This window comes from Pseudomaricurvus sp. HS19 (assembly GCF_009857815.1).
In the GTDB taxonomy this organism is placed as follows: Bacteria; Pseudomonadota; Gammaproteobacteria; order Pseudomonadales; family Cellvibrionaceae; genus Pseudomaricurvus.
Map to the genome: position 1 here is coordinate 345,753 of NZ_WVVW01000001.1, position 115,343 is coordinate 461,095.

101 protein-coding genes and 3 tRNA genes (2 of these 104 cut by a window edge) are annotated in these 115,343 nt (G+C 57.4%); 65 read left to right on the forward strand and 39 right to left on the reverse strand.

Translation table 11 applies throughout. The annotated features are described in order from the left end of the window. Positions 1 to 1,770 carry the 5' portion of an XrtA/PEP-CTERM system TPR-repeat protein PrsT gene (prsT, locus tag GSF27_RS01410; protein WP_160964976.1) on the reverse strand. It extends 1,086 nt beyond the left edge of the window, so 1,770 of the gene's 2,856 nt are visible here — the first part of the coding sequence; the start codon lies at positions 1,768 to 1,770; its stop codon lies off the left edge, out of view. 619 nt (positions 1,771 to 2,389) lie between these two features. Beyond that, complete coding sequence (prsT, locus tag GSF27_RS01415; RefSeq protein WP_160964978.1) at positions 2,390 to 5,245, reverse strand: XrtA/PEP-CTERM system TPR-repeat protein PrsT; 2,856 nt, start codon at positions 5,243 to 5,245, stop codon at positions 2,390 to 2,392. A 514-nt stretch (positions 5,246 to 5,759) separates the two neighbouring features. Here prsT (GSF27_RS01415) and GSF27_RS01420 point away from each other — a divergent pair. The 3 genes from GSF27_RS01420 to GSF27_RS01430 all read left to right on the forward strand — a co-directional run bounded on the left by GSF27_RS01420 (position 5,760) and on the right by GSF27_RS01430 (position 10,080). Next, the gene (locus GSF27_RS01420; protein ID WP_160964980.1) at positions 5,760 to 6,587 is read left to right on the forward strand and encodes a PEP-CTERM sorting domain-containing protein; all 828 of its coding nucleotides are present in this window, start codon (positions 5,760 to 5,762) and stop codon (positions 6,585 to 6,587) included. A 445-nt stretch (positions 6,588 to 7,032) separates the two neighbouring features. Beyond that, complete coding sequence (locus GSF27_RS01425) at positions 7,033 to 8,295, forward strand: Crp/Fnr family transcriptional regulator (protein ID WP_160964982.1); 1,263 nt, start codon at positions 7,033 to 7,035, stop codon at positions 8,293 to 8,295. 264 nt (positions 8,296 to 8,559) lie between these two features. After that, positions 8,560 to 10,080: a TIGR03013 family XrtA/PEP-CTERM system glycosyltransferase gene (locus GSF27_RS01430; protein WP_160964984.1), complete on the forward strand. Its 1,521-nt coding sequence runs from the start codon at positions 8,560 to 8,562 to the stop codon at positions 10,078 to 10,080. Between the two features lie 87 nt (positions 10,081 to 10,167). Here the strand turns inward: GSF27_RS01430 and prsR are convergent, their stop codons facing one another. Together prsR and prsK are read right to left on the reverse strand one after the other, a co-directional pair. After that, positions 10,168 to 11,523: a PEP-CTERM-box response regulator transcription factor gene (gene prsR, locus GSF27_RS01435; RefSeq protein ID WP_160964986.1), complete on the reverse strand. Its 1,356-nt coding sequence runs from the start codon at positions 11,521 to 11,523 to the stop codon at positions 10,168 to 10,170. 46 nt (positions 11,524 to 11,569) lie between these two features. Continuing rightward, positions 11,570 to 13,711, reverse strand: a complete 2,142-nt coding sequence (prsK, locus tag GSF27_RS01440; RefSeq protein ID WP_160964988.1) for an XrtA/PEP-CTERM system histidine kinase PrsK — start codon at positions 13,709 to 13,711, stop codon at positions 11,570 to 11,572. A 174-nt stretch (positions 13,712 to 13,885) separates the two neighbouring features. On the opposite strand from prsK, the gene GSF27_RS01445 reads away from it, so the two are divergent. The 6 genes from GSF27_RS01445 to GSF27_RS01470 all read left to right on the forward strand — a co-directional run bounded on the left by GSF27_RS01445 (position 13,886) and on the right by GSF27_RS01470 (position 19,767). After that, positions 13,886 to 14,914 (forward strand): SDR family oxidoreductase, encoded by a 1,029-nt coding sequence (locus GSF27_RS01445; RefSeq protein ID WP_160964990.1) that lies wholly within the window; start codon positions 13,886 to 13,888, stop codon positions 14,912 to 14,914. Positions 14,915 to 14,987: 73 nt separating this feature from the next. Continuing rightward, positions 14,988 to 16,289 carry a nucleotide sugar dehydrogenase gene (locus tag GSF27_RS01450; RefSeq protein WP_160964992.1) on the forward strand — a complete coding sequence of 434 codons (1,302 nt, stop codon included), beginning with the start codon at positions 14,988 to 14,990 and terminating at the stop codon, positions 16,287 to 16,289. 186 nt (positions 16,290 to 16,475) lie between these two features. Beyond that, positions 16,476 to 17,354, forward strand: coding sequence for a hypothetical protein (locus tag GSF27_RS01455; protein ID WP_160964994.1), 879 nt, complete (start codon positions 16,476 to 16,478; stop codon positions 17,352 to 17,354). A gap of 2 nt (positions 17,355 to 17,356) precedes the next feature. After that, the gene (locus GSF27_RS01460) at positions 17,357 to 17,671 is read left to right on the forward strand and encodes a hypothetical protein (RefSeq protein ID WP_160964996.1); all 315 of its coding nucleotides are present in this window, start codon (positions 17,357 to 17,359) and stop codon (positions 17,669 to 17,671) included. A gap of 43 nt (positions 17,672 to 17,714) precedes the next feature. After that, positions 17,715 to 18,620: an HprK-related kinase A gene (locus GSF27_RS01465; RefSeq protein WP_202410226.1), complete on the forward strand. Its 906-nt coding sequence runs from the start codon at positions 17,715 to 17,717 to the stop codon at positions 18,618 to 18,620. Next, complete coding sequence (locus GSF27_RS01470) at positions 18,610 to 19,767, forward strand: nucleotidyltransferase family protein (RefSeq protein ID WP_255493611.1); 1,158 nt, start codon at positions 18,610 to 18,612, stop codon at positions 19,765 to 19,767. Before GSF27_RS01465 ends, GSF27_RS01470 begins: the two co-directional genes overlap by 11 nt. 221 nt (positions 19,768 to 19,988) lie before the next feature. Here GSF27_RS01470 and GSF27_RS01475 read toward each other — a convergent pair whose 3' ends face one another. Continuing rightward, positions 19,989 to 20,855, reverse strand: coding sequence for an ExeA family protein (locus tag GSF27_RS01475; RefSeq protein WP_160965000.1), 867 nt, complete (start codon positions 20,853 to 20,855; stop codon positions 19,989 to 19,991). A gap of 78 nt (positions 20,856 to 20,933) precedes the next feature. On the opposite strand from GSF27_RS01475, the gene GSF27_RS01480 reads away from it, so the two are divergent. The 20 genes from GSF27_RS01480 (at position 20,934) to GSF27_RS01575 (ending at position 43,980) form a co-directional block, all read left to right on the forward strand. Continuing rightward, complete coding sequence (locus GSF27_RS01480) at positions 20,934 to 21,203, forward strand: hypothetical protein (protein WP_160965002.1); 270 nt, start codon at positions 20,934 to 20,936, stop codon at positions 21,201 to 21,203. 163 nt (positions 21,204 to 21,366) lie between these two features. Continuing rightward, complete coding sequence (locus GSF27_RS01485) at positions 21,367 to 21,993, forward strand: XrtA/PEP-CTERM system exopolysaccharide export protein (RefSeq protein ID WP_160965004.1); 627 nt, start codon at positions 21,367 to 21,369, stop codon at positions 21,991 to 21,993. Positions 21,994 to 22,050: 57 nt separating this feature from the next. After that, entirely contained in the window at positions 22,051 to 23,592 is a 1,542-nt protein-coding gene (locus tag GSF27_RS01490; protein WP_160965006.1) for an XrtA system polysaccharide chain length determinant, read from the forward strand. Between the two features lie 24 nt (positions 23,593 to 23,616). Beyond that, entirely contained in the window at positions 23,617 to 24,747 is a 1,131-nt protein-coding gene (locus GSF27_RS01495) for an XrtA-associated tyrosine autokinase (protein ID WP_202410227.1), read from the forward strand. Then, positions 24,686 to 26,239, forward strand: a complete 1,554-nt coding sequence (locus tag GSF27_RS01500; protein WP_237457390.1) for a TIGR03016 family PEP-CTERM system-associated outer membrane protein — start codon at positions 24,686 to 24,688, stop codon at positions 26,237 to 26,239. The genes GSF27_RS01495 and GSF27_RS01500 overlap by 62 nt, the downstream gene beginning before the upstream one ends. Positions 26,240 to 26,299: 60 nt before the next feature. Continuing rightward, a complete protein-coding gene (locus tag GSF27_RS01505) occupies positions 26,300 to 27,154 on the forward strand; it encodes an XrtA system polysaccharide deacetylase (RefSeq protein ID WP_160965010.1) in 855 nt (284 codons plus the stop codon). 23 nt (positions 27,155 to 27,177) lie between these two features. Further along, entirely contained in the window at positions 27,178 to 28,206 is a 1,029-nt protein-coding gene (locus GSF27_RS01510; RefSeq protein ID WP_160965012.1) for a FemAB family XrtA/PEP-CTERM system-associated protein, read from the forward strand. Continuing rightward, on the forward strand, positions 28,207 to 29,433 hold the full coding sequence (locus tag GSF27_RS01515) for a TIGR03087 family PEP-CTERM/XrtA system glycosyltransferase (protein WP_202410228.1): 1,227 nt from the start codon (positions 28,207 to 28,209) through the stop codon (positions 29,431 to 29,433). Between the two features lie 17 nt (positions 29,434 to 29,450). Continuing rightward, complete coding sequence (gene xrtA, locus GSF27_RS01520) at positions 29,451 to 31,040, forward strand: exosortase A (protein WP_160965014.1); 1,590 nt, start codon at positions 29,451 to 29,453, stop codon at positions 31,038 to 31,040. Next, complete coding sequence (locus tag GSF27_RS01525; RefSeq protein ID WP_160965016.1) at positions 31,037 to 32,185, forward strand: TIGR03088 family PEP-CTERM/XrtA system glycosyltransferase; 1,149 nt, start codon at positions 31,037 to 31,039, stop codon at positions 32,183 to 32,185. The genes xrtA and GSF27_RS01525 overlap by 4 nt, the downstream gene beginning before the upstream one ends. A 17-nt stretch (positions 32,186 to 32,202) precedes the next feature. Then, complete coding sequence (locus tag GSF27_RS01530) at positions 32,203 to 34,101, forward strand: XrtA/PEP-CTERM system amidotransferase (RefSeq protein ID WP_160965018.1); 1,899 nt, start codon at positions 32,203 to 32,205, stop codon at positions 34,099 to 34,101. Further along, entirely contained in the window at positions 34,067 to 35,293 is a 1,227-nt protein-coding gene (locus GSF27_RS01535; protein WP_202410229.1) for a glycosyltransferase family 4 protein, read from the forward strand. The genes GSF27_RS01530 and GSF27_RS01535 overlap by 35 nt, the downstream gene beginning before the upstream one ends. Beyond that, positions 35,294 to 36,475 (forward strand): glycosyltransferase family 4 protein, encoded by a 1,182-nt coding sequence (locus tag GSF27_RS01540; protein ID WP_160965020.1) that lies wholly within the window; start codon positions 35,294 to 35,296, stop codon positions 36,473 to 36,475. Positions 36,476 to 36,477: 2 nt separating this feature from the next. After that, entirely contained in the window at positions 36,478 to 37,788 is a 1,311-nt protein-coding gene (locus tag GSF27_RS01545; protein WP_370462544.1) for a putative O-glycosylation ligase, exosortase A system-associated, read from the forward strand. Beyond that, on the forward strand, positions 37,785 to 38,720 hold the full coding sequence (locus GSF27_RS01550) for a polysaccharide deacetylase family protein (protein ID WP_202410230.1): 936 nt from the start codon (positions 37,785 to 37,787) through the stop codon (positions 38,718 to 38,720). The genes GSF27_RS01545 and GSF27_RS01550 overlap by 4 nt, the downstream gene beginning before the upstream one ends. Before the next feature lie 16 nt (positions 38,721 to 38,736). Beyond that, positions 38,737 to 39,549 carry a hypothetical protein gene (locus GSF27_RS01555; protein ID WP_160965024.1) on the forward strand — a complete coding sequence of 271 codons (813 nt, stop codon included), beginning with the start codon at positions 38,737 to 38,739 and terminating at the stop codon, positions 39,547 to 39,549. A 1-nt stretch (position 39,550) separates the two neighbouring features. Beyond that, positions 39,551 to 40,390 (forward strand): polysaccharide pyruvyl transferase family protein, encoded by an 840-nt coding sequence (locus GSF27_RS01560; RefSeq protein WP_160965026.1) that lies wholly within the window; start codon positions 39,551 to 39,553, stop codon positions 40,388 to 40,390. A 30-nt stretch (positions 40,391 to 40,420) separates the two neighbouring features. Continuing rightward, positions 40,421 to 41,236, forward strand: a complete 816-nt coding sequence (locus GSF27_RS01565; protein ID WP_160965028.1) for a hypothetical protein — start codon at positions 40,421 to 40,423, stop codon at positions 41,234 to 41,236. Beyond that, positions 41,230 to 42,666: an oligosaccharide flippase family protein gene (locus GSF27_RS01570; protein WP_160965030.1), complete on the forward strand. Its 1,437-nt coding sequence runs from the start codon at positions 41,230 to 41,232 to the stop codon at positions 42,664 to 42,666. The genes GSF27_RS01565 and GSF27_RS01570 overlap by 7 nt, the downstream gene beginning before the upstream one ends. A 33-nt stretch (positions 42,667 to 42,699) precedes the next feature. After that, positions 42,700 to 43,980, forward strand: coding sequence for a hypothetical protein (locus tag GSF27_RS01575; RefSeq protein ID WP_160965032.1), 1,281 nt, complete (start codon positions 42,700 to 42,702; stop codon positions 43,978 to 43,980). On the opposite strand, the gene GSF27_RS01580 is transcribed toward GSF27_RS01575, so the two are convergent. After that, entirely contained in the window at positions 43,977 to 44,906 is a 930-nt protein-coding gene (locus tag GSF27_RS01580) for a hypothetical protein (RefSeq protein WP_160965034.1), read from the reverse strand. The genes GSF27_RS01575 and GSF27_RS01580 overlap by 4 nt on opposite strands. A 15-nt stretch (positions 44,907 to 44,921) precedes the next feature. Beyond that, positions 44,922 to 45,701, reverse strand: a complete 780-nt coding sequence (locus GSF27_RS01585; protein ID WP_160965036.1) for a tetratricopeptide repeat protein — start codon at positions 45,699 to 45,701, stop codon at positions 44,922 to 44,924. 602 nt (positions 45,702 to 46,303) lie between these two features. Here GSF27_RS01585 and GSF27_RS01590 point away from each other — a divergent pair. Genes GSF27_RS01590 through GSF27_RS01620 form a run of 7 tightly spaced genes read left to right on the forward strand, consistent with a single transcriptional unit; the run spans position 46,304 to position 52,543 of the window. Continuing rightward, positions 46,304 to 47,725, forward strand: a complete 1,422-nt coding sequence (locus GSF27_RS01590; RefSeq protein WP_160965038.1) for an ATP-grasp domain-containing protein — start codon at positions 46,304 to 46,306, stop codon at positions 47,723 to 47,725. Continuing rightward, positions 47,722 to 48,747, forward strand: a complete 1,026-nt coding sequence (locus GSF27_RS01595; RefSeq protein WP_160965040.1) for a glycosyltransferase — start codon at positions 47,722 to 47,724, stop codon at positions 48,745 to 48,747. Before GSF27_RS01590 ends, GSF27_RS01595 begins: the two co-directional genes overlap by 4 nt. Next, a complete protein-coding gene (locus GSF27_RS01600; protein WP_160965042.1) occupies positions 48,748 to 49,509 on the forward strand; it encodes a hypothetical protein in 762 nt (253 codons plus the stop codon). A gap of 23 nt (positions 49,510 to 49,532) precedes the next feature. Then, positions 49,533 to 49,778: an acyl carrier protein gene (locus GSF27_RS01605; protein ID WP_202410231.1), complete on the forward strand. Its 246-nt coding sequence runs from the start codon at positions 49,533 to 49,535 to the stop codon at positions 49,776 to 49,778. Positions 49,779 to 49,788: 10 nt separating this feature from the next. Continuing rightward, the gene (locus GSF27_RS01610) at positions 49,789 to 50,613 is read left to right on the forward strand and encodes an alpha/beta fold hydrolase (RefSeq protein ID WP_160965046.1); all 825 of its coding nucleotides are present in this window, start codon (positions 49,789 to 49,791) and stop codon (positions 50,611 to 50,613) included. Continuing rightward, positions 50,610 to 51,506: a hydrolase 1, exosortase A system-associated gene (locus GSF27_RS01615; RefSeq protein ID WP_160965048.1), complete on the forward strand. Its 897-nt coding sequence runs from the start codon at positions 50,610 to 50,612 to the stop codon at positions 51,504 to 51,506. The genes GSF27_RS01610 and GSF27_RS01615 overlap by 4 nt, the downstream gene beginning before the upstream one ends. 44 nt (positions 51,507 to 51,550) lie before the next feature. After that, positions 51,551 to 52,543: a glycosyltransferase family 2 protein gene (locus tag GSF27_RS01620; protein ID WP_160965050.1), complete on the forward strand. Its 993-nt coding sequence runs from the start codon at positions 51,551 to 51,553 to the stop codon at positions 52,541 to 52,543. A 37-nt stretch (positions 52,544 to 52,580) separates the two neighbouring features. On the opposite strand, the gene GSF27_RS01625 is transcribed toward GSF27_RS01620, so the two are convergent. The 6 genes from GSF27_RS01625 to GSF27_RS01650 all read right to left on the reverse strand — a co-directional run bounded on the left by GSF27_RS01625 (position 52,581) and on the right by GSF27_RS01650 (position 60,371). Further along, on the reverse strand, positions 52,581 to 54,428 hold the full coding sequence (locus GSF27_RS01625; RefSeq protein ID WP_202410232.1) for an asparagine synthase-related protein: 1,848 nt from the start codon (positions 54,426 to 54,428) through the stop codon (positions 52,581 to 52,583). Positions 54,429 to 54,458: 30 nt separating this feature from the next. Then, positions 54,459 to 55,691, reverse strand: a complete 1,233-nt coding sequence (locus GSF27_RS01630; RefSeq protein WP_202410233.1) for a pyridoxal-dependent decarboxylase, exosortase A system-associated — start codon at positions 55,689 to 55,691, stop codon at positions 54,459 to 54,461. Continuing rightward, complete coding sequence (locus GSF27_RS01635) at positions 55,688 to 57,286, reverse strand: acyl-CoA ligase (AMP-forming), exosortase A system-associated (RefSeq protein ID WP_160965052.1); 1,599 nt, start codon at positions 57,284 to 57,286, stop codon at positions 55,688 to 55,690. Before GSF27_RS01635 ends, GSF27_RS01630 begins: the two co-directional genes overlap by 4 nt. A gap of 229 nt (positions 57,287 to 57,515) precedes the next feature. Next, positions 57,516 to 59,075, reverse strand: a complete 1,560-nt coding sequence (locus GSF27_RS01640; RefSeq protein ID WP_160965054.1) for a glycosyltransferase family 39 protein — start codon at positions 59,073 to 59,075, stop codon at positions 57,516 to 57,518. Then, complete coding sequence (locus tag GSF27_RS01645) at positions 59,062 to 59,439, reverse strand: GtrA family protein (RefSeq protein WP_160965056.1); 378 nt, start codon at positions 59,437 to 59,439, stop codon at positions 59,062 to 59,064. The genes GSF27_RS01640 and GSF27_RS01645 overlap by 14 nt, the downstream gene beginning before the upstream one ends. After that, positions 59,418 to 60,371 (reverse strand): glycosyltransferase, encoded by a 954-nt coding sequence (locus GSF27_RS01650; protein WP_160965058.1) that lies wholly within the window; start codon positions 60,369 to 60,371, stop codon positions 59,418 to 59,420. Before GSF27_RS01650 ends, GSF27_RS01645 begins: the two co-directional genes overlap by 22 nt. Before the next feature lie 249 nt (positions 60,372 to 60,620). Between GSF27_RS01650 and gltX the strand changes: the two genes are divergently transcribed. The 3 genes from gltX (at position 60,621) to GSF27_RS01665 (ending at position 63,172) form a co-directional block, all read left to right on the forward strand. After that, positions 60,621 to 62,111 carry a glutamate--tRNA ligase gene (gene gltX / locus GSF27_RS01655; protein ID WP_160965060.1) on the forward strand — a complete coding sequence of 497 codons (1,491 nt, stop codon included), beginning with the start codon at positions 60,621 to 60,623 and terminating at the stop codon, positions 62,109 to 62,111. A 335-nt stretch (positions 62,112 to 62,446) separates the two neighbouring features. Next, the gene (locus GSF27_RS01660; protein ID WP_160965062.1) at positions 62,447 to 62,971 is read left to right on the forward strand and encodes a hypothetical protein; all 525 of its coding nucleotides are present in this window, start codon (positions 62,447 to 62,449) and stop codon (positions 62,969 to 62,971) included. A 125-nt stretch (positions 62,972 to 63,096) separates the two neighbouring features. Further along, positions 63,097 to 63,172, forward strand: a tRNA-Ala gene (locus GSF27_RS01665). A gap of 67 nt (positions 63,173 to 63,239) precedes the next feature. Here the strand turns inward: GSF27_RS01665 and GSF27_RS01670 are convergent. Next, the gene (locus GSF27_RS01670; RefSeq protein ID WP_160965064.1) at positions 63,240 to 63,551 is read right to left on the reverse strand and encodes a TraR/DksA C4-type zinc finger protein; all 312 of its coding nucleotides are present in this window, start codon (positions 63,549 to 63,551) and stop codon (positions 63,240 to 63,242) included. 118 nt (positions 63,552 to 63,669) lie between these two features. Between GSF27_RS01670 and GSF27_RS01675 the strand changes: the two genes are divergently transcribed. From GSF27_RS01675 to trxC, 3 genes are all read left to right on the forward strand, one after another. Further along, a complete protein-coding gene (locus GSF27_RS01675; RefSeq protein ID WP_160965066.1) occupies positions 63,670 to 64,539 on the forward strand; it encodes a hypothetical protein in 870 nt (289 codons plus the stop codon). A gap of 98 nt (positions 64,540 to 64,637) precedes the next feature. Beyond that, positions 64,638 to 65,381 (forward strand): HAD family hydrolase, encoded by a 744-nt coding sequence (locus tag GSF27_RS01680; RefSeq protein ID WP_160965068.1) that lies wholly within the window; start codon positions 64,638 to 64,640, stop codon positions 65,379 to 65,381. A 21-nt stretch (positions 65,382 to 65,402) separates the two neighbouring features. Further along, complete coding sequence (gene trxC / locus GSF27_RS01685; RefSeq protein ID WP_160965070.1) at positions 65,403 to 65,843, forward strand: thioredoxin TrxC; 441 nt, start codon at positions 65,403 to 65,405, stop codon at positions 65,841 to 65,843. Positions 65,844 to 65,969: 126 nt separating this feature from the next. Here trxC and fusA read toward each other — a convergent pair whose 3' ends face one another. Beyond that, positions 65,970 to 68,063 carry an elongation factor G gene (gene fusA / locus GSF27_RS01690; protein WP_160965072.1) on the reverse strand — a complete coding sequence of 698 codons (2,094 nt, stop codon included), beginning with the start codon at positions 68,061 to 68,063 and terminating at the stop codon, positions 65,970 to 65,972. A 235-nt stretch (positions 68,064 to 68,298) separates the two neighbouring features. On the opposite strand from fusA, the gene GSF27_RS01695 reads away from it, so the two are divergent. Continuing rightward, positions 68,299 to 68,523 (forward strand): hypothetical protein, encoded by a 225-nt coding sequence (locus GSF27_RS01695; protein ID WP_160965074.1) that lies wholly within the window; start codon positions 68,299 to 68,301, stop codon positions 68,521 to 68,523. 41 nt (positions 68,524 to 68,564) lie between these two features. Here the strand turns inward: GSF27_RS01695 and GSF27_RS01700 are convergent, their stop codons facing one another. Further along, positions 68,565 to 69,056 carry a hypothetical protein gene (locus GSF27_RS01700; RefSeq protein WP_160965076.1) on the reverse strand — a complete coding sequence of 164 codons (492 nt, stop codon included), beginning with the start codon at positions 69,054 to 69,056 and terminating at the stop codon, positions 68,565 to 68,567. Positions 69,057 to 69,257: 201 nt separating this feature from the next. On the opposite strand from GSF27_RS01700, the gene GSF27_RS01705 reads away from it, so the two are divergent. The 3 genes from GSF27_RS01705 to GSF27_RS01715 all read left to right on the forward strand — a co-directional run bounded on the left by GSF27_RS01705 (position 69,258) and on the right by GSF27_RS01715 (position 72,910). Further along, complete coding sequence (locus GSF27_RS01705) at positions 69,258 to 70,061, forward strand: DUF3014 domain-containing protein (RefSeq protein WP_160965078.1); 804 nt, start codon at positions 69,258 to 69,260, stop codon at positions 70,059 to 70,061. A 173-nt stretch (positions 70,062 to 70,234) separates the two neighbouring features. Continuing rightward, positions 70,235 to 72,124 carry a propionyl-CoA synthetase gene (locus GSF27_RS01710; RefSeq protein ID WP_160965080.1) on the forward strand — a complete coding sequence of 630 codons (1,890 nt, stop codon included), beginning with the start codon at positions 70,235 to 70,237 and terminating at the stop codon, positions 72,122 to 72,124. A gap of 198 nt (positions 72,125 to 72,322) precedes the next feature. After that, positions 72,323 to 72,910 (forward strand): DUF1415 domain-containing protein, encoded by a 588-nt coding sequence (locus GSF27_RS01715; protein WP_160965082.1) that lies wholly within the window; start codon positions 72,323 to 72,325, stop codon positions 72,908 to 72,910. On the opposite strand, the gene GSF27_RS01720 is transcribed toward GSF27_RS01715, so the two are convergent. Then, complete coding sequence (locus tag GSF27_RS01720) at positions 72,885 to 73,724, reverse strand: S1 RNA-binding domain-containing protein (protein ID WP_160965084.1); 840 nt, start codon at positions 73,722 to 73,724, stop codon at positions 72,885 to 72,887. The genes GSF27_RS01715 and GSF27_RS01720 overlap by 26 nt on opposite strands. Positions 73,725 to 74,049: 325 nt before the next feature. Between GSF27_RS01720 and GSF27_RS01725 the strand changes: the two genes are divergently transcribed. After that, positions 74,050 to 76,893, forward strand: coding sequence for a PAS domain-containing protein (locus tag GSF27_RS01725; protein ID WP_160965086.1), 2,844 nt, complete (start codon positions 74,050 to 74,052; stop codon positions 76,891 to 76,893). Between the two features lie 26 nt (positions 76,894 to 76,919). On the opposite strand, the gene GSF27_RS01730 is transcribed toward GSF27_RS01725, so the two are convergent. The 3 genes from GSF27_RS01730 to GSF27_RS01740 all read right to left on the reverse strand — a co-directional run bounded on the left by GSF27_RS01730 (position 76,920) and on the right by GSF27_RS01740 (position 80,836). Further along, positions 76,920 to 79,835 (reverse strand): insulinase family protein, encoded by a 2,916-nt coding sequence (locus tag GSF27_RS01730; protein ID WP_160965088.1) that lies wholly within the window; start codon positions 79,833 to 79,835, stop codon positions 76,920 to 76,922. Positions 79,836 to 79,911: 76 nt separating this feature from the next. Next, positions 79,912 to 80,487, reverse strand: coding sequence for a tRNA-uridine aminocarboxypropyltransferase (locus GSF27_RS01735; protein WP_160965090.1), 576 nt, complete (start codon positions 80,485 to 80,487; stop codon positions 79,912 to 79,914). A 7-nt stretch (positions 80,488 to 80,494) separates the two neighbouring features. Beyond that, a complete protein-coding gene (locus tag GSF27_RS01740; RefSeq protein WP_160965092.1) occupies positions 80,495 to 80,836 on the reverse strand; it encodes a GIY-YIG nuclease family protein in 342 nt (113 codons plus the stop codon). A 208-nt stretch (positions 80,837 to 81,044) separates the two neighbouring features. Between GSF27_RS01740 and GSF27_RS01745 the strand changes: the two genes are divergently transcribed. Further along, positions 81,045 to 81,878 (forward strand): methyltransferase domain-containing protein, encoded by an 834-nt coding sequence (locus GSF27_RS01745; protein WP_160965094.1) that lies wholly within the window; start codon positions 81,045 to 81,047, stop codon positions 81,876 to 81,878. On the opposite strand, the gene GSF27_RS01750 is transcribed toward GSF27_RS01745, so the two are convergent. After that, positions 81,848 to 82,555: a DnaJ domain-containing protein gene (locus GSF27_RS01750; RefSeq protein ID WP_160965096.1), complete on the reverse strand. Its 708-nt coding sequence runs from the start codon at positions 82,553 to 82,555 to the stop codon at positions 81,848 to 81,850. The two genes, GSF27_RS01745 and GSF27_RS01750, sit on opposite strands and share 31 nt — an antisense overlap. A 123-nt stretch (positions 82,556 to 82,678) precedes the next feature. Here GSF27_RS01750 and GSF27_RS17955 point away from each other — a divergent pair, with 123 nt between their 5' ends. Then, positions 82,679 to 83,071, forward strand: coding sequence for a helix-turn-helix transcriptional regulator (locus tag GSF27_RS17955; protein ID WP_202410234.1), 393 nt, complete (start codon positions 82,679 to 82,681; stop codon positions 83,069 to 83,071). 85 nt (positions 83,072 to 83,156) lie between these two features. Here the strand turns inward: GSF27_RS17955 and GSF27_RS01760 are convergent, their stop codons facing one another. Further along, a complete protein-coding gene (locus tag GSF27_RS01760; protein ID WP_160965100.1) occupies positions 83,157 to 84,389 on the reverse strand; it encodes a TonB family protein in 1,233 nt (410 codons plus the stop codon). 42 nt (positions 84,390 to 84,431) lie between these two features. Continuing rightward, complete coding sequence (locus tag GSF27_RS01765; protein ID WP_160965102.1) at positions 84,432 to 85,403, reverse strand: Ppx/GppA phosphatase family protein; 972 nt, start codon at positions 85,401 to 85,403, stop codon at positions 84,432 to 84,434. 169 nt (positions 85,404 to 85,572) lie between these two features. On the opposite strand from GSF27_RS01765, the gene msrA reads away from it, so the two are divergent. After that, on the forward strand, positions 85,573 to 86,217 hold the full coding sequence (gene msrA / locus GSF27_RS01770; RefSeq protein WP_160965104.1) for a peptide-methionine (S)-S-oxide reductase MsrA: 645 nt from the start codon (positions 85,573 to 85,575) through the stop codon (positions 86,215 to 86,217). Between the two features lie 87 nt (positions 86,218 to 86,304). Here the strand turns inward: msrA and GSF27_RS01775 are convergent, their stop codons facing one another. The 4 genes from GSF27_RS01775 to GSF27_RS01790 are packed head-to-tail and all read right to left on the reverse strand — an operon-like array spanning position 86,305 to position 89,771. Next, complete coding sequence (locus GSF27_RS01775; protein ID WP_160965106.1) at positions 86,305 to 87,180, reverse strand: acyl-CoA thioesterase II; 876 nt, start codon at positions 87,178 to 87,180, stop codon at positions 86,305 to 86,307. A gap of 8 nt (positions 87,181 to 87,188) precedes the next feature. After that, positions 87,189 to 88,049, reverse strand: coding sequence for a sulfurtransferase (locus tag GSF27_RS01780; protein WP_160965108.1), 861 nt, complete (start codon positions 88,047 to 88,049; stop codon positions 87,189 to 87,191). 31 nt (positions 88,050 to 88,080) lie between these two features. Continuing rightward, entirely contained in the window at positions 88,081 to 88,857 is a 777-nt protein-coding gene (locus tag GSF27_RS01785; RefSeq protein ID WP_160965110.1) for a hydroxypyruvate isomerase family protein, read from the reverse strand. A 2-nt stretch (positions 88,858 to 88,859) separates the two neighbouring features. After that, positions 88,860 to 89,771 carry an NAD(P)-dependent oxidoreductase gene (locus GSF27_RS01790; RefSeq protein ID WP_160965112.1) on the reverse strand — a complete coding sequence of 304 codons (912 nt, stop codon included), beginning with the start codon at positions 89,769 to 89,771 and terminating at the stop codon, positions 88,860 to 88,862. Positions 89,772 to 90,046: 275 nt separating this feature from the next. Between GSF27_RS01790 and ccmA the strand changes: the two genes are divergently transcribed. The 8 genes from ccmA to GSF27_RS01830 all read left to right on the forward strand — a co-directional run bounded on the left by ccmA (position 90,047) and on the right by GSF27_RS01830 (position 95,708). Next, positions 90,047 to 90,685, forward strand: coding sequence for a cytochrome c biogenesis heme-transporting ATPase CcmA (gene ccmA / locus GSF27_RS01795; RefSeq protein WP_160965114.1), 639 nt, complete (start codon positions 90,047 to 90,049; stop codon positions 90,683 to 90,685). Then, positions 90,682 to 91,416, forward strand: coding sequence for a heme exporter protein CcmB (gene ccmB / locus GSF27_RS01800; RefSeq protein WP_160965116.1), 735 nt, complete (start codon positions 90,682 to 90,684; stop codon positions 91,414 to 91,416). Before ccmA ends, ccmB begins: the two co-directional genes overlap by 4 nt. Positions 91,417 to 91,492: 76 nt before the next feature. After that, positions 91,493 to 92,245, forward strand: coding sequence for a heme ABC transporter permease (locus tag GSF27_RS01805; protein ID WP_160965118.1), 753 nt, complete (start codon positions 91,493 to 91,495; stop codon positions 92,243 to 92,245). Further along, a complete protein-coding gene (gene ccmD, locus GSF27_RS01810) occupies positions 92,245 to 92,451 on the forward strand; it encodes a heme exporter protein CcmD (protein ID WP_160965120.1) in 207 nt (68 codons plus the stop codon). The genes GSF27_RS01805 and ccmD overlap by 1 nt, the downstream gene beginning before the upstream one ends. A 23-nt stretch (positions 92,452 to 92,474) precedes the next feature. Next, positions 92,475 to 92,939 (forward strand): cytochrome c maturation protein CcmE, encoded by a 465-nt coding sequence (gene ccmE / locus GSF27_RS01815; protein WP_160965122.1) that lies wholly within the window; start codon positions 92,475 to 92,477, stop codon positions 92,937 to 92,939. Further along, a complete protein-coding gene (locus GSF27_RS01820; protein WP_160965124.1) occupies positions 92,929 to 94,899 on the forward strand; it encodes a heme lyase CcmF/NrfE family subunit in 1,971 nt (656 codons plus the stop codon). The genes ccmE and GSF27_RS01820 overlap by 11 nt, the downstream gene beginning before the upstream one ends. A gap of 9 nt (positions 94,900 to 94,908) precedes the next feature. Beyond that, positions 94,909 to 95,439, forward strand: coding sequence for a DsbE family thiol:disulfide interchange protein (locus GSF27_RS01825; protein ID WP_160965126.1), 531 nt, complete (start codon positions 94,909 to 94,911; stop codon positions 95,437 to 95,439). Then, positions 95,436 to 95,708, forward strand: a complete 273-nt coding sequence (locus GSF27_RS01830; RefSeq protein ID WP_160965128.1) for a cysteine-rich CWC family protein — start codon at positions 95,436 to 95,438, stop codon at positions 95,706 to 95,708. The genes GSF27_RS01825 and GSF27_RS01830 overlap by 4 nt, the downstream gene beginning before the upstream one ends. Positions 95,709 to 95,798: 90 nt before the next feature. On the opposite strand, the gene GSF27_RS01835 is transcribed toward GSF27_RS01830, so the two are convergent. Then, a complete protein-coding gene (locus GSF27_RS01835) occupies positions 95,799 to 97,349 on the reverse strand; it encodes an FMN-binding glutamate synthase family protein (protein WP_160965130.1) in 1,551 nt (516 codons plus the stop codon). A gap of 156 nt (positions 97,350 to 97,505) precedes the next feature. Here GSF27_RS01835 and GSF27_RS01840 point away from each other — a divergent pair, with 156 nt between their 5' ends. Beyond that, positions 97,506 to 98,051, forward strand: coding sequence for a hypothetical protein (locus GSF27_RS01840; RefSeq protein ID WP_202410235.1), 546 nt, complete (start codon positions 97,506 to 97,508; stop codon positions 98,049 to 98,051). Between the two features lie 14 nt (positions 98,052 to 98,065). Here the strand turns inward: GSF27_RS01840 and GSF27_RS01845 are convergent, their stop codons facing one another. Beyond that, positions 98,066 to 98,932 (reverse strand): crotonase/enoyl-CoA hydratase family protein, encoded by an 867-nt coding sequence (locus GSF27_RS01845; protein ID WP_160965132.1) that lies wholly within the window; start codon positions 98,930 to 98,932, stop codon positions 98,066 to 98,068. Between the two features lie 243 nt (positions 98,933 to 99,175). Between GSF27_RS01845 and GSF27_RS17960 the strand changes: the two genes are divergently transcribed. After that, positions 99,176 to 99,304: a hypothetical protein gene (locus GSF27_RS17960; RefSeq protein ID WP_255493616.1), complete on the forward strand. Its 129-nt coding sequence runs from the start codon at positions 99,176 to 99,178 to the stop codon at positions 99,302 to 99,304. Between the two features lie 28 nt (positions 99,305 to 99,332). On the opposite strand, the gene GSF27_RS01850 is transcribed toward GSF27_RS17960, so the two are convergent. The 10 genes from GSF27_RS01850 to GSF27_RS01895 form a co-directional block, all read right to left on the reverse strand. Then, entirely contained in the window at positions 99,333 to 100,526 is a 1,194-nt protein-coding gene (locus tag GSF27_RS01850) for an ABC transporter permease (RefSeq protein ID WP_160965134.1), read from the reverse strand. A 3-nt stretch (positions 100,527 to 100,529) separates the two neighbouring features. Next, positions 100,530 to 101,735 (reverse strand): ABC transporter permease, encoded by a 1,206-nt coding sequence (locus GSF27_RS01855; RefSeq protein ID WP_160965136.1) that lies wholly within the window; start codon positions 101,733 to 101,735, stop codon positions 100,530 to 100,532. 26 nt (positions 101,736 to 101,761) lie between these two features. Next, complete coding sequence (locus GSF27_RS01860) at positions 101,762 to 102,439, reverse strand: ABC transporter ATP-binding protein (protein WP_160965138.1); 678 nt, start codon at positions 102,437 to 102,439, stop codon at positions 101,762 to 101,764. Continuing rightward, the gene (locus GSF27_RS01865; RefSeq protein ID WP_160965140.1) at positions 102,436 to 103,578 is read right to left on the reverse strand and encodes an efflux RND transporter periplasmic adaptor subunit; all 1,143 of its coding nucleotides are present in this window, start codon (positions 103,576 to 103,578) and stop codon (positions 102,436 to 102,438) included. Before GSF27_RS01865 ends, GSF27_RS01860 begins: the two co-directional genes overlap by 4 nt. Positions 103,579 to 103,695: 117 nt before the next feature. After that, a complete protein-coding gene (locus tag GSF27_RS01870) occupies positions 103,696 to 104,496 on the reverse strand; it encodes a sugar phosphate isomerase/epimerase (protein ID WP_160965142.1) in 801 nt (266 codons plus the stop codon). Positions 104,497 to 104,558: 62 nt separating this feature from the next. Next, on the reverse strand, positions 104,559 to 105,737 hold the full coding sequence (locus GSF27_RS01875) for a sulfotransferase (RefSeq protein WP_202410236.1): 1,179 nt from the start codon (positions 105,735 to 105,737) through the stop codon (positions 104,559 to 104,561). A 130-nt stretch (positions 105,738 to 105,867) separates the two neighbouring features. After that, positions 105,868 to 106,356, reverse strand: coding sequence for a GFA family protein (locus tag GSF27_RS01880; RefSeq protein WP_160965144.1), 489 nt, complete (start codon positions 106,354 to 106,356; stop codon positions 105,868 to 105,870). Positions 106,357 to 106,362: 6 nt separating this feature from the next. Next, positions 106,363 to 106,602 carry a CDGSH iron-sulfur domain-containing protein gene (locus GSF27_RS01885; RefSeq protein WP_160965146.1) on the reverse strand — a complete coding sequence of 80 codons (240 nt, stop codon included), beginning with the start codon at positions 106,600 to 106,602 and terminating at the stop codon, positions 106,363 to 106,365. 469 nt (positions 106,603 to 107,071) lie between these two features. After that, positions 107,072 to 107,148 (reverse strand) — tRNA-Asp (locus GSF27_RS01890). A 49-nt stretch (positions 107,149 to 107,197) separates the two neighbouring features. Next, a tRNA-Val gene (locus tag GSF27_RS01895) sits at positions 107,198 to 107,273 on the reverse strand. A 209-nt stretch (positions 107,274 to 107,482) separates the two neighbouring features. On the opposite strand from GSF27_RS01895, the gene GSF27_RS01900 reads away from it, so the two are divergent. From GSF27_RS01900 to ligA, 5 genes are all read left to right on the forward strand, one after another. Continuing rightward, positions 107,483 to 107,995, forward strand: a complete 513-nt coding sequence (locus GSF27_RS01900; RefSeq protein WP_160965148.1) for a cytochrome c-type biogenesis protein — start codon at positions 107,483 to 107,485, stop codon at positions 107,993 to 107,995. Positions 107,996 to 108,053: 58 nt separating this feature from the next. Beyond that, positions 108,054 to 109,289 (forward strand): c-type cytochrome biogenesis protein CcmI, encoded by a 1,236-nt coding sequence (gene ccmI, locus GSF27_RS01905; RefSeq protein WP_160965150.1) that lies wholly within the window; start codon positions 108,054 to 108,056, stop codon positions 109,287 to 109,289. Between the two features lie 225 nt (positions 109,290 to 109,514). Next, positions 109,515 to 113,024, forward strand: coding sequence for a chromosome segregation protein SMC (gene smc / locus GSF27_RS01910; protein ID WP_160965152.1), 3,510 nt, complete (start codon positions 109,515 to 109,517; stop codon positions 113,022 to 113,024). 118 nt (positions 113,025 to 113,142) lie between these two features. Continuing rightward, positions 113,143 to 114,072, forward strand: coding sequence for a cell division protein ZipA (zipA, locus tag GSF27_RS01915; RefSeq protein ID WP_160965154.1), 930 nt, complete (start codon positions 113,143 to 113,145; stop codon positions 114,070 to 114,072). A gap of 86 nt (positions 114,073 to 114,158) precedes the next feature. Beyond that, positions 114,159 to 115,343 carry the 5' portion of an NAD-dependent DNA ligase LigA gene (gene ligA / locus GSF27_RS01920; protein WP_160965156.1) on the forward strand. The gene runs 855 nt beyond the window's last position, so 1,185 of the gene's 2,040 nt are visible here — the first part of the coding sequence; it begins with the start codon at positions 114,159 to 114,161; its stop codon lies off the right edge, out of view.

Genomic DNA, 115,343 nt, shown 5'->3' on the forward strand with positions numbered 1-115,343 from the left:
TGTCTGCAGGTGGGAGACAAAGGCTTTCTTGTCATCCTCTCGTTCCAGTGCGGCTAATTTGAGCAGTGTTGCCAGGTCGGTTGCATCGGTCTTAAGTGCTTTTTGGTAGTAGGACTTGGCACTTGAAATATCTTTTTCAGTCAGTGCTACCAGCGCCATATTGTGCAGGATCTTGATATTGGACGGCTCCAGTGAATGGGCTTTGGCAAAGCTCGCTTTTGCCTCAGCTGTTTGCCCGGCCTGAAGCTGGCTGACGCCGAGCAGATTGAAGGCCTGGGCGCTATCCGGGTTGTTTTGGGCAAAACTGCGGGCGGCCTCCAGGGCTTTATCAAAGGAGCGTGCGACAGAATGATACTGAACCAGGGCCTGGACAACCGGCCAGTTGTCCGGTTTGCTGGCCAGGGCACTCTGTGCTTGCGCAAGACCTTCCTGTGCCTGCCCGCTGCGGAGCTGGGCGACAATACGGCGATATTGCAGGAATTCGGAGTCGCCTTGCAGGGTTGTCAATTTGTTTAACAGGGGCAATTCTTTATCAAACTGGCCTGAACCGTGGTAAGCGTCGGCAAGAGTGGCAATAACCTGCAGATTCTCGGGCTCTTCCTCTATGGAGCTTTGCAATAGTTTGACTGGTTTAAGGAAGTTGCCCTGCCTCAATAACACCTGAGCGAGCAACAAACGACCCGGAAGATTCTGCTCGCCCTCCTGATAGTAGGTTTCCGCCAGGTCGAGCGCGGTATCATACTGTTTCAGCAGATAGCTATTCAGTGCCAGAAAGTAGAGGCCGGGTGTGAAATCCGCCTTCTTGGAGTAGGTCTGCAGGAACGAGTTCTGTGAATCCTCCAACCTGTTTTGGGCCATGAAGATCTGCCCCTGCAGGAAGTCAACTTCGTAGTAGTTGGGTGCCATCTTGCGGGCAAGGTTAATGTCTGCCTGGGCTTCATCCAGCTTGCCATTCCTGAGTCTCAGCGAAGCACGGCGCAGGTAATCGACTACTCCGCCATTCAGCTTAATGGCTTCACTATAGGCTTCCTCGGCTGAGTCAGGATCCTCGTTCACGTCGTGGATAACCGCCAGTCGACTCCAGGCCGGCGCGTAGGCAGGGTCCTGTTCCACCACCTCGCGTAACAATTGTTTCGCTTGCTCCCGGTCATTAACCAGGGAAAAGGCTGCGGAGGTGGTTTTGACTTCCGGGCTTTCGCCGGAGAGCTCATTGGCTTTATCCAGCAGGGTTTGTGCTTTGTCTTCATTGCCCAGCATCAATTGGGCCTGTGACTGGAAGGCGTAGGCAATGCCGAGGTTTTCGGGTGTAAGTCCGTCAACCGGGAGTTCTGATGCTTTTTCGGCTCTCCCCAGATTGACATAGACACTCAGCAGGGCAGGTAGGATGGCATCTTTGTCACCGCCATGGTTCAGGGCATACTCGAGCTCTTTTTCAGCGGCCAGCGGGTTGCCAATGGTTTGATAGAGGCGTCCTATCTGAATACGGGAAGGCAGGTGCCCGGGGGATTCCTGCAAAATGACCTTCAATTGAATGATCGCGGCATTGAGGTCTCCGCTGTCTATTGAATGCCTTGCTTCCTGATACAGAGCGTCGGGATCCTGTTCTGGCTGGCAGCCGGTAATAAGCCCTACCAGTAGCAGGGCAGCCAGCAGCTTTGAGTTTGTCGGTATTCTACGGCGCAGGAGTGGCGCTGCTTCCGTGCACGAGGGCTGCGAAGTCGAACCTGATGCAGCCACAGGCATTGAATTGCCGCCAATACTTCCTTTCATTGATTTCTCCTGGATCCCTGTTTCCTGATGCTTATTCTAAATACTTATCCTGCATAAAAACTAAGTTTGGATATTTGCAGTTTTTATATAGGCAGCCTTTTTACAGATTAGCTGCCTTTTTGGCGCGTAGATCTACTATAGATCAGCCTGGTTTCAAGAATCCAGAGGATGTGGCCGACCTCGTTGGCGACCCGGTACTGACATGCATATTTGACACAGCCTGTTGGCCCCCAAGTGGTGATACCACCGGGCCGTGGTTGGGAGTGGTAGCGCCGTGCCTGGGCTTTGGCTTGAAACCCACAAGCAGGGTATGCAGTTTCAGCCAGAAATGATGCCTCTGATTTTCCCCATATGATCAGGTCGGTATCCGATTTTCTGCAAGTGAAAGCGGAGTGCTCAAGGCGTTCGAGGTCAGAAACTTCCTGTCCAACTTCCTTACAGGACGAGATCTCTCCCAGGGCGTATTTATGGGGCGGGCGGGGTATGGAAAGTACCTGCTGCACGCTCAGTCAGAAAGCCTCTCAACGATCTGATAATGCGCAGCCAGTAACGTAAAGACAATATTGTTGTGCGGGTGATGCTTTTCAATATCGGCGAAAGGCATCACCCGCAGATTAAGTTACAGGCGCTTCAGTAAAGCCTCGGCGTCGCCTTTCTCCGGAAAATCCTGATTGCTTGCCAGAAGTGCGCTCAGGATTGTTCGGCTTTCCTGCTTGTTGCCCATGGCATCCAGAATCTGGGCCTTGTGAAAGAGGAGGCTGGAATCGCCGCTGCCGGAACCCGAGATTCGGATGGCTTCATCTATGGTTTGGAGGGCCTTTTCATTTCGCTTGTTATACATCAGTACGACTGCCAGCGTGTCGAGAAGGGCTGGAGATTCGGCTTGCAGTCGTGTCGCTCTGCGAGCATATTCCAGTGCCTGCTCAGGCTCTTTCTGGCGGTAGAGCCACGCGAGATTATTCAGGGCCAGAAGGTTGTTCGCATCAACTTCCAGTGCTTGGATATAGTGCTTAGCCGCCTTTCTGGTTTGATCGGTCTTGAGATACAGATTGGCTAGCAACAACCGAAGCCGCAGATCCCTGGGGTTCTTGTTCAACCAGGATTCCAGAAGCTGCAGGGAAGACTCTGGCTCGGTGTCATAAAGAACGCTTGCATAGGCCCCCAGTGTCGTGGTGCTGGGGGCATTTTTGTAGGCTTGCAGCAGGCTGGATCTTGCTTCCGGCAATTGACCCTGTGCTTGTTGGATCTTGCCCAGGCGCAACAGAAGGTGAGGGTTGTTGGGGTAGGTTTTAAGTGCATTAGTTGTATAGCTCTCCGCTTCAGAAAGCTCCCCTTGCCTGGTAATTTCGTCTATGTGAGCCAGCTGAGCCAAAAGATAGTTGGGGTTAAGAATCAGAACCTCAGAAATTAGCGCATGCGCTTTCTTCGGGTTGCCTTTGGCCTGTTCAACTTGCGCTTTTAGAAATAAGGCATCGATATCTTTACGATTTTTGTTAAGAACGAGATCTACATAACGATCGGCCTGAATAGTATCTCCGGTAGACAAGTAATAATCGGCTAACAGCAGCGCGGTTTCACGGTTAAAGTTGTTGAATACATCAACCTGACCCAGGGTGGTCAGGACTTTGTCTGTCTGTTGCCGGTTCATATAGAAACGCGCCAGCAGGTAGCGAGGTTGACTGGCATCGGGATGACTGGCTATGGCCAACTCCAGATGCTTCACATAGTTTTCCGGGCTGTCCATCTGTTCCTGGGCCGCCAGCAGCAAAAGTGTTTTGAGATGAGTCTTGTCTATAGCTAATGCTTGCCGATAGTAGGACTTGGCACTTTCTTTATCGTTTTCATAAAGTGCCACCAAGGCCAGGTTGTGAAGTACGCCGATGTTTCCGGGGGCAAGTTCCAGGGCTTTGGAGAAGCTTGTTTTTGCGCTGGCGTAGTGCTTTATCTGCAGTTCAGCGACCCCCAGCATATTGAACGCCTGAACACTGTCCGGATTGTGGTCGGCAAAGTCCTGGGCCTGTTGCAGTGCTTGTCCATAGGCGCCATTGACAGAATGGTACTGGATGACAGCTTTGGAGACGTTCCAGTTCCCGGGGTTGTCTGCCAGGATACTCTTGGCTTGCGCCAGCCCTTCTTTGCCTTGTCCGCCCCTGAGTTGCGCCAGTACCCGGCGGTACTGCAGAAAGTCGACGTCCCCATTCAAGTCTGTCAGCTTGTTTAACAGCCTCAGTTCGTCATTGTACCTGCCGATACCGTGGTAGCCATCGGCGAGCGTGGCGATGATCTGAACATTGTCCGGTTCCGCCTTGAGAGTATCTTCAAGCAGTTCGATGACACGGTTAAAATCTCTGTTTCGTAGATAGAGCTGGCTGAGTAGGATTCGGCCCGGAAGTGCCTGTTTACTTTCCTGAAAGTAAGTCTCTGCCAGATCCAGCGCTGTGTCGAATTGACCGAGTAGAAAGCTGTTCAGTGCGAGGTAGTAGAGGCCGGGGAGAAAGTCACTTTTTTTGGAGTAGGTTTGTAAAAAGTAGTTTTGTGCCTCGGCTTGCTTGTTCTGGCCGGCAAAAATCAAACCCTGCAGAAAGTCTACCTCATAGTAGTTAGGGACTGTCTTGCGAGCCATGTCCACATCTTTCTGCGCCGATTCAAAGTCGTTGTTCTTGATTCTGAGGTAGGCGCGTCGCAAGTAGGTTACGGCGTTGGGGTTTAGTTTAATGACTTCGCTGTAGGCCTCGTCAGCTTTGTCGAGGTTGTCATCGGCGTGGTAGATAGCACCAAGATTACGCCATGCATTTGCGTAGGCAGGATTTTGCTCTACCACCTCTTTCAGCAGCTGCGTTGCCCGTGTCCGGTCTTGCTCGAGGGAAAAGGTCGCGGTTGTGGTCTTGACTTCGGGGCTATTCGGCGACAGCTCGTTTGCCTTCGCCAGGATCCTTTGCGCGTCATCTCGTTGGCCAAGCAGCTCGTAAGCCTGAGCCTGAAACGCGTATGTTATAGCCAGGTCTTCGCCTGAGAGGCCTTCTACTGGCAAATTTACCGCTTTCTCAAACTTTCCCAAATTAATATACGCAGCCATTAAAGGGGGAACGATGACGCTTTTGTCGCCGTCATGCTCCAGCGCATACTCCAGTTCCTTTTGCGCTGACTGTGGGTCACCGGATGTTCGGTACAGTTTCCCGATCTGAATTCGGGAAGGTAAATGCCCGGGATACTCCTGCAGGATTACTTTCAGCTGGATAATAGCGGAGTCTACATCACCTGCATCGATGGACTGTTGGGCCTCGGAAAACATGATGTCAGGATCCCGATTTCCCTGGCAGCCACTGATTATGCAAGCCAGTAACAGTACTAGCAGGAAAAATACAGCCTTTATTTGGGCGGGGGATCGGCGGTTGCTCCAGTAAAGGGGATAAAAGCCGGGTGAATATGTTGGCTCGGTGGTGCACGTCGACTTGAAGCCGGGGCGTCCTTTCATTGAATACTCCTTGATCCTGATCCTGACGATTATTGTAAGTGCGCTATCCGTATTACGCGCAGTCTATATTATGCGGAGTGATTATATAGGCAGGCTATTCTCTTCGTTACCCTGTATCGCACAAGGCTACTATAAAACAGGCGCTTTTCCATGTGTTACGGGGAGACAAGTGACTGATTGCCGAAGTCAGGCCGGTCAATTTGAGCCGTCAAATTTCTTTACATAGGGGGGCGGGGCGAGTGCCTGAAAATTGCTTTTTTTGCGTATCCATATGATAAATAAGCGAAAAATAATATTGGCATGACTATGGCATAAGTCCAAGTGAAGAATTTCCGGCTGCCTTGAAGATGGAGGCAGGGGGCTTTCAAAGGTAAATCGGCAAATACAGAGCACGCTACCATCCAGGGAGTGTTGCCAGATTTAAAGGGAAATCGAAGATATGGACGCTTTCGGCTCGGCTATCACCACAACGGATTCAGCTCACACAGAACGAACAGGGGCTAGGAGAAAAGTTATGAATAAACTAATCGCATCGATGGCTTTACCGCTGTTGATGGCAACCAGCGCAATGAGTAACGCCGCGGAGGTCGTCATAGATTTCTTTGACTCCTCGGCAGCGGGATTTCCGTTCCTGCAGCTTGTGGACGATGATGACACGGATCTCGTTGGCGATTTCGTCACTGATGATGGCCCGGTTGCCACCATCCTGGGTGGATACAGGGACGTCGAGGTAGTGTGTCTGGATGGGTGTACCTTTGACAGCGGTCCTGCGGTCGGTCTGCCAAATGGCTCTGAGAGTTCCGTGACTATTGCCGGAGGGTTGTTCAGCTTTAACAACGATTCCGGCGTGGTTGGTGAGGCGCGGATTAATTACGACGGTCTTGGCGGAGCAGGCCTTGGTGGCGTAGATCTCACCGCGGGTGGCGCTATCAATGCGCTGGTGCTTGATGTGTTCAGCTCTGATGGTGGTATTTCCAACGAGTGGTATTTCCAGATCTACGTGGAAGACCAAAGCGGCGGTTTCTCGGTCGTGACTCTTCAAGCGCTCGAGGTTATAGCACCCGGCGGGAGCTTCCCACTCTTTTACTCAATGTTTACAGACTGTGCCCTGGCTAATGTCGAATGTTCCGCTGGCGACACTATCCCTGTCGACTTGACTGATGTTGATGTGATCACCATTCTCCTCAATGTCAATAACGGTAGCGGGCTGCTGGACGACCTGGATCTGCGCCTGAGAGGCATCAGTGCCAAGGTTCCTGAGCCAGAGATGCTTTCCATCATGGGTCTTGGTCTGCTGGTTATGGGCTTGGCTGGTGGCCGTAGACGTCGCCTGAAAAAGTAAGCGTTTCTCCCTCCCGAGCTACACCGACGAATAGCCCCTTCTTGCAAGGGGCTATTTTTTTCTATTTCAAAGCCTGAATTGGACGAGCCCGGAGCCTATTGCATCTGCAATGTGGGAACCAGCTGGTAACCGGGTTCCCCCCCTGTTCTGTGTCATGTGGATGCTAATGTATTAAAAGGTGACAGTGTTTATGGCGCTTGATTCTTTAGTTGCAGTGGCGTGATATCAGTTGTTGATCTTTTTTAGTGCAGGCTTTCTCAATTTTACAAACCTCTTGAATTCTGTATTTCATCAGAACAAGGAATCTGAGCGTATAATTCAAGTGTGTTCAGGTTCCGACTGACAGGTGTTTGGGGCAGGTCCCAGGCCGGCGTGATTCTGAACCACTGAGGATGTTTGGATGCAAATGGTTTTGCAACGGTATTAAAGGCGTTTGGAGCGTTGAATGGCGATAGTAATCAAGATTGCTAAAACTTCTAAAGAGCTGGATGACGTATATCGACTCCGTCATCAGGTTTATGTGGAAGAGCGCGGTAAGTTTTCAGCGGTATCCGCTATCAATCCACGAATAATTGATCATTTTGATGCCGTTCCCGGAGTAGTGAACCTGATTGCCTATTCAGACGGCATCGCAATCGCCGCCATGCGGGTCAACGAAGATACAGGCATTGGTCTTCCGGCCGAGCAATACTTCGATTTTTCGGAATTTCGGGCCGAAGCGGAGAAGAAAAATAAAGAAATAGACGCCAAAAAAAGAAAGCCACTGAAGTTTGTCAGTGGCAGTATGCTGGTGGCCCACGAAGACTGGCGCAATCGTCGTAACGTTCTCTTCGCTATTTTTAAAGCCTTTGGCTGGGCCATCACCAGTATGGGAGCCACCCATGTGCTGGGCTCGATTGCAGAAGATACCTTGTCGCTGTACAAGCGCATCGGCTTCAAAGTGGTGGGAAATGCCGAGTGGCGCGATAGTGTACAGGATCAAATGATCCCGATTGCGGCAGCCTATGACGAGCTGACCGATTGGGCATTTGGGGATCTCAGGAAAAAGGTCGACAACTTCTGGCTGGACAATTTTTGCGGTGATTTTGAAAGGATTCTGTTGTCGCCTGGTGAGGTACTCTTTGATCAGGGTGACGTGGCCAGTCACACCTATGTGGTTGATGAAGGGTGTATTGCTATCTCGCGAACAGACCCTGAAGGCAATGAAATGGTGTTTGCCAATCTTGCCAGGGGGGCACTGTTTGGTGAGATAGCCGTCTTTGACGGCGAACGCCGCTCGGCGAAAGCAACTGCCTTAATGAATACGGAATTGATTACCATTGAACGTTCCCGCATGTTCGATTCCCTGAAACACGATCCTGAGCATATGACGCAGCTGTTTCAGCATTTTGCCAGAATGATACGCAACGCCAATGAGCTGACCATGGTGCAGGCTTTCTCACCGCAGACGGCGAGAGTCAACTTTGCCCTCAGGGAGCTGTGGCGATCCGCGTCCCCCAGCAGAAAGCAGGAGGGAGTCAGGGAGATCAGGATCGGGCCGGCACAAATTGCCCGTAATGCCAGGGTCAGGGAGGATGAGGTCAGAAAGGTTCTGGAGTCCCGGCGCAGTGAAGGGGTGCTGGAGTACGGTAACAATATAATAAAGTTTATGTGCGATCCTGATGATGGATTGGGGGGTGACAGCTCCCTTGACGAGTCTCTCGTTTGATATTGGCGGCAGTTCGCGGGTAATTAGGTGCATAAATCTACCTGTTATAATTTATTTATCTGTAGTGTTGCTGTTTTTAGCATCTTTCGGGCTATCGTGGTGAGTTGTAATATTTACTGACTCGACTATAGTGGTAAGACGCCTAACTCCTCATTTGTCTTTTTTCAGGGGCCTGTAAATTGGTCCTCAGGGGTTGGTTTGTGGTGTGCAACGTGTAAATGGATTACGTGTTGAAGGAGTTACTCAGGACATGGAGATGAAGGGATGACACAAGTTGAAGCCCAGATGCAGTCGCAGGGCAGGAAGCCAAGGAGGGAAGGGCAGCCGTTGCCCGGCGCTACACCGGCCAAGGTTGGGCGTTCCACCGGAAACTCCCCTGATAGCGTATCCCGTTTTTCGCGAATACATTTCCTGCGCGGCAATGTCAGGATTGCCGGTCATATCATACATGTCATTTATCTTTGGTTATTGGCGCTTGAATTAGTCACTGCTGCTGCCCTTATGGCAGCTGCGCAATACTATTTGGTGGGGCAGGTGGTTGCTCTTCCATCACTCCTTTTTGCCGGGGTCCTCGTGGTTTCCTATGCCTCCATGGGACTCTACGATACCCGCCAGCGGAACCGGCTGAGCGGTGTGGTCCTGCGAATTGTCGCGGGTGTCACCTTTGCGATGGCCCTGTGTTACGGTGTTTCAGCGGTACTGCCATTGCCGGTCACCGGGATGGAAATCCTGTTGTCCGGCGCCGCTTCCCTGGTGGTATTTCCCGCACTTCGGCTGCTGTTCGACTCGTTCGTGGATGGCAGGGTTCTGCAGCGTAAGATCCTGGTTTTGGGTACGGGTAAAAGAGCCCGCAAAATTGATATGCTGCGACGCAAGTCGGATATACGCGGATTTAGTTTGCTGGGCTTTCTCCCTTCCAATGGTTGTCAGCACTGTTATGTCAATCCGGAAAAGCTCCTGAAAATTGATGATATCTGTGCATACGCCCTGAAAAACCACGTTGATGAAATTGTGATTGCTCTCGATGATCGCCGGGTGGGGCTGCCTATCGATCAGCTCCTTGATTGCCGGATGAGTGGCATTGAAGTCACAGATGACCTGGATTTCTTTGAGAGAGAGGCGGCTCTGGTGCAGCTGGAGCTGATCAAGTCCAGTTGGCTGATCCATGCGCAGGGTTTTACCAACAACTACTACCGTTACATGGAAAAGCGGCTGGTGGATATCTTCGGGGCAACGATTGTTGGTATTGCGCTTTCACCGTTTATTCTGCTGACTGCGCTGGCGATACGACTGGAGTCGGGGCTCTCCTCACCGGTTCTGTATACCCAGGTCAGGGTGGGCAGAGGAGGCAAGCCATTTACGATTTACAAGTTCCGCAGTATGCGTACCGATGCCGAGACATCCGCCGGTGCACAGTGGGCCAGTCAGGGCGATTCCCGGGTTACCCGGGTGGGAAGAATTATTCGGAAATGCCGCCTCGATGAAACACCGCAACTGTGGAATATCCTCAAAGGCGATATGAGTTTGGTGGGGCCCCGGCCAGAGCGGCCTGAGTTCGTGGACAATCTTTCTAACCTGAACAGTCTGTACGCTGAAAGACATCGCCTGGCTCCCGGCCTCACAGGTTGGGCACAGCTCTGCTATCCCTATGGATCTTCCGATGAGGATTCCATTGAGAAACTCAAGTACGATCTCTACTACGTTAAAAACCATTCCGTCTTCCTGGATCTCTATATCCTGATCCAGACTGTGGAAGTTATGCTGTTCCAGAAGGGCGCTCGTTAAATTGTCATTCGTACCCTGAAGCTCGTTGAGCAGTAACAGAAAGGCCCGCGATTGCGGGCCTTTTTGCTTCTGAAGAACTCATCGGATCTACGGCTTCAGGTTGTATTTTTCCAGCATGTTATAGAGGGTGGGGCGTGTCACGCCCAGATTTTTAGCCGTCTCCGAAATGTTGTTGTTGGCATGGTTGAGAGCGCGAAGGATAGCGTTCTTTTCCGCATTTTCACGGATCTGCTTCAGATTGAACGGGGTCGGCTCTTCAACAGTAACTTCCAGCTCCAGATCTTCCGGCGTTATCTGACTGCCGTCTGCCATTACCACAGCACGTTTGATCCTGCTTTCCAGTTCGCGCACGTTGCCTGGCCAGGAGTAGCGTTCAATGGTGTGCAGGGCTTCATCGGTAAAGCCTTTTATATTTCGGCCCAGTTGAGTGCTGTAGCGATTCAGGAAGTTGCGTGCCAGCAACAGCGCGTCGCCTTCCCGATCACACAAAGGGGGAATGTTGACGGTAATTTCGCTGATGCGATAGAACAGGTCCTCGCGAAACCGCCCGTCTCTTATGTGCGAGGTCAGATCCTGGTGCGTCGCACAAATGATCCTTACGTCAACGGGAATCTCTTTTCTGCCACCAACCCGCTCCACGACCCGCTCTTGTAAAAAGCGCAATAACTTGGCCTGTAATTCCAGGGGAAGGTCACCCACTTCATCCAGGAACAGGGTGCCGCCGTCAGCGTATTCAATTTTTCCCTGGGTCTGCTTGGCGGCACCGGTAAAAGCCCCTTTCTCGTAGCCAAACAGCTCACTTTCCAGCAAGTTTTCCGGTATGGCGGCGCAGTTGATAGCGACCATACGGTTCTTTGCTCGAGGGCTCAGGTTGTGCAGGGCCCGGGCAAATACCTCTTTGCCCGTTCCGCTGGCCCCCAGCAGCAGGGTTGTAATGTTACTGGGCGCGACCTTTTCAATTGTGCGGCAAATCTTTTCAATCTGGGGGCTGGCTCCCACGATCTCTGCCAGAGGTCCCTGTCGCCGTTCGGTTTGCAGGCTACGGTTCTCCTGCTCCAGTTCGTAGACGCGATAGGCCCGGTCTACCATTAGCTGCAGGATGTCAGCTTCAACAGGCTTTTGGTAAAAGTCGTAGGCACCCAGGCCAATCGCCTTAACGGCGTTCTCCCGGTCGTGGGTTCCTGTGACAATGATAATTTTGGTGGCCGGGGCAAGGCTGAGTATCTGTTTCAGGGATTCCATGCCCTCGGTGACGCCGCCGGGATCCGGCGGCAGTCCCAGGTCCAGTAAGACCACCCCCGGGGAGCAACGTCGTACTGCCGCTATGGCATCGGTGCGGTTACTGCAGACACTGACTTCGTAGTTGTCAAAACACCAGCGCAACTGGCTTTGCAGACCGGGGTCATCCTCGACTATGAGCAGTTGGCGGTTCTCAGATCCCATTTCTTGTCATCCTTAAAATCGTGCTATCCGGGCGGGTGGGGCGGCATTAAGCAATGGATCGGCTTGCCTGCCCCTGCTCGGTGTCCTTGTTGCCAGCAGGTATGGAAATCGTGAAGCAACTTCCCTGTCCTGGAGAGCTGGTGACGTCCAGGTGCCCACCTAACGATTGAACGTATTGGCGGGATTCGTAGACCCCAATCCCCATGCCAGTGAGGCCTTTGGTGGAGTCAAATGGTTTAAACAGGCGATGCTTGATGAACTCTTCCGTCATGCCGCAACCCGTATCTGTAATGGTAATCACAATTGAGCCGTCTGTGTAGTCTGATGCCACAGAGATCGAGCCCTCTGCAGGGGTGGCTTCCTGAGCATTCTGCAGCAGATGGCAGAAGATATTGACCAGTTGGTCGAAGTCCGTCTCTATGGTGCTGTCCTCCGGAGGGAGCTGCTGGCATGCCGGTTTTGGGGCTATGTGCTGTCTGGATTCTACTGCTGCCACTATGGCGTCGCGGATGCTGACCTGCTTGCGCTGCATCTCCCTTTGACCGGACTTCATCTGCTGTAGCAGGCGGGTCATGCGGTCAACAGAGTTTTGAATGGTATACAGGGCGTCGTCGATAAATTCAGGGTTGTGTTTGTGCTTGGCTGAGTTGGTTACCACCAGTGTGAGCTGTGCCAGGATATTCTTCAGGTCATGCATCACATAGGTTGAGAGCCGATGGTAGGCCTCAAACTGCCTTGCTTCCGACAGGAGCTGCTCGGATTGGTACTGGGCCAGCATGATAGCGGCCTGGCGGCCTCCTGCCTTGAGGAGATCCCGGTCTTCCCAGTTAATGCCGCTGCTGATGTCAGAGCGTTTGAGGAACATGACCCCAAGGGCACCTTGTTGATAAAGCAGGGGTACCAGCAGCCAGGCTTTGGGTATGTCCAGTAGCCATCCCGGCAGGGTGAGATTGTCGTACTGGTCGGGCTGCGAAAGATACTCGTCAAGATCGATAACCCACTCGGTTTCCGTCATGAAGTCCGCAATGCGGCCAATGTCCGTGTTCATGCTCTCCCTGTCGATGAGAGGCATTGGGGCGTGCCAGTTTTCCAGCAGTTGATAGTGGCCGTTACCGGCATCGACCCAGACGATGGCACCGGAGGCGTGTACCAGTTTGCACATGGCGGCACAGCTGCGGGCCGGAATTTCGCCTTCACTGATGGCCAGCTCGGCGGTAAATTCCTGCCACTTTTCCCGGTAATCGTATTTGTAGCTGAAAAAATGTTTGCTCAGCCAGACCCGTGATAATGCCCGCAGTTTATGGGACATGAGCAGCATGGCCATGAGCAAAAACGCGGCAAACAAAAAGGTGATTTGGAGCAGGTTGCCCCAGGAGCCACTCAGGTACAGGACGTAATAGCCGGCTCCTGACATGGCGAGCAAATAGGCACCGGCGGCGAGAAAGGTGGCCGAGTGAAAAATCACCTGCCGCGAAACGTGTATTTCCAGTTGCATGTTGCGATAGCGGGCGGCGGCTACCCCCAGTAGCGGTATGACCATGCAGTTGATAAAGCCGCGGGCGATCCAGAATTCACTGGCCATCTGCCCGAACATCAGGCCGTCGCTGAAGAGTACGAAGTCAAAACACATGGCCGCCCCGGCGGCGATACAGAGGAGCTTCAGAGCCCACAACTGGGTAGTGTTGCTATGCCTGATAATCTGTTCTGTCAAAAGCAGGACCGAGATGGACGAGAGCAGGAAAATGACAAATTCGAACTTGCTGTACCCGGCCGGGTAGTGCAGTAGCGGTGGGAGTTCCAGTGACGGCCAGGCATGGATTGCTACCTGAGGGCCCATGAGGGCGAGGAGGCTGATCACAGCCCAGAGCAGGCACACCCTCTGTAACCTGGATACATTCGCGTCTCCGGGGTCAGCCTGGTTGTCCCGCTCAGGTGTCAAAATCTGGCACAGCAGCAGAATCCAGCATTGGAACCGGGCCCACTCCAACAGCAGCAGGGCTGCATTCGGAAGCGGGTAATAGCGATCAGAGAGAATGGCGATCGCCCAAAGGGTGCTTGTCAGGCAGAGCGCCAGCAGGGCTTTACCACTCCGGTTCTTCAGGTAGGAAAGCAGCGTCAGTATTCCCAATACCGAGTAGCCCAATATCACGGTGCCATAGCTGGCGGCAGTCATCTCGCTGATAGACACGGGTCGCAATCCTTACGTTCCAGAGGCATATTTATTCTGCTTTTGCAGTAATATAGATTACCCAGTTTTATGCTGATGTGATAGGGTTTGCCTAAGGCACCGGAAGCCCTGTCGTCGACTGCAAAGCGACGGTTATTCATAGCAATAGCGGTATACAAAAGGAACATTGACGCGATGCTCTTGCCCGAGTTGTCCAGCCACCTGACCTCACACCCAAGAACCTGGCTGATTACCGGAGTGGCCGGCTTTATCGGCTCCAATCTGTTGGAATGCTTGCTGGGGTGCGGGCAGGCAGTTGTCGGTCTTGATAATTTTGCCACCGGCTCCAAGCGCAACCTTGATGATGTGCAGGGCAAACTGACGGCTGAGCAGTGGAACAAATTTACCTTTATTGAAGGCGATATCCGCGATCTCGACACTTGCCTGTCCGCCTGTGAGGGCGTGGACATTGTTCTGCATCAGGCCGCCCTGGGGAGCGTGCCACGTTCTATTGAGAATCCGCTGAATACCAATTCGGTCAATATTGACGGCTTCGTGAATATGCTGGAAGCGGTGCGTCACAAGGGTGTTAGCCGCTTTGTCTACGCAGCGTCCTCCTCCACCTATGGTGATCATCCCGGCCTGCCAAAAGTAGAAGATCAGATCGGCAGGCCGCTCTCGCCCTACGCGGTGACCAAGTATGTCAACGAACTCTATGCGGACGTGTTTGCCAGAACCTATGGCATTGAGGCTATAGGCTTGCGTTACTTCAATGTCTTTGGTCCCCGCCAGGATCCCAACGGCGCTTACGCGGCGGTTATTCCCCGCTGGTTTGGCAATCTGATTGCGTCCGACCCCTGTTACATCAATGGTGATGGCGAGACTTCCCGGGACTTCTGTTTTATCGAAAACACGGTGCAGGCCAATCTGCTGGCAGCAACCACGCAGGTGCCGGAGGCTGTCAATCAGGTTTACAACGTGGCTTATGGCCAGAGCACTACCCTGAATGAGCTGTTTGCCGTAATACGCGATCTTGTGGCTTCCCGTAACCCGGAGGTGGCGGGGCGGGAGCCGGTGTACCGGGAGTTTCGTCAGGGTGATGTGCGTCACTCGCTGGCGGACATCTCCAGGGCGGAACGTTTACTGGGTTACAAGCCTCAATATTCCGCGGCCTCGGGTTTACGGGAAACCGCAGATTGGTATCTCAATCACCTGACGCCTTGATGTCGGTGCTATCTAATCGTTATTCACAATCGTGCAGTTTAACTGTGCAAGAAGTCTCCCGGAGAAAAAGAGTATGCAAACGGTTGGTATCGTTGGTCTGGGCTACGTTGGTTTGCCCCTCGCCGTAGCCTTCGGTCAGCACTTTACAACCATCGGTTTTGACCTGAACGAGGAGAAACTGGATCACTACCGCCAGGGGCGTGATCCCAGCGGGGAGGTGGATGGGGCGCAGCTGCGGTCCGCCACAAAGTTGAGCTTCACCAGCCGCGCGGTGGCCCTGGCTGCTGCCGATGTGATCATCGTTGTGGTGCCTACCCCTATTGATCATGCGCACCAGCCGGACCTGTCACCGTTGGCAGGGGCTTGCGAGGCCGTCGGCAGCGTCATGCGCGCCGGCACCACGGTGGTATTTGAGTCAACCGTCTATCCGGGCTGCACAGAAGAGTATTGTGTCCCGATTCTCGAGGCCCGGTCGGGTTTGCGCTGGGCGGGCAGGGGAGAGGGAGGCAGCGACTGCTTTTACGTGGGGTATTCCCCCGAGCGGATTAACCCGGGCGACAAGCAGCACCGCCTGGAGACGATTGTAAAAGTGGTAGCGGGTGACAGCCCGGCAACGCTGGAGCGCTTGTCCAAACTCTATGGAACCGTGGTCACCGCGGGTGTTTACCCGGCGGCGACCATCAAGGTGGCGGAAGCGGCCAAGGTGATCGAGAACACGCAAAGGGATCTCAACATCGCCCTGATGAACGAATTGGCGATTATTTTTAATCGCCTGGATATAGACACCCTGGAGGTGCTGGAAGCCGCCGGTACCAAATGGAACTTTCTGCCGTTCCGGCCGGGTCTGGTTGGTGGCCATTGTATCGGTGTTGATCCATACTACCTTACCTATAAGGCTGAAGCTGCCGGCCACCATCCCCAGGTTATTCTGGCAGGCCGCCACATTAATGATGGTATGGGCAAGTTTGTGGCCGAGCAGACTGTCAAAAAATTGCTCAAGGCCGGTAAAGAGTTGAATGGCGCCAGGGTTGCGGTGCTGGGACTGACCTTCAAGGAAGATTGCCCGGACCTGCGCAATTCGAAGGTGGTGGACATTATTGCGGAATTGGCGGATTACCAGTGCAATATTCTGGTACACGACCCGCTGGCATCTGCTCGGGAGGCCCGACATGAGTATGGGCTGGATCTCTGCAGTTGGGACGATTTGCGAGACCTGGATGCTGTGGTGCTGGCGGTGCCGCATCGCAAATACAGGGAGCTGACGATGGATGGCATACAGGCACTGTTGTCCAAAAATGGTGTGGTCATTGACGTTAAGTCGATAGTGGATAAGGGCGCCGCTGAAGAGGCCGGGTTGTCAGTCTGGAGACTGTGACGACACTGTCAGATTATTTTACGTTTTGGCGTTGAAATTGGTTTTGTTTTCGATGGCCAGGTTTAAATCCCAGAAAAATCAGGGGGTTGTACTCGTGGCGCATTTCTTGCAGTTCTATAGGTCAGCTTTTGGGTTGGCTTGAATAAAGCGCATTGAGTGCGGTTTGTTGCAGGGCCAGGGTGGAAAATGGAAGATCTGAAACGAGTTCAGACTCAGGACGAACGAGCGCAGGCTATGAAGCGTAACGAAGAAAATACCCATTCAAATACCACAGCTCCTCAGGGGGAGTCCCCGCCGCCGCAGACCGGTGCCGGTCGGCAACAGGCAGGCATGGTGTCGCGTCGCAATCTCGCCGCGGCTGGTGCCTCGGCGTCAGTGATGATGTCCCTTTTCAGCCGTCCGGTGTTCGGCTCCAGCATCTGTTCGGTGTCGGGGCTGACGTCAGGTAACGTTTCCGGACACGAGCACGAGTGCAGTGGCCAGGGATGTACTCCCGGCTATTACAAAAACAATATTGACGGTTGGCCTCCGGGCTACAATCCGGGGACGCCGGTTCTGAAGTCCAGTGGGAAAATCGATTTTTACAGCGCTGAAGGCGGAACTACCTTTATCGGTACCTTCATGTTTGAGCCGGCTATTGCGGGTGTAGAGCCTTTCAGTTCGTCCCCTTACCCGGTCACCTTATGGCAGGTGCTTAATGAGCACAGTGCAGGCAACGGGCAGCAGGATTATGGCAGCCTGGGAACTTTCCACTTTCATTTGGTGGCAGCCTTGTTTAATGCGGAGCACGCACCGACCTTGTATGGTGCAACACCTGATCAGGTGAAGGCATTGGCGTTGGCAGTGAATTCCGGTGAGGGCGAGTACATGGGTAAAACCATTACGCGTGCCGAAGTCGCGGAGCTGTTTGCCACCTTGAACGAAAGGGGCGATTGCTTTTTTAACGCTCACGGTGAAGTCGAAAAAGGCTATACCATCGTGGATGGTGAGGTGGTCGCCTACTGCGAAGCCGGCTATTACTATGACCGGGACAAGATGATGTGTGTGAAGGAAGGCAGTGAGTAACCATGCCTGACATTGGGGCTGCTGCTGCCCGTTGGCGTCTGGTGGAGGGGGTTGTGCTGGATGGCTGGCCAGATGAACCGGAAGCGGTTGCCTACAACCGACTCTCCGGTGATTTGCATGTAATCCCGCCGCCTCAGTGTCTGTTCCTGAAGCACATACAGCAGGGCCCGCTGACCACTGAAGAGTTGTTTGCGAGACTTGATGTCAGTGATGGCGAGGCTGTCCGTTCCATCGTTTCGGTCGCTGGACTGGAGTCCCGTCTGGCGCAGTTGGCTGTTTTGGGGGTTGTGGCGCAATCTCACTGCGCCCGCGATTAGAATTGGCAATACAACGAATTCGTAACACACGGAAGCAATCCTGGTGAATCCGCACCTCAACCTGAAAGTAGGGCCGTTTACGGTACAGGTGTCCAGTAATATCGCAGTAGTACTGGACGGTGCTCGACTCCTCTACAGTGATCGCGAGATCGCTCCTCCCGACTTTGTCGATTTCCATATCTCCATGGCGCGGCCTTCAGGTTTGCGCGGCTGGTGGCGTCCACAGGTTAACTTCAGGCTTGATGGGCATGCGCCATTCAAACCTTTGCCGCTGTCCCAGGCGCTGCCCATGTTTGAGTGGGGGTTGAACTGGTGTATTACCAGCCATTGTCTTGATTACCTGATCATTCATGCCGCCGTGGTCGAAAAGAACGGTCAGGCGCTGGTGATGCCGGCTCCCCCGGGATCGGGGAAAAGTACCCTGTGTGCTGCGCTGGTGTGTAACGGCTGGCGTCTTCTGTCTGATGAGCTGGCGCTGTTGAAACTGGACGGCTCGGGTGAAGTGGTGCCTCTGGCAAGACCTGTCTGCCTGAAAAATGAATCTGTAAGCCTGATTTCCGGCCGTTTCCCGCAGGCGCAATTCGGGCCGGTGTGTAATGACACTATCAAGGGCGATGTCGCTCACATGCTGGCACCTGCCGACAGTGTCTTCAGGGTAGAGGAGGCGGCAAAGGTCCAGGGAGTCATTTTTCCGCGCTATATAAAGGGCGCTGAGACCCAGCTTTGGTTACGTTCCCGTGCCTATACATTGCTGGAACTGGCGAAGCAGTCGTTCAATTTTCATGTGCTGGGCGAGCAGGCCTATCAGGTACTCCGTGGTGTGGTGGACCAAAGCCAGTGTTATGACTTTCACTATTCTGACCTGGAGCAGGCGTTGCAGTTGTTTGACGAGCTGGTGGACGAGGTCGAGCCGTTGACGGGGCAGGGGGATAGTCAATATGTCCTTTAGCGCCTGTCTACTGATAGAGGTACTGCGAACTCCCGAGATCTGCAGAAAATTGTCGTTGCCGGAATGGGACTTGCTGATCCGCCAGGCCCGGATCGCCACAATGATGGGGCGCCTGTACGTCCTGTTTGAGCAGAATCAGCTGTTGGACGCCATTCCCCGGGAGCCTTTCAGGCATCTGCGCTGGGGCAAAATTATGGCAGATCGCCACAAGGCTTCCGTGGTGCGTGAGCTGGTCAGCTTGCGGGATTCATTGGTGGATCTTGATGAGCCGGTTATCGTCCTCAAGGGTGCCGCGTACAGTGGCTCCGGGTTAGGTGCGGGCGCCGGAAGATTGTTTTCGGATATCGATATTCTGGTGCCGAAGGCGGTGCTGGATGGTGCCGAGGAGCTGTTGCAGATGGATGGCTGGTACACCACTCATCTGGATGCTTACGACCAACGCTATTACCGTCGCTGGATGCATGAATTGCCGCCCATGCGGCATGGCAAGCGTGGCACCGAGCTGGATGTTCATCACAATATCCTGCCGGAAACCGCTGTGGTGACGCCGGATGCGGGGCTTTTGTTCGGGCGCAAGGTGCCGCTGCCGGAGGTGGACGGTCTATGGCGCCTCGGAGACGAGGATCTGGTGTTGCACAGTGCTTCACACCTCTTTTTTGATGGCGAGTTCACCTCGGCATTGCGCGATCTGGACGATATCAACAGCCTGTTGAAGGAACTGTGCCTGCTCGCTGATCGCTGGTCAGGCTTGCTGGGTCGGGCCGGGGAGTTGGGGTTGCAGTATCCGCTCTACCTGGCGCTCTATTATTGCCGTGAGTGGTTTGCACTGCCTGTGCCGGACAGTGTCATGGCGGAAGCCCGCTCCCAATTACCGTTTGGGAATCTACGTTTGCAGTTCGGGCTTTGGACTATGAACAGGGGGTTGCTGCCTGATCATGAAAGCTGTTCTCTGTACGGCAGTGGGTTGGCTCGCTGGATGCTCTATGTCCGATCCCATTACCTGAAGATGCCGTTGCGGTTGCTGGTTCCGCACCTCCTGCACAAGGCGCTGGCGCCAAGATTTGAGCATCTTTTCAAATCAGACGATTCCACGCCACGCACGGTGGATGAGTTTCTGAACCAATTGGGGCGCGAAAAACGCGTCTGAATTCTGCTGAACCTTAATGCTGCGGGTCCCGCATTCCGGGGGCCGGATTCTCAGGGGAAAGCCCGACAACAAAAGCGCAGTTTCAGGTTCCCGGACAGGGACGCGGCCCGGGTTGGCGCAAGCCTGTTGATTTGACTTGAGAATACGGCAGGAGAGTGGCGTTGGGACCGTAAGCCAGCCCCCCGTTACGGCGCTTTAGGTAGAATTTTGGTTGCGCTGCTTCAAATACTTTTCAGCGTCGTTGCCGGCGGTGCGGTGAGCTCCTCCCCTTGCAGGAGTTCTTCTTCTACCAGGCTCTTGACCACTTCCTTGATGTCCTTCAGATCAATATGGTGTTTGTCTTCCACCATGCCGTGCAGGAACAGGCGACTGCAGATCAGGTTGATGATGCGCGGGGTGCCCCGGCTGGCCTGATGTATTACGGGGAAGACCGCTGGCTCAAAGGTTGGATCCATTTTCCAGCCCACTTGTGACAGGCGGTAGAGGATGTATTTTTGGGTATCTTCAACGCTCAGGGGCTTGAGATGGCAGGTGGCAATAACCCGTTGGCGCAACTGTTCCAGGTTGGGGGCGCTGATGGTCTGGCGCAGCTCGCTTTGGCCCACCAGGAAAATCTGCAGCAGCGGTTGGTTATTTTGTTGCAGATTGGTCAGGAGCCGAAGTTCTTCCAGGGCACTGGCGGATAGGTCTTGCGCCTCATCGATAATCAGCAGGCTTCTTCGGCCTTCAGAGTGCAGCTGCAGCAACAGCTCTTTCACCTTGTGCAGGATCAGGGACTTGTATTCGGTGTTACTGTCGATGCCGAAGTTGAGGGCGATCAGGCGAATCAGGTCATCGCCGTCCAACTGCGTACAGTTGAGGTTGGTGCAGCGCACCTGGCTGCCGTCAAACTCTGACATCAGGTTGCTGATCAGCGTGGATTTTCCCGTCCCGGGATTGCCGGTCACCACCACGAACCCTTCACCACGATACAGCGCATAATGCATGTAGGCTTTGGCGTTTTTATAGCTGGCGTGGTTGTAGCACAGGCGTGAGTCAGGTGTTAGCCGGAAAGGCTCTTCTTTCAGTCCATAGAAGGATTCATACATCTCAGGTATCCGTCCTTTTGATCCTCTGATTGCGTGAGTGCGCCGGTAATTGTGTAACCGCTCTTATAGTGCGCACCGATGAAGCATACAACGTTCTGTAAAAAAAATCGCCTGAAGCCTGAAGGAAGTCCTGCGGAGCTTGATGCTCCTGGGATTTCTGCTACGACTGTAAAAATAGCTGACAGTTGTCGGTGGATTTCTTATATAGCTAACAAAGATAAGCAGACTGCTTTTTTATATTTTAAAAATATTTTGACGGAAAAAAATGCCGTTAACCAGCAGAGGGGTACTCAAAACGCCTCAGCGATGCCGATGAATTTTGAGAATTCCGTGTTTCTTTTTGTTTAGTGGTTGTTTCTGTTCATCGAGGAGGTTTAGTATTGGCGCCTGATAGAACAATTTTTCCGCCCACACCTCTTTATCAGTGCAGAATCAGGAATTGCACTTGGGGTGATGACCGAAGGTCATGCCGGTGCGTCCAAGCCAAATCACAGAGATAGGAGGTTGACCTGTGTTTAAGGGTATCTTTGCGGTCCTCTCACGACTTTGCATACTGCCAGTTTTTGTCGTCGGTACGTTTCTGGCGGGTTGCGCCGGTAACACAACCTACCCGGAGGTCAGTCAGGCCCCGGATTACGAGTATATCGTCGGCGCCGGAGATTCTGTCGAGATCTTCGTCTGGGGGAATCCCGAACTCAGTACCACGGTCGTTGTCCGTCCCGATGGTAAAATTACCACCCGCCTGGTTGAGGATATCCCCGCCAGTGGCCGCAGCTCCACGCAATTGGCCAGGGAGATTGAAACTGCCTACTCCCGCTACGTGAAAAGCCCTGTGGTCAGTGTCATCGTGAATCGCTTTGTCGGTGTCCCAACCCAGCAGGTCCGGGTGGTGGGGGAAGCGCTGCAGCCACTCAGCGTGCCCTACAACAAGCACATGTCTCTGCTTGACCTGATGATCGCCGTGGGAGGTCTCAGCGAATTCGCTGCGGGTAACAAGTCTGTCCTGGTGAGAAACTTCAATGGCCAGCAGGAGATGTACACGCTGCGTCTGGACGACCTTCTCAAGGACGGGGATATCTCTGTCAACACTCCCATGATGCCGGGCGATATTGTGATCATACCTGAAGCCTGGTTCTGAGGGGCACTGCAGGGTCTGAACATCGAACAGCAAACTATGGATAGTTAGGATAAGGGAATGCAGCAGTTATTAGCCCAGGCATATGGATATTTATTGGGGGTTTGGCGATTTCGTTGGCCAGCGCTCGGCATTGCGTGGGCGTTTGCCCTGGTAGGTTGGTTGTGGGTCTGGTCTCTGCCTGAGTCCTATCTTGCCACGGCCAGACTGGATGTAGACAGCCGCAGCATTCTCAGGCCCTTGCTGCGAGGATTGGCAATTCAGCCGGATCTGGAGCAGCGGGTTGCCCTGATGAGTAAAACCCTGCTCAGCAGGCCCAATCTGGAAAAGCTGATGCGTATGGCCGATCTTGACCTCAAGGCCAAGTCGGACTTGCAGGAAGAACGTATGCTGAATGAGCTGCGTTCCAATATCACCCTCAACGGTGATCGTCGCAACAGCTCCCTCTACTATGTTTCCTTTCGGCATGAGGATCGCGATACCGCAAAGCGGGTTGTCCAGTCGCTCATAACCATTTTTATCGAAAGTGCCCTGGGGGATAAGCGCAAGGACAGCAGTGGCGCCCAGGCATTCCTCGATCAGCAGATTGAAGAGTATGAGTTGCGCCTTTCCCAGGCGGAAAAGCGGCTGGCGGATTTTAAACAGCAGAATGCCGGTCAGATGCCGGGTGAGGCAGGGAGCTACTATGTCAGGCTCGAGTCCGAGCGCTCGAAGCTGAAGTCTGCCACGCTGGAGCTCAAGGAGCTGGAAAACAGGAAGGCAGAGCTCAACCGTCAGCTGCAGGGCGAGGAGCCGGCTATGTTCTCCAATAGCCTGTCCGGCGCCAGCCTGGCGTCCCCCCTTGATCAGCGGATTAATGCCCTGCAGGAGAAGCTGGACTCGCTCACCGTCAACTATACCGAGTTACACCCATCCGTCATTCAGCTGAAGGATCGTATCAGGGCCCTGCAGCGTCAGCGGGAGAGGGACCTGAAAAAGGCCATGGAAGAGCGCCCGGCCAGTTTTGCCGGATTGGATGAGAGCCCGGTGTACCAGAGCATGAGGACCATGTTGGCGGAAACCGAGGCTCGTATCGCCGAAGTTTCAGTGCGGGTCGAAGAGTTTGGTCAAAGGGTCAAATCCCTCGAAGACGCGGTCAACAGCATTCCCGATATCGAGGTGGAGCTGCAGCAACTGGATCGGGACTATCGAGTGGTTTCGCAACAGCATGATGCTCTGCTCAAGCGCAGGGAGTCTGCCATGCTGTCCGAGAAAGTCGAAAAGACAGCGGAAGATATTAAGTTCCGTGTGGTCGATCCTCCCTACGTGCCGCTCAAACCGACAGAACCTAACAAGTTGTTGCTGAATGCCATGGTACTGGTGTTGTCATTGGGTATCAGTGGTGGTGTGGCGCTGCTGATATCGTTGATAAAGCCGGTATTTGTGGATCGTCATACGGTTACCGAGAAGCTGGGTCTGCCGGTTTTGGGGTGCGTAACCGTGATTACGACACCTGAACAGGAGCAGCTGCAACTGCGTAATACGATTATGTTCGGTTCGGGTCTGGTGTCATTGGTGGTTGTCTTTGCCGGGGTCAGTGCTGGCCAGGGTTTGATCTTCTGAGTTGAGGGCCAGCGAGCAACGAATATGAATATTATTGAAAAAGCTATCAGCAAACTGGAAAAGGAAAAGGGCAAAGACGCCCTGGTTCGCGACTCGGATAAGTTTAATCGTGAGAGACTCGCCGAAGACGTCAGTATGGATGCGGGTATTCCGGTAATTCCAGACGCCTCAGCTGCTCCCGAAACTACCAGTCCTGAGGGTGTGGTAGCGGAGAAGGTGGCAGTAGAGAAGGCTGTCGGCGTGTCTGAACCTTCTATATCGGCCCAGGCACAGATGGCAACGCCCGTCGTTGATGTCGATGAAGAGACTGCTGACCCGGAGGATACTGGCAATCGCAAGATACATAAGCTGCCTTTAAAGATGCTGGATCAGTACGGCCTGATCACTCCGCTGAAGCCGAAATCCAGAATTGCCGATGAATACCGCACGATTAAGCGGCCCCTGCTGCAAAACATGGAAGAGCGGGGCCCTGCCAAGATCGAGTCGGCGAACCTGATCATGGTGACCAGCGCAACTTCCGGAGAGGGAAAGACGTTTACAGCGCTCAACCTGGCTATGAGCATGGCCACAGAGCAGGATAAAACCGTTTTGCTGGTCGATGCCGACGTCAGTAAGGCGTCCGCGGCCAAGATGTTGGGGATTCCGGACGATTCCGAAGGTTTGATCGATCTGCTTGAAAACCCGGACAAGCGATTCTCTGATGTCCTTCTCCATACTGACATTCCCAAGTTGAGGGTCCTTCCTGCGGGTGGCCTTCACGAGCACGCCACCGAGCTGCTGGCATCAGAGAAGATGACAGAATTGATGACCGAGCTTGCCAGCCGTTATCGCGACAGGGTGATCATTTTTGATTCGCCGCCACTGCTGCTGACTACCGAGGCGGCGGTTCTGGCCGGATTTATGGGGCAAATCGTTTTTGTAGTGGCGGCAGAGAAATCCTCCCAGACAGCTGTTGAGGATGCAGTCAAGCTTCTCGGTGATGACAAGTTGATCGGGGTCGTCCTCAACAGGGCGCGCAAGAATCCGCTTTTGAGCCATGGCTATGGTTATGGCTACGGTTATGGATACGGCTACGGTTATGGCTATGGCGAAGATGGCAAGCCAACCAGCAGACATCGTTACAGTGGGAAGCAGCGTGGCAATACGGAAGTATAAGCTTGAGATAGGCCATACGGGCTTTCTGCTGGCGGGTATTTCCGGAATATTTCTGGTTGCGGCGCCATTGGCCCGGGCAGGAGACTGGAATACCGGGTACGCTGTCAGTGCGCAAGAGGTGTACACCGACAACATCTGTTTGAATGACGATGGCAAAACCGATGAATGGGTCACCACAGTAACCCCCAGTATCAACATTAATGGCAGTGGTGGGCGCTCGCAGCTGAAGCTGTCAGGTCTGGTAGAGTTTAACGACCTCAGTGCCCGTGATTGTGGTGGTGGTTCAGGTGACAAGCCGGATCATGTCAATCCCAGGTTAACTGCAGATGGCAATCTGGAGGTTTATCGGAGTGCTTTGTTTGTTGATGCTTCATCGCGAATTCAGCAAAACAGGGCGAATCCCGACCGCGCCTCGGGAGATACCAACCTCAATCTCAACGGCAATACCAATACCACTTACAGCCACACCATAAGCCCTTATCTACAGCGCGAAGTGGCCGGGTTGGCACTGGTAAACCTTCGTTATACCTACAACACCCAGACAAACTCGGCGAACTCCGTTGACGACAGTGACGAGGAGGCTGTGGTTCTCAGTCTTGGCAGCATTGCCGATGGTACGCCTTTTACCTGGGGTGTCTCCGGTACCTACCGGGAAATTACCTACGACGACGACAATAATGGTAGCAACCTCAATGACCGGTTGGCGACGGTTGTGGCAACGGCGGGGTATAGGGTTAGCAACCAGCTGCAGTTAGTGGGCAGTGCGGGTGAAGACCTTAACGATTTCGAAGTGGTGGGCTCGGACCAGGAGGTAGATGGCAGCCGCTGGAGTGCGGGCTTTATTTATCAGCCTAACAGTCGTACCCAGATACATGTGGAGAAAGGTGAGCAGTTTTTTGGCGACAGCTCCTCGGTGGATATCGAATACCGTCACAAGCACAGCCGATTCTCGTTTAATTATTCCGAATCACTGACCCTCTCCCGGGATCTCAGGCTGGAGGAGTTCGACTTTTTGGTGGTGGACGAAAATGGTAACCCGTTTCTGGATCAGAATGGCCAGCCCATCTACCTGACCCAGGCGCAGGTAGTGGATACCAGAAGCCCGATCATTGATGAACGTTACCGGGCTGGTTACACCTGGTCGCGGGGAAGAACCACGCTCTCATTTATTGGCGCGCATTCCGTGAGAGAGGAGTTGGCTGATTCTTCGATTCGTGAGTACGACACCTTCTCCGTTGCCGCCGATCGGCGAGTGTCGCCAAAGACCAATATCACCGCGCGTTGTAGCTACTCCAGAAACAAGGAGGGACAGAATACGCCCCGGGAAGGATTTGAGTCAGAGCAGCGCAGTCTGAACCTGGGCTTGCGCCACAGTTTGGGGCGTCGAACCGACCTCAACCTGAACGTCAGCCGCAGCGAGCGGATGTCTGATGACAGCAATGATGAATATGTACAGCATCGATTCTCTGTCGGTGTGACAGCCCGGTGGTAACCAGTCTGGCGACGCAGCCACTGAACTAATGTAACGGATTGTGCAGGGATGGATTCTGGGATGGGCAAAATGGCAAACGCCATGACGGTTGACGTGGAAGATTATTTCCAGGTCTCGGCGTTTGAGAACACGATCCACAGGGATCAGTGGGATAGCATACCCTGTCGGGTGGAAGCCAATACTGACAGCATCCTGCAGCTGTTCGATGAAGCCGGCTTGAAAGCGACCTTTTTCGTCCTCGGCTGGGTTGCGGAACGCTATCCGGCTTTGGTGAGAAATATTGTCGACCAGGGCCATGAGCTTGCCAGCCACGGTTATGCCCATAAGCGGGCCCTGCTGCAGACCCGGGATGAGTTTTACCAGGATGTGGGCCGGAGCAAACAGTGTCTTGAGGACATTGGTGGGGTAGAGGTAGTGGGCTATCGTGCGCCCAGCTATTCCATCAGCAAGAAGAACCTCTGGGCGCACGATATACTGGCAGACTGTGGTTACCGTTACAGTTCCAGTGTGGTTCCGGTTAATCACGACCTCTATGGCATACCGGACGCCTCCAGGTTTCCCTACCGGGTGAGCGAAGGTCGCTTGCTGGAGATTCCCATTTCAACCGTTCCTGTCGCCGGCCGTAATTTTAATTGCGGTGGCGGTGGCTGGTTTCGGCTGTTTCCCTACGGTGTCAGCCGCTGGGCAATCCGGCAGGTAAACCGGGCGGACCGGGCACCGAGTATCTTTTACTTCCATCCCTGGGAGATTGACCCGGAGCAACCCCGGGTCGAAGGTGCGGGTATGAAATCCGTATTCCGGCACTATCTCAACCTGTCCCGGACCATGCCCCGACTGCAGAGGCTGGTGAGGGATTTTGACTGGGTGCCCATGAAAGACGCCTTCAGTGAACATTTGAAACACGATGCCTTGTAGCGTCGTGGCGGGATAATTCAATCATGGCTTCAGAAATTTCAGTATTGGCTGCGGAGGTGTCCCCGGAATGGGATGACTACGTCAACACTCATCCCGCCGGTACCTTTTTTCATAAATCCGGCTGGCAGTACATCATCACCCAGGCGTTCGGCCACAACTGCTATTACCTGCAAGCCAGAAGTGAAGGGCGGCTGGAGGGGATACTGCCACTGGCTCATGTCCGCAGCCTGTTGTTCGGTAACAACCTGGTTTCGACACCATTCTGTGTTTACGGCGGTATTCTGGCCAGTAACAAGGCCGCAGAAAAGGCATTGCGGGAAGCGGCCTGCGACCTGGCCAGGGAGCTGCAGGTGGACAGCCTGGAGTTGCGTAACATCGCTTCCGCAGACTCGGGCTGGGCGGAGAAGAACCTCTATGTCACCTTCCGCAAGCGTATGCCGGAGTCGGTGGATGAGGTTCTGCCATTCATTCCCAACAAGCAACGGGCAGTGGTTCGCAAGGGCATCAAAGCCGGCCTGACCTCGGAAGAGGGGTGGCACGGACGGCGGATGTACGACCTCTATGCCGAAAGTTTAAGAAACCTGGGGACTCCGGTTTTTGGTGCCAGGTATTTCGACATGTTGCGTGACGTGTTTGGTGACGACTGCCGCAGTCTGCTGATCAAGAGCGACGGGCGCGATATCGCCGGGGTTTTGAGTTTTTACTTCAGGGATCAGGTGCTGCCGTATTACGCCGGCTCCGGATCCGAGACCCGGGCCATGTACGCCCATGCGTTTATGTACGCCGAGCTGATGAAGAACAGCGTGGAGCAGGGGCTTCACTGGTTTGATTTTGGTCGCAGTAAGGCGGGAACCGGCTCCTACAGCTTCAAAAAGAACTGGGGTTTTGAGCCGGAGCCACTTCACTACGAATACTTTCTGGTCAAGTCGGACCGCGTGCCAGAGGTAAACCCGATGAACCCCAAGTATCAGCTCTTCATAAAAGCATGGAAGTCGTTGCCCCTGGCAGTGGCCAACAGGATCGGTCCCATGCTGGCAAAGAGCCTTGGTTGAGTGAGTGATTCGGATACGGTTATGACCAAGCCCGGGCTGCTATTTCTGGCACACAGGATTCCCTATCCACCGGATAAGGGCGACAAAATCCGTTCCTACAACCTTCTCCGGTTTTTGTCCCGCAGCTATGACATACACCTGGGCGCTTTTGTGGACGACGAGGCGGATTGGCAGTACCGGGATACGCTCATGGGTATCTGCAAGTCGGTAAAACTGGTGGCGCTACATCCCGGTATGGCGCGGATCAGGAGTCTGGTGGGATTACTAACGGGGGAGGCATTGTCCCTGCCGTACTACCGGTCGCCAGTGATGTCTGCCTGGGTTGACGACGTTATCGGGCGGGAAAAGCCGGGTGCTGTTGTGGTGTTTTCCTCCACCATGGAGCAGTACGTCATGCACAATGAGCACGTCTGGAAACGTCGCCTGATCGATTTTGTGGATATGGATTCTGACAAGTGGCGGCAATACGCCGACTCCGTCAAGGGGCCGATGAAGTACGTCTATCGGCGCGAGGCTCGCTATTTGCTGAGCTACGAGCAGAGCCTGGTTGGACGATTTGACTACAGCTTTTTCGTGTCAGAGGCAGAAGCGGATACTTTTTTGAAGGCACACCCCGGTGGTGGTGAAAGTGTGGGCTTCTACAATAACGGTGTTGATTCAGGCTACTTCACCCCTGAGTTTGAGTGTCGCTCGCCCTACAATCGGTCGCACAAGGTTCTGGTTTTTACGGGAGCCATGGATTACTGGCCCAATGCCGATGCGGTGGTCTGGTTTGCCCGTGAGGTACTCCCCAAAATCCTTGCCCGGGATCCTGACTGGAAATTCTATATCGTCGGGCGTAACCCGGACCGACGGGTACAGGAGTTGGCTGAGCTGAAAGGTGTTGTGGTGACGGGCTCCGTTGATGATGTTCGTCCCTACATCAAGCATGCCTGCATCGCTGTTGCGCCCATGCGCATCGCCAGAGGTGTTCAGAACAAGGTGCTCGAAGCCATGGCCATGGCCAGGCCTGTTCTGGTTTCGCCGCTGGGGCTTGAAGGTATCAAGGTGGCCGCGGATGAATTGATGATCGCCGATCAGCCCGATGAGTACGTAAGACAGGTGCTGGGGCTGGGTAAAGAAGCTGCAAGTGAAATGGGACGTTCGGCGCGGCAGCGCATACTCAGCGACTTTGGTTGGGATGCGGCGTTGCAACCGGTTGCCCGACGCCTTGAGTCAGCAGCCTGAAGGGCGATGGTAGAGCTATGGATGCTGGAAACCTCAAGGTCGAAATGAATCGCTCCATGTTGGCAAGGCATTGGACCCTGTCGCTGATTGTTCTCGGTGTCGCGGTACTGTTGCTGGCCTACGGCTTCTATACCTCCATCGCTTCCATGGTGGATATCTGGATTCGCTCAGAAACCTACACCCATGGCTTTATCATACTGCCGTTAAGCCTGTGGCTGGTATGGCGTAAACGTGAAGAGCTGAAGGTACGACATCCAGGCCCCACACTGTTAGCTGTCCCGCCCTTGCTGGGCTGCGGACTTATCTGGTTGCTGGGCACGTTGGTGGACGTGTTGGTAGTACAGCAGTTCGCGGTGGTGATGATACTGATCTGTACGGTTTGGGGTGTCCTTGGTAACAGGATTGCTGCCAGTCTGTGGTTCCCCCTGCTGTTTCTCCTGTTTATGGTGCCGGCGGGGGAGGGTGTCGTTCCCCCAATGATGGAGCTGACGGCCAGCAGCACTGTCTGGATGGTGAAGCTGTCCGGTATACCGGTCTACCGTGAAGGCATGTTTTTCTCGCTTCCCAGTGGCGATTGGTCAGTGGTAGAGGCGTGCAGCGGTGTCCGCTACCTGATCGCGTCTATGACTCTGGGCTGCCTGTACGCCTACCTGAATTACCAGGCCTGGCAGAAGAGGCTGGTGTTCGTTGTTATCTCAGCTGTCGTGCCCATCATCGCCAACATCCTGAGGGCTTACATGATTGTGATGTTGGGTCACTGGAGTGATATGACGGTGGCCGTTGGGGTCGACCACCTTCTCTATGGCTGGATCTTTTTTGGTCTGGTGATTTTCCTGCTCTTCTGGTGCGGCAGCTATTTTGTCGACCCGCTTGCTGCCAGCGAACCTGTGCAAGCAGCGGGGGATCAAGGTTCCGTTGCGCATGCCAGCCTGCCGTTTGGTGTCAGCCCGGGCCAGGCCATGACGCTGGTTGCCGTACTGGCATCGGCGCTGTATGCCCCTCTGTTAATACCCGCACAGGATGCCAAGGTTACCGGGGTGGCGGCAATCGCGTTGGAAAGCCCCCGGCTCCCGGCAAACTGGCAACAGTCAGATGTTGCAGGCTCCATGTGGCGACCCATCATCGTCGGTGAAGACCGCAAGCTGGAGTTGGCCGTTAACGGCGAGGACCTTGGCGAACCGGTGTTGCTGTATGTCTACCAATATCTCAGTCAGCGTCAGGATGCGGAATTGATCAGCGCCAATAACCGTTTCACGATCCCGCGCAACCCCTGGCGGGTGGTAGAGGCTCGCCGGCCAACGGTTGCACTCTCCGGTCGTGACGTAAAGGTTGAGGAAGTGGTAATGCAGTTGGGCGTCGATTCCTGGCGGGTGTGGAAGGTTTACCGCCTGGGTAACTTTTACACAGCCAACGATTATGTGGGGAAATTGGCTCAGGCGCTGAACAGCCTGCTACTGCATCGCCGCGACGGCGCCATTGTGTTTGTGTTGACGCCACGGTCTGAAGTTGCTGGCGAAGATACACAACGTCTGCAGCGTTTCCTGCAGGCGTTATCGGTACCACTTGAGCAAGTGCTGGACGCCTGGCAAGTTGAGGGTGAATCATGAGCCAGGCGCCGCTGGTTATACACATTATTCATTCCCTTGGCGCCGGAGGCATGGAAAACGGTCTGGTGAATATCATCAACCGTATGCCGGCGGACCGGTATCGCCACGGCATTATCTGCCTGACCCGGTCCGGGGAGTTTGCCAGCCGGATTGAACGCCCCGACGTGCAGATCCATGAAATCCATCAGCGGCCCGGTCACGACCTCGCCGCCTACTGGCGGTTGTGGAAATTGCTCTACCGGCTGAAGCCGGCCATCGTGCACACCCGTAACCTGTCCGCCCTGGAGATGCAGCTGGTGGCAGCCATGGTTCCCGGGGTCCGCCGCTTGCACGGGGAACACGGGCGGGATATCTACGATCTGGAAGGCAAGAACAGAAAGTACAACCTGCTGCGGCAATTCATGTCCCGGGTGGTGCAGCACTATATCTGCGTGAGCCGGGATCTGGAGCAGTGGCTGCATACCACCATCGGTGTGCCAGCGGCCAAAGTCTCCCAGATCTATAACGGCGTTGATGGGGATCGCTTTGGTGAGGCTTCGGTAGTGGCAGGCGTAGCTGACTTTCCGGCCGCCTGGAATATGCCGGATGCTGTTATTGCCGGCAGTGTAGGGCGGCTGGTGGAGGTAAAGAACCAGGCCTCCATGCTGCAGGCGCTGGCGTTGATAAGGGATCGCGACCCCATACTGTTTGCCCGCCTGAAGCTGGTATTGGTGGGTGATGGGCCGTTACGGGCCGAACTGGAAGCGTTGTGTGCAAAGCTCGGGCTTGAACAGAATCTGTGGCTGGCCGGAAACCGCGACGACGTGGCGGACTTGCTGGGCAAGATGGATTTTTTCATGCTGCCATCCCTGGGGGAGGGGATCTCTAACACCATACTGGAAGCGATGGCGATGAAACTGCCGGTTATTGCCACCGCGGTGGGTGGTAATGTGGAGCTGGTGGAGGATGGTGTGAACGGCCTGTTGGTACCGGTGGCGTCGGATGCGGTGCTGGCGGATGCCATGATGAAGCTGGCGGAGAGCCCTGAGCTGCGTGAGGAAATGGGTGAAAACGGGTATCAGATGGTGGGCAGCCAATTCCAGTGGCCGGTCACTGTCAATCATTATATGGCGGTCTATGACCGCCTGTTACAACAAGCTGTGTAATCCGGGGGCAGTAAACAGTGTGCGGTATTGCGGGAATTTTCGACAGGACAGGCTTCAGGGATTTCGACCCGGATCTGTTGGCGACCATGAACCAGACCCAGTTCCACCGGGGCCCTGACGAGGGTGGACAATTTTTGCTGCCGGGTGTGGCGCTGGCGCACCGGCGCCTCTCGATCATAGATCTGTCATCCGGCCAGCAACCGATGCACTCTGCCAACGGTGATATTACCGTGGTGTTCAACGGTGAAATTTACAATTTCCCGGATCTCACCGAGCAGCTGAAAGCCCGGGGATACCAGTTCCGCACCCACTGCGATACAGAAGTGATTCTGTATGCGTGGCAGGAGTGGGGTGAGGAGTGCGTAAGCCATTTCCGCGGTATGTTTGCCTTTGCCATCTATGACCACAGGCAGGAGTGTCTGTTTCTGGCTCGTGATCGCCTCGGGATCAAACCGCTGTACTATGCCGCATTGGCCGACGGCAGCTTTATTTTCGGTTCCGAGTTGAAAGTGCTCAAGCCCTATCCTGGTCTCTCCCGCAAAGCGGATTATCAGGCGGTGGAGGACTATTTTGCCCTTGGCTACATCCCCGAGCCTCGCACCATCTTTCAGGCCGTGCGCAAGCTCGAGCCTGGCCACTCCCTGCTTTTGAGGAAGAACCAGCCGCTACCGAAATCCCGGGAGTACTGGGATGTTGAGTTTACCGGCGCCGCCGTGGGTGACATATCGCAGTGGCAGGAGGAGTTGGTGGAGCGCATGCGGGAAGCTGTGCGCATTCGCATGGTGGCGGAAGTCCCCCTGGGGGCGTTCCTCTCCGGCGGGGTGGATTCCAGCGCGGTGGTAGCCATGATGGCGCAGCTCTCCAGCGACCCGGTCAATACCTGTGCCATCGGCTTTGACGTTAAACAGTTTAACGAAACCGAGTTTGCCACCATGGTGGCGGAACGCTACCACACCAATCACCACGAAGAGGTGGTGAGCAGTGATGACTTTGACCTGTTGGATCAACTGGCCGACCTCTACGACGAGCCGTTTGCCGACAGTTCGGCGATTCCGACTTACCGGGTCTGTGAACTGGCGAAAAAGCGCGTAACCGTTGCCCTGTCCGGCGATGGTGGCGATGAGAACTTTGCCGGCTACCGTCGCTATCGCTGGCACATGAACGAAGAGCAGCTGCGCACGCGTATCCCCTATGGTATCCGGCGCCCGCTGTTTGGGGCCCTGGGGGAGATCTACCCCAAGCTGGACTGGGCACCCAGGGTATTGCGGGCCAAGAGCACCCTGCAGTCACTGGCACGGGATGCGGTAGGCGCCTATATGCATACCGTATCCATCACCACCGACGACCAGCGCCGGCGACTGTTTACCGCGCAAATGAAAAGTGAGTTGCAATCCTACGCCGCGATTGAGAATTTCCATGCACACCTGGAGCGCAAGCCGATAGAGGACCCGCTCTCCATGATTCAGTACCTGGACCTGAAAACCTACCTGCCGGGGGATATCCTCACCAAGGTCGACCGGGCCAGCATGGCCCATGCGCTCGAAGTGCGGGTACCACTGCTGGATCATAAATTTGTGGAGTGGATCGCCACCTTGCCATCTGATGTGAAGTTGCAGGGCCAGGAGGGTAAGTACGTCTTCAAGAAGGCCCTGGAATCCCACCTGCCGGACGACGTACTCTATCGCGCCAAGATGGGTTTTGGTGTGCCTTTGGCCAACTGGTTCAGGGGGCCGCTGCAGGAGCGGGTTCGCGCTCTGCTCTACAGCGAAGTCCTGATCGGCAGCGGTCTGTTCAGCCGTTACTACATTGAACATGTGGTCGAACAGCATATTGCCGGACTGCGGGAATACAGTGCCCTGATCTGGGCGTTACTGATGTTTGATGCCTGTGCCCGCAAACTGGAGCTGGAGTTGTGAGGCCGCAAGGATGGTAAGCCTGCTGGTGATCTCAACCCTGTTCCCCAATGCCGTTCAGCAACGGCACGGCATTTTTGTGGAAACCCGCTTGCAGCATCTGCTCGAGCGGGGGACGACGCGGGCCGTGGTGATTGCTCCCGTGCCCTGGTATCCCTTCAGCGACACCCGCTCCGGCAAGTACGTCCAGTCTTCACGTATTGCCCATCTGGAAGAGCGTCATGGTGTGCAGGTCTGGCATCCGCGCTATCTGGCCGTGCCGGGGTTGGGTCTCTACCTGAATCCGTGGTTTTTGTGGCTGTCGGTGTTTTGGCAAACCCTGCGGTTGTTACTGCGGGGCCAGCGTTTTGATGTGGTGGACGGTCACTACTATTACCCGGATGGTATCGCCGCAGCGCTCACCGCTCGTTTATTGCGCCTGCCCTACACCATTACTGCACGTGGTACCGATATTAACCTGATTCCGGATTACAAAATTCCCCGCTGGTTAATCCTCTGGGCTGCCAAAGGCGCAGCGCGTTCCATCACCGTATGCCGGGCATTAAAGGAGCAGATGGTGGAGCTGGGGGCGATGGAAGGGCGCATCGAAGTGTTGCGTAACGGCGTAGACCTGAACCTATTCAGCCCTCTGGATCGTCCTCTCTGCCGCAACAAATTTGGTATCGACTGCAAGGCCCTGGTTTCCATAGGACACCTGATCGAGCGTAAGGGACACCACCTGGTTATTGAGGCGATGAAGGAGTTGCCTGATTACCAACTGCTGATCGCCGGTGACGGGGAGATGGAAACGGAGCTTCGCGCCCAGGCCCTGCAGGCGGGGGTGAGTGATCGGGTTAGCTTTCTTGGCGCTTTGTCCCAGCCTGAGCTGGCGGAGCTCTATAGCGCTGCTGATGCGCTGGTGCTGGCCTCCAGTCGTGAGGGTTGGGCCAATGTGCTGCTGGAGTCCATGGCTTGTGGATGTCCAGTGGTGGCGACATCAATCTGGGGTACACCTGAAGTGGTGGCGGAACCGGCAGCCGGTGTACTGGTAGCTGAGAGAAGCCCGGCTGCCATCGCGCAGGGTGTACGGGATCTGTTCGCCCATTACCCCTCGCGCGAGTCTACCCGTCAGTACGCGGAGCGCTTCTCCTGGCAGGAGACCGTTGACCGGCTGGAGTCCCTGTTTGATGAAATCGGCACGGGGAGGGCTGCCTGAATGAAAATTCTTTACCATCATCGTGTGGCGTCCAAGGACGGGCAGTATGTTCACATCGAAGAGATCATCAAAGCCTTTCGCCAGTTGGGCCATGAGGTGGTTGTGGTCGAACCGGAATCGGTGAATCAGCGCGAGTTTGGAGAGGGCTCAAGGCTGGTCAGTACCGTACGCGCTTATATTCCCGGATTTATCCATGAGCTGGCCGAGTTCGGCTACTCATGCCTTGAGTACCTGAAACTGCGCAAGGCCATCATTCGCCACCGGCCGGATGTGATTTACGAACGCTACAACCTGTTTTTTATCTCCGGTGTCTGGGCCGCCAGGCATTTCCACCTGCCCTATATCGTGGAAGTGAATTCGCCCCTGTTTGAGGAGCGCTCCACCCATGGTCGGCTGGGGTTGAAGTGGTTGGCCCGCTGGACCGAAACACTGGTGTGGAAGAGCGCAGATTACGTGCTGCCGGTCACGGCGGTACTGGCACAGCGTGTCGCCGCTGCCGGAGTACCGGCCGAGAGGATGCAGGTGATTCCCAACGGCGTCAACCGCGAGGAATTCAGCTCGGTGGCCGACGGCGTGGCGATGAAAAAACAATTGGGCATACAGCAACCCAATGTATTGGGTTTTACGGGTTTTGTGCGGGAATGGCATGGGCTGGACCGGGTGATCTCGCTGATGAGTGACAGCGACCTGGAGGATTGGCACTTTCTGGTTGTGGGCGACGGTCCGGTCAAGGCAGCGCTGCAGGAGCAGGCGCGCCGGGCGGGCCTGGAGCAACGGGTCACCTTCACCGGCCTGGTAAACCGCGACACCATCAGGGACTACGTCAGTTGTTTCGATGTCGCCTTGCAGCCGGACGTGGTGGACTACGCCTCACCCCTGAAGTTGTTTGAATACCTGGCGCTGGGCAAAGCGGTTTTGGCCCCGGATATGGCGAATATCCGCGAGATACTGAGCAACGACACCAATGCCAGCTTGTTCGATAACGGCAGTGATGAAGACTTTCGCTGCAAGCTGGCGAGGCTCTGCAGTGACAGCGCCTTACGTGATCGGTTGGGCCGCAACGCCCGGGAGCTGCTGGAGCAGAAGGGCTATTACTGGGATGAGAACGCCAGGCTCATCGTCTACCTGTTTCAGCGGCTGTTGCAGCGTTTTCCTGCGCCTGTCGCCCTGAGAGGGAAATAGCCGTGCGGGACTTGCTTGTTACAGCCATAGTATTCGGTTTGATTCCAGTGATCCTGAAACGTCCCTGGATCGGGATACTGGCCTGGTCCTGGCTCAGTTATATGAACCCGCACCGGTTAACCTGGGGTTTTGCCTATTCCATGCCCTTTGCCCAGATGGTGGCACTGGCAACGTTTATGGGGTTGCTCTTCAGCCAGGAGAAGAAATCCCTGCCGATGAATGGCACTACCGTGTTGTGGGTGGTGTTCGTGTTGTGGATGGGGCTGACGTCGCTGACGGCGATTTACCCTGAAGCGGCCCTTAGCTATTACATGCGGGTATTGAAAATCCAGGTCATCGCTTTCCTGACGGTCATGATCGTGCGCGACAAATACCGGCTCAACTGTCTTATCTGGGTGATCGCACTTTCGATCGGCTTCTTCAGTATCAAGGGGGGGATTTTTACCCTGATGACGGGGGGGCAGTATCGGGTCCGGGGGCCGTCGGACAGCATGATTGGCGAAAATAATGCCATGGGCCTGGCGGCGCTGATGATTATCCCGTTCTTCTTCTACCTGCGATCGATTGCGGAGAATGTCTGGTTAAAGCGGGCTCTTCTGGGCGGGTTGGTGCTGAGTATCATCTCGGCATTGGGATCCCAGTCCCGTGGGGCGCTGATCTCCATGTGCGTACTGGGGATCTATTTCTGGTGGCAATCCAAAAACAAGCTGGTGTCCGGTATCGTCATTGTGATACTTGCCGGCATAGGCTTGACGGTAATGCCCGCAAGCTGGCATGAACGCATGTCCACCATTACCGAGTTTCAGGAAGACAGCTCGGCCATGTCCCGCATCTATGCCTGGAAATACAGCATAAACCTGGCCAATGACAAGGTGTTGGGAGGCGGCTACAACTCCTGGTCAAAACCCACCTATGCCATCTATCAGCCACAGGCGATTGGGGTGTTTGTGGCGCACAGTATCTACTTCAACGTGTTGGCGGATCATGGCTGGGTGGGATTGATCCTGTTTCTGAGTATCTTCTTCATGACCTGGCGCAACCTGACCATCAGCGACCGGCTCTGCCGGGGATCGCCGGCTAACGCTGACCTGTCGACATTGGCGCGCATGCTGAAAGTGAGCCTGGTTGCCTATGCCGGCGGCGGGGCGTTCCTGAGTCTTTCCTACTATGACCTGCCATGGCACCTGGTGGCCTTCGGGGTGATCTTGCGCAACTTGGCTACCAGCTCCATCACGTACGGGAGTGCGGAGCTGGTGGCGCCGGTGTCCAACAAACCGGCCCGCCGCCGTCTGGAGCGGAGAGCGTCCACATGATGCATCGTTTCCTGAGAAAGCTCGGGGGGCTGGTGGCAAGGCCCGATTCACTGCGCATCCTGATCTATCACCGCGTGCTGGACAGTGTGGATTACCTGCGCCCGGATGAGCCGGACAGGGCAAGGTTCAACTGGCAGATGAAGCTGTTGCATGACTACTTTACCCCCCTTGGTCTGGCGGAAGCCCTGCAGTTGCGCGAGGAGGGCCGCCTGCCGCGCAATGCGGTCTGTGTCACCTTCGATGATGGCTATGCGGACAATTACAAGAATGCGTTGCCGATTCTGGAGCGTTGGGATATTCCTGCATCGGTCTTCGTTTCTACCGGCTTTCTGAATGGTGGACGCATGTGGAACGACAGCGTCATTGAATCTGTGCGTAATAGCCGTCTGGAGCGCTGGGACCTGAGCAGGATTGGTCTGGGCCATTGCAGCCTGGCAGGCCGGGCGGACCGCTACCAACTGGTGCTCGCGATACTGCAGGCAATCAAACATTGGGAGCCTGCCAAAAGGGCTGAAGCGGTCTCATATATTGAGTCGTTGTCTGAAGAGCTGCCAACCGACCTGATGATGACTGACAGCCAGGTTCAGGAAATGGCCCGCCGTGGTGTGACTATCGGCGCTCACACCGTGAATCACCCGATACTCAAGGCGGTAGACCTGGACACGGCGACTCATGAGATACGCGAAAGCCGGGAGTACCTGGCGCGGCTGATTGGTAAGGAGATACCGTTTTTTGCCTATCCCAATGGGCGACGGGGGCATGATTATGAGGAGAGTCATACCCGCTTGATCCGTGACCTTGGTTTTAGTGCGGCACTCAGCACAGACAAGGGCGTGGTTGTCAGTAACTCTGATGATATGCAACTGCCACGCTTTACCCCGTGGGACAAAAACCCACTGAAATTCTCATTGCGGTTGCTGGCCAACCGGTAACTCCATAAGACTGACTATGCACATATTGGGTGTACCCTTCAGAGTTAAGTATCTGCCGCAAACCATCTGTGACTGGTGGCGCAATGCCGCCCTCATGATGAGGCGGGAGCGACCGGAAGTTGGCTACAGCTTTGTCTATTTCAGTTACAAGCCGGATTTTGATTATCTGTACCTTTCCATGCAGAGCCTGAAGAATAATGTCAGCCCGGAGCTCATAGATTCTGTCTACCTGTTTGTGGATCAGAAAGCGCCTTTTGATGAGTCGCAATTGCTGCAGTTGCAGGCTCTGTTTCCGCAGCTCAGGATCAGGAAAATCTACGGTTTCAGCTGGGCGTCCACGGAGACGACTCTGGCTGAGTTAAATGCCTTCAGTGAGGTGGCTGCTGAAATTGATGGCTGTCATTATTTAGTCAAGGTAGATTCAGACATCTTGATTACCAGTGACCAAAAGCTGAAGCGTCTGAGGAGAAGTGCCTGTGATACGGTTGCAGATGCTCATCACTTGGATTACCAGTATGGTCAGGGTGGTTTCTACTTGATCAGGGCAGCTGTAGCTCGTCGGGCTTTTAAGGACGTGTCCAAGGAAACTGTGAAGCTCTTCGAGGCCCGATGTGGCTCCATAGGAGAAGATAAGGTAATCAGCGCTATGCTGGCTGAGGCCGGCTGTCCTTTTCACTTTACTAGGCTCATGCTGTATCCCGAGGAATATAAACGAATAAACAGACTAAACAAACTACTTCGGTGGGAGTTCTGTGCTTTGCACCATGTTAATGACAAAGTGGCAATGGCTGATTTCTCTGATCGATTTCAGTTAATAGGGAGAGAGTGAAGTGCGTCCAGAATTTTGGAAGCTGGCTGAAGTTATTAAAGAATACGCTGGCGACGAAGTCGTCTATTTTCTGAAGAATCAGGGGAATTGGGGGGATGCCTTGATTCTGCAAGGGACATTTGAGTTCTTTCGCCATTTTAATGTTCGGTATAGAACTCTGACAATGGAGCAGACGCTGGCTGAAAAGATCAAGTGGCGATTGGCCAGAAAAAGCCGGGTTCTCGTTGTTAGTGGGGGAGGTGCATGGTGCGGGCACTACAGAGAGCTTCAGGATTTTGTAACTGTAGTGGCTAGGAAATACAAGTTTAAAAAGATAATAGTCTTGCCGAGTACTTTTGAAGATGGCGTAAGTTGTCCAAATACCATATTTTTCCGCCGTGACAATATGGAGAGCAAAGAAGTAATGCCGGATTCTGATTTTTGTCATGATATGGCATTTTTTCTTCCCAGATATGAGCTGAGGAAGTCTTCGGATTGTCGGCGAGACAAGAGTATCGGTTACTGTTTCAGGGGAGACCCGGAAGCATCAGGAAAGCATGAGGTTCCGGATGGAAACTTTGACCTCAGTGCTCATGGGAATGAGTCGACACCCATTTCCGGGTTTTTGGAGTGGGTGGCCAATAAGGATGTTATCCATACAGATAGATTGCATGTCACCATTGCGGGTGGCTTACTGGGGAAACAGGTTTATGTTTACCCTGGTTGCTATTTTAAAAATCGAGCCTTGTATGAGTCCAGTATAAAAGGCTATTTCGACGGTGTTGTCTATCTGGAGCAGTTTCAGGGGCAAGGCATTGGCGAAGATAGATTGCCTCCGATAAAAGAAAATCTTAAGACTTGATCCATTGAAGGGAATGTAAGGAAGGCTATTGTGATCGTATGTGGTTTGCCCTTTGTTGCGAAAGAGCCTCTCAAGACGCTTCGCACAATGTGGCGGGACTTTCGGGTGTTTGGGCGTGGCCATGCTAAACGTAGTGATGCAGGTCTGGTGTTGGTTTATTTCTCTTACGAACCTGACTTTGAGTACCTGGTGCTGTCACTGAAGTCTCTCGCTGCCAATAAGTTGATTAACTTGAAAGCTGTTTACCTGTTTGTTGATAGCAAGGCTCCTTTTGGTGAGGCTCAGATTGCCAGGCTCAGGGATCTATCTCCACTGTTGCGGGTTCGTTCGATTGAGAACTTTTCGTGGGCTTCTGCTGAGTCGACCCATGCCGAAATACAGGCGTTTTCCGAAGTTTCGAGAGACGGCTTCAATGCAAATGATTATATGGTAAAGGTGGACTCAGACATTCTTTTCCTGGGAGGGTCTCGAAAGCTGGCTAAGATTCAGGAGTCCGGTCTTGCGGCGGTTGGTGATGAGCGTTTTGCCCGTAATTATATGCAGGGCGGCTTATACTTCATCTCTTTTGGAGCCTTGAGGCAGCATATTCTCCCTGCAACGCTTGATCAGATAAAGGGTATAGAAAAGAGGTTTAATAAAACGGGCGAAGATTTGGTGATCACAGAGCTATTACGTGAGGGAGGAGTTGAACCCTGCTTCACCAGACTGATGCTTTTTAAGCATGACTATTTAAAATTGAGCAGGGTAACCGGGCTTACACGGTCACATTTCTGTGGTGCTCACTTTATCAAAGATAAAGAAAGAATGACGGCCTTGTTTGGTAAGCTGGTTTCCGATGTATGCTGAAGAATATCTCATATCTTTTTATTGCCAGATTTTTTGTACGCATACTGGGATTGTTGAGTACCCTTATTGTCGCCAGATTATTGGTCCCTGAAGATTATGGTTTGATTGCCACTTGCATGATTGTTCAGGATCTGGCGGAGCGCATGCAGAAAGTTGGGATTGGCCAGAATATTATTACCAATCAAAGTCTGGACAGGAATTTCCTGGGTACGGCAATCTCTCTACGAATAGTCATTGCCATTGTGTTTTCCGTTCTGGTGTTTTTATCGGCGGATATGGCGGGAGAATTCTTCGAGAATTCTCAGGTCAGCAGTGTGCTATCGGTTATCTGCTGGATGTTCTTTATTGTATCACTGTCAAATCCAGCACTTATTCTGGCTGCGAGAAACGAAAAATTTCTGCCAGAGATAAAATGCTCTCTTATTGGCAAGTTGATAAGCACCCTCTCAACAATTGCTTTGGCTTGGTATCTAGAGAACTTCTGGGCGCTGGCGTACGGTATGGTTATCTCTGCCGTTGCATATTTGCTGTTAAGTTATCTGGTGCTTGAGTCGGGGATGAGGCTTGCTTTTTCGCGGTCTTCACTTAAACAGATGGCCGGATTTTCCGGCTGGATTTTGGTTCATAGCTGGGTCGGTTGGGTGAATGCCAACCTGATAAAGTTGGTATGGGGCAGGGTTTTTGGGGCTCACATGCTGGGCCTGATCAGTATGGGAGGGAACCTGTTCAGTATTTTTGAAACAGAGGTCTCGGCAGCGGTGGAGAAGGCGAATCTATCGAACCTTGTTCGGAGCCTGAAGATAAAGGACGGCGCATCTGAGGGATTTGCCGAGATTGTGCGGTATAACATTTGTGCCTTGCAGGACGTTCGTCAAATTCTGATCATTCCAGCTTATATTGTACTGATTTGCTGCCCGAAGATTATTGTCTCCATCCTTTTAGGGGATGGCTGGCAGCAGTTGGCAGAGTTTTGCCCCTTTATTGCGGTATCTATTGTGTCTCTGAGCTACTCAAAAAGTTTGACATCTGTATTTGTGGCGCTTAGGAAGCCGGAAATATTGGTGGTTAGTGCTATGGTTGCCGGTAGTGTTATATGCCTGTTTGGTTTTCTTGCTTATATCCAGGAGTCATATTACTTCCTTTTGGTCAGCGGCATGACAGCCCATATTTTATGCTATTTTTACCTTTGTTATCGGATTTCGGGTATTACCAATCTTGCATTCTGGAAATTTTGTCGACGGATTGATATTTGGCAGATGGCTAAGGTCCTGGTCGTTTTCCTGTTTGCTGTCCTGATTCGGCCAGATGAACTTGTTTTCAGTTTGGTTGTTCTGCCGCTGGTGGCTTTGGCTGCTGTTTTGGAGTGGCGCTGGTTTGGAAATTATCTGGTCGATAAGGCTTTTGACTTTATTGGGTCGAAAAGGGCGTAAAGTAATTTACTGCTGGTTGTTCGCGAGTATTGCTTGATCGACAATTTGTTTAGTTTTTCGCTATTTTTAATAATAGAAATCCTTGCAGGGATTGGCGAGGTATATATGAGAGTTTCGATCTACAAGTCAGAGATTGTTGCCGGCGATGTAAAGGTTTCGGCAGTATTGACATTTGAGGAAAGTTTCCGGTTTTCGGATGGGGCTTCCAGTGCCGAGGTTTGGTTTAGCTGGCCGGCAAGTTATTTTCTTCCTGAGCGGGAAATCTGGGATCCTTTTGTGATGATTGCCCTCCCTTTCGCGATGGTGGCAGGGGAAGATCTGTCGGTAGAGGGCTCGATAGACCCTGTTTTGTATCTCAATCTCCTGGAGGTGATATCGATATACCACTGGTATTTCCCGGGTAAGACGAGGGAGGTTGAGATTAAAGTCAAGGTTGATTGGAGCGCTAAAGTTGGTGGTGCGAATGATCGAGTAGGGACCTTTTTCTCCGGTGGCGTTGATTCTCTGTTTAATGTGGCAGATATGAAGCGATTGCATAAAATGGGGGTCGCCTCGCTGGTCAGTGATCTATGGCTGGTTCATGGCATGGATATTAGGTTGAGCGACTCGGGCCTGTGGGAGACCACTTTGAGTGAGCTTAGTGATATGGCCAGTATGGAAGGCCTGGATGTCACTCCGGTACGAACCAATGTAAGAGAGGTTCAGAGAGGTATTATAGGGTGGACAGATATGGGGTTTGGATCCATTTTGTCCGCGGTCTCAAAACTGTTTTCTGAGATCGTGCCCACGGCACTGATCGGTTCCTATGATCTCTATAAGTACTGTGTTCCTCATGCAAGTTCACCGCAGCTGGATCCTTTTTGGAGTTGTTCTCGCCAGGTGGTTCGCCATTACACTTCACGCGTGTCGAGAATGGATAAGATCCAGGCTATTCATATGAACGCGCCCGGCCTATTGAGTAAAGTTCGGGTGTGCTGGGAAAATACTGACGGTCAGTACAATTGTGGGGTATGTGAAAAGTGTTTGCGCACTCAGGCCCAGCTGTATGCTCTCGGCATCCTGGATGACGTATCATCCTTTGAAGGGTTTGACCTGTTGGGTAACCTGAAAGGCTTTCGCCTGAATTCCAGTGCTTTAGGCAATGGGTATACGCTGCGGTTCTGGCAGGAGATATTGGATGTCGCTCTTGAAAATTCCTGTTCTGACTTGGTTCGCGTTTTGTCTCCAATCCTGAAGGATGCGAACAGGCGCGCTCATTATGCAGCCTTCAAGCGTAGTGTGAAAACTGCGATAAGATCCGGTCTGTCTCATTAATCTGATCTTAATTGTTGGATGACGCGCTTGGTCAATATCCTGTAGGTGGAATCTTCAAATCTTGTGCTGCCAATAAAATGGATCAATGCTGTCGCTTCCACATTGCCGTTATCCGGTGGGAAGAGGTAATTCTGGTATCGAGGCCAGGGCAGGATGCAGGGATCCGGGGTCTTGGACAAAAGACAGTTGGTGGCGGTCTGTTCGCTGCCCCAGTCCCGCCATACCTCTGATCCAATCAGGGCTTCAATCTCCGATGATAGCTGTATGACCTTGTCCACCGTCAAACTGCCTTTCGGGTAACCGGCAAACCCTGCGCAACCCCGCAGATAGGTGTCTCCGGCAGCGAACCAGGAAAGCTGCTGCATCAGGCGCTCGGTCATGGCCTGCGGATGGCGTTGCGGCCACTCCCTGGCGTAGGCCGCCATGAAGTCTATATGGACGGTTTCCCGCCAGCGGCCATCGGCAATCATAAAGGCGCGATTAGCCCGGGCGCAGTTATAGATTTCTGCCAGCGGCGCTGTGGCAATAATGTCGGAATCCAGTTGCACGACGTAAGCGCTTTGTGACAGTTCGACAATCCTGAACAGGCGCTTCCAGGAGGAGTAGGAGGGGCAGCTGTGGGTATCCACCTCGACGGCGTTGGCAATCGCAATGCCGGGTATGTGATGGCTCAGGGTTTCCAGGTCTGCAGCACTGAGGCTGCCGTCGTTAATGGCTTCTACCCTTGCATCACCAAAGTTTTTCATAAAGGACTTGATGGCGATGAGGTACATGTCCAGCGAGGCTGAACCCACCATGGAGGCGACGACGATATTGTCGTCGGCCTGATAGGGGAGTGGGCGGGTGTTGCGTATGCGCCGGCTGTTACGATCAAACAGGAGTTTGTTCCATCGTTGCACAAGGGCGTCGGTGTACTGGCGAATCATCTGGCTACCCTGGAGTTAATGCTGGGTTGGTGCTTCGGATATTGGTGCTTCGGATAACAGGCGTTTCAGGCCAGGCAGGGGGTAGCCGAGGGCTTCCGCTTTGGTGGCGCACTGTTCTGCCAGCTCCAGATTCCCTGATTTGTAGGCTGTAAGACCGAGGAAATAGACAATCTCCGCGTTTTCGCCCTTGCTGAATTCGTTGGCGGCAGCGAACTCCTTCAAGGCCTGGTCGTACTCGTTCTGGGCATAGTAAATAAGCCCGTAAGCGGTTTTGATGGCAGGGTTGTCCGGGTGGTACTTTTCGATCTCCTGCAACACCTCCATCGCCTTGTCGACTTCACCCATCTCTTCATAGGCCATGGCCAGGGTAAAGGCCATGTCGGCGGCCCAGGTGTTGGTTTTGGCAATTCTGGAATAGCTGTAGTTGGTGTTGTTGACCACCTGCTCCAATAAAGTGTCCCTGGCTTTACCGGAAGGGAGTCGTTTGGCCCGGTTGAGCTTGATGGCACCGCCGCAGTAATGCCAGCCGCCGACTTGCCAGATTAATCGGCCCCAGCCGCTGCGTTGTCCCTTGGCTTTGTAGATTCTGGCCAGGTCCAGGTTGGGGGTTTTGTCCGCAAGGGCTTCCTTGCAGATTTCGCTGGACGCCATGAATTCCATATCAGTTGGCGTGAAGTTGTAGGCAAGGCCGGTTTGGGAAAGGGAGAACAGCATCAAGACGGCGAGTAGCCGCCTGGCGTTGCACTGCGGTAGCCGCAGTTTGCGGAACTTGTGGAGCCGTACCAGATAATCCATTGCCTTTGATCCAGATTCCATGCGTGGGGTGGGAGCTTGTTCTGTCCGTGGTTCCCAATTATATTACACAACGTTATGTATTATCAGTTGCCACATTAGCATTGCGGTATATGAATGCAAGCTGTGCGGCGATACAAATTCGCTGAATGTGGTGGCTTTAGCCATTGTGCCGGATCGCTGGCAGTGGCGGTAGAGCTACCACAGGAGGCCACGCTTCCAAACCGGATTCTGACATCAGGGTGATGCCGATCCGTGTTTGCCAATGCTCGGGAAATTTGCGCAGGATGGGGCAGAAATCACAAGGAAAAGTGCTGGTTCTGGATGGTGATATGGTGTCGGCACTCTCCGTCGCCCGTTCATTGCATCGCCGTGGGCTGGAAGTCCACGTAGCCAGTAATATCACTGCAACACTTAGCCGTTATTCGCGCTCTGTGGATCGTTATTTCGTTTGCCCGGACCCCATGGGGAACGCGGCTCTGTTTCTTGTCTGGCTGCTCGCGCTCATCCGCAAGGAACGGTACTCGCTGGTTATTCCGGTAACCGAGAGAACACTTGTCCCTATCCATAACAACAGGGAGCAATTTGCTCACCTGCCTGTGGCCATGGCTGCTAAATCTTCTCTCGATCAGGTGTTGGACAAAAAACTGACGTTTGCACTGGCAGAGCGTATTGGTGTTCCTGTACCTCGCAGCCAGCTGGTGGCGACGCCGGATGATCTTCCGCGACTATCTGACTGGTGCAGCTTTCCGGTGGTGGTCAAGCCCGGCAGCTCCATGGGTGAATCCAGCGAGCTGGGCAGGGCACAGCTGAAAGTGGAGTATGCCTTCGACGCCGGACAACTGCAGAAACTGGTGCGCAACGCCCTCAATTATGGCGAGGTGATATTGCAGGAGTATGTGGCGGGCGTCGGGGCGGGTATTGAGGTGCTGGCCAGTGAGGGCAGGGTGCTGTTTCATTTTCAGCACCAGCGCCTGCATGAGGTGCCGCTCACCGGCGGTGGCAGCAGCTTGAGGAAGAGCGTAGCCGTGACCCCGCAACTACTGGAGGCCACCGGCAAACTGATTGAAGCCCTGAACTGGACCGGGGTGGCCATGGTGGAGTTCAAGCAGGATCTCGCCAGTGGGCAGTTTTCCCTGATGGAAGTGAATGGGCGTTTCTGGGGGTCACTGCCCCTGGCCGAAGCGGCCGGAGCCGATTTTCCCGGTATGCTGTACGAGCTGTTGGTTGGCCAGCAAACAGAATTCCCCCAGTCCTATCAAACAGAGGTGCATTGCCGGCGCTTAACCGCAGATGTCCACTGGTACGAGTTGGCCCTGCGCAAAGCGGCGCCGCCGCAGTTGGGTGTTGTGCCGTCGCGGAAGACGATGTGGCGCGATTTCCTGGGCATGTTTTCACCCCGGCATCGCTTCGACGTACAGAAGCTGGCCGATCCCTTGCCGGGACTGCTGGAGCTGCTGTGGTTGGGCCGGGACTATTGCGAACGTTTGTATGGCGTTCTCCGTCGCCGTCAGGCGCTGCGCCGGGAGAAGCAACGCTGCGCCGCCGGCGGTTCGCTGGAGGGGGCACTGTCAGGCGCAGAGAACCTGCTGTTTCTCTGTTACGGTAATATCAATCGCAGTGCAGTTGCCGGCCTGCTGGCAAAACAGTTGATGCCGAATCTGGCTGAGCATGTGCGCTCAGCCGGATTTCACCCGGCCAGTGGTCGTCCAATGGATGGCGTCATGCAGCAAGTCGCTCACAGCAACGGCCTGGCAACGGACAATTTTGCCTCCAGTGCCTTGTCAGCCACAGAGGTGGCCGCCGCAGACGTGATTTTTGTCATGGAACTGGAGCATCTCGTAACATTGTCAGAACAATTCCCCTGGGTAAGTTCCAAAGCATTTTTACTGGGCGGACTGGCGGCTGGCAGTGGACCTTTGGAGATCGCGGATCCCTATGGGAAATCCCGGGATGACTACGAGGGCTGTTATCGGCAGGTCGCCGCCAATATTGCCGCCTTACAAGCCAGAATGGAGGCCGCATGACGGTTGTACCAGGCATGGCTGCAGCGGAGACAGGCGAGAAGCCCCAATCGGCTGCTGCGCCGTTTTTTTCCGTTGTGATTCCCTCCCGCAACCGCGCCACTCTGCTGGGGGAGGCACTGGACTCGGTGCTGAACCAGAGTTTCAGCAAGCGTGAGATTATCGTGGTGGTGGATGGCGGCAGTGCCGAAGCACTGGAGCAGTACCGGAAGCTGGAACAGTCGCAGCCGGACGTCAGATTTTATTATCTGGTTCATCGGGAAAATGGCCACGGACCAAGTTACGCCATGAATTATGGCGTTAGCCAGGCACAGGGTGATTATGTCTGTTTTCTCGACGACGATGATCTCTGGACCGACCCCGGGCATCTTGCCCGGGCGCGGGCGTCACTGGAGCAGACGCAGGCGGCGGATCTCTATTTCAGCAACCAGGAGGCTTATCGGGCCAACGGCGAGCTGGTGACCCCCAACCCATGGATTCTGGACCTGAACCAGTGGCTACCGCCGTCGGTGTACGAGTGCGGCAGTCACCGGGTCGACGCCGAATTTCTGTTGCGCAGTAACGGCTTTGCCCACTTCAATTGCTCAATTTATCGCACCGCATTCTTCCGGGGTATCGGTGGGCTGGATGAAAATATCCGCTACGAAAACGACCGCGATCTGTATCTGCGGGCTATAGACCGGGCAGAGCGCATCCTGTTGAATCCTGCCATCATTGCCCGGCATCGAGTGCCTGACAGCACCCGGGTGAGCAACGCCTCTACCGTGGTCAGTGATCTGCAGAAGCGTATTTTTCAGCTGATGGTGTATGAAAAGGGTCAGCTGTTTGCACGTACCGAACTGGTACGGGCCCATTGCAAACGGGCTAAGGGTTATCAACTGAAACACATCGCAGAAAGTCTCTCTCAGCAGGGCCGCTATAGTGATGCTGCCAGCTATGCGTGGGAAGGATGGTCGGTAGCGCCGACCGTAAAGTGGTTTTTAAAGGCGCTGCAGATACAGCTGTCAGCGGGCAGGAGACGATAAATGGAGTTATTGGAGCATCTGGTAACGGCCACCAGAAAGCCCGGCCTGTTCCGGACTCACCAGCCGCTGTTCCTGCTCAGCCATATGCGCGCGAATACCAGCTTATTGGGGCATATTTTGGGGTCAAATCCCGCCATTTGCGGGTATTACGAGATGCACAACGGCTACTACAGCTGGAAAAGCCTGCTCCGGCAGAAGCTGCTCTATTACCGGGATCATGACCTGAAGCCCCAGGCAAAGTACATGTTTGACAAGGTCCTGCACGATTTTCATTATGTGGATATGAATCTGCTGAACCAGGCCAACGCGCGCATCATGTTTTCAGCACGGGAACCCGAAAAGACCATCAAGAGTACCCTCAGCCAGTTCCGCCGCGAACGCCCCGGCCACGAATTCTGCGATACGGAAGAGGTGTGCCAATATTATTGCCAGCGCCTGCAGACACTGGAACAGATGGCGGCGGCAGCCCACGAATATGTCTATTTCGATGCGGATGAGCTGCGCCGGAATACCGCTGAACTGCTGCAGCGGCTGACGACCTGGCTGGAGCTGGACGTTCCACTGCGGCCGGAGTTTGATAATTTCCACTTCAGCGGCAAGCTGGATTCCGGTGACCTGTCAGGCAGGCTGGCATCGGGCAAGGTTGAAAAGTCCACGTCGGATTACTCGGATATCGAGATCCCGGAAACACTTCTGGAACAGGCGCAGGACGCCTATGCCAGATTCACCGTCACTATGGAGGCAGGTTCGCTGCCACTCTGATCACCCGGTTTATGGAAACAGGTATGGATGCACTGGAAATCACTAAAGAAGTTTTAAAAATCTGTCTGCAGCAGGGGGAGCGGGCTGACAGTTATACCGCCGATACCCCGTTGATGGGTGCTATCCCGGAATTCAACTCGCTGACCATTGTCACCATTGTCACCACCCTGGAAGAGCAGCTGGGCTGTGAGGTGTACGATGATGAGCTGGAAGCGGAAATATTTGAGACGGTTGGTTCGCTGGCAAAGTTTGTCGAAACCAAGCTCTGAAGCCTGAGATATGAAGGACTATCAGCTCAAACCGGGATTTGTACCAGGCTCCGCAGGACGCCTCTACGCGCTCGACGTTGAGCCCGTGGGGGAGGTCCTGGCGCAAGCTGTCTACCTGCCTCCTCATGGCGAGGAGCTTAATCGCTGCCGAACCATGATTGCCGGCCAGGCCCGGGAGCTGGCCAAGCGTGGTATCGCCTGCCGCCTGCTGGATTACTACGGGACCGGCGACAGCGAAGGGGATTTCAGGCAGGGAAACTGGCCGCTGTGGCTTGCCGACGCGGCAGCGCAAATAACGGAGTTGCAGAGCAGGGCATCCAGGCCGGTTGTTGTGGTGGGCTGCCGCCTTGGAGCCATGCTGGCCATGGACCTGTTGGCAGACAGCTCGCTGAAAATTCATCAGGTGGTACTGGTACAGCCGGTGTTGCAGGGCAAACAGTACGTTACCCAGCTGTTGCGTCAACGTATGGCGTTGCAGATGAGTACCGGTGCCGAGGTGGAAAACACCGACCAATTGCGCGAGCGCATTGCCCGGGGCGAAACCCTGGAGATTGGCGGTTACGAATTCGCCGCCGATCTTCTCACCCACCTGGATGGTGTGAGCCCGGAGCGCTGGGGCTCGCTGCGGGATGCCTCCATCGTCTGGATCGAGCATGTCTCCGATGCTGCCAAAGAGATCGCTATCGTCTCCCGCAAGATCGTGGCGCAGTTGCAGGAACAGGGCAACGCCGTGGCACCGGTACGGGTGTGTACGCCACCGGTGTGGCAGCTGCACGAAAGGGAATGTGTGCAGGGCGCGGTAACCGCCTTTGCCAATCTGGAGTTATCGGTTTGAATGCGCCTGAACACAGAGCCATTACCTTCCACTGCGGTGATGACGAGCTGGTGGGTATCCTGACCATACCGGCCGGGGCCGCGAGCAGTGTCAAAAGTGGTGTTATCACCTTGCCTGCGGGTGGGCCGCAATATCGGGTGGGGATGGGGCGGCAGTTGCTGCAAATGGCCAACCGCTTTGCGGAAAATGGTACTGCTGTACTGCGCTTTGATTACCGCGGCGTAGGTGACAGCGATGGCGTTTTTGAAGATTTTCACACCGTGGAGCCTGACCTGCGGGCAGCGATTGTGGCCTTCCGGGAACACCTGCCATCACTGCAGGAGATTACCCTGTATGGAGGCTGTAACGCGGCCTCTGCCATTATGATGTACGCCCACGGCTTGCCATGTGTAAATGCCATTATGGTGAGCAATCCCTACCTGGGCAGCGGGGCGCCCAGCGCCCATGCCCGGCGCATGCACTTTATCGAGCGCGTACAGCAGCGGGAATTCTGGCAGAAGCTCTTTTCCGGTCAGTACGACCTGCGGGAATACTGGCGTGCGTTGCTGGCGGTTGCCAAAAGGAAGTTGCGGCCGGAAACCGGAAAGCCCGCAGAACAGGAAGCTGCTAAAGGTGGGGCCCCGCGCAAGGCACAGATACCGGTATTGGAATTGATGCTCCACGGTATGCAGCAATTCAGCGGTGAAAGCCTGATTTTCCTCAGCGGTCGCAGTATTCAGTCGAAAGAGTTTCAGGCTCTGGTCAAACACAATCGTGGCTGGAAGCAGATGATGAAAGGGCGTCGGGTCGAGCAGCTGTTCTTGCCGGACGCCGATCAGGCGTTTTCCACCACCGAGCAGCGCAGCCGCATGATTGATAATGCACTGAAATGGTTTACAGCCCGCGCGCACTAGCCGCGGAATCCCGTCCCTGTTGGCAAATTACAGAGCCCTGGCCCATGTCTGAACCTTTGGTCACCATAATCATTCCGGTTTTCAACCGGGAAGCCCTGGTTCACTACTCCATCGAGTCCTGCCTGCAGCAGACCTATCCCCACCTGGAGATTCTCTGTATCGACGACGGCAGCAGCGATGGCTCGGTGGCGGTTGTAGAGGCGTATGCGGCAGCTGATGAGCGGGTGAAGTTGCTTATCAACGAGCGCACCAAGGGCGTGGCAGGAGCAAGGAACACAGGGCTTCTGCAGGCGGCGGGCAAGTATATTGCGTTTCTGGACAGTGACGACCGTTACAAGCCATTTCATATTGAGAAGATGGTGGCACTGCTGGAGTCCAATGAAGACATCGACTGGGTCTATGCCGACTTTGAGCGGCGTCAGGGGGATACCGTCAAGGTGGATTCTGTGTTCCGCAACAATGAGCTGGTGCGGGCGGGAAAGGATACGGTGACCCGGGGCGAGCTCCACGTGCGTGAAGGCGACCGCCAGGCGGAGTGGCATCTGCTGTACGAACGCATAGCCGGCTTGCACACATCGGTGGTACGTCGTGCGGTGATCGAACGCTGTCTGTTTGATGAGTCACTGGTCATGTTTGAAGACTGGTACTTCCGCTTTGAAGCGCTGAAAGCGGGATTCAAACTGGCTTATCTGTTCGCGGTACACCATGAATACTATATCCATGATGCCAACCTCTGTTCATCGGATGTCGGTGGGGATATCGCCAAGAAAGATCGCACGGTACAGCAGTTCCGGCAGTTGCTGGAGAAGGTATTTGCGCGCAGCGACCTGACGCAGGGTGAGCGCAAGGCATTGCATAACTACGGCGCCCAGAAGTTGTTCTGGGATTACGGCTACTGGTACGAAAAAGCCGGTGACCTGCAGCGGGCCGATGCGGTCATGTGGCAGGCAACAGTGCTGGCATCGTTTGCGCCTTTGTACCTCTCCCGCTACCTCTATTTCTGGTGCCGCAAGCAGCTCAGACTTTTGCGCGGCTGATCATTGACCACGACACCCGGCCGCGCCGGTCGTGTGGTCAGTCAACCGAATCAAGCCAGATATCCAGCACAATCAGAATCCACACCATCTCGCCGTAATAGTGGGCGTGAGTGCTTTCGTGCAGCATTTGCAGGCGGGCGATAAACTCGGGCCGGATAATACCGCGTTGTTGCAGGTTGTGCAGGTGATGTCGGGCGAGCTCCTGCAGCGGGGCGTACTCTTTCAGCCAGACACCAAAAGGCAGGCCAAAGCCCTGCTTTTTCTTGTCGATGGTGGCGTCCGGTAGCCAACCGCGCAGGGAACGTTTGTAGAAGTCCCGCAGATTGCCCTTGTGCAGTTTGACCTTGCTCGGTACCTGGCAGGAGAAAGCCACCAGCCGGTCCTCCAGCATGGGGTAGCGCACGTCCAGACCTGAGTAAGCGCACATATGGCTGACTTTACGCAGGTCGTTATCGGCGAGGGTCAGTTGCCAGTCCAGGTACATCATGGCGTTCACCGGTTCGGCAAATGTTGAGACCTGACCGTAGATGTCGCGCTGCAACTGAATTGGCAGTGCAGTATCAATCCCGCTCAGAAACTCTTCGCAAAACACCTCGGCAGGGTCGTGACGATGCAGATAGTTGTATGTCTGCAAGCGGTCCGGCAGTGGCACGGAGGCCTGCTCAATGTAACTGCCGGCTTTGCGAAACAGGGGCACACCACCTGGCAGGGACTTGACCGCGGGCGCCAGCAAGTCCCGGCAGGCACCCGGCAGGCGGGCGTAGCGTTCGAACACCAGTTGCCTGGCGTAGCGCTCATTACCGGCAAACAGTTCATCGCCGCCATCGCCCGCCAACAGCACATCAATGCCTTCCCGGGCTGCCAGTTGTGCGCAGAACCAGGCCGGCAGGGCCGACGAGTTGCCGAAGGGCTCATCGTAACTGGTGGCGATCATGGGCAGGGCGTCTGTCACATCCTGTGGCGTAACGTAGTATTCGTTCAGCGAGACCCCAAAATGTTGCGCGGCAATACGGGCGTACTCCATCTCATCGTAGCCCTCCGCGGAAAAGCCGATGGAGAAGGCGGGCGCGCGGGAGTCCGTCAGTTCCGCCAGGAAGCCGGTGACGGTGGAACTGTCCAGGCCGCCACTGAGGAAGGAGCCCACACTGCGCCCCTTCTGGCCCACCAGCTGCTGGCGTACTGCCTCGCGTAAATAGCGTTTCAAATCCTTTTGCAGCAGTTCCTCTCCCCGGTGGAGGGTTTCGTGGAACTCCGGCAGCCAGTAACGCCGGCTGTTGCTGTGGCTGCCATCGGAAACCAGCAGATGAGCCGCAGCCAGTTTCTCCACGCCCTGATAGATACAGTGGGGGGAGGGCACCATATGAAAATAGACGTAGTCGTAGAGTGCCTGTGGGTTGAGGGCGGACTTGTTGGCGGGGTGCGCAGCAACACTGCGTGCGGTGGTGCCAAAAACCAGCACGTCGTCCTGTTGGCTGTGGTAGAGGGTGTGTTGGCAGAAGCGGTCGGTGGCGAGCAGGATCCGGTGTTGACTGCGATCAATCAGCACAAAACTGAAATCTCCCCACAAGTATTCAAACAGGCGCTCTGCGTACGCTCTGTAAGCCTGCAGCAGGGCGGCCAGTGGTCCCTGTTCCCGTTGCAGTTCCTGCAGTGACTTGTCGCTCCAGTGGGGGTTGCCAATGACGGCAGCGATCAGCTCGCCCTCCTCAATGGTCAGGGCGCCGGTGGTGGCTATGGCATAGCCGCTGCCGTGCTCCACCACAACAGGCAGTGAAGTGGGGACGGCCTGTTGCATGCGATAGATATCTTCGCTGTGACTGCCTGTCGTCCGGCTGAGGGAAAACCAGCCGAAGATGCCGTGAATCCTTGGCGTTGTGATCTGCACGATTGCTGCTCTCTCGGTACTCAGTGTGAATTACAGAAGAATTTCTTTGGCCCTGGGGTGGCTGAGGAACTCCTGGGGACTGGCGCTGAGGCCGTAGGCGCCGGACTGATAGACCACCACCAGATCCCCGGGACGCGCCCGGGGAAGCTCAATCTTGTCCGCCAGAATATCCAGCGGGGTACACAGCGGACCGACAATGATGGCGCGCTCGGTGGTTGAATCCTTAACCCGGTTGCCGATACAGACGGGGTAGTTCTTGCGGATAATCTGACCGAAGTTGCCGGAGACGGCGAGGTGGTGATGCAGGCCACCATTGGTGACCAGAAAGGTTTCGCCTCGCGATTCCTTGCGCTCCAGCACTTCGCAGACATAGAGACCGGCCTCACCAACCATATAGCGTCCCAGTTCCATCACAATATTGGTTGCGGCGAACTCGGGATAGCGATCCAGAATCTGTGCCATACCGTCGCCGACCTGCTGCAGGTTCAGGCGCTGTTCGCCGGGAAAGTAGGGAATGCCCAGTCCGCCACCGATATTGAGCAGGCGGATGGGGTGTGAGCAGTGCCGACTCAGCTGGGAGGCCAGGGCAAAGGTCATCTCCTGGGCTTCCACAATGTGCTCTGCGCAGAGATTCTGGGAGCCCCAGTAGATGTGAAAGCCCAGCAGGTCCAGGTTGGTGTTGCTGATAGCGGCGATGAGGGCGGGGACTTTTTCCGAATCCACCCCGAAGGGGCGGGGGCCACCTCCCATTTTCATGCCGGAGCCTTTGACTTCGAAGTCAGGATTTACCCGGATTGTGATCTGTGCGCGTCTGTCCAGACGATCGCTGATGGCGGCCAGCCGCTGCATTTCACCGTCGGATTCAATGTTGATCACGACACCGGCGGCGACAGCAGCTTCCAGCTCCTCATTGGATTTGCCCGGCCCGGCGAAACTGATATTGCCTGCCCGGGTGGGGGTTTGCAGCGCCAGCCGCATCTCACCGAGGGAGGCGATATCAAGACCATCTACCAGCGGGCTGATAAACTGCACAAGCCCGGCCATGGGGTTGGCTTTGATGGCGTAGTGCAACTGTATCCTGGGTGGCAGTGCGGCGCGCAATTGGCCGATACGGTCGCTGATCAGCTGGCGATCGTAAACGTAAAAGGGGGTTTGGCCCACCTGCTGTGCGATCGCGGTCAGCGGTTGCCCTGCCACCTGCAGGACATTGTCACGTACCGGGAAATGCTCCATGCCGGCGTGCGGCCGGGGTTCGCTTCTCATTCGCACACCTGTTGCTCCGCGGCTGCGGTGAACAGGCTGCTGTAGGCCTGTTTCAGGGCGTTGCGGTCAAGCTTGCCGTTGGGGTTTTTGGGGAACTCAGACACCATCTCAATCGCCCTGGGTTGCATGTAGCTGGGCAATTCACGCATGCACAGCTGCCGGATATCCTCTTCCGACGCCCGGCCGGAGGCGGCTACTACCACTATAGCCTCTCCCAGTTCGGGGTGGGGCGCACCCAGTGCTGCAACTTCGTCCACCAGTCCCGACTGGTGCAGAACCTCCTCCAGCTCGGTGGGGCTGACCCGGTAGCCGGAGGTTTTGATCATCTCGTCCTTGCGACTGACAAAGTAGATAAAGCCCTCTTCATCACAATAGGCCTGATCGCCTGACCAGACAGCGATCTCGGTGACCGGCAGCTCGGGTAACTGCCCGGGTGCGGGCTTGAAGCGCTCGGCGGTCTTTACCGGATCATTCCAGTAGCCCATCGCCACCAGGGAACCTTTGTGCACCAGCTCACCGGGCTCGTGGGGCGCACAGGGCGTGCCGTCTTCACGTACCACCAGGATTTCCGCGTTGGGGATGGCCTTGCCAATAGAGTCCGGGCGGTTATCCAGTTGCTCCGGTGGCAGGTAAGTGGAGCGAAAGGCCTCGGTCAGCCCGTACATCAGGTACAGGGTGGTGGCGGGCAGCTGTTGGCGCAACTTGCTGGTAGTGGCCTTGGGCATGGCGCCGCCACTGTTGGTGAGGTAGCGCAGTGTGTCCCGCGCTTCCTGTGGCCACTCCAGGTTGGCGAGCTGATTCCAGAGCGGTGGTACGGCGGCCAGTCCGGTAATGCCGTAGCGGACCACGGCTTTAAGCACATCCCGCGGCAGCAGGTAATCCATCAGTACCACCTGGGCACCTGTACGGAAAGCGGTGGTGAGCTGACTGAGGCCGTAGTCAAAACTGAAAGGGAGCACGGCCAGCAGGCGATCTGCAGGTGTGTTGTGCAGGTACTGGGAGACGCTCTCTGCGCCGCACAGCATATTGCGGTTGCTCAGCACCACACCTTTGGGTTTGCCGGTACTGCCGGAGGTGTAAAGGATGGCGGCCATGTCGGTATCGATGCGCCGTCGCGGCTGTGGTTCGGTAGCGGGCAGATCCCCCCAGGCCAGTAGCCGGAAGCGATCCAGTTGCTGTGCCAGCCCTTCATCCAGCGGTCGACCGGTGTAGATAATGGTCTGCAGGTCAGGGCACTGCAGCAGTGATTCTGCCAGTGCCGAGAGGCGATCGCTGGAGGTAACCAGTACCTTGACGTTGCAGTCGGTGAGGATGTGCTGCACCTGTGGTGCCTTGAGCAGGGCATTGACAGGCACGAACACGCCGCCCGCCAGGTTGCCGCCAAAATAACTGAAGACGGCTTCCGGTATCTTGGGCAGATAGATAGCCAGTCGATCATTGGCGCCCAGGTCGATGGACTGCAAGGCGCCGGCGGTAGCAGTGACCTGCTGCCACAACTGTTGATAGGTGTAGTGTTGATCCTTGAACAGCAGGGCCGGGTTGTGGGGAAATTTCCGGGCGCTGGTTTCGATGAGTTGGTACAGCTGTTGCGGCATTCTCACATCCTGTGGTCACGCAATTACTACTGTGTTGACACAGCAAATCATAAGCCTCGCGCCCCCGGAAGTTCCAGAGCCGGTTGCGTGGGCGACGCTTAATTCTACGTTATATAGATCCTGCTGGCGCCTGTCGAATATTTTTACAGGGGCGGGAATCTGCCGGGGTCAGCGCCTTTTCGTTCAGGGGTGCTGCTGGTCCGGTAGCTGCGCCCTGACAGTGAACGGCTTAATACGCCGGGGCATACTCGGGCGGGCGCTCGGGGTTGGAGATGGCCTTGCTGCCGCCAGCGGATTGATTCAGTTCTGTCACGGAGTAGAGGGAATCAAACCAGCGGCTATTGTCCACCAGCAGTGGCGTGCTGGTGACCACTGTCTCCTTGTAGCTGTGGCGGAACACCATCCACACCTTGCCACCGGACAGTTCATAATGGGTGGCATCGGTGCCGACGATATAGCGAATGCCATTGGCCATAACTGCGTCACTCTCCGGTTGCAACTTGAGGGCTGAAGTCAGTGCCGGGCCGAGGCGGTTGGTCAGCGCCTGCCACTGTTCGTTGTTCTGCAGCGGCATGGTGGTCAGTGGTTCGCCCCATTGGGGTTTGTCGGCGTAGCGCATAACGCCCCAGAAGACGCTGACGTTGGGGATAATGACGGTATCCCCGGGGCGGGCGTGCTCAGCCACATAGTTGCCGACATTACTCAGCACGTTGGTCTGTTTGGTGTAGGTGGCGTAGCCAATATTCTTGTACATGGCCGCGGCGATAATCAGCACCCCCAATCCCTGCAGCAGCCGGGACGGGGACTGCGACACGGCGATAGCGGCGCCTATGGCCAGAAAAGGCAGCAGGCTGGCACCAAACACCGGTGGTTTGAACATGGACTTGTGTAACAGCCAGCCCATGAACACAGCGGTTAATACCCCGGCTACCGGCACCGCCAGCGCCAGCCTGCGACCCTGAGGGTGGGTCGCCGCGAGCACCAGCAGGGAGGCGAATATCGCACCGCCCCAGTAGAGCCCTGATCCGCGTGTGCCCCAGGGCATGGTCAGCTCAGCCGGGTAAACCAGCAGCGAGGCGAAGCCCGGTGGCCCCATGGGTTCGGTGCCGCGGATCAGCGCACTGGCGACCAGGAAGGCGGCTCCGGCCACAAACAGCAGTTGCACCAGTACCCAGCCGGTGAACAGCTTGCGGGTGATCAGCGGCCGCTGTTCCACCAGTGCTGCCAGCGCGAAGAACAGGGTGAAATAGAAACCGATGGCGTGGGAGTAGGCAAAACACCACTGTGCGATCAGGATACACAGTGCGTTGCGCAAGGACGGTGTCGCCAGGAAGTACCGGTTGGCAAACCAGCAGAGCACTGCCAGGCCCGGCAGCAGCCCGTACATCCGCAGGTTGGTGGCGCCGCTGGCAAATACCGGCAGTGCCGCGAAAATGGCTGCCGCCCACAGGGCTGTCTGTTTGCCGTAAGCCGTGCGGGTACAGGCATAAATGCAGAGCAGGCTACAGAGACTGAAGAACAGGGAGCTTAACAGGATCCAGCGGTCGGACTCCGGCGCCAGGCTGCTCCAGCCTTTCAGCAACAGGAAATAGAAAAACGGATGGATGTCATTGCGAATGACCTGAACAAAAAAGTGGGGCAGGGGTTGCAGGCTGTGGGTAATGGCAATGGTTTCATCGCCAAACAGGGCTTCCCGGTGCAGGCAGGACCAGGCGGCGGCGAGTACACCCAACAGCAGGGCGAGTATGGGAAACCAGTTGGGCGGGAGTTTGCTGTCAGGGTGATTCATGGCGTCCCTTTCCGAAAACCAGGTGTTTGTAAGCAAAAAAACTCACACAACTTTGTGTAGCGGTGGCAATGGCAATGGCCAGCAATGGCTCGGCGTGAAGTCCCAGCAGCCCCAGATAGAGGACATAATTCAATCCCGCCATGGTAACGGCCACAGTCACATAGCTGGCCAGTTCGGCGGCGGAGCGCTGTTGCTGTGTCTGGTAGGTAAATGTGCGGTTGGCCAGCCAGGTAAACAGCATGGCCAGGCTGATGGCCGGTATCCGTGCGGACCAGGCGGGCAGGCCCAGGGCAATCAGTAGATAGGTGGTGGCGCTGTCGATAACAAAGCCGGAGCCGCCGACTAGGAGGAAACGGATAAACATCGAGGGGCATCTTCCTTGATGGCGGTTGCGGGAATGCTCATGTACCAGATGCGCTTCTGTTCCAGCCGCCCCCTGGCGACACTGTCCAGGATCAGGCCGCTGACCATAAAGATACCGGCCAGCAGGACCATGCCGGTGGCGAGGATAGCGGTGGGGAAGCGCGGAACCAGTCCGGTATCCAGATAGGTGAACACCAGTGGCAGGGCGATCAGGACTGCCAGTGCGGTGAGGATGATGGCGATAACACCGAAAAAGCGGGCCGGCCGGATCTCCTTGAACAGGATGAGGAAGGTGAAGAAGATCCGCAGCGCATCCCTGACGGTTCTCAGCTTGCTGCTCGACCCCTCCTGTCTGGCGCCATACTCGGTTGGCATCTCTTCGACGGGGATGCGCAGCTGACTGGCATGAACCGACATCTCGGTCTCGATCTCAAAGCCGGAGGAGATGGCAGGGAAACTTTTGACATAGCGTCGGCTGAACACCCGGTAACCGGAAAAAATATCGGTGAACAAGGGACCGAAGAGGCTGCGGTAGACGCGGTTAAAGAGCTGGTTGCCAAAGCCGTGTCCGCGACGATGGGCGTTGGCGTAGACATTCTTGCGGGTACCTACCACCATGTCAGCGCCGGACTGGGTCAGCTTGGCGATCATCTCCGGCGCTACGCTGAAATCGTAGGTGCCGTCACCGTCGGCCATCAGGTAGATGTCCGCTTCCACGTCGGTGAACATGCGCCGCACCACATTGCCCTTACCCTGCCAACGCTCCTGCCGCACCACCGCGCCGGCGGCCCTGGCTTCGGCAATGGTATTGTCGGTCGAGCAGTTGTCGTAGACGTAAATGGTGGCCTGGGGCAACACCGAGCGGAAGTCGGAGACGACCTTGCGGATTGACAACCCCTCGTTGTAACAGGGGAGAAGAACGGCTATTTCCATCAGATTGATTCCCTTGTAACTACCCTTGACAGGGTCCCCCATTCCTTGCGGGGTTCCATACTCCACCGATGTTAGCGCGTGTTGCCACATTAAGGAAGATGCCCCCGGGCCTTGCCCTCCTTCGGGGCCATGAACCACCGCAGGCATTCACCATATGCGGCGCATTGCCTATAATGAGCGGCTTTTCATTCCAGTCTATGTCTGGTGCCGGCAGCAATAGCCGTTTTTAACCCTTTGGAACAGAATTCAATGACCGTCCGTACCCGTATCGCGCCGTCGCCCACCGGCGATCCACACGTAGGCACAGCCTACATTGCACTCTTCAATCTCTGCTTTGCCCGCCAGCATGGCGGTGAGTTTATCCTGCGCATCGAAGATACGGATCAGGCGCGTTCCACCCCGGAGTCGGAGCAGGCCATTCTCGACAGCCTGCGCTGGCTGGGACTGGAGTGGGAAGAGGGGCCGGACAAGGGCGGCCCCCACGGTCCTTACCGCCAGAGCGAGCGTGGCGATATCTACGCCCGTTACGCCGAACAGCTGGTGGAAGCCGGTCATGCTTTCCGCTGCTACCGCACCCCTGAGGAGCTGGACGAGCTGCGCGAGGCGCGCCGTGCCGCTGGTGGCTTCGCGGCTCTCAAGCCCAGTGAACTGCAGCTACCCGCCGCCGAGGTGGAGCGTCGCCAGGCGGAGGGGATGCCCTATGTGATTCGCATGATGGTGCCGGAAGGTGAGGGCCCGTGCCCGATTGAGGATATGCTGCGTGGCACCATTGAGCTGGACTGGGGGCAGGTGGATGCCCAGGTGCTGCTCAAGTCCGATGGTATGCCAACCTATCACCTGGCCAATGTGGTGGACGATCACCTGATGGGGATTACCCATGTGCTGCGGGGCGAGGAGTGGATCAACTCGGCACCCAAGCACAAACTGCTGTATCAGTATTTCGGCTGGGAGATGCCGGCGCTGTGCCACCTGCCGCTGCTGCGCAACCCTGACAAGTCCAAGCTCAGCAAACGCAAGAATCCTACCTCGATTCTCTACTACCAGCGCATGGGCTTCCTGCCGGAGGCGCTGCTGAACTATCTGGGCCGTATGGGCTGGTCCATGCCGGACGAGAGCGAGAAGTTCACGCTGCAACAGATGATCGACAATTTTGATATCCAGCGGGTCTCCCTGGGCGGTCCCATCTTCGATGTGGAAAAGCTCTCCTGGCTCAACAGTCTGTGGATTCGTGAAGACCTGTCACTGGAGCAGCTGGCGGATCGCCTGCAGCAGTGGCTGTTCAACCGTGACAGCCTGATGGCTGTGCTGCCCCACGCCCAGACCCGTATGCACACCCTCAGTGACTTTGCGCCGCTGACGGCGTTCCTGGCTTCCGGCCAGTTGCCCCTCAGTACCGACTCTTTTGCCGAGGCTGGCCTGGAAGAGGAGCAGCTGAAGCAGGTACTGCAATTTGCCCTCTGGCGCCTGGAAGCGCTGCGCCACTGGCAGCGTGACGAGATTTTCCAGACACTGAAGACCCTGGCAGGGGAGATGGGAATCAAGCTGAAGGATTTCCTGGCGCCGCTGTTTATTGCCATTGCCGGCACCACGTCATCTTTCTCGGTGATGGACTCCATGACCCTGTTGGGCCCCGATATGAGCCGGGCCCGTCTGCGCCATGCACTGCAGGTGGTGGCCGGTGAGCTGGGTAAAAAGCAGTTGAAGAAACTGGAAAAAGCCTACGCAGAGCTCTCTGCCTGATCCGCTGGTGCTGTCCGGCAGCCCCGGGTTCGCCCCTGGGTTGCTGGCAGTCCAATGTGGTGCCTGCACGCTAAAATCGCTCCGGATTTGCCCTTTGGAGGGGCGTCCGCAGGTTTTTATGCCCAATCCATCAGAATTTCCGCTAATCGATAAGTAAAAAATTTAAATGTGATGCGTGTCACACCTTGAGGGTTTGCTGGCGCGAGTTTAAACTTCACGTGTCCGATAAGAGTTATTTCGCGTCATCAGTACAGGGATCCGTTTAAACGCACCGCCCCGGAATTGGGGAGGACTATCCCGCCCAAGGATGCCGCACATGGAGATGTGTCCCGCTCATGAATATCGAAACCTTTCTTTCCGTTGATCAGCTTCTGCAGCCCTGGCAATTCAGCGCCCTCAACGGCTCCCAGATGGCGTTATTGGCCACTGTCACGGTTTTGCTCCTGCTTGCCCTGGTGCTGGTGGTAGGGCGCGGGCAAGCCCGGCTTGATACAGGCGTTAGCGGTCCCCTGGCAGAGCAATACCGCCAGCAGATGACCAGGGCGCTGGCGGAAGGGGTGCAGCTGTCTCATGAAGACCAGGCGCTGGTTTTGGCCGAGGCTGAAGTGACTGCCGAGCCTATCCATTTTTCCACCGGTGTTGTGGCTCAGGAGCTTCCCGAGGAAACGGGCAAGCCCAGGCTGGAACTGGTTGGTGGCAGTGACCACAATCGTCCCCGCGCCAGTGATGACGAGCTGATGCAGGGGATTCGCCGGAAGACCCGCGATTACATACCACCGGCCTGCATCGCCGGAGGCTATATCGTTGAGGAGATGGCTGCAGCGGAAGGCCTCGAGAAGTACGCCGTTTCCCACAGCTGAGGTTGTATTTCGATCAAGAAATATCCAGCGGTGCAATTTCGCTAAGCTACTGAAAAATATAGGTTGACAGTGGGCACCCGGGTGTTAAAATGCGCCCGCTTTCGAGGGAAAGCACACCGGTTTCCGGGGCTATAGCTCAGCTGGGAGAGCGCAACACTGGCAGTGTTGAGGTCTGCGGTTCGATCCCGCATAGCTCCACCACATTAAAAAGCCCGCTTCGCAAGAAGCGGGCTTTTTTGTTTTCCGGCACCCGTAAAATGACGTCAGCTCAGGCGCATCGGGTGCACAGGGTAGCTTCCGGTATGGCCTCCAGCCGGCCCGCCGGAATCGCGTCGCCGCACCGTTCGCAGGTGCCATATTCTCCCGCGTCAATCTGCTCCAGGGCACGATTGATCTGGCGAATCTCTGTTTCAGCCTCCAGTCGCAGTGAGCGCAGTACGTCGTCGTTCTCCGATTCCGTAGTCTGTTCCGAAAAGTCTGCCGGTTTGCCCTGGGCAAAGTCGGCCTTGATGGCAGCCACTCTGCGTAGCAGCTCTGCACGCTGCGCCAGCAATTTGTTTTTGATTTGCTTGGTATCCATAATGCCCTCGTTTCCGGAGTAGCGTAGATCAGGGTGTGCGCCGCTGTTTTGACGCATGACATTCAGGCTAGCTCTATTTACCAGATTAGACCGTCGATCAGGCAGGTGGTGCGCTGGCGTGAAGATTATCCTCAGTCGCAAGGGTTTTGATTCCTCATCCGGCGGCTGCCCGAGCCCGTTGTTTCCTGATGGGCAACTCTATTCATTACCCATACCGGATGCGGCGGCTGCCGTGCGCTACTGTGATCTCGCGCCTGCGGGTATTGCGTCTAAGGGATTGGTCAGCCAGCTGACCGGGCGTCGCCATGCCTCGAGGCTGGGAGCCCACCTGGACCCGGATTTGCGAGCGTCTGCGCTGCCCAGGCCAGAGGGTTGGCGGCCTTCCCTGGGGCAGGCGGGCAGCGCCCAGGGACATCTGCGCAACCAGCTGGTAGGTGCCGGGGACCTGTTTCTCTTCTTTGGCCTCTTCCGGCCCGTAGAGCGCTTTCGTGGGCGCTGGCAGTTCCGGCGTGCGGAACCGGCAAGGCATGTGCTTTGGGGTTGGCTGCAGGTGGACAGGGTGTGCCCTGTGGCGGAACTGACCGCTACGGAACGTTTGTGGCTGGCGGGGCATCCCCATCTGCAGCAGCAGCTCACCAACAACACGCTCTACGTCGGTCGCCGGCAGCTGGTGGTGAACGGCGTGCGGCAGAATGCCGCCGGTGCCGGTGTGTTTACCCATTTTGCAGGGTCGCTGCAGTTGTCCGATCCGGACTGCGTCAGTCCGCGACAGTGGCGGCTTCCTGCAGGCTTCTACCCCGACAATGACTTGCCTCCTCTCAGCTATCATCACAACCCCGGGGTCTGGCGTCGGCAGGGTGGGCACTGCTATCTGCACAGTGCAGCCAGGGGCCAGGAGTTTGTGTTACAGGCGGATTACTATCCCCGGGTTTTAAGCTGGGCCTGTCAGTTAATAGGGCAGTCAGGGTGCGACAGCTTTACTGTATAGAGGGAGTGACCATAGCTGGCTGAGGGGGTGCGCCACTGAAACCTGTCGGCAGGATGCGTTACAATAGCCCGCCCATCTACAGACCCAAGATACCGCCGATGTTAAAAGCCCTCTTTTTTGATATGGATGACACCCTGTGCGATACCCGCAAAGCCAATCGTATAGCCACTGAAAAACTGGCCGCAGCGGTGGAGGGTTGCTTCCCGGATCGCGTCAACGGCCAGCAGTTTGCGGCGAGCTATATCAAGGGCATTTACCGGGATTGGACTGAGGGTGAGCGCGCGCGCTATCTGCCCATTGCGGAAGGCGAGGGAGAGGGGGTGTTTCGTGTGCAGCTGATTCGCGATTTGCTGCAGCTGCAGGGCGTAGGCGATGTCACGGGCGAGCAGGCCGATTTCCTGCAGAGCCGGTTTGATCAGGACCGTATTGATGCCTTTGATTTTTATCCCGGTATCGCGGAGTTCCTGCGCAATGCACGACAGTTTTTTACGCTGGTGGTCATTACCAATGGGCCGGAGTTTTCCCAGGTGCCCAAGGTGGAGCGGGTGCGGATGGCCGATTACGTGGATCACGTGATTATCGGTGGGCAGGAGCCGGAGCAGAAGCCTGCGCGCTCCATCTTCGCCAAGGCCCTGCAGTTGGCCGCTTGTGAGCCGCACGAGGCCATCCATGTGGGTGACAGCCTAGCGGCGGATATCGCCGGTGCCCATAACAGCGAGATCACCTCGGTGTGGATCCGGCATCAGCAGCCGCTGGATGCCGAGCTGGGTATTGAGCCCCATCATACGGTGATGCACCCGGAAGAGATTCCGCAGCTGATTCGTCAGTTGCACCCACACTGAAGCCTGTCGGAGAGGTTGTCGATGAGTATTGTGCACGTAACCTGTAGTCACTGCGGCTCCAAAAACCGCCTGCCGCAGGAGCGCCTCGGGGATAGACCTGTATGTGGCAAGTGCAAGAAACCGGTGCTCAGCAATCGCCCTCTGCAGCTAAGCAGCGCCAATGTTGCCGCGGTACTGAATCACAACGATCTGCCTGTGTTGGTGGACTGCTGGGCCTCCTGGTGTGGCCCCTGCAAAACCTTTGCGCCGATTTTTGATCAGGCCGCAAGCCAGTGGCAGACAAAGTTGCGGCTGGCCAAGCTTAATACCGAGGTGGAGCAAGGGGTCGCGGGTCGCTGGAAGATTCGCTCGATTCCAACCCTCATTCTTTTCCGTCAGGGCAGGGAGGTGGCACGTATGTCCGGGGCCTTGCCCTTGCCCCAGTTGCAGCAGTGGTTGCAGCAGCAGGGTGTCGCGCTCTGACCACTCTTCACTTTCGCTGAGTCTGCGCGCCCGCACTGGCTCGGTCTCCCCATCTGAATTCTCACCAGCCACAAACAAAAACACCCGCCGGGGCGGGTGTTTTTAAGCAGCAAAGCTTGAAGAAGATTACTTCTTGGCAGCTTCTTTGCGAGCCTTGGCTTCAGCGATAACCTTGTCGGCTACCTGCTGAGGACATGAGTTGTAGTGGCTGAACTCCATGGAGAACTGGCCGCGACCGGAGGTCATGGTACGCAGTGAACCAATGTAGCCAAACATCTCGGCGAGAGGTACATCCGCCTTGATGCGTACGCCGGTAGAGGCTGGTTCCTGATCCTTGATCATGCCGCGACGACGGTTCAGGTCACCAATCACGTCACCCACGTTGTCCTCCGGAGAGAACACGTCAACTTTCATGATCGGCTCGATCAGCTGAGGACCGGCTTTCGGCATGCTCTGGCGATAGGCGCCCTTGGCAGCGATTTCAAATGCAATCGCAGAGGAGTCAACCGCGTGGTAGCCACCGTCGAACAGCTCGACGTGTACGTCCAGCATCGGGAAGCCAGCCAGAGGGCCTTCGTTCATCATCAGGCGGAAGCCTTTCTCGACGGCCGGGAAGAATTCCTTCGGAACGTTACCGCCCACAACAGTGGATTCGAAGGTGTAGCCAGTGCCTGGCTCGTTCGGACGGATGCGGTAGTCAATCTTACCGAACTGACCGGAACCACCGGACTGCTTCTTGTGGGTGTAGCTGTCTTCGATGGCCTTGGTGATGGTTTCACGGTAAGCCACCTGAGGAGCACCCACTTCCAGCTCAACGCCGTAAGTACGCTTGAGGATGTCAACTTTAATGTCCAGGTGCAGCTCGCCCATACCTTTCAGAATGGTTTCACCGGAATCTTCGTCGGTCTCAACCTGGAAGGAGGGGTCTTCGGCAACCAGTTTACCGATGGCAATACCCATCTTCTCGGTAGCAGCCTTGTCTTTAGGCTTAACCGCGATGGAGATCACTGGCTCAGGGAAGATCATGGGTTCCAGGGTGCACTCGTGGTCAGTAGAGCACAGGGTGTGACCGGTCTGGACGTTCTTCATACCCACGATGGCAATAATGTCACCGGCCTGGGCACTGGAAATCTCGGTACGGTCGTTGGCGTGCATCTCTACCATACGGCCGATACGCTCGGTCTTGCCGGTGGCGGAGTTGAGGATGGTGTCACCCTTGTTCAGCTTGCCGGAGTAGATGCGTACGAAGGTCAGGGCGCCGAAACGGTCGTCCATGATCTTGAATGCCAGCGCGCGCAGGGGCTCGTCGGCAGAAACAATGGCTTTGTCGCCAGTGGGCTCACCGGTCTCGGGATCAGTCAGATCCTGTGGGTCAACTTCGGTTGGGGAGGGCAGGTAGTCAACAACGCCGTCCAGAACCAGCTGGATACCCTTGTTCTTGTAGGCGGAGCCACAGAAGGTTGGGAAGAAGGCCAGGTCGCGGGTACCCTTGCGGATACAGGCTTTGATCTGCTCAATGGATGGCTCTTCGCCTTCCATGTAGGCTTCCATCAGGTCATCGTCCTGCTCTACGGCAGTCTCGATCAGCATTTCACGGTACTCGGCAGCCTTTTCGACCATGTCGGCAGGGATGTCGGTAACTTCGTAGTTTTCTGGCTGGCCGGACTCGTCCCAGATGTAGGCTTTCTGGGTCAGAACGTCAACAACGCCGCAGAACTCGTCTTCTACGCCGATAGGCAGGGTCATAACCAGCGGGTTGGCCGCCAGCACTTTTTTCACCTGCGCCACAACCTTGTAGAAGTCGGCACCCATGCGATCCAGCTTGTTGATGAAGATCAGGCGGGATACTTCAGAGTCGTTCGCGTAGCGCCAGTTGGTTTCGGACTGGGGCTCAACGCCGCCGGAACCACAGAATACGCCGATGCCGCCATCGAGAACTTTCAGGGAGCGGTATACCTCAACGGTAAAATCCACGTGCCCGGGAGTATCGATGATGTTCATCCGGTGATCTTTCCAGAAACAGGTGGTCGCGGCGGACTGAATGGTAATACCGCGCTCGGCTTCCTGCTCCATGAAGTCGGTGGTCGCAGCACCATCGTGCACGTCGCCGATCTTGTGGATTTTACCGGTGAGCTTGAGGATACGCTCGGTAGTAGTGGTCTTACCGGCGTCAACGTGGGCGAAGATACCGATATTTCTGTACTTGGATAAGTCTGTCATTGCGATTCTCGATATGGCAGGGCGAAAAATAAAGCGCGAAGTATACAGGCATAGCGGGGTTGCTAGAAGGGGGCGCAACGTGAATTTTTCAGGGCATCCCCGCCCGGGCCCGGAGGGGCGTCGGGGATTGGCCTTCGCTAGTGGTATCGCCGCCTGATTCTGGTAGAGTCCCGGCCGCGCGGCATAGCCCGGGGTGGCCGCATGGCAGTAATCGAACTGGAACAGGGGGAGAGCGATGAGGGTAACTGTAGTCTACGGGTTTGACAGCGGCCAGCTGGCAAACCGCTTCCTGAATCGGCTCAAGAGCGGGGAGGTGCCCGGCGTAAAGGCCCATTTGCATCGTGGCTCTGATAGCGTCGCTGCGGTCTATTCCCTGACCGCGAAAGATGGTTTTGATGCCACATGCAGTCAACTGGATGATCTGGCCGCCACCCTGGGTGGCCGGGAAATTACCCCCTGACGTACTTGCTGTCTATATAAAGGAAACCGGGGCCGCGCTGTTCAGCGCGGCAGGCCGTTAATCAACCCTTCAAACTTCTGTTGCAGGTCGGTGGCCATCTGCAGGGTTTTGGCCTCCAGCTGGGTGCGGGCCTTGTTGTACTCGTCACTGATTTCCTGCTCTTTCTCGCCGAGATAATCCCGGCTGTTCATGGCGGCGAGGTGAGCCTGCAGCCGGGCGTAGTCGACTTCCGCCCCGGCTTCCCGTTTGGCCTGCCCCAGGACATGGCCGACGGTCTCCTGCAGTTGCTGCCAGTGGTCATAGGCATCCATGGTGGCCAGGTGGGCCTGCAGGGCGGCGTGATCCATGGAGCCTTCCAGTTGTGCACTGGCGTCGCGCAGGTGGTCTCCCAGGCTGGTGACATGGAAGCGGGCGTGGGTCCACAGTTTGCGAGCGTCTTTGGGCAGTTCATCTATCCTTTCCTCAACGGTCTCTTCAATCTGCTCCAGCAACTCGGAGGTTCGTTTGAGGGCTTCTTTCATCTTATCGTTCATAGTGAGCTTCCTGCCGTGGTTATTATTTGGCGGTTTAAGTCTAGGCAAAGAGAGCGCATTCGGGCTTGATCTGCGTCATAGCCCCGCATCCGGGCTATAAATCGCCTTAAAACGATCATAATTGAGCAGAAACTTATTGTTACTTACAGCGTCCCATCTAGCGGATAGCGAGCAGCAGAGACCAACAACAGGGGAGAGGGTATGAAGAACTGGATTATTGCGTTGGCCGTGGCGGTAGTGGTGGGCGGCCTGGCGGGCTGGCTGTTGAGTATGAAGGACAGCCCGGAGGAGGTGCCGGAGGTGGTGGGCAGTGTGGAACCACCGGCAGCTCCATTGGAGGTCGGCGAGATGGAGCCGGTAGCGGAAGAGGAGGTGGTGGCCGAAGAGGTTCCTGAGCCGGAGCCTGAAGTGCCGGTACCGGAAAAGCTCAATGACAGTGACGGCACCGTGGCCGAGGTGGTTGCCCAATTGTCGCCAACCCTGGGGCAGTGGTTGCTGCCCGAAGAGCAGGTGCGCAAGTGGGTGTTGGCCGTGGACATGATGGCCGGTGGTGAGGTGCCCCGGCGCCACACCCCCTGGAACTATCCGTTGCCGCCGTTTGCGGTGGTACCCGCGGGTGAACCCGGCGCCGCCGAGGTGGAGCACTTCCTGGCAGCAGACAGCAACGATGAGCGCCTGACCGCCATGCTGGATGCCATCCGGGTCATACCGCCCCGCACCATGGGTCGCTACTACCGCGCCTGGTTGCCGACACTGGAGCAGGCCTACGCGGAGCTGGGTAAAACCGGCACCTTTGCAGAGCGGGTGGATGAAGCGGTTACCCGCATATTGGCTGTGCCGGAAGCCCCTGCGGTCGCCGAGCTGGAGCGCCCCCACGTTTTCTATCAGTACAGTGATCCGGCGCTGGAAAAGCAGGATGCGTTGACCAAGGCACTATGGCGTGCGGGGGAGGACAACCGCAAGGCGCTGCAGGCGTATCTGCGCGAGCTGAGATTTTACCTGTAGCCGGCAATGGCATGGGCTAAATGGCATGGTCCGAATGGCGTGAGGAAGGTGTTGTAAATCAAGGGCTTTGCAACAATCTTCGACCATCGTCTTATTGGCGCTGAAAGTCGGTCTGGGTAAGCTGATGGGCTGTGAGATTACACCCATAATTATCAGAATGAGCACAGAAGACTATGACTTACCTGAGTGAATATCGCCGCTCCATTGATCAGCCTGAATCATTTTGGGCCGAGAAGGCGGCAGCACTGGACTGGTATCAGGCGCCTACCCGGATTTTGGGTAAAGATGAAAATGGTATGGATCGCTGGTTTGTCGACGGGGTGATGAACACCTGTCACATGGCCGTGGACCATCATGTCGCTGAAGGTCGCGGTGACCAGGTAGCCTTCTACTACGACTCCCCGGTAACCAACAGCAAGCAGGCGATTACCTTTGCCGAGCTGCAGCGTGACGTTGCACAGCTGGCCGGGGCTCTGGTTGCTCTCGGCGTCACCAAAGGTGACCGGGTCCTGATCTATATGCCCATGGTGCCGCAGGCGGCCATGGCGATGCTGGCCTGCGCACGTTTGGGTGCGGTGCACTCGGTAGTATTTGGTGGGTTCGCGGCCCATGAGCTGGCGGTGCGTATTGATGATGCGCAGCCCAAGGTGGTGTTGTCTGCCTCCTGCGGTATTGAGGTAGGGCGGGTGATCGAGTACAAGCCCCTGCTGGACAAGGCAATCGACCTGGCGGAACACAAGCCACAGTCCTGCGTGGTATTGCAGCGCCCACAGGCTACTGCCCCTCTGACTGAAGGGCGTGATCACGACTGGAATACCCTGGTGGCTGCGTCAGCACCGGCCGACTGTGTGCCGGTCAGTGCCACCGATCCCCTCTATATTCTCTATACCTCCGGTACCACCGGTAAGCCCAAGGGGGTGGTTCGGGATAACGGCGGTCATGCCGTTGCCATGCACTACAGCATGAAGATGCTCTACAACATGAACCCCGGAGAGGTGTTCTGGGCCGCGTCCGACGTGGGCTGGGTGGTGGGCCACTCCTACATTGTCTACGCGCCGCTGCTGGCGGGTGTGACCTCTGTCTTCTACGAAGGCAAACCTGTGAAAACCCCCGACGCCGGCGCTTTCTGGCGGGTGGTGGACGAATACCGGGTCAAGGCGTTGTTCTCTGCACCTACTGCGTTCCGCGCGATCAAGAAAGAAGATCCGGAATCCAAATGCCTGCAGGGTTACGATCTCTCCTGCCTGGAAACCGTATTTATGGCGGGCGAGCGTCTGGATCCGCCCACCTATCACTGGGTAAAAGACCTGCTGGGTGTGCCAGTGGTGGATCACTGGTGGCAGACAGAAACCGGCTGGGCCATTGCCGGCAACCCCACCGGCATTGAGACCATGGCGGCCAAGGCCGGCAGTGCAACCCTGCCCATGCCGGGCTACAACGTACAGATCCTGGATGAGAGCGGTCACGAAGTGGGCCCCAACCAGCAGGGTGCGGTAGCGGTCAAGCTGCCACTGCCACCGAGCTGCCTGCCTACCATCTGGGGTAACTTTGATCGTTTCCGTGCGGGCTACCTTTCCCAGTACGAGGGTTACTACGTTTCCGGTGACGGCGGCTACAAGGATGAAGACGGCTACGTCTTCATCATGGGTCGCACCGATGACGTTATCAACGTGGCCGGCCACCGTCTCTCCACCGGTGAAATGGAAGAGGTTCTGGCAGGCCATCCGGCCGTGGCTGAGTGTGCCGTTATCGGTGTCAGCAACGAGCTTAAGGGTCAGTTGCCTGTGGGCCTGGTGCTGCTGAAGGATGGTGTGGAGATTGACCCTGAGGCGCTGCAGAAAGAGGTGATCGCCATGATGCGTGAAACCATCGGCGCGCTGGCCTGTTTCAAGACCAACCTGGTGGTGAACCGCCTGCCCAAAACCCGTTCCGGCAAAATCCTGCGCAAGCTGCTGCGGCAGATGGCTGACGGCGAAGAGTACACCGTACCGTCCACCATTGACGATCCCGCCTGCCTGCCGGAGTTGCAGGAGCTGTTGCAGGGTCTTGAACTGACCGGCTGATCCGGCCGCTGGTGTCCCTCCCGCACCCGGGCAGTCTTTGCCCGGGTCGTCTTTACAGGGGTGAGCTTCTCTTCCTCCGGTTCTCCCCCCCCCATTCCAGGCCTGGTTTAGCGAGGCAAAACACGCTTTTGGCGGTAAACTGTGCGCCTCTTCAGGCCCGTGCCGGGTCTGATGTGTCGGGAAGCAGGGCGTTTACTCATGAGCAGTAGTGATCATATATCCGCGGAAAATCACGACGTCGTGGTGCAGCAGGTACAGAGCTGGCTGCAGCAGGTGGTGGTGGGACTGAATCTCTGTCCCTTTGCGGCGGCTCCCATGCGTCGCCAGCAGATTCGCTACCGGGTGGTCAGCGAGCGGGGGGAAGAGGGGATACTGGAGGTGTTGGCGCAGGAGCTGGGTTATCTGGACGAGCACCCCGAACTGGAGACCAGCCTGCTGATTTTGCCCGACCAGCTCAGTGATTTTGCAGACTACAACCAGTTTCTCGACTGGGTGGATGCGCTGCTTGCCAGCGCCGGCTGGGAGGGGATTTTCCAGGTGGCAAGTTTTCACCCGGATTACTGTTTCGCCGGCGCAGCAGAGGATGATGTGGAGAACTGGACCAATCGCTCACCCTATCCGCTGCTGCACCTGATCCGGGAAGACCGGCTCGAGGCGATGCTGGATCGCTACCCGGACGCCGACGCCATCCCCGAAACCAATATGGAAACCCTGCGCAACCTCAGTGCCGGGCAGCGACGCCAGCTGTTTCCCCACTGTTTCAGCGAGCGTTATCCAGAAGGGTGATACCGTCCTCGCCAATGTCGATACGGCGCTCCTTGTAGAGCTGGCCGATGGCTTTCTTGTAGGTCTTCTTGCTGACACTGTAGACGTGATAGATGTCGTCCGGCGCACTGCTGTCGGTGAGGGGTGAGTGGCCGCCGTTGGCGCGCAGGTTGGCAATAATCTGCTCGGTCAGTTGCTCCCGCTGCTGGATGGGTGGCAGCTGCAGGCTGACATTCACCTTGCCGTCGGGGCGCACATCCTTGATGTACCCCTTCACCTGCTGGCCGTACTTGAGCGGCTTGAAGGCGTCATCGCGAAACAGCAGGCCGAGACAGTTGCCCTCAATGACCACCTTATACCCCAGTTCGGTGCGCCCGCAGACCAGCAGCGAGACGGGTTGCTGTGGCTTCAGGTAGCGTGATGTCTCCGGGATGTGGCGGCTCAGGCGACTGCTGGCCACCAGCCGCTCCTGGTTGTCGAGGTAGAGCGTGACCACATAGGAGCGTCCCAGCTCCATGGGTTTGTTCTGCTCCTTGAACGGTACCAGCAGGTCCTTGGGCAGGCCCCAGTCCAGAAAGGCACCATAGCGGTTGACGTCCGTCACCTTGAGCCAGGCACAGGCGCCACGCACCAGTTTCGGGGTCTCGGTGGTGGCGATCAACTGATCCTCGGAATCGAGGTAGATAAAGACCCGCAGTGTGTCGCCAACCTGCTTGCCTTCCGGCAGGTAGCGTTTGGGCAGCAGGATGCGCCCGTAGCGGCCACCATCGAGAAACGCGCCGAAGTCCACCATTTTATCGATGGTCAGGTTGTTGAATTGTCCAATTTCTACCATGCGGTGCGCTCCGGGGTACGGGCCAGCGGGAAAAGGCGGCAGTGTAAGGGGTGCGGGCCGTGGCGTAAATTAATACCGCTGCAGAGGTTAATTATTAGTCAGATTGGTAATTTTGCGTTTGACTCTGCCAGCGGCAGGGATACTCTATGGCGACAGGCTGACACACAAAAATAATAAACGGGCCGTAACAGGCCTGAGAATAATAATAGTTCTGGCAAGCCGGAGTGCTTGCCCAAAGAACGTATCGAGGGGCACAGAGGTGATTAACGACGGCGGGCCATCGGCTTACCCGGGCGGGGGATTGGACGGCAGCGATCTGGCTGCAATGGATCATGCACAACTGGTGCGAATGCTGGAGGCATCCGGTATCGGATACATTCTCTGGAGCGCCAATAACTTTGAAACCCATCTGACAGACAGCCTCTGGCGTATGCTTGGCTACGACCCGCAAGGGGAGGCCGGTAGCGTCAGCTTCCAGAATGCGTCCGCCAATGCCCGTGATCTGGTGCACCCGGACGACCGCAGCTACATTACCCGCGAACTGGCCAGTGTCCTCACCTCCCCGAAAACCTATCAGCTCGAATGCCGCTTGCTTCACGCCGGCGGTCACTATCGTTGGGTAAAAATCCAGGGGCGGGCATTTGATTGGGACGACACGGGTATGGCCCGGCAGATGGTGGGCAGTGTCTTCGATATTCATGAGCTGAAACTGCTGCAGCAGGAGACGGAACGTCGCCGCCAGCGTGCTGACTGGCTGCGGTCGGTCAGTGGGCAGCTGTTTGAAAATGGCAGTGAGGCGGTGATCCGGCACTCACTGCGGGAGCTCTGTGAGCAATTTGGTGCTAATCGGGGCTACCTGCGGTTGCGGGACCAGGTCACCGGCCTGTACAGCATTGCTGCCGAGTGGCATGCCGGCGATTTGCAGCCTTTCCTGGAGGTGCTGCCGGCCGATTATGAGGCCTTGATGCAGAAACAGCTGGGGGGGATTCTGCCCCGGCAGGGGGTACTGCTGCGTCGCAATACCGATGCCCATACCGGGCGGCAGAAACATATCCGCCAGTTGTTGGGGATTGAGCAGGCGATCCTTATTCCCCTCTACCACGATCAACAGGTGCAGGGTGTGCTGTCGGTGATGTCGGCGCAGGAGCAGCAGTGGGATGAGGAGCTGCTGGAGCTGGCCCAGGAGCTGGCGCGGATCCTCTCGCTGGTGATTTTCCGCACCACGCTTGTTCGCGACCTGGAGGAGAGCCGCCACCGCTTTCAGTTTGCCATGGAGGCGACCCAGGATGGCATCTGGGATATCGACCTGGCCCGGGACGCGCTCTATGCCAGCCAGGGCTACTACCAGATGATTGGTCGCCATCAGTCCGAATTTCCCGATGGTTGGCAGCAGTGCTTCGAGATTGTTCACCCGGATGACAAGGAGCGCCTGCGGGGGCAGTTCCTGCAGTTTTTCGCATCGGATGTGGCCACCCTGAACTGCGAGTTTCGCCTCTGCCACAAGAATGGTTCTGTTGTCTGGGTGATGGCGCGCGCCACCAAAACCGAATTCGACGGGCAGGGCAATGTCACCCGGGTGGTGGGTGTGAATACCAATATCACCGAATTCAAGCACGCGCTGGCGAGCCTGGAGCAGGCGCGGATTGAGGCCAGCGCCGCGAGTCAGGCGAAGAGTGAATTCCTGGCGCGCATGAGCCATGAAATACGCACCCCGATGAATGCCATTATGGGGCTCTCCAGCTTGTTGCTGGAGGGGCAGTTGTCGCAGGAGCAGCACAGTAACGTACAGCATATCGACGACGCCGCAGGCTCATTGCTGCGTATCATTGATGACATTCTCGATTTCTCGAAGATTGAGGCCGGCAAAATGCGCCTCGATGAAGAGCGTGTTGACCTGTCAGCGCTGGTCAGTGGCCTCTCCAATATGCTCGCCCTCAAGGCACAACAGAAGGGGCTGGCACTGGTGTTTGATATTCACCCGGATGTGCCTGAGCACATTCGGGGTGACCGCACCCGCTTGCAGCAGGTGATGCTGAACCTGCTCAGTAACGCCGTAAAATTTACCTCCCGGGGCGGGGTGTACATGACCCTGCAGATGGGGGCGGCCGGTGAGCTGGAGATCCGTGTGCGGGATACGGGTATCGGTATTGCGCAGGAGATACAGCGGCAACTGTTCAAACCCTTTGCCCAGGGCGACGGCTCTGTGACCCGTCGTTTCGGCGGCACCGGCCTGGGGTTGGTGATCTGTAAACACCTGGTGGAGTTGATGGGCGGTGTCATCGAGTTGAGCAGCACGCTGCAGGAAGGCAGTGAGTTCCGGGTGCGGCTGCCGGTGAGCTGTGCGTTGACGGTGAGAAACGATGTCGCCGCAGACGCGCGCTTTACTGTGGTCGATGAGGATGGCGAACATGCAGTGGCGACCCTGCACCTGTTGCAGCGTATGGGCAGTGCCGGTGTCCGTCGGCGTTCGCTGCCGGAGCTGATGACCGATCCGCAACAATTGGCCGGGGAGGGTAGTCCCCACTTCCTGATGGTGGACGACAACTGTGCGACACCATCGCAACTGGAGCAGTTGCAGCAGCGGCTGCAGGTATTACAGCAGCCCCCACAAGTGGTGTGCGTCACACAGATTCACCGGGTGGAGCGCCTCAGTGCCGCCTTGCCTGGCGTCATTTTCCGTACCCGGCCACTGACTCCGGAAAAGCTGCAGTCCCTGTTGGTACGCTCTGTGTCGCCGTCGGTGGGGGTTACCTTGTCACACAGCGACACCCGGCGCCTGCAGGGCATGCGGGTGCTGGTGGTGGAAGACAATGTGGTCAATCAGAAGGTGGCGCTGGGTATGCTGGCCCGTTTCGGGGTGGAGGCGGAAGTGGCGGCGGATGGGCTGCTGGCACTGGAAGCGCTGAACGGCGCCGGTCACCGCTTTGATGCCATCCTGATGGATATGGAAATGCCCAATATGGATGGCTATCAGGCAACCCTGTGTATCCGTGAAGTACCTGAGCTGCAGCAGCTGCCGATTATCGCCATGACCGCCCATGCCATGCAGGGAGATCGGGAGAGGTGTCTGGCGGCGGGTATGAATGATTACCTCAGCAAACCGGTAACACCGGCCAGCCTGTGTAATGCCTTGCTGGCCTTTGTGCCGGACGATTGCGAGCCTGCCTGAGGCCGGCCCGCAATCTGGCAGCCTCGTCAGAGGCTGAGCACCTCCAGCCCCAGTTGAGCGACCCGCTCGCGATTGCCGCTGCTGGTGACCACCGCCACACTGGCCTTGTCCGCCTGCAGATAGGTTGCAGCCACCCGCTTGAGATCGTCAATGCTGACCTGCAGGATGCGCTGGCGGAACAGCTCGCGCCTGGCCTTGTCCCGCCCGAACAGCTCTGCCTGGAAAGTCTGCTTCGCTTCACCGGCTGGTGAGCTGGGCTTGTCCAGCGAACTGACCACACCGAGGATCGCCGCTTCCAGGGCGGCAAAGTCGTGCTCTTTGGCGAGCAACCACTCCACCGCACGGTCGAAGTCCTGCAGGGTCTCTTCCAGGCGCGGATCGCGATAGGAGAAAAAGCGGAAGGCGGCAATATTGCTGTCCTGGCTGGCGCCTCCACCGTAGGCTCCGCCCTGTTCACGGATGGCGCGGTGCAGGTAGCCGTTGCGCAGGAAGCCTCCCAGCACAGTCAGGGCGGCGGCATCGGGATGATCCATGGGCACAGTAGGGTAGGCCTTGGCGCAGAAGTTGACCTGGGTGTTGGCCAGCCAGGCTTCTTTCACCTGCGCGCTCACCGGCGCCAGACTGAATGGGGTTTGGGGCAGCGGCTCGGCGGAAGGCCACTGTTCACGGATCACCTGCTGATAGCCGTCCAGCGACTCTTTCTCGGCCACCACCAGATACTGCCGGGGGGCACTTTGCAGCTGTTCGTGCAGGGCCTGCAGCTGGCTGGCGAAATCCCGCAGCTGGGCGTCGTCCTGCAACGCCTTGTCCAGGCTCTTGAAGCGGCGTATCCCTTCGAGACCGTTGAGTCTGTGTGAGACCAGTGCTGACGGGCTCATGCCGGCGGAGGCGGCGGCCATGGCAAGGCCATGGCCGTTGCCGGTGACGCTCTGTTCGCGGCGGGCCCTGACCTGGGCCACCAGCTCCCGCAGTCGGGAGTGTTCGTCAAAGCGCACATCGTTCAGCGTGGCCCACATCAGTTCGCACAGGGCCGGCTGCTGCTCGCGCAGGGATTTGGCAGACAGGGTCAGCCTGGCCTGCACATTCTGCACGTCGTCGCTGGCACCGCGTATGGAGGTAAAGGCACTGATGGAGCCGGCTACCTGGGCCTGCCAGCGTTGTACGTCCAGATAGCTCTTGTCGCCGATGCCCAGCTCGGTGAGGAACATGCCGTAGCAGGAGAGCAGTTCCAGCTGCTCGTCGGAGAGCTCGGGCAGGTCAAGGATAATCTGTTGATAGACAATGCCATTGGTGCCGGCGGCGTAACTGGTAAGGGTGTTGGGCAGTTGTTCGACGCTGTCACTGGGTGTGTAGTGCATGGCCGCAGGAATATCCTCAAGCCCCACCTTGGGCAGGATACCGGGGTCGTCCACCCGCTGCTGGCGCTCTTCCAGAGCGTGGGCCTGGGCCACGATGGCGGCTTTGGCCTCTTCACTCAGCTGGCTGCGGATGCTGGCCAGGCGGGCTTTTTCGGCCTGCTCCTTGCGTTCGCCCAATTGCGCGTCGGGACGCAGGGTGAGGCGTACACGGTGCTGGTTATCCAGCAGCAGCTGCTGCGCCAGGCGCTTGATAAATTCCGGGTCCTTAATGTCCTCGTGCAGCGCTTCCAGGGTGGGATCGAGATTGAGCAGGGCAATCGGGTCGCCGCGGTGTGTTGCTGATGTGAGGGCAGTCATAATGATCTGCAGGCCGTAGGGGTAGCTGTCGCCACCCACTTCCCGCTGGTGCAGTTCCAGTTGCTGCAAGGCCGCCAGCAGTTGCTCGTAGGGAACCCCTTCGGCTGCCACCTGCTGGATTACTGACAGTACCAGCTCCTCCACCTTGTCGGCGTCGGCCGGCTCACAGCCTTCCAGACCACAGATAAAGGTCAGCTCTTTCTGTGAATCATCAAGGCCGCAGAGGGGGGAGGGGGCGTTACCCAGCTCTGTGGTTTCCAGTGCGTGCTGCAGCGGTGAGGCGCTGTTGTCCAGCAGGATGCTCGACAGCAGTTGTGCCTGCAGGCTCTCCTGCAGGTTGGTGGCCTTGCCCAGCAGCCAGGCAATCACCGTGTGACCACGACGCTCCAGTTCACCTTCCTCGCTCAGCGGGTAGGCCTCTTCCACCCTGACCGGTGCCAGGTAACGGCGTTCGTCGGGTACGGAAATCTGGCTGTCGAGACGGTCAAAGCGGCTCAGGGCCTGCTCCTCAAAACGCTCCTGCAGCTCCTGCACGGGAATGTCGCCATAGGTCATGAAGACGGCGTTGCTGGGGTGGTAGTGGGTCTTGTAGAAGTTCTGCAGCTGCTCGTAGCTGAGCTGCGGGATTTCGTCCGGGTCACCACCGCTGTTGTAGTGGTAAGTGGTGGTGGGGAACAGGTATTTACACAGGGTCTGCCACAGCTGCGACGGTACGGAGCTCATGGCGCCTTTCATCTCGTTGTACACCACACCCTTGTAAACCAGCTCCGACTCCGGGTTGCCGCTCTCGGCAAAATCAAAGCGGTGTCCCTCCTGGGCAAAGTCCAGTGGATCAAGGCGGGAGAAAAACACCGCGTCCAGGTAGACGTCCAGCAGGTTGTTGAAGTCCTTGCGGTTCTGACTGGCAAAAGGGTAAGCGGTCCAGTCAGAACTGGTGAAGGCGTTCATAAAGGTATTGAGGGAGCGGCGGATCATCATGAAGAAGGGATCGCGCACCGGATACTTTTCGCTGCCGCAGAGGGCGGTGTGCTCGAGAATGTGGGCCACCCCGGTGGAGTCGTGGGGCACCGTGCGCAGGGCCACCAGAAACACGTTCTCGTTGTTGTCGGCCGCAATGTGAATATGCTGCGCGCCGGTAGCCCGGTGCCGGTACTCCTCGACGGTTACCTGCAGGGACTCAATGGTCTGGCTGCGGAGCTTCTCAAATGCGGGGTGTGCTGCTGTCATTCCCAAAACCTCAATGCTGCGGACGGCGGATGCTACGTAATTGAAACCCCAGTGTAACTTAGGGGGCTCGCCCGGGTCACGGGGCGGGATCGGGAGATTCGCGCAACTTTTGCAGTTGTTGCTGGTAGCCGGCAAAGGCCTGCAGCAACTTTGCGTATTGCTCCGGTGCCTGCTCAAGGGTTTGGAGGGCGTGACATACGGCCTCCAGGGTAGAAAGTTGGCCCTCTTTTTCTGCACGGCGAATACGGTAGAGAGAGGGCAGTTGCGAGGGCAGGGAGAGGCGTGGCAGCGACAGCAGCCAGGGGTTGAGATGCAGGATCTTGCGCGCCTTGCGCCAGGTGCCATCGATAACCAGCAGGGCGTCGGCGGCTGTGGTATTGGCGGCAGCCGATGTCCCGTTGCCGGCGGCGGGCTCCGGGAAGAGCAGCAGGGGGCGGCTGCAAGGGAGCTGCCCGGCAGGCAGGGTTTCCGCCACGATCATCGTGCACTGCTGCAAGCTGTCGCGCAATAACTGCACCGTGCCTTTGGCGTGGCCCTGCTCGCCGGGGTGTTGCCAGACAATCACCGGCATCCGGTTGGCGACTGGCGTGATCCAGTGGCAGTGGCAGCGGGCGAAGGGCAGCTGGCAGTGTGGGCAGAGCGGACGGGACACAGGCCGGTTACTCCTTGTCCAGCCCCAGCAGCGAGTGCCAGTCGAGGTGCTGTTGCGTCGCTATCAGCGCCAGTTTGGCGTCGCGCTTCAGTTGTTTGATCTCGTATTCCCGTTTGCTGGCGCTCGAGCGACTCTCCTGCAGTTCCCGGTAAAGCAGTGTTTGCGGTCGGCGGCCGCGGAAAAAGCGCGCGCCGCTGCCGTTACTGTGGGCCTGCCAGCGTTTGGGGAGATTGTTGGTGATACCGGTATAGAGTCGTTCGTCGCTGCTGAGAATGATATAGACGCACCAGCTCCCGTCCGCGGCGCTGACAGAGGGGGGCAATACGGTGTCGGTTGGGGCGGGTTTCATGATATTGACGGTATTCCGGCAGCGGCGAATGCCAAGGCATGTCGACCAGGCACGACGTAAACAAGCTTGACGACGTAAACAGCGCGACGACGTAAACAGCGCGACGACGTAAACAGAAAGACAGCCAACGAAATCCGGCTGGCCTATAATTCGCCCAATTCTAATGGCCCCACCGGCAACATCAAGCAACATCAGGCGAGCTTCACCCATGACCCAGTCCAAACCGCCAGCAATCCCCCCGGGTGTTGCCGACAGTGACCGCAACTTTGACGACCTGGCCCATCGCTTTAAACGCAATGTGTATGACACGCTCAAGGGGCGTATCCGCCTGGAAATACTGGAGCGGGACCTGCGTGAGTTTCTGCCCGGGTTGTTTACTGCGGATGCCCGGCGCCTGCGGATTCTGGACGCCGGTGGTGGCCAGGGCCAGTTGGGTTTGTCGCTGGCAGCACTGGGCCACGAACTGGTGATCTGTGACCTGTCAGCAGAGATGTTGAAACTGGCCCGGGAAAAGGCCGCCCAGCTGGGGCTGGGGGAGCGGGTGACCTTTCATCATGGCCCGGTGCAGGAGTATGTGTCGGAGATGAGCCGGAAGACCCAAACCTTTGACCTGATCCTCTGTCACGCGGTGCTGGAGTGGGTGGTGGAACCGCAACAACTGCTGCAGATTCTGACCGCGGGTTTGCGGGCGGGAGGATTCCTGTCATTGAGCTATTACAACGTCAACAGCATCAAGATGAAGAACCTGCTACGCACCAACTTCCGCAAGGTGATCGATGATGACTACCGCGGTTATCGCGGCAGCCTCACACCAACCTGGCCGCGGGAGCCGGACGAGGTGGATCGATGGTTGGCAGCGTTGCCGCTGGAGCGTCTGTGCTGCTCGGGGATTCGCTGTTTTCACGATTACCTGCTGGATCCGGCTTCACGCCAGAACGAGCCGGAGCAGCAGCTGTTGCTGGAGCGACGCTTGTCCCGCGAAGAGCCCTGGCGTCAGCTGGCGCGTTACATTCACGTTTTGAGCAGGAAATCCTTGGCCTGATTGATCTTGGCCGCCAGGTAGTCGGAGCCGCCCCGGTCCGGGTGCAATTTCTGCATCAGCCGGCGGTGAGCCTGGATAATATCCTCGCGACTGGCGTCGTCCGCTAATCCCAGGATTTGCAGGGCTTCGTGACGATCCAGATTACCACCGTTACTGCTGCTGTACTGTTGTTGTCCGTCACTGGAGCCGTGCTGGCGCCGGAACTGGTAAATGTAAGCGCTTAGCAGGCGCGCGGATTCAGGATCCAGCCGCTGGTATTGGGATACCAGTTGTTGCAGCTCGGTGTCGGTCAGGTCTTCGAGTTTGCGCCCCTGCTGTTCACCGGCAATGACTTCGCCACTGAGACTGCGATTCTTCAGGTTGAAAGAGACCCGCAGGTAGCGGGTGGTGATCACCGGATTGGCAAAGGTGCTGCCCCGCAATTTGCTGAGTACGGGCAGCAGCACCAGCAAGCGGGGGCCGAGGGTTTTGATTACCGCAAACAGGGCGGCAACCACGGCGCCTATCCAGTGCAGGCGGCCGGTGAGTACGAGGAGAATGGCCAGCAGTGCCACCAGGTAGAGACCGTACTGCAGCAGCAGGGAGCGGCGTTTTTCCGGTGGCAGCTTTTTCAGGTAACCGATGGCGCTCAGCAGCAGAAAAACAATGACCGCCAGGAGTATGACTCGGACAAACACGGTGACGCCTCTTTCGTAAGTGTCGCCGCATTCTAAACCACCCGCCTGCCGCAGACCATGTCAGCGGGTTTGGGCGGCAGTGGTGCTACAATTTGCCCCCTTTTGCTGAACCGGAGAGACAGAGTGGTTAACGACAGTGCGGTTAACAATGTACAGGTAATTATGAAAGACGGTCGTCCGGAGTGGGCGGTGCTGCCCTATGGGGAGTACGAGGCGTTGCTGGACCGGCTGCAACAACTGCAAGGCGGCGTAGCGGCAGTGTCAGCAGCGGATTCTCCGGCAGCAGCGGAAAGTCTGGTCGGGAGCGAGGCCGGTGTGGATGCAGAGTTTTCACCCGCCAGGCTGGCCCGATTGCGGCAGCAGAAGGGCATGGAGTTGTCGGCGTTGGCACAGGCGGTGGGTATCAGTGCCCATTACCTGCAGCAGATGGAAAGCGGTGAGCGGGAGCCTTCGGAGCCAATCCTGAGAAACATCGCCAGGGCATTACAGGTTGAGCAAAACGATCTTATGGGGTGATGAGCTAGGGGCGTGAGCCAGGGCGGGTTCGCCCAGGGAGGCAGGGCCGGCCTGAACAGTGTTGCAGGCCGGCGGCAGTCGGGGATCAACGCATCAGGCGGTAATCCAGCAGTACCGAGAAGGTATAGGTTTTCATGCCCAGTTCTGCCGGGATCTTGCTGAAGGGGCTGGCCTTTTCCACGGCCGAGCGGGCCTGTTTGTTGAACAGGTCGTAGCGGGACGGCTTCAGGATCTCAATGCCTTGCAGGTTGCCCTGACGATCAATGGTCACCTGCAAACGCACATCATCCTGCCACTGGCGCTGGAAGGCCTGGAAGGGAACCGTCTGATAGTGGCGCACTTCACGCACCAGCTTCTGGTAGAACTGTTGCTCCGCCGCCAGTTGTTCGGCGGTCTGGATCATGTCTTCCTCTTCGACCTCTTCTGCAACAGGGGCAGGGGCCGGCTTGGGTGCAGGCTTGGGCTTGGCGACGGCCACCTGTGCCGGGGCTGCCTTGGGTGCAGGTTCCGGCTTGGTGACTACCGGGGCCGGGGTGGGTTTGGCTGCCACGACTGCGGGTTTGGCCTTGGCTACAGGAGCTGGAATTGCCTTGACCGGAGCCGCGGCGGGTTTGGCCGCCGGTTTGGCCACGGCAGGCGCAGTGGCGGCAGCGATTTCCGCCACTGGTGCAGCCGGCTCGCTGACTTCGGCCGGCTCAGGCTCTGAGGCAACAGCTGCGACCGATGTACGTCGTGGCAGGCTCTCCATGGTCAGCAGCAGGTCAGTATCGGAAATACCGCTCTCCAGCAATGAAGTCTTGAATTCGGTGGAGAGGGGAACCTGTCCAATCCAGCCGCGCAGCAGTACCGGGCCCAGGTTGGCGCCGGCCTTCCCGGCGATGGTGGTGCCGTTAAAGCTGACTTCGGTGCCCGCTGCCGGATCATAATCAATGACAATGCGGTCACCGCGCTGCAGGCGGCCCTTGAAACTGCTGGTAAATACCGACAGATCGTTGGTGGCGTTGGCCAGCTGGCTGGCGGACAGGTTCACCGCGGCGCCTTCGATCCACAGGCGGCGGAACTGTCGTGGGGACATGGAGTCTGTTTCCAGTGCCACCAGCAGGCGGAATGGCTGCTTGCCCTCGATCATTTGCGCTGCGTCGGCCTTGGGTGACGAGGGACCATAGAGCGAGGCGATCAGTACGGGCTTATTGAATTGCTGGTAACGGGCAGCTCCCAATTGCTGTCCGGTCTCTGCTGCGAAGGCCTGGCCGCTGACAACGAGCAACAGACAGAGAAACCCCTCCCACAGGGGCATGGCTTTATATCTAAGACTCATATTTTTCGTTCTGCTTATAATTTCTTTTTGCGATAAAACGCTTTATAGAATATTAGTATTATTTATATCGGAGGCTGAGGGAAGGGTTTGTCCGGTCAAGTTATGTAATATTCCTTCCTTGATGCCCCGATCCGAGAGCTGTAGCCCCGTACCCGGCAGGTGGGCCAGCAGTGCGTGCAGCAGTGCAATGCCAGCGGGAATGACATCCCAGCGCAGGTGGTCGCCCAGGGCTGCGGGTAATTCACCATCGCGGCAGCACTCTGTGATCAGTTGCTGTAACGCATCGGCAGTGATCGCATCATAACCTGTGTTACCAAGCAGTTCTGCGATCACCCTCATGGTTCCGGCAGCACCCAGGCACAGCTCTGCGGCGGGTCGCTGAAAGGTCTCCAGCTGGCCATCAAGTAGTTTGCGGCAGTAGTCCCCCGCGGCGCTGAAAGCCTCAGCGGAGAGCGGATGGCCATGGCTGAAGAATTGCTCCCCGATGGCGAGACACCCCAGTGGCAGGCTCTTCCACTCCTGCAGCGCAAAAGCGCTCCCGCAGCAGATCTCGGTGCTGGCCCCACCGATATCGATGGTGGCGAACTGGCCGCGGTGAGTGCGTAGCAGGGGGTCGCTGCTAAGGCCGGTAAAGGTCAGCCGCGCCTCATCAGCGGGACTGATGATCTCTATCGGTCCACCCAGTATCTGTTCCCAGCGGGGAAGAAACTCAGGCTGCCGGCCACAGCGACGCAGTGCTTCAGTGCCAACCGCCCGCCAGTGTTGCACCTGGTACTGATCCAGCAGGTCCCGGAACTGGCGCAGGCACTGTGCGGCACGGTCGATGGCGGCTTCTGTCAGGGGGCCATCAGGCGCTTGCCCGCGGGCCAGCTGCACCATCTGTTTGTTGCGATGTACGGCTTCCCGGCCGCCAGGGCCTGGCCGTGCGATCAGCAGGTGAAAGCTGTTGGAGCCCAGGTCAATGGCTGCCAGTGGGCTGTCATCCCGGTCGGGATCACGAGGGGTTTGTGGCATGTGAGTAACGGATGGCAGAAGTACAGGCGAATAAGGGCTCTATTGTGACCTAGTGGTGAGAGGAAAACAGCGGGCTGATGGGTCAACCGGTGGACAGCGGAGTGGATTTCAGGCCACGCTGACAGTGGTATGATTTCATCCAATACCATTTGCCAGCTGGAGTTTTGTCATGGGATTTTTCGCACGGGATCCGCGTCGTCTGCAATTGCCGGAAAAGGAGACGGCCTTGCCTGGGCGTGACCAGCCAATGCGGCTGAACCCCCGTCACCAGGTGCTGGGTACCAGTATGCAGGCGCCTTTCCCGCCGGACTGCGAGGCCGTGTTGTTTGGCCTCGGCTGTTTCTGGGGGGCAGAGCGGAAATTCTGGCAGCTGCCCGGGGTCTACACCACGGCGGTGGGTTACAGCGGTGGCTATACCCCCAACCCTACCTATGATGAGGTGTGCAGCGGGATGACGGGGCACAATGAGGTGGTGCTGGTGGTCTATCACCCCGGCGAGGTCCGCTTTGGTGACCTGTTGCGTGTCTTCTGGGAGAGCCATAACCCCACCCAGGGGATGCGTCAGGGTAACGACATCGGTACCCAGTACCGCTCTGGCATCTACTGCGCCACCGACAAGCAGCTGGAGGAGGCGGAGGCTTCCCGACAGCTCTACGCATCGGCTTTGCAGGGCGCCGGCTATGGCGAAGTGACCACCGAGATCGTCAAGGCAGGTCCTTTCTTCTACGCCGAGGAGTATCACCAGCAGTACCTTCACAAAAACCCTGCCGGCTATTGTGGTCTGGGGGGAACCGGGGTGACCTGCCCGGGCTGAGGTGAGTGGGGTTCGGCGCCATGGCGTTTTACTCACCTGAAGCCTGAATCAAATCCCCTTTTCAAGTCACCTTTTCAAATCACCTTTTTAAAAGACCCTCAATAACCCTTCCTGCGAGGAGGAGGCTACTAGTAGCCCCTCCCGATTGTAAAAGCGGCCCAGGTTGAGGCCGCGTCCACCACCGGATACCGGGGCGTCCATCTGGTGGTAGATCCACTCATCCACCCGGAAAGGGTGGTGCACCCACACCGCATGATCGAGGCTGGCCGCGCGAATACGGCTCTTATCGTAGGGCAGTTCGTGGGGCAGCATGGCGGTAGTGATCAGGCGGATATCAGAGACCCAGGTCAGAATCTTAAGGTGATCGTGAAACGGTGCCTCACCCATCGGGTCGCGGGTACGGAACCAGAAGCCGTGAGTGGGCTGCCGACGGGCAGGCCGTAACAGTGGCATTTCGCCACAGCTGCGCATGTCCAGGGCGTTGAGCCAATCCACCGGGGGCGGCACATGCGCTGCTGGATTGTCGGCACGGAATTGGGCCAGAGTCTCATTGTCCCGGGGCCGTGATTCCGGTGACTGGACTTCAGGCATAGTCGCGGCCTGATGCTCCACCCCCTGTTCCGGCAGTTTGAATGAGAGCATGCCGGTAAAGATCGCCTTGCCTTCCTGCTCGGCACTGACCTGACGGGTAGAGAAGGAGCCTCCATCGCGTATGGCGGTCACCACATAATCCAGCGGAATTTCCTTGCTGCCCGGGCGCAGGAAGTAGCCGTGCAATGAGTGCAGTTGGCGCCCAGGGTCCAGGGTCTGCTCCGCAGCGCCGATACACTGCGCCATCACCTGGCCGCCAAATACCTGTGACAGTTGCGATTCGACGGGTGTGTAGCCCCTGAAACGCATAGGACCAATGGCTTCCGGCGTGAGCTGGGCGGCCAGTTGTTGGGCGGGGTTGAGGTGCGGCATAGGTTGTTTCAGTTTCCGTTAGTAATGGCGGTGGCAATGGGGGCGTCGCTGTAACTGCACCAGTCACTCCAGCTGCCGGCGTAGAGACGGGCAGGCTGGTTGGCAAGGTGGGCGGAAAGCAGGTTGACGCAGGCGGTCACACCGGAGCCGCAATAGACCACCGGCTCCTCTCCCCGGAAGGGCGCCCAGCGCTGGTTATGAAACGCCTCCGGCTTGATAAAGCCCTCTTCATCACAGATATCGGTCCAGGGCAGGTTGGTGGCGCCGGGGATGTGGCCGGCAACCGGATCGATGGGTTCCACCTCTCCGCGGTAACGGGGAGCTTCGCGGCTGTCGATCAGCGGGCAGGCTTGCTCGCCGGCCAGCTGTCTTACCTGATCGTAGGTGAGAGAGTCGGTCGTGAGAGTATTTGAACCGGGTGCCGAAGAGGATAGAGCCGGCATATCGGTGGCTTGCGGGTAACCGGCGTTACACCAGGCGTTGAAGCCGCCATTCAGCAGTTGCACCTGTTCAATACCGGCCTGCCGCAGTAGCCACCAGGCGCGGCTGGCAAAGGCCAGGCGGTTGTTGTCGTAGACCACCACCCGGGAATCCGGCCGGATGCCCCACTGCGCCAGCTGCCGTTGGAACGCCAGTGGCTCCGGCAGCGGATGACGACCGCCGTGGGCCTGTTTGGGGGCGGAGAGGTGCTGCTCCAGGTCGCAGTAGTGGGCGCCGGGAATGTGCCCCTGGTTATACAGTCGCTGGCCCTCTGTGGTGTCGGCGAGGGAGAAGCGGCAGTCCAGCACCACAACATCCTGCAAGCTGTCATGCAGTCCGGCAGCGCTGAGCATGGGATCGATGGCATTCTCGCTCGTATCAAGGCTCATGGGGTAATACTCCTGCTTTAAAAATTCGGGGTCATTGGCGGAACTCCGCCAGCCAGCCGAGGCTGTCTTCCGTATGGCCGGACGGTGTGTATTCCGCCCCCAGCCAGCCCTCATAGCCACACTCCTCCAGCAGTGCAAACAGCCTTTGCCAGGGCAGCTCGCCGCTGCCGGGCTGGTGGCGGTCGGGAGTATCGGCAAATTGCACGTGCCCAAAGTGCCTGCAGAGCTCGGGAATCAGCGATTCCATTGGCTGCTGCATGCGCGCCATATGGTAGAGGTCAAACTGCATGGCGACGCGGGGGTGATTGAGATCGTGGATGACCTGTTGCATCTGCTCTGCGTTGTGAATCAGGAAACCGGGCATGTCAAAGGTGTTAATGCCTTCAAACAGGGTGGTGATACCCAAAGAGCCCAATTGCCCGGCGCAGTAGTCCAGGTTGTGCAGCAGCTGGTCGTAGTGGGCTTCCGGGGGATAATCGTCGGTCTCGCGACCGGCCAGTACGTTCACCTGCGGCACCTGCAGCTGTTCGGCGTAGTGCGCGCACAGCTCGACAGCGCGTTTGAATTCGTCCCGCCGTTTGGGGTGACTGGCAAGGCCGGCACCACCACTCATCAGGTCGCCGGCGGGGACATTGATCAGAATCAGTTGCTGGTTGAACTGTTGCAACTGGTCGGCAATCTGCCGCGGCTCCAGTGCATAGGGAAACTGTATCTCCACCGCCTCAAAACCACAGCTGCGACTGGCGGCAAAGCGATCCTCCATGGGATGTTCGGTAAACAGCAGGGAGAGGTTGGCACTGAATTTCATGGTCAGGATTGGCTCCCCGGATTATGACTGTAGGCTTCGATCAGTGTGGCGGGATCCCGGTCCCGGTAGCCGGCATCGGCGTGGGCCTGCATGAGCGTGCGGGCCAGGTCGCTCATGGGGGTGTCAGACTGGCTGGAGGCTGCCAGCTGCTGCGCCAGGGTCAGGTCCTTGAGCAGGGTGCGCACATGCCAGCGCACCTCGTCCAGATCCCGCGCGGCCATGCGCGGGCCGGTAATCTGCAGAGGCAGGGAGTCGGCAAAGCCGCCCTGCAGCGCCTGGGGCAGGCGCGTGGCATCGACCCCAGCCTGCTCTGCCAGGGCGATCACCTCCGCCATCACCAGCAGGTTGCAGCTCACCAGCATCTGGTTACACACCTTGGTGGCCTGTCCGGTACCGGTATCGCCCATGTGGGTGACCCGCTGGCTGAGGTGGGAGAAGACCGGCTGCAACTGCGTCAAAGCCTCGGTGCGGCCTCCGGCCATGATCACCAGCGAGGCGTTTTCGGCCCCGGCTACACCACCGGATACCGGGGCATCCACCCAGTCACAGCCACAGTCTTGCTGCAGTTGCGCCGCCATTTCCCGGGTTGCCTCTGGCGCAATGCTGGAAAAATCCACCAGCAGCTGACCGGGGCGGGCGTGGTCGGCAATGCCGCCGGGGGCAAACACCACCTCCCGCACGGCATCGGTGTCGCTGACACAGAGCATGATGATGTCGCAGTGTGCCACCAGCTCACCAATGTCCTCGTGCAGTTCCAGGCCCTCCGACATCAGGTGCCGGAGCTTTTGCGGGCTGCGCGCCCAGCCGTGCACAGCGTAGCCGCCGCGAAGCAGGTTGCGGGTCATGGGAGTGCCCATCAGGCCCAGGCCGATAAAGCCGAGTGCGGGACGGGGCAGGGGAGAACTGTCTGGCATCGGGGACACGGTTCCTGAGGCTGTTAGGGGAGGGGCATTGTAGCAGCGTGGTGCGGCTTACGGTCTTTACCCGCCCATTACCAAAAATGCCATGAAATTTACGGTCATTATCAGTACACTTGCCAGCAATTTTAACACCTTGATTTGGTTCGACTTTACGAGAAGATGCAGTGCCTGACCGCAGCGCGACCCGGTCTTCACCTGCTCGTACCCGGGGGTACGCCTGAACCCGGGCCGATTCTTCGCAGTCCCAGCCAATCACACTGCAGACAACTATGGCAAATCCCCTGATACAACTGGAAGCCCTCAGCTGCGAGCGCGATGAGCGTGTGCTTTTCAGTGGTCTCGACCTGTCGGTGTTTGCGGGGGATGTTATCCAGATTGAAGGTCCCAACGGCAGTGGTAAAACCACATTGCTGCGCGTGTTGACCACCACTTCCGCCGATTTCAGTGGCGAGATCCGCTGGCTCGGCCAGCCGCTGTCAAAGGCCCGGCTCGACTACCTCAATAACCTGCTCTATATCGGCCACCTGCCAGGGATCAAGAAAGGCCTGACCCCGGGGGAGAACCTGCGCTGGTTCTGCGGTCTCAATCAGGGACACCAGCGTATGTCCATGGAGGAGGCGCTGGCGGCGGTGGGTCTGGCGGGCTACGAGGACGTACCCTGTTATCAGCTGTCGGCGGGGCAAAATCGCCGGGTGGCGCTGGCGCGTCTCTACCTGACCCCGGCGCGGGTATGGATTCTTGATGAGCCTTTTACCGCTATCGACAAACAGGGTGTGGCCAATCTGGAGAAACTCATGGCAGAGCACGCCGCCGGTGGCGGCTGTGTGCTGCTGACGACGCACCAGGAGCTGGATCTGGCAGGTGTACGAAAGGTCAATTTGCTCGGTTATCGACAGGTGAGATCATGAGCGGGCGTGCAGCGGGGATCGACGACAGCCTGCAGGCGCAGGCCACTCCCGTCCCGGGCCTGTGGCCCGGCTTCTGGGCGACCCTGCGGCGGGATCTGTTGCTGGCGTTCCGTCATCGTGGCGAGATGGCCAACCCGATCCTGTTTTTCCTCATGGTCATCACCATGGTGCCACTGGGGATTTCGCCGGAAAAGGCGGTGCTGGCTATGCTGGCTCCGGGCATGCTCTGGGTGGTGGCGCTGCTGGCGACGCTGCTGTCACTGGACGGTCTGTTCCGCAGTGATTTCGAGGATGGCACCCTGGAGCAATTGCTGATCGCTCCGCAGCCACTCTATTTCCAGGTGTTGGCCAAGGTGCTGGTGCACTGGCTCACCAGTGGCCTGCCGCTGACGCTGATGGCGCCCCTGTTGGGGGTGATGCTGTCGTTGCCGGAAGGGGGTTACGGGGTGCTGGTGCTGTCACTGTTGCTGGGTACTGCCAGCCTCAGTCTGATCGGCTCTATTGGTGCAGCGCTGACGGTAGCGCTGCGCAAGGGCGGCTTGTTGTTGTCGCTGATTATTTTGCCGCTCTATGTGCCGGTACTGATCTTTGGTGCCAGCGCGGTAACGTCGGTGGTGGAAGGTTTTCCCGCATCCGGTCAGCTGGCGATATTGGGTGCCTTCCTGGCGACGTCCATCGTGCTGGCGCCATTGGCGGCGGCCGGCGCACTGCGCATCAGTGTGAACGGATAGTGTAAACGGGCAGAAAGTAACTGGCCGCCGGCATTGGCTAATGCGGGTGGCCGATAGAAGAGAAGAGGTGTAATCGGTGGGTTGGCAGTGGTTTCATCGACTGGGTTCGCCGCGCTGGTTCTACGAAAAGAGCAGTGCGTGGATTCCCTGGCTGGCGGTATTGAGCATCGCCCTGTTGTTGTGGGGCAGTGTTTGGGGACTGGCGTTTGCGCCGACGGATTTCAAGCAGGGCAACAGCTACCGCATTATCTATATCCACGTGCCGGCCGCGTTCCTGTCGCTGGCGGGTTACTACGTGATGGCCATCAGCGGTGCCATCGGCCTGATCTGGAAAATGAAGCTGGCAGATATGGTCATGAAAAGCGCCGCTGTTATCGGTGCGGTGTTGACCTTTGTGTCGCTGGTGACCGGTGCCGTGTGGGGCAAGCCTACCTGGGGTACCTGGTGGGTATGGGATGCCCGCATTACTTCCATGCTGGTGTTGTTCTTTCTCTACCTCGGTGTGATCGCCCTGCAGGAGGCTTACCAGCAGCAGGATACGGCCAATAAGGCCAGCGCCATCCTGGCTCTGGTGGGAATGGTCAATATCCCCATCATCTACAAGTCGGTGGACTGGTGGTACACACTGCACCAGCCTGCCACCATCAAATTTACCTCGGAATCCACCATCCACCCCTCCATGCTCTATCCGTTGCTGGTGATGGTGATTGCGTTCTACCTGTTTTACGCGTTGGCTCTGTTGCTGCGTACACGCAGCGAGATTCTCTACCGCGAGCGCAAAACCCGCTGGGTTCAGGAGCTGGCAGAAGCCGGCAAGGGGAGTCACTGATGTTGCAGTTTGAATCCTTGTCAGAGCTTTGGAACATGGCCGGCCACGGCCCCTATGTTTGGGCCTGTTACCTGATTACGGCCATTGCCATCGTCTACCTGTTGGTATCGCCACTGCGCCGCCGCCGCCAGCTGTTTGAACAGTTGCGCCGCCAGGCCCGTATAGAAGCTGCCGGTCAGAGCGACGCCCGGCGCCCGGATTTTTAGTTTTTGAGAAGAGGTTTTCATCCATGCACCCGGTTCGGAAACAGCGACTGATCATTGTCTTGTTTGTGGTGGTTTTCAGCAGTGTGGCGGTTGGTCTGGTGGCCTACGCCCTGCGTGAAAACATCAACCTGTTTTACCCGCCTGCCAAAATTGTGGCCGGGGAGGCGCCGGTGGACAAGCGTATCCGCGCCGGTGGCTGTGTGCTGCCGGGGCAGGTTAAACGCGCAGGCGACAGTCTCGATGTCAGCTTTGTGATTACCGACGGTGCCGCCAATGTGACGGTCAACTACAGTGGCATCCTGCCGGACCTGTTCGCGGAAGGTGAAGCGGTGGTGGTCAACGGCTCCGTGGATGGGGACGGTGTTTTCCAGGCCACCGAGGTGCTGGCAAAACATGATGAAACCTACACCCCGCCGGAAGTGGCGGAAGCGATGCAGAATACTGGTGAGCACCAGAAAACCTGTGAAGGTATGAAGTATGGTTCCTGAACTCGGACATCTGGCGCTGATCTTTGCCCTGTTCCTGACACTGTCGCTGTCGGTACTGCCGCTGTGGGGTGCCTGGCGGGGTAACGAACGGCTGATGCACTCGGCACGCAGCCTCTCCAGCGGGGTGTTTGTGTTTGTGGCGTTGGCGTTTGCCTGCCTCACCTGGTCCTTTATGCAGGACGACTTTTCGGTGGTGTACGTCGCCAACCAGTCCAACTCGCTGCTGCCCATGCAGTACAAGATCAGCGCGGTGTGGGGTGGTCATGAAGGGTCACTGCTGCTGTGGGTACTGATCCTGGCGGGATGGACCCTGGCGGTGGCCCTGTTCAGCAAGGAGATGCCACTGGATATGGTGGCGCGGGTGCTGTCGGTGATGGGGATGATTGCCGTTGGTTTCCTCTCCTTCGTGCTCTTTACCTCCAACCCGTTTGACCGCCACCTGCCCAATATCCCGGCGGATGGCAGCGACCTCAACCCGTTGCTGCAGGACCCGGGCCTGATTGTGCATCCGCCCATGCTTTACATGGGTTACGTCGGCTTCTCGGTGGTGTTTGCCTTTGCCATTGCCGCGCTCCTTTCCGGGCGACTCGACAGTGCCTGGGCGCGCTGGTCTCGCCCCTGGACCACCGTAGCCTGGGCCTTCCTGACGCTGGGCATTGCCCTGGGCAGCTGGTGGGCTTACTACGAGCTGGGCTGGGGTGGCTGGTGGTTCTGGGATCCGGTTGAGAACGCCTCGTTTATGCCCTGGCTGGTGGGTACTGCCCTGATTCATTCACTGGCGGTTACGGAAAAGCGCGGTGTCTTTAAAAGCTGGACCCTGCTGCTGGCCATCTTTGCCTTCTCGCTCAGTCTGCTGGGGACCTTCCTGGTGCGTTCCGGTGTGCTGACCTCGGTACACGCGTTTGCCGCGGATCCGGAGAGAGGTGTCTTTATCCTCGGCTTCCTGGCTGTGGTGGTAGGGGGGTCACTGACTCTCTACGCACTGCGGGCGCCGACGGTGAAAGCCGCGGCCAGTTTCCAGTGGTTATCGCGCGAGGCGGCACTGCTGGGCAACAACCTGATCCTGGTGGTGGCCACTGCCACCATCCTGCTGGGTACTCTTTACCCGTTGATTGCCGACGCGCTCAACTGGGGCAAGATCTCGGTGGGGCCGCCTTACTTTGATTTCTTCTTTATCCCCTTGATGGCACTGTTGTGTGTGTTGCTGGGGGCCGGGGTGCTGTTTAACTGGAAACGCTCCCAGTGGTCGAAACTACGGCGCTGGCTGACGCCGGCACTGCTGCTGAGTGTGGTGCTGGGGCTGCTGTTGCCGCTGTTGATGCCGGGTGACTACTCGTTGTCGGCGGCACTGGCCATTGCCTGTGGGCTTTGGGTGATGCTGGGTATGTTTACCGATGTGGTGAACCGGGTGCGTCACAAACCGAAAAAAGTTCTGGCCCTGAAACAGCTGCCGCTGAGTTACAAGGGCATGGTGCTGGCGCACATCGGTGTTGCGATGACGGTATTGGGTGCCACGCTGACCACCATCTACTCCGATCACCGTGACCTGCGTATGGCGCCGGGCCAAACGGTGGAGCAGGGCGGTTATGAATACGTCTTCCTCGGCGCCAACAAGATGCGTGGCCCCAACTACATTGCCGATGTGGGCAAGGTGGAACTCTACAAAAACGGCAAGCTGGTGGATGTACTGACGCCGGAGAAGCGTCGTTATCTTTCCGGTGGCAACCTGATGACCGAAGTGGGCATCAATCCCGGTTTCTGGCGCGATCTCTACGTTGCCATGGGCGAGCCGCTGGACAATGGCGCCTGGGCGGTTCGGGTGCACTACAAGCCGTTTGTGCGCTGGATCTGGCTGGGGGCCATCTTTATGGCCGTTGGCGGCATGATGGCGATTCTGGATCGCCGTTACCGCGCCGCAAAACAAAAAGCGGCGGCCGCGGCCACTGTGGCACACGCCTGAGGAGAGAAGATGTCACGACTGAAACTGTTTTTACCGCTGGCCGTCTTTGGTCTGTTGGCCGGGCTCTTCTGGCGCGGTTTGAGCCTGGATCCCACCGCCATGCCTTCGGCGCTGATCGACAAGCCGATGCCGGCTTTTGATCTGCCGCTGTTGCAGGAGCCTGAGGCACGACGGACCCAGGCGGCGCTGCAGGGTCAGGTGTCGCTGGTGAATGTCTGGGCTACCTGGTGCGTCGCCTGTAAGGTGGAGCACCCTTACCTGGTGTCACTGGCACAGCAGGGCGTCAATATCATCGGCCTCAATTACAAGGACGACTCCGCCTCGGCCCTGAAGTGGTTGCAGGAGCTGGGTAATCCCTACCAGTTTGTGATTGTGGACCAGGATGGCCGCCTCGGTATCGACCTCGGTGTGTTCGGTGCGCCGGAGACCTATCTGGTGGATAAGCGCGGCATGATTCGCTACCGCCATGTGGGTGTGATTGATGAGCGGGTCTGGAACGAAACGCTGTTGCCACTGGTGCAGGAGCTGAATCGCTCGTGACTGAGGTGGACGCTTCCCGCTGCCCGCTCTGCGGGAAGTCCAACGATTGTGGTCAGCTGCTGCCTGCGGTGACCTCAACTGCAGCTGAGCAGGGCTGTAACGGCAATGCCGATTGCTGGTGCTTCCAGGCTGCCATTCCCCGCCACCTGCTGGACCAAATCCCGCCAGAGCTGCGGGGAAAAGCCTGTATCTGCCAGACCTGTGCCAGTGCCGCTGCTGCAGAGGCGGCGGCACTGGGGTTTGATGCCAGCGGCACACCAAGCTCCTGAGTACTCTCTTCTCCGGCCTCTCCCACGAGGAGAGGCTCAGCTAAAACTGCCCCGTGACCCTTCGGGGCGGCTCTCACCCAATTCAATCAATCAGTTATCGGTGGTGGCTTCTTCGGTTTCCGCCAGCGCCTGTGCAGCACGGGCGCGGTTGGTCACTTCCGGATAGAGCTCCAGCATGGGCTTGGGGATACCATTGCCGTCAATGACGTGGGCGTGGCGACGACGCAGCTGGCGTGGCTCGCTGACACCGCAGGAATGGGCGATCACCTCTACCTCATGCACCATGTTTTTCACATAGTGGGCGACGCGATTGGATTTATTGGTGGGGTCCAGCCCTTTCTGCAATTCCGGATTGTGGGTGGTGATGCCGGTAGGGCAGGTGTTCTTGTTGCACTGCAGCGCCTGGATGCATCCCAGTGCGAACATAAAGCCACGGGCACTCACTGCCATATCGGCGCCGACGCACAGGGCCGAGGCCACATCTGACGGGTTAATCAGCTTGCCGGAAGCGATAACGCGGATGCGTTCCCGCAAGCCGTACTCGGTGAGTTTGTCCACCACCAGCGGCAGGCTGCGTTTCAGTGGCAGGCCGACGAAGTCCATCAACGCCTGGGGCGCCGCGCCGGTACCGCCGTCGGCACTGTCGACGGTGATAAAGTCCGGCGCATACTCCAGACCGCGGCGTTGAATGATCTGGCAGATCTCATCCAGCCACTGGCTGTTACCCACCACCACCTTGAAACCGGTGGGTTTGCCGGTGATGTTGCGCACCCGTTGCACCATATCCAGCAGCTCGTCGATGTTGCGGATATCCACGTGGCCGTTGGGGCTGTTGGACGCCTGTCCTTCAGGAATGCCACGGGTACTGGCAATCAGGTTGGTGACCTTGGCGGCGGGCAGGATGCCGCCTTTGCCCGGTTTGGCCCCCTGGCTCAGCTTGATCTCGAACATGCGTACCTGGTCGTGGGCTGCCACCGTTTTCAGCTTCTCTTCGTCGAGAGTGGCGTCATCCTTGCGCACCCCGTACTTGGCGGTACCCAGCTGGAAAATCAGGTCGCATCCACCTTCCAGATGGAACGGGGAGAGGGCTCCTTCACCGGTGTTGAGCCAGATCCCAGCCTTGCGTGCCCCTTTGCTCAGGGCTTTTATCGCGGGTACCGACAGGGCACCAAAACTCATACCGGAAATGTTGAAGATGGTGTTGGTGGAGAAAGGCTGGCGGGCGTAGCCCTCACCGAAGGTGATGGTGGCGGGAGGCAGGGCGTCCTCTTCCATGACCGGGAAAAGCCCGTTGAGGAAAATCACTTCCCCGGCCTGGTTCAGGGAGCGGGTGGAGCCAAACGCCACGGTGGAGTCAAGGTTCTTGGCTGCCCGGTAGACCCAGGAGCGCTGGGCGCGGTTAAACGGCAGCTCCTCCCGGTCCATGGCAAAGAAGTACTGGCGGAAAAACTCACCCAAATGCTCAAAGATGTAGCGGAAGCGACCAATCACCGGGTAGTTGCGGCGGATGGCGTGTTTGGTCTGGTGCACATCGACCCAGTAGAGGTAAGCGGTGTAGAGAATGGCAGTACCCAGGGCAAAAATCAGCAGCAGGGCGCTAAGGCGCAGAAAGCCGGAGACGAGATCGGCGAGCCACTCCATGGACAGTTCCTCGTGGTGAATAGGTTGTTGTGTTGCCGATGATAGCAGACTAACGCGCCAGTAACCGCCAGATGGCGTCTTTTACCTGCTTGATCGCTGCCAAAGCGCACTATACTGGTCTGACAGGAGAAAATGGCGCAGGGTCAGGAGCGCGGCATGGGAATGCAGGCAATCAACCAGGTGGGCAGTCAGCTGCCGCCGGATATCCGGGTGCCGGTCGTTATCGACGTGGAGGCATCCGGTTTTCATCCCCAAAGCTACCCCATTGAGGTGGGCGTGGCGCTGGAGACGGGGGAGCGTTTTTCCCGCCTGATCCTGCCCTACCCGGAGTGGGATCACTGGAGTGCCGAGGCGGAGCTGGTACACGGTATCAGCCGTGAAAAGTTGCAGCGTTTCGGCAGGCCGGGGGACCAGGTGGCCAAAGAGTTGAACAGCTGGTTGGTGGGCAAAAGTGTCTACAGCGACGGCTGGGTGCTGGATAAACCCTGGTTGATCCGTCTGTTTGAGTATGCCGGAGTGAAGATGGATTTCTGGTTTTCACCACTGGAGATGATCCTGTCGCGGGAGCTGATGGATCACTGGCGGCGGGCCGAGGCGCTGGTGGATCGACGCCTGCAAAGCAAGCGTCACCGCGCCAGCACCGACGCCCTGAGGATTCAGCTGATCTACATCGAAGCCCAGCTGTTACTGAAAAACCAGTAACCGGGTTTGCCGCGTTACTCCCCGTCCGGGCCGGGCAGCGGCTGAATGGGAAACTCCACCGCATTCAATTCCTGGAACTCTGCGGCGCGCTTCTGCTGCCGGGCCGCGACTGCCTGCTGCAGGTCAAACTGTGGTTGAAACATACCGCCCTGCCACAGGGTCATGGTGTGGAGACTGTCGCTGACGCTGTGGTCGCGGGCGTAGTTAAGCATCTCCTTGCAGCCACTGACCGCCAGTGGTGAGTTGGCGGCAATCTCCGCGGCGATTTCCATCACCTCTTCCAGCATGGCTTCCTGAGTGTCGTAGACACGGTTTACCAGACCGGCACGCAGGGCTTCTTCGGCACCGAGGCGGCGACCGGTATAGGCCATCTCCCGCACCAGCCCCTGGGGCAGGAGTGAAGGCAGGCGCTGCAGGGTGCCGAGGTCGGCAGTCATGCCGATTTTTGTCTCCTCGATGCAGAAAAATGCGTCGCTGGTGCAGTAGCGCATATCGCAGGCCGAGATCATATCCAGCGCGCCGCCGATACAGCCTCCCTGGATGGCCGCCAGCACCGGTACGCGTGCCTGTTCCAATCGTGTAAATACATCCTGTAGCTGTTGCAGTGCACGCACCATGGTCTCATTGCGCCGTCCCGGTTCGGAGGATTCACCACCCTGGGCAAAGCCGGCAAACACGGCCAGGTCCATGCCGGCGCAGAAATGCTTGCCGCTGGAGGCGAGCACAATAACCCGCGCGCTGGCGGTGTCGCTGATGTCCTGTATCACCCGCGGCAGCTCAAACCAGAAGTCGGCATTCATGCTGTTAAAAGCCTGCGGGCGGCAGAGGGTTAGCAGGGCGATGCGATCCTTGATTTCTACCTTCAATGCTTTTCCTGCCATGGCGATCTCCTCTTGGTGTTATTGCTGCACATGCTAACCCGAGCGCTGTCCCAAGGCGACTGCCGCAACTGTGTCGGCCAGCGCCGCATTGGCGTTGGCGCCAGCCCTGAAAGTGAACAGCGTTTGATCAGAGTCAAACCTCACAGGGCCGCGGCTGGCTACTATGAACCTGTAGAAAGTTGGTGGTGGTTGCGACAGATGTGTGCGGTCACCACAACCATAAATGCCGTCAGGAGGTGGGGAATGTATCTGGACTCTTATGTAATTTCAGGACTGATTATTGTGGCAGCAACCTGTGTCATTCTCGGGTACATGGGTTATCACGCTTACCGTCATATCAAGCAGGATATGGAGAAAAACAGCGGCCATTAAGCGCCGCTGGCGGATCGGTCAGGTTTACCTACTCTTCCCGCAGGGATTCAATGGGATCCACCCGTGCCGCGTGCAGGGCAGGCCCAATACCCGCCAGCAAGCCAATAGCCACCGACAGCAGCAGCGCCAGCAGCAGATAGAACAGGTTGAGGGACAGCGGTAATCCGGGGACCGTGAGCTGCAGTACACCTACCACAGCGGCAATGGCGGCGATGCCCGCTATGCCACCGCTGGCAGCCAGTATGATCGCCTCCCCCAGAAACAGCAGCAGAATCTGCCGCGGCACTGCGCCCACGGCGCAGAGCAAGCCAATCTCCGGGCGCCTCTCCTGAAGTGCCGTGGTCATGATGGTGAGTATGCCGACCCCTCCTACAAACAGTGAAATGGCACCCATGGCTGCCACCGCCAGGGTGATGATGTTGAGGATGCGGTCGAGGCTGGCCAGCATGTCCTCCTGCGTAAACAGGGTAAAATCCTCCTGTTTGTGGCGCCGGGTCAGTCGCTCCCGCACCCCTTCGGCAATGGCGTCGCTGGTGGTAAAGGGGCTGAAGATAATGTCGATCTCCATCAGTCCTTCGCGATTAAACATCTGCAGTGCCAGGGGCGTGGGAATATAGATCACATCGTCCAGGTCAAACCCCAGCAGTTGTCCTTTCGGCGCCATAACACCGACTACCCGGAAACGACGTTCGCCCACCCGCACCCACTCGCCCAGGGCCGATTGCGGAAACAACTCTGTTGCCAGTTTGGAACCCAGTACGGCGAGGGCGCGGGGATGTTGCAAGCCACTGTCGGGGAGGAACTGTCCCGTAGCCACTTCCATTTTCCACGCCAGCGGCATTTCGTGATTGACCCCCAGCAGGTTGGTGTGGCGGGCAAGGTTACTGCTCTCTACCCGGGCCGTGCCGGTAACCACCGGAATCACCGCTTCCACCTGCGGCAGTGTGCGCAGCGATTCGGCATCCTCCACACTCAGCGGACGCACGGAGTTGAGCATGCCGGCCATGCTCTGGGTGGTGACCCGCCCCGGTGATACCGCCACGATGCGGGTGCCGAACTGCGAGAAGGTATCCATCAGGTAGACCCGCAAGCCCTCGCCGATGGCGGTGAGCATGGTGACCGCCATTATGCCAATGGCGATACCGAGGGTGGTCAGGGCGCTGCGCTGGCGGTTACTGGTGAGTGAGCGAAAAACCCAGCGCAAACTGTCGGTCAGTGTCATGGGTCAGCGCCTGTAGAGTGCGTGGATGGGAGACAGCCGGCTGGCCCGGCGCGCCGGCACCCAGGCAAAAAGCAGTGCAGCCAGCACGGCGGTGGCGGTGGCGGCCACAACTGCCCACAGTGGTGGTTGCATCGGGAATGAAGGCCACAGGACGCTGGCCAGCGTTAGCAACAGGGCGCTGGCCAGCAGCCCCGTCAGGGCGCCGGCCAGGGCCAGCAGTGCCGCCTCCCACAGAATCAGTTGCAGCACGGTCTGCTCTGCCGCTCCCAGGGCTTTCAGCAGGCCGATCTCCGGGGTGCGCTGTGAGGTGTTGATGATGGTGAGGTTCATCACCAGCACACCGGCCACCAGCAGACTGATGGCGCCGATGCCGCCGACCGCCAGTGTCATGATGGTGAGTATCTGGTCAAAGGTGGCGAGCATGGCGTCGGGGCTGACAATGGTCACATCCAGCTCATTCTGGTGCAGCCGCGCCATCTCTTCCTCAATACGTTTTTTGGTGGCGGCCAGGGGTTGTTGGGTATTCACCTGCAGCAGTACCCGGAAGAGGGAGTCGGTGTTGAACAACTGCTGCGCCAGGCTGATGGAAACCAGCACGCTGTCGCTCAGGTCCATGCCAAAGGCATCGCCGCGGCCGGAGAGCACGCCCACCACCCGGCAGCGATAATCCGCTACCCGCAGCAGCTGTCCGATGGCGGGCTGGTTGGGTAACAGCTCCTGCAGCAGGGTGCTGCCGACCAGACATTCGTTGTCCTTGTGTCCCGGGTCCAGGTGCAGGTTACGGCCCTGATCCAGGCTCATCTGGCGAATGTCGGGGAAAGCGCCGGTGGTGCCCAGCACAATCACTTCGCGCCCGCGCTCGCCGTGGGAGACCAGTGTGCTGCCAATGATCACTGGCGCCACCTTGAGGATCGCCGGGACCGCCCGCTGCAGGCGCAGGGTTTCCGTCAGGGTGATGTTGCGGGCCGCGGCACCGGTTACCGGTGGCAGGCCACCGGTGGTTTCGTTGCGGCCCGGAAACATGACCAGAACATCCTTGCCGAGAAAGGCAAACTCTTGCATCACATAGTTACGTGCACCTTCGCCGAGGGAGGTGAGCATCACCACCGAACAGACGCCGATTGCCATGGCCAGAAGCAGCATCATGCTGCGCAGGCGGGTGCGGCTGACAGAGCGCCAGCAGAAGAGCAACTTGTCCAGCAGGTTCATTGCAGGGCTCTCCGGTAGACCGGGGCTTATCCCGGAGTGAGGTCGCGGTCGATACGGCCGTCGAGCATTTTCAGTTGCCGCCGGGCGCGGGCGCCCAGGTCCGCATCGTGAGTGACTACCAGCAGGGTGATGCCATCGCGGTTAAGTTCCTCCAGCAGCGCCACCACTTCGGCGCCGGAGTGGCTGTCGAGATTTCCGGTGGGCTCGTCGGCCAGCAACAGGGCGGGCTTGCAAATGATAGCCCTGGCCAGCGCCACCCGCTGTCGCTGGCCACCAGAAAGTTGCTTGGGAAGGTGATGGCTGCGATCAGCAATGCCCAGACGCTCCATCACCTCCTGCGAGCGACGCTGCCGTTCGGCAGAGGACACCCGCCCCAGCACCATGGGTAACTCGATATTTTCCCGGGCGGTGAGTCGCGGGATCAGGTGGTAGGCCTGGAACACGAATCCCATACGCTGGCTGCGCAGTTCTGCCCGCTGAGGCTCGCTCATGGTGGTGGTTTCTGCGTTTTCAAAGGTATAGCTGCCGGAGTCGGGGCGATCCAGCAGGCCGATCATATTGAGCAGCGTCGATTTACCGGAACCGGAAGGGCCCATGACCGAGATGTATTCGCCGACGCCAATGGAGAGGTCGATGGTGTCCAGGGCCTTAACCGGCTGGTCTCCGAGGACGAAGGTTTTGCACAGCTGCCGCAGTTCTATCATGGCGTTTTGTCGCTGCTGTGGATCAGCTGGCCCTCCTGCCAGTCGCCCCTCGCGTGGGCCAGCAGGCGGTCGCCGGCCTTGATTCCGGAGAGGACTTCCGCGTGGGACCAGTTGCGCAGACCAGTGGTGATGGCCACCCGCTGCAGGCGGTTGTCACTGTCGAGGCGCCAGACGGAACCGTCAGTAGTGATGGACTCCAGCGGGATCACCAGCCGCTGTTCCCGCTGCTCCAGAATGACAGTGACATCGGCGCTATACCCCACCAGCAGGTGTGGCAGTGCCTGACCGGCATTGAGCTGCACATCCACATCGACGGTGCGTGCCTGCTTTTCATAATCCTGCACATAGGGGGCGATACGGGAGAGGGTACCCGGCAGAGGCTGTTCCGGGTAGGCGTCCAGGGTAATGGTCACCGGCAGGCCGGTATGCAGGCTGGCGGCATCCACCTCGTCTATGGGGGCGGTGACGTAGAGACAGCTGGTGTCGATCAGGTCAACCGCTGCAGGCGTGGGGATGCCGGGTGGCGAGGGGGTGATGTACTCGCCCAGTTCGCCATTGATCTCGGCCACTGTGCCGGCAAAGGGCGCGCGCAGTTGGGTGCGCTCGAAGATCGCTTGCTGGTAGTCGAGGCGGGCGCGTGCCACACCGACCTGGTCGGCAGCGGCTTCACACTGCAGTTTCTGATTGGTGGCGGCAATCTCCGCGGAGTCCCGGGCCTCTTCCGAGGCCAGGTTGCGCTTCGCCAACTGGTTAATCCGTTTCAGCTCCCGCTGCTTCAGTTCTGCCGTTTCACAGGCGCGGGTCTGGTCGTGTTTCGCTGCCTTGAGGGTCTGTTCTGCCTGCTGCACGTCGGCGGCACGATCCAGGTTCCATAGCTCCAGAAGTAGCTGGTCTGGTTGTACTTCATCACCTTCATCCACCAGCAGGCGGTTGACCACGCCGCCAATAGGCAGTGCCAGTTTTGAGCGGCGACAGGCCTTGATGGTGCCGGCGCGGGTATTGGTCACGGTGGCGGCGATGGAGTCGGTTTTGGCTTCAATAACCGCTGCAGCAGTGGCTGCGGGATAGGCGTGGCGCCACCAGAAGAAGGCGGCCAGCAGCAGGGCCAGGGCAACAAGAATCCACAGTGTCCGCTTCAACGTTCCGTGCTCCGCAGAAAGATTGCCGCTCAGGTTACCGGCAGGTGGCAGAGTTTGTCCATGTTGTTGGTGTGGTTATGCCGCTAACGCCTGTGCCTGGTGGAGGCGTTAACTCATTCAGATAACGTTGGCCTGCTGCATCTGCTCGCGGGCGGCGGTGGCCGCCTGCGCCAGTCGGGCATCACTGGTGAGCGAACTGCGTTGCGGTACTTCGAGCTCCAGGGGTACCGATTTTGGCAGGGCGCGCAGGTAGTCAATCACTGGCAGCTGGCCTTGCCCCGGTGGCAGGCGATCATAGGTCGCTTCATCGGCGTAGTCGCCGGTGATGGCGGTGTTGTTGCTGTCACAGAGCTGCGCGTAACCAATGCGGCTGGCGGGTAGGGCAGCCACCTGTGCCGGCGTCACGCCTGCCCGCGCCAGGTGCAGCAGGTCCAGCCCCACACCGATGTTGTCACGCCCGGTTTTGGCAATCAGTGACATCACCTCATCCAGGGTTTTCCAGATCGGCATCAGTGGCATAAATTCAATCCACACACTGAGTCCTGACTCTTCAGCCATATCGCACATAAGCTGCAGGTTGGCGAGGCAGTGGGCTTCATCCGGATCGCAGAGAATGGCGGTCATGCCTCGGGCGCCAAGCTCCGCACCGAGGCTGATGTCGTCACGGAAATCAGCGGCGTTGGTGTTGGGCAACAGCATAAACGATTCAATATTGGCGACACGGAGATTGTGTTCCAGCAGGTCCTGGATAAAAGCGTCGCGATTGGTGCGCGTGACCAGCGGAAACTCGCCGCTCAAACCACCACTGCGCACAAACACGGAGACTTCCTGGCAGCCGGCCAGAAAGGCAGACTCTGCCAGCTCGAACGGGCTCAGGTCGAGGGCGGACATCTGGTGCAGGCCCAATGCTTTTTGCATGCTGTTCTCCAATTTCGGATGGCCACCATGGCGCAGCCGTTTGACATTAGTGTATGCCGTAATCAGTCGCGTGTGGCGATCCCATAGCGTTGGCAATAATCGCCGAAGCGCTCCCGTACCATCGCGGCGGATAGCCCGTACTCTTCCAGCGAGTATTCGTGTTTGCCATGTTTGCCCTTGGGATTTTGCTGCAGCATGGTGGTCATGGCGTCGGCAGCCTCTGCTGTCAGGGGCTCGTCAAAATGGGCATAGAGTTTCTTCATCTCTGCCAATGGATCCGCCATTAAGGCGCTGTAGTGCAGATCGTAAATGGAATCCTGTCCATGCTTCTCCTTGTAAGCATCTGCACGGCGAATCATTTCGGCAAACATATCCATCATGGACGCGCCGATGTAATGCAGGTCCACTTTGTCACTGAACATCTGTCTCACCACCTTGATCAGGCTGCAGGCGGATGCCACCACATCAACCGGGTCGCGGTGCGTCATCACCAGTTGCGCGTCCGGGTAGACCTCGGTGAGGGCGTCCAGGAAGAGAGGATGCCACGGGTTTTTCAGGGTCCAGTGGCCGGGCGCTTCACTCTGCAGTACCTGCAGCAGCTTTTTGTGGTAACGGAAGGCGGGCAGGTAGTCCGCTTCATGAATCAGCCAGTGGCGATAGGAGGGAATCTCGGCAATCGCTTCGTAGTATTGGGCGCAGAAGGATTGCGACATGGCGAACTGGCACTCGGTGGGGCTGTCGGCGTCCTCGTGGTGAATGGCAGAAATGTGGGGTGCGAATTTCAGGGACATATCCACCATGGCCTGTTCCTGCAGGCAGCGGGGATCGCTGCTCAGTTCACCGGCCTTGGGTGGTGGTACGGAGTTAAACGCTTCCCAGCGCAACAGGCAGCGACGGCCGGGATCAGCGTTCAGCAGGTTAATGGTGAGGGTGGTGCCGGTGCGGGGCAGGCCGAAGACAAAGGTGGGTTTGCTGACCGGCTGTTGCAGCAGCTGAGGGTGGGCCTGCAGGTAGTTCTCAACCTGCAGGCGATTGCTCAGGTTGCGGATCAGTACACCGGTGATGCTTTGCCAGCCGCGCTCGGTCAACGGTGCTTCATTATTCAGTGCGTCTACCAGGTGTTGCAGGCCTTCCAGGACAGACTCATCGCCGATGTCGGTGAGTCCGGTTTGCTGCCGGGCAGTGGCAAGCAGTTGCTGAGCGTCGATCATGGTCTGTGGTACCCCGGTTATTGTTGTCATGTTTTGAGCGAACAGGGATAACGCTACTGGGCCATTTGAACGTTTTCAACAGGGGTGTCGTAAAATCGACATCAATTGCCGGCTGTCCCGATTCTTCCCGGCCCACGGGGAATTGGGAGAGCTGGCCGGCTTAACGTCCCAGGCATTGCCGGTAGCGCTCTGTACTCTCCGCAGGCCATAGCTTGCTGCGCTGGTAGAACTCTTCCATGGCCGGGATTGCCGGATCCAGGATAACCCAGGGCAATTTGCTGTTGGTATAGATGTGGATGTCTGGCGGGCAGAGCTCTGGTTGGTGCAGGGTGCCGACGCGCACAAAGGCTACCTTCTCCTTTGCGGCGTTGTAGTGACTCCACAGCACCACCCGGCAGGCGGGGCAGCGATGAACCGTCTGCCCAAAGCCGCTGTTGCTGGGGATGTGCATGGATTCGGTAATGCCACCGGCTACCCGCAGGTGTTGGGTTTCGATGAGTGCATTAAGCGCAAATGCCGAGCCGGTTTCGCGCCGGCACCAGCTGCAGTGGCAGCAGTGCACAAACATAGGCGCGCGCGCCAGTGTGTACTGAAGGTGACCGCAGTTGCACTGGCCGGTGAGTGGGGTGGGGGGAGTATCTGCTTCCATAAGGCCCTATTTGCGGTTGTGGGAGCCGTCGCAAAGTGGCGGATTGCCGGTTTGTTTGCAGCCACAGAAAAACAGCTTCTTGCTGTCGCTGGCGTCGTACTTTACCGGGGTGAAGTCGGTGCCTTTGTGGGAGCCGTCGCAGAAGGGTTGTTTCTGGCTGCGGCCGCAGGCGCACCAGAAGTAGGATTTACCAGCTTCAACATCTATGGGAAAAGGGGTATCAGACGCTCTGACCGGTGTGCTCATGGCGTGCCTCTTTATATCCGATGGTGGTCTGCAGGGGTGTCGGGATTGCTCGCTGTAACTATGGACCGTATTGCGGGATTAGGCCAATAGGAGTGGGATGGGATTCGCCAGGCCGGTAATGCTGGAGGGGCGTGTGGTCGGGCTTCTTCCGTGGACACGATCTTGTCGGGGAAAAGTTAGTTGAGCCCGAAGCGCGGGATCTCGCCCGTCCGGTCTCAGCAGCTTCTTTCGGGCACAAAAAAAGGTTGTCTGTTAGGGCAACCTTTTTCAATGTTGGCGGACCGGACGGGAAAGGTTCAAACAGCCTTGGGGCTGTTTTCACCCCTGCGGGGCGCTCGCAGGGCTCGCGTCCAAACTTTTCCCGGGGAAAAGTTAGTCGAACCCGAACGCGGGATCTCGCCCGTCCGGTCTCAGCAGCTTCTTTCGGGCACAAAAAAAGGTTGCCTGTTAGGGCAACCTTTTTGAATGTTGGCGGACCGGACGGGACTCGAACCCGCGACCCCCGGCGTGACAGGCCGGTATTCTAACCAACTGAACTACCGGTCCGCGATTACTGAAGCGTGGTGCCAAATCCCGAAGTCACGCAAAAGGGAATTGGTGGGTGAAGAGGGGATCGAACCCCCGACCCTCGCCTTGTAAGGGCGATGCTCTCCCAGCTGAGCTATTCACCCGCGCTGTCAGTGGGTGCGTATAGTAATGATATTTTTTTTGCCGTCAACGATTTTGTTTAAAGATTTCAAAAGCCTGGCGTTAACGGAAGGTAAAGTTGCCTGGAGGGGGTGGGTGCAGGTTGCTATAATCGGCCGCGCTTCCAATCAGGGGAAAGACTGTGACCGTTGTTAGTAGTACTGCAAGCTCCTGCCGCAAGGTCGGCCGTTCCGTGAATCTGGTCGGTAGCGGCCTGTTACTACTGTTGACGCTGTGGTCGCTGCCCGCGGCAGCCGTCATCGACAACTACGAATTTGACGATGAAGTCACCCGCCAGCGCTATCTCTCCTTTATTGAAGAGATGCGCTGCCCCAAGTGCCAGAACCAGAATCTGGCTGGGTCCGATTCCCCGATCGCCGCGGACCTGCGCCGGGAACTCTACCTGTTGCTGGAAGATGGCAAGAGCGATAAGGAGATTATTGATTTTATGGTGGCCCGTTACGGTGACTATGTTCTTTATCGCCCGCCAGTGAAATCCAGTACGGTGTTGTTGTGGGCCTTACCTGCCACGCTGCTGCTGTTGGGTGTCGGGGTGGTGGGGCTGACGTTACGCAGCCGGGCGCGACAGAAGATGGCCGCCGATGTGCTGAGCTCAGATGAGCAAACCCGACTGCGGGGCTTGTTGGAAAAGGCTGAGCAGCGCCGTCGTGAATCCCCGTCCGGTGGCGCCGGGGACGATCTCTGAACGGCTCTCCGTTATTTCATCTCCTCCTACTGTATTAAAAATCCCAAGCGAGACACTCATGGCTTCATTCTGGATCTGGACCCTGCTCCTGGCGCTGCTGGCGGCGTTGTTTGTGCTTTGGCCGCTGCGTCGGCGTGAGGCCGCCAGTGTGGTGGCTGCGGACGAGGGCGAGCGCGAGGAGCTGGTGCTGGACCTGTTTAACGAGCACCTGCAGGAGCTGGAGACCCAGCTGGCCAATGGGGATCTGGAGCAGGCGCAGTTTGAGCAGCTGCGGCGGGAACTGGAGCTGTCCCTGCTGGAGGATGCCGGGCCTGCGGTGTCGGCCCGTGGTGGCAAGGCGCGCTGGTCGCTGGTGCTGGCAGCGGTACTGCTGCCCCTGCTGGCGGTGCTGTTGTATCTCTATCGCGGCTCCATTGCTGATGTGCAGATCCTGGACTTGCGTGAAGACTACTTTGCCCAGCGAACGGCTGGCAATAATGAGCAGGCCGACCAACTGCTGGATCAGCTGGTGCAGCAGCTGGGCGCCCGCCTGCAGGTGCAGCCGGATAACGAGGGCAATCGCTACCTGCTGGCTCGCACTTATATGCAGCAAGGCGAGTATGTGAAGGCGGTGGGAGAGTTCCTGGCGCTGGTGCAGGCCGGTGATGTGCCGGCCAGTATTATTGGTGAACTGGCACAGGCGGTGTTCCTGGCCTCCGGCAGCCGCATGACGCCGGAGGTAGAGCTGCTGGCACAGCGAGCGCTGCAGCAGGATCCGCAGGAGTCGACCAGCCTGGGATTGATGGGTATCGCGGCCTTCGCCAAGCAGGACTACGCTCGGGCCAGCCAGTATTGGCAGCAGGCTGTGGCCCAGATGGATCCCCGCAGTCCCTCTGCAGCGGATCTGCGCAAGGGTATTGCCCGTGCACAGGAGCTGATGGGGGAGCAGATGCCGGTGGCTGTGGACGCGGTAACAGCGATCACCCTGCAGGTGTCCCTGGCAGAGGGGGTCACCGTTGCACCGGAAACCACCGTCTTTGTCTACGCCCGTGCCTGGCAGGGGCCGCGCATGCCGCTGGCGATCCAGCGGCTGCAGGTCTCGGATCTGCCGGCCACGGTAACGCTGGACAAGAGCATGGCCATGGCCCCGGGTATGGATATCACCTCGGTGCCCCAGCTGGAGTTGCTGGCGCGGGTCTCTTTCAGTGGCCAGCCGGTTCCCGCGAGCGGGGATTGGGAGGGGAGCATGGGCCCGGTAGTCCTGGGTGACGTGAGCAGTCCCCTGACCTTGAAAATTGATCAGAAAATACCCTGATTGAGCGAGGTTTGCCTCGCTCGCCGGGCCCCTGGCGGGCCATCCTTCCCGGGTCGGGACTATGGGCTGTCATAGTTCCGCCACTTGTGTAGAATTCCCTTTTTCGCCTGTTTCAGGGCCTTGGTGCCGTGGCGGGCGCGGCTGCTGCGGCCGTCTCCCGATGGGGGAGTCCCGGTCTGCAAGGCAGACTATAAGAATTCAAAACTTTCTGAGTGAAGCATCGATATGCGGCTAAAGTGCATCAAACTGGCGGGATTCAAGTCGTTCGTTGATCCGACCACGGTCAACTTCCCCAGTAACTTGTGCGCCATTGTCGGGCCCAACGGCTGTGGCAAGTCCAACACCATTGATGCGGTGCGTTGGGTAATGGGGGAGTCCTCCGCCAAAAACCTGCGCGGTGAGTCGATGACGGACGTTATCTTCAACGGCTCCGGCGGCCGTAAGCCAGTGGGGCAGGCCTCTATTGAGCTGGTGTTTGATAACACCGATACCACTCTGGTGGGTGAGTACGCCCGCTTCTCTGAAATCTCCATCAAGCGCAAGGTGACCCGCGACGGGCAGAACAACTACTACCTCAACGGTACCAAGTGCCGTCGCCGGGATATTACCGACATCTTCCTGGGTACCGGTCTCGGTCCCCGCAGTTACGCCATTATCGAACAGGGCATGATCTCCAAGCTGATCGAGGCCAAGCCCGATGAGCTGCGGGTGTTTATCGAGGAAGCAGCGGGGATCTCCAAGTACAAGGAGCGCCGTCGTGATACCGAAAACCGCATGCGTCGTACCAAGGAAAACCTGGAGCGCCTGACCGACCTGCGCGAAGAGCTTGATCGCCAGCTGCAGCGTCTGCAGCGGCAGGCCCAGTCCGCCGAGAAATACACCGAATACAAGAAAGAGGAGCGCCTGCTCAAGGCCCAGTTGCAGACCCTGCGCTACCGCATCCTGGCGGAAGAGGCCGGACTCAAGAAGCAGGTTATTTCCGAGCTGGAGCTGAAAGTCGAACAGTTCGTCACTGACCAGGTGGCCAACGACACATCCATCGAAAAATACCGCACCCAGTACACCGATCTTGGCGACAAGATGAGCGAAGTACAGGGGCGTTTCTACTCCATCGGTGCGGATATCGCCCGTATTGAGCAGACTATCCAGCACTCCCAGGAGCGTGCCCGCCAGTTGCAGGTGGACCTGGAGCAGACCGATCGCGACTGCAAGGAGGCCCAGGAGCACCTGGTCACGGACAAGCAAAAAGCCGAGGCCTGGGAAGAGGAGCTGATGGAGCTCGAGCCTGAGCTGGAGATGATCAAGGCGGCGGAGGATGACTCCGGCGATGAGCTGCAGGACGCCGAGGAGGCCATGCAGGCGTGGCAGCAGCAGTGGGACAGTTTCAATCAGACCGCCTCCGAGCCGCGCCAGCGTGCCGAGGTGCAGCAGTCCCGCATCCAGCACCTGGAGCTGGTGCAGTCGCGCCTGCTGGAGCGCGTCCGTAAACTGGACGAAGAGAAGAAAAACCTGGTTCCGGACGAATCGGAAGAGGAGATCGGCCAGCTCACCGAGCAGCTGGCGGAGCTGGATCTCGATGCGGATACCAAACGCAATCAGGTGGAGTCGGTAACCGACGAAATCAATTCCTTGCGCGATGCCAATAATCAGTACAGTGACGAGCTGGATACGGTACGTACCGGGTTGCAGTCCATGCGTGGCCGTCACGCGTCACTGGAAGCGCTGCAGCAGGCCGCACTGGGTGAAAAGGACAGTGCCGTCAGCGAGTGGCTGCAGAATCAGAACCTGGGCAATAACCCTCGTCTGGCTGAAGGCATTGAGGTTCGCGATGGCTGGGACAAAGCGGTGGAAACCGTGCTTGGCAATTCCCTGCAGGCAGTCTGTGTCGACGGCTTCGATACGATTGCCGGTGTGGTTGGCCAGCTCACCCAGGGTGAATTGGTACTGCTGGACAGCAGCGCCCCCACGCAGAATATCGATGGCAGCCTGGCGCCGCGCCTGCTGGATATGGTCAGCGCGGATCTGAACCTGGCCTCCCAGTTGGGTTCCGTGTACGCACTGGAAGATCTGGCTGCGGCACTGGCGCTGCGCGGCCAGTTGCAACCCCATGAGTCCGTGGTTACCAAAGACGGTCTCTGGCTCGGTGCTAACTGGCTGCGGGTGGCCCGCGATACCGATGCCACTTCCGGTGTGCTTGCCCGCAAGCAGGAGCTGGAAGAGCTGACTGCAAAGCTGGAAGAGGCGGAGCAGCAATCCGAGTCCCTGAGCCAGAAGCTGGAGGAGGGGCGTCAGCGCATCAAGGATCTGGAACAGCAGCGCGAGCAGTTGCGTCGCGATGCCGATGCCCAGGCGCGCAAGTACAGTGAGGTGCGTTCACAACTCAGTGCCCGCCAGGTTCGGGTAGAGCAGATTGCCGTGCGTCGCGACCGGGTCACCACCGAGATTCGCGAAGCCCGCGAACAGATGGAGCAGGAGGGCGAAAGCCTGGCGGAAGCGCGTATGATCCTGCAGGAAGCCATTGAAGCCATGGAGCGGGATACGGACCAGCGTGAGGCGCTGCTCAGCCGTCGCGATGACATTCGCGCGCGTCTCGACGATGCGCGCCAGAAGGCGCGTCACGACAAGGATCGCGGCCACCAGCTGGCCATGCGCCACCAGGCCTTGAAAACCCAGGTGGATGCGGTCAAGGCCGGCCTCGGCCGCCTGCGCGACCAGACCCAGCGTCTGCAGGAACGCCGCGACATGCTGCGCGACCAGCTGGAAGAGGTGCGCAACCCGGGTGAAGAGAATCAACTGGAGCTGGAAGCCCTGCTGGAGAAGCGCCTGTCGGTGGAGCAGGAGTTGACGGCGGCACGTAAGGCGGTGGAACAGGTTGAGCACGACCTGCGTCAGGCGGAGCAGTCCCGCAACCGTTCCGAGCAGGAGCTGCAGGCGGTGCGAGCGAAGCTGGAACAGGCGCGCCTGGAAGCCCAGACCCTGGAAGTGCAGCGTTCCACCCTGCAGGAACAGCTGGAGGAGGAAAATTTCCGCCTTGAGCAGTTGCTCGAAGAGCTGGCCGTGGATGCCGACCAGCGTGCCATGGAAAGTGAGCTGGAACAGCTGGCTGGGCGTATTGCGCGGCTGGGGCCCATCAACCTGGCAGCCATCGACGAATACAAACTGGAGTCTGAGCGCAAGAACTATCTGGACGCGCAGAACTCAGAACTGGAAGACGCGCTGGAAACCCTGGAAAACGCCATCCGCAGGATTGATCGTGAGACCCGTACCCGCTTCAAGGAGACCTTTGATCAGGTCAACAGCGGCCTGCAGGAGCTGTTCCCGAAAGTCTTCGGTGGTGGCCATGCCTACCTGGAGTTGACCGGTGAGGATCTGCTGGACACCGGTGTGGCGATCATGGCACGGCCGCCAGGCAAGCGTAACAGCACCATTCACCTGCTTTCCGGTGGTGAAAAGGCGCTGACCGCCATCGCCCTGGTGTTTTCCATCTTCCGTCTCAACCCGGCACCTTTCTGTATGCTGGACGAGGTGGATGCACCGCTAGATGATGCCAACGTGGGTCGCTACGCGCGTATGGTGCAGGAAATGAGCGCGCACGTGCAGTTTATTTACATCACCCACAACAAGATCGCCATGGAGATGGCGCATCAACTCCTGGGTGTGACCATGCATGAGCCGGGCGTATCCCGCCTGGTAACTGTGGATGTGGACGAGGCGGCAGAGTTGGCGGCCAGTTAAGCGCACATACATTATCAAGGTGTCGTCAGCGGACGGCACAGCTGTGAAATAATATCCCGTGTAGTCTCCGGGCCCGCTATAGCGAGAGGCAGGAGCGGCACTGAAAATGGAGTTCGCAATGCGAGAGTGGTTAACCGTAATTATCGTACTGTTGATCGTTGCGGTGTTGTTGGATGGTTGGCGGCGGATGCGTCACACGCGTCGCCATTCCCTGAAAATGTCACGTAACGTCAAGCGTATGGATGATCGCCCGGAGCCGGATGGCTTTGGCAGCGAGCTGCCCAATGGCGGCGCGCGGGTGGTGCGTCAGCGCGATGCCAGTGATGCCCGTCAGTTCTCCGAGGACTTGAAAGAAAACTTCGTTAAATCCCGGGTAACCCTGGGTAAATCACGCATTCCGGAACAGGTGTCCCTTAACCTGGACGAGGAAGTGCCGATGCTGATGGATCCGGTAGATCAGGCCATCGCTGAAGCCGAGCTGCGGGAGCAGGAGGAGTTCGAGCCTGCGCTGGGCAACGTCGACAGCCTGGACGATGAGCTGGGTTCACCCCGGGTGGTGCGTGAAGCTGCGCGGCCGGAGGAATATCCGGAGCCGGAGGAGCCCACCGCCGAGAGTGATGCCGAAGAGGTGATTATCATCAATGTGATGTCAGTGGGCGATGAGCGTTTTCAGGGCCAGGACCTTCTGGAAGTGGTTTTGCGCAGTGGTATGCGCTTTGGTGATATGCAGATATTCCATCGTCACGAGCATGAAGACGGTGAGGGCTCGCTGCTGTTCAGTATGGTCAACATGGTGGTGCCCGGCACGTTTGATCTCGCGGCCATGGATGAGTTTGAAACACCCGGGGTCAGCCTGTTTATGACCCTGCCCATGCAATCCAGCAGTATGGATGCCTTTAACCTGATGGTGGATACCGCCAAAGCCATCGCCAGCAACCTGGGTGGCGAACTGAAAGACGAGCAGCGCAGTGTGATGACCATGCAGACCATTGAACACTGCCGCCAGCGCATTCGCGATTTTGAAAGAAAGCAATTGTCCCGGGGCTGACCCTGTCAGCCACGTGGCAGAGTGGCGCACTGTGACTTTGCCATCCCGCAGTGCGCGCCAGCAGCAGTAAACCGGATTCACAGCAGATGCCAAACACCCTGGAAGCGCAGGAAAAAATCGAGTCGCTGAAGCAGCAGCTCAATTACCACAACTACCGTTATTACGTCCTCGACGATCCCACCATTCCCGATGCGGAATACGACCGCCTGCTGCAGCAGTTGCAGGAGCTCGAGCGCAGCTACCCGCAATTGATTACAGCAGATTCCCCGACCCAGCGAGTGGGGGAGGCCCCCCTGAGTGTGTTTGATCAGGTGGTGCATGAAATTCCCATGCTCTCCCTCGATAACGCCTTCGCCGATCAGGATCTGCTTGATTTTGATCGCCGTATCCGTGACCGCCTGAAAACCGACGCGGAGATTAGCTATGCGGCAGAGCCCAAGCTGGACGGTATTGCAGTCAGTATTCTTTATCGCAATGGAGTGCTGGAGCGGGGCGCGACTCGCGGCGATGGCGCCACCGGCGAAGACATCACCCAGAATGTGCGCACCATTCCGTCGATTCCCCTGCGCTTGATTGGCGACGACTATCCGCCAGTGCTGGAGGTGCGCGGCGAAATCTATATGCCGAAGGCCGGCTTTGAGCGCCTGAACCAGGCGGCGCGGGAGCGCGGTGACAAGCCTTTTGTAAATCCCCGCAATGCAGCTGCCGGCAGTCTGCGGCAGCTGGACTCCCGCATTACTGCCACTCGCCCGCTGGAGATGTGTGCGTACAGTGTCGGACTGGTAGAAGGCGGTGAAATGCCGTCCCGTCATACCGATGTGCTTTACGCGCTCAATCGCTGGGGCCTGAAGATTAATCCGGAAATGGCGGTGGCGGAGAACATCTCCGCCTGTATGGATTACTACCGCAAGTTGGGCGAGAAACGCGATCGGCTCCCCTACGATATCGATGGCATCGTCTTCAAGGTTAATGATCTCTCCCTGCAGCAGAAGCTCGGTTTTGTATCGCGTGCGCCGCGCTGGGCAGTGGCCTACAAATTCCCGGCGCAGGAAGAGATGACCCGGCTGCTCAGTGTCGAGTTCCAGGTGGGCCGCACCGGCGCTGTAACGCCTGTGGCCCGGCTGGAGCCTGTGTTTGTGGGTGGGGTAACGGTCTCCAACGCCACCTTGCACAACCGCGATGAGATACAGCGCCTCGGTGTAATGGTTGGTGACACGGTTGTCGTGCGCCGTGCGGGGGATGTGATTCCACAGGTGGTATCGGTAGTGAAA

Bases quoted from the DNA above. Each gene is read 5' to 3' on its own strand.
- GSF27_RS01660 (WP_160965062.1), top strand. From the start codon at position 62,447: ATGAATATCGAAACCTTTCTTTCCGTTGATCAGCTTCTGCAGCCCTGG.
- GSF27_RS01570 (WP_160965030.1), top strand. From the start codon at position 41,230: ATGCTGAAGAATATCTCATATCTTTTTATTGCCAGATTTTTTGTACGC.
- GSF27_RS01765 (WP_160965102.1), bottom strand. From the start codon at position 85,403: ATGCCACAAACCCCTCGTGATCCCGACCGGGATGACAGCCCACTGGCA.
- GSF27_RS01540 (WP_160965020.1), top strand. From the start codon at position 35,294: ATGAAAATTCTTTACCATCATCGTGTGGCGTCCAAGGACGGGCAGTAT.
- GSF27_RS01600 (WP_160965042.1), top strand. From the start codon at position 48,748: ATGGAGTTATTGGAGCATCTGGTAACGGCCACCAGAAAGCCCGGCCTG.
- GSF27_RS01745 (WP_160965094.1), top strand. From the start codon at position 81,045: ATGACCCAGTCCAAACCGCCAGCAATCCCCCCGGGTGTTGCCGACAGT.
- prsR (WP_160964986.1), bottom strand. From the start codon at position 11,523: ATGGGATCTGAGAACCGCCAACTGCTCATAGTCGAGGATGACCCCGGT.
- GSF27_RS01720 (WP_160965084.1), bottom strand. From the start codon at position 73,724: ATGGTAGAAATTGGACAATTCAACAACCTGACCATCGATAAAATGGTG.
- trxC (WP_160965070.1), top strand. From the start codon at position 65,403: ATGAGTATTGTGCACGTAACCTGTAGTCACTGCGGCTCCAAAAACCGC.
- GSF27_RS01780 (WP_160965108.1), bottom strand. From the start codon at position 88,049: ATGAGCCTTGATACGAGCGAGAATGCCATCGATCCCATGCTCAGCGCT.
- GSF27_RS01505 (WP_160965010.1), top strand. From the start codon at position 26,300: ATGGGCAAAATGGCAAACGCCATGACGGTTGACGTGGAAGATTATTTC.
- GSF27_RS17960 (WP_255493616.1), top strand. From the start codon at position 99,176: ATGTATCTGGACTCTTATGTAATTTCAGGACTGATTATTGTGGCAGCA.
- gltX (WP_160965060.1), top strand. From the start codon at position 60,621: ATGACCGTCCGTACCCGTATCGCGCCGTCGCCCACCGGCGATCCACAC.
- ccmI (WP_160965150.1), top strand. From the start codon at position 108,054: ATGGCTTCATTCTGGATCTGGACCCTGCTCCTGGCGCTGCTGGCGGCG.
- GSF27_RS01430 (WP_160964984.1), top strand. From the start codon at position 8,560: ATGACACAAGTTGAAGCCCAGATGCAGTCGCAGGGCAGGAAGCCAAGG.
- GSF27_RS01595 (WP_160965040.1), top strand. From the start codon at position 47,722: ATGACGGTTGTACCAGGCATGGCTGCAGCGGAGACAGGCGAGAAGCCC.
- GSF27_RS01635 (WP_160965052.1), bottom strand. From the start codon at position 57,286: ATGCCGCAACAGCTGTACCAACTCATCGAAACCAGCGCCCGGAAATTT.
- GSF27_RS01705 (WP_160965078.1), top strand. From the start codon at position 69,258: ATGAAGAACTGGATTATTGCGTTGGCCGTGGCGGTAGTGGTGGGCGGC.
- GSF27_RS01495 (WP_202410227.1), top strand. From the start codon at position 23,617: ATGAATATTATTGAAAAAGCTATCAGCAAACTGGAAAAGGAAAAGGGC.
- GSF27_RS01885 (WP_160965146.1), bottom strand. From the start codon at position 106,602: ATGAGCACACCGGTCAGAGCGTCTGATACCCCTTTTCCCATAGATGTT.
- GSF27_RS01845 (WP_160965132.1), bottom strand. From the start codon at position 98,932: ATGGCAGGAAAAGCATTGAAGGTAGAAATCAAGGATCGCATCGCCCTG.
- GSF27_RS01710 (WP_160965080.1), top strand. From the start codon at position 70,235: ATGACTTACCTGAGTGAATATCGCCGCTCCATTGATCAGCCTGAATCA.
- fusA (WP_160965072.1), bottom strand. From the start codon at position 68,063: ATGACAGACTTATCCAAGTACAGAAATATCGGTATCTTCGCCCACGTT.
- GSF27_RS01870 (WP_160965142.1), bottom strand. From the start codon at position 104,496: ATGCAAAAAGCATTGGGCCTGCACCAGATGTCCGCCCTCGACCTGAGC.
- GSF27_RS01760 (WP_160965100.1), bottom strand. From the start codon at position 84,389: ATGAGTCTTAGATATAAAGCCATGCCCCTGTGGGAGGGGTTTCTCTGT.
- GSF27_RS01445 (WP_160964990.1), top strand. From the start codon at position 13,886: ATGCTCTTGCCCGAGTTGTCCAGCCACCTGACCTCACACCCAAGAACC.
- GSF27_RS01825 (WP_160965126.1), top strand. From the start codon at position 94,909: ATGTCACGACTGAAACTGTTTTTACCGCTGGCCGTCTTTGGTCTGTTG.
- GSF27_RS01470 (WP_255493611.1), top strand. From the start codon at position 18,610: ATGTCCTTTAGCGCCTGTCTACTGATAGAGGTACTGCGAACTCCCGAG.
- GSF27_RS01420 (WP_160964980.1), top strand. From the start codon at position 5,760: ATGAATAAACTAATCGCATCGATGGCTTTACCGCTGTTGATGGCAACC.
- ccmD (WP_160965120.1), top strand. From the start codon at position 92,245: ATGTTGCAGTTTGAATCCTTGTCAGAGCTTTGGAACATGGCCGGCCAC.
- GSF27_RS01645 (WP_160965056.1), bottom strand. From the start codon at position 59,439: ATGTTTATCCGTTTCCTCCTAGTCGGCGGCTCCGGCTTTGTTATCGAC.
- GSF27_RS01740 (WP_160965092.1), bottom strand. From the start codon at position 80,836: ATGAAACCCGCCCCAACCGACACCGTATTGCCCCCCTCTGTCAGCGCC.
- GSF27_RS01455 (WP_160964994.1), top strand. From the start codon at position 16,476: ATGGAAGATCTGAAACGAGTTCAGACTCAGGACGAACGAGCGCAGGCT.
- GSF27_RS01450 (WP_160964992.1), top strand. From the start codon at position 14,988: ATGCAAACGGTTGGTATCGTTGGTCTGGGCTACGTTGGTTTGCCCCTC.
- zipA (WP_160965154.1), top strand. From the start codon at position 113,143: ATGCGAGAGTGGTTAACCGTAATTATCGTACTGTTGATCGTTGCGGTG.
- GSF27_RS01585 (WP_160965036.1), bottom strand. From the start codon at position 45,701: ATGGATTATCTGGTACGGCTCCACAAGTTCCGCAAACTGCGGCTACCG.
- GSF27_RS01860 (WP_160965138.1), bottom strand. From the start codon at position 102,439: ATGATAGAACTGCGGCAGCTGTGCAAAACCTTCGTCCTCGGAGACCAG.
- GSF27_RS01695 (WP_160965074.1), top strand. From the start codon at position 68,299: ATGAGGGTAACTGTAGTCTACGGGTTTGACAGCGGCCAGCTGGCAAAC.
- ccmE (WP_160965122.1), top strand. From the start codon at position 92,475: ATGCACCCGGTTCGGAAACAGCGACTGATCATTGTCTTGTTTGTGGTG.
- GSF27_RS01850 (WP_160965134.1), bottom strand. From the start codon at position 100,526: ATGACACTGACCGACAGTTTGCGCTGGGTTTTTCGCTCACTCACCAGT.
- GSF27_RS01775 (WP_160965106.1), bottom strand. From the start codon at position 87,180: ATGCCGCACCTCAACCCCGCCCAACAACTGGCCGCCCAGCTCACGCCG.
- GSF27_RS01480 (WP_160965002.1), top strand. From the start codon at position 20,934: ATGAAGCATACAACGTTCTGTAAAAAAAATCGCCTGAAGCCTGAAGGA.
- GSF27_RS01475 (WP_160965000.1), bottom strand. From the start codon at position 20,855: ATGTATGAATCCTTCTATGGACTGAAAGAAGAGCCTTTCCGGCTAACA.
- GSF27_RS01840 (WP_202410235.1), top strand. From the start codon at position 97,506: ATGGGAATGCAGGCAATCAACCAGGTGGGCAGTCAGCTGCCGCCGGAT.
- GSF27_RS01640 (WP_160965054.1), bottom strand. From the start codon at position 59,075: ATGAATCACCCTGACAGCAAACTCCCGCCCAACTGGTTTCCCATACTC.
- GSF27_RS01550 (WP_202410230.1), top strand. From the start codon at position 37,785: ATGATGCATCGTTTCCTGAGAAAGCTCGGGGGGCTGGTGGCAAGGCCC.
- GSF27_RS01835 (WP_160965130.1), bottom strand. From the start codon at position 97,349: ATGGAGTGGCTCGCCGATCTCGTCTCCGGCTTTCTGCGCCTTAGCGCC.
- GSF27_RS01730 (WP_160965088.1), bottom strand. From the start codon at position 79,835: ATGACAGCAGCACACCCCGCATTTGAGAAGCTCCGCAGCCAGACCATT.
- GSF27_RS01605 (WP_202410231.1), top strand. From the start codon at position 49,533: ATGGATGCACTGGAAATCACTAAAGAAGTTTTAAAAATCTGTCTGCAG.
- GSF27_RS01580 (WP_160965034.1), bottom strand. From the start codon at position 44,906: ATGATTCGCCAGTACACCGACGCCCTTGTGCAACGATGGAACAAACTC.
- GSF27_RS01490 (WP_160965006.1), top strand. From the start codon at position 22,051: ATGCAGCAGTTATTAGCCCAGGCATATGGATATTTATTGGGGGTTTGG.
- GSF27_RS01460 (WP_160964996.1), top strand. From the start codon at position 17,357: ATGCCTGACATTGGGGCTGCTGCTGCCCGTTGGCGTCTGGTGGAGGGG.
- GSF27_RS01620 (WP_160965050.1), top strand. From the start codon at position 51,551: ATGTCTGAACCTTTGGTCACCATAATCATTCCGGTTTTCAACCGGGAA.
- GSF27_RS01650 (WP_160965058.1), bottom strand. From the start codon at position 60,371: ATGGAAATAGCCGTTCTTCTCCCCTGTTACAACGAGGGGTTGTCAATC.
- GSF27_RS01700 (WP_160965076.1), bottom strand. From the start codon at position 69,056: ATGAACGATAAGATGAAAGAAGCCCTCAAACGAACCTCCGAGTTGCTG.
- GSF27_RS01670 (WP_160965064.1), bottom strand. From the start codon at position 63,551: ATGGATACCAAGCAAATCAAAAACAAATTGCTGGCGCAGCGTGCAGAG.
- GSF27_RS01555 (WP_160965024.1), top strand. From the start codon at position 38,737: ATGCACATATTGGGTGTACCCTTCAGAGTTAAGTATCTGCCGCAAACC.
- GSF27_RS01680 (WP_160965068.1), top strand. From the start codon at position 64,638: ATGTTAAAAGCCCTCTTTTTTGATATGGATGACACCCTGTGCGATACC.
- GSF27_RS01725 (WP_160965086.1), top strand. From the start codon at position 74,050: ATGGATCATGCACAACTGGTGCGAATGCTGGAGGCATCCGGTATCGGA.
- GSF27_RS01715 (WP_160965082.1), top strand. From the start codon at position 72,323: ATGAGCAGTAGTGATCATATATCCGCGGAAAATCACGACGTCGTGGTG.
- GSF27_RS01425 (WP_160964982.1), top strand. From the start codon at position 7,033: ATGGCGATAGTAATCAAGATTGCTAAAACTTCTAAAGAGCTGGATGAC.
- ccmA (WP_160965114.1), top strand. From the start codon at position 90,047: ATGGCAAATCCCCTGATACAACTGGAAGCCCTCAGCTGCGAGCGCGAT.
- ccmB (WP_160965116.1), top strand. From the start codon at position 90,682: ATGAGCGGGCGTGCAGCGGGGATCGACGACAGCCTGCAGGCGCAGGCC.
- GSF27_RS01525 (WP_160965016.1), top strand. From the start codon at position 31,037: ATGAGCCAGGCGCCGCTGGTTATACACATTATTCATTCCCTTGGCGCC.
- GSF27_RS01590 (WP_160965038.1), top strand. From the start codon at position 46,304: ATGGCTGCTAAATCTTCTCTCGATCAGGTGTTGGACAAAAAACTGACG.
- GSF27_RS01510 (WP_160965012.1), top strand. From the start codon at position 27,178: ATGGCTTCAGAAATTTCAGTATTGGCTGCGGAGGTGTCCCCGGAATGG.
- GSF27_RS01500 (WP_237457390.1), top strand. From the start codon at position 24,686: ATGGCAAGCCAACCAGCAGACATCGTTACAGTGGGAAGCAGCGTGGCA.
- GSF27_RS01875 (WP_202410236.1), bottom strand. From the start codon at position 105,737: ATGACAACAATAACCGGGGTACCACAGACCATGATCGACGCTCAGCAA.
- GSF27_RS01790 (WP_160965112.1), bottom strand. From the start codon at position 89,771: ATGCCAGACAGTTCTCCCCTGCCCCGTCCCGCACTCGGCTTTATCGGC.
- xrtA (WP_160965014.1), top strand. From the start codon at position 29,451: ATGGATGCTGGAAACCTCAAGGTCGAAATGAATCGCTCCATGTTGGCA.
- GSF27_RS01610 (WP_160965046.1), top strand. From the start codon at position 49,789: ATGAAGGACTATCAGCTCAAACCGGGATTTGTACCAGGCTCCGCAGGA.
- GSF27_RS01820 (WP_160965124.1), top strand. From the start codon at position 92,929: ATGGTTCCTGAACTCGGACATCTGGCGCTGATCTTTGCCCTGTTCCTG.
- GSF27_RS01535 (WP_202410229.1), top strand. From the start codon at position 34,067: ATGCCTGTGCCCGCAAACTGGAGCTGGAGTTGTGAGGCCGCAAGGATG.
- msrA (WP_160965104.1), top strand. From the start codon at position 85,573: ATGGGATTTTTCGCACGGGATCCGCGTCGTCTGCAATTGCCGGAAAAG.
- GSF27_RS01630 (WP_202410233.1), bottom strand. From the start codon at position 55,691: ATGAGAAGCGAACCCCGGCCGCACGCCGGCATGGAGCATTTCCCGGTA.
- GSF27_RS01880 (WP_160965144.1), bottom strand. From the start codon at position 106,356: ATGGAAGCAGATACTCCCCCCACCCCACTCACCGGCCAGTGCAACTGC.
- smc (WP_160965152.1), top strand. From the start codon at position 109,515: ATGCGGCTAAAGTGCATCAAACTGGCGGGATTCAAGTCGTTCGTTGAT.
- prsT (WP_160964978.1), bottom strand. From the start codon at position 5,245: ATGAAAGGACGCCCCGGCTTCAAGTCGACGTGCACCACCGAGCCAACA.
- GSF27_RS01785 (WP_160965110.1), bottom strand. From the start codon at position 88,857: ATGAAATTCAGTGCCAACCTCTCCCTGCTGTTTACCGAACATCCCATG.
- GSF27_RS01855 (WP_160965136.1), bottom strand. From the start codon at position 101,735: ATGAACCTGCTGGACAAGTTGCTCTTCTGCTGGCGCTCTGTCAGCCGC.